The sequence below is a fragment of the Stenotrophomonas sp. YJH_SMC_123 genome (genome assembly GCF_059368215.1).
The window spans coordinates 171278-284855 of record NZ_JCAFRM010000007.1; the positions used below are offsets into that span (position 1 = coordinate 171278).

Annotated in this window: 100 protein-coding genes, 1 tRNA gene, 1 other RNA gene and 1 riboswitch (2 of these 103 cut by a window edge); of the genes, 39 read left to right on the plus strand and 63 right to left on the minus strand. The window is 66.9% G+C overall.

The annotated features are described in order from the left end of the window. The 13 genes from tkt to AC5P5W_RS16105 all read right to left on the minus strand — a co-directional run. Nucleotides 1–1102, minus strand: partial view of a transketolase gene (gene tkt, locus AC5P5W_RS16045; protein ID WP_164077921.1) — the 5' portion only. The gene continues 896 nt to the left of window position 1, outside the view; the window shows 1102 of its 1998 coding nt (coding positions 1–1102); its start codon is at nucleotides 1100–1102; its stop codon lies beyond the left edge, outside the window. Nucleotides 1103–1316: 214 nt separating this feature from the next. Beyond that, complete coding sequence (locus AC5P5W_RS16050; RefSeq protein ID WP_014648249.1) at nucleotides 1317–2636, minus strand: dicarboxylate/amino acid:cation symporter; 1320 nt, start codon at nucleotides 2634–2636, stop codon at nucleotides 1317–1319. 57 nt (nucleotides 2637–2693) lie between these two features. After that, complete coding sequence (locus tag AC5P5W_RS16055) at nucleotides 2694–4409, minus strand: BatD family protein (protein WP_164077922.1); 1716 nt, start codon at nucleotides 4407–4409, stop codon at nucleotides 2694–2696. Continuing rightward, nucleotides 4406–6244 (minus strand): VWA domain-containing protein, encoded by a 1839-nt coding sequence (locus AC5P5W_RS16060; RefSeq protein WP_053495746.1) that lies wholly within the window; start codon nucleotides 6242–6244, stop codon nucleotides 4406–4408. The genes AC5P5W_RS16055 and AC5P5W_RS16060 overlap by 4 nt, the downstream gene beginning before the upstream one ends. Further along, complete coding sequence (locus AC5P5W_RS16065) at nucleotides 6241–7245, minus strand: vWA domain-containing protein (protein ID WP_014648252.1); 1005 nt, start codon at nucleotides 7243–7245, stop codon at nucleotides 6241–6243. The genes AC5P5W_RS16060 and AC5P5W_RS16065 overlap by 4 nt, the downstream gene beginning before the upstream one ends. Continuing rightward, on the minus strand, nucleotides 7242–7691 hold the full coding sequence (locus AC5P5W_RS16070) for a DUF4381 family protein (protein ID WP_014648253.1): 450 nt from the start codon (nucleotides 7689–7691) through the stop codon (nucleotides 7242–7244). The genes AC5P5W_RS16065 and AC5P5W_RS16070 overlap by 4 nt, the downstream gene beginning before the upstream one ends. Next, entirely contained in the window at nucleotides 7688–8617 is a 930-nt protein-coding gene (locus AC5P5W_RS16075) for a DUF58 domain-containing protein (RefSeq protein WP_046432294.1), read from the minus strand. The genes AC5P5W_RS16070 and AC5P5W_RS16075 overlap by 4 nt, the downstream gene beginning before the upstream one ends. Nucleotides 8618–8625: 8 nt before the next feature. Beyond that, complete coding sequence (locus AC5P5W_RS16080; RefSeq protein WP_014648255.1) at nucleotides 8626–9651, minus strand: AAA family ATPase; 1026 nt, start codon at nucleotides 9649–9651, stop codon at nucleotides 8626–8628. Between the two features lie 186 nt (nucleotides 9652–9837). Further along, complete coding sequence (locus tag AC5P5W_RS16085; RefSeq protein ID WP_495221279.1) at nucleotides 9838–11808, minus strand: type IV pilus secretin PilQ; 1971 nt, start codon at nucleotides 11806–11808, stop codon at nucleotides 9838–9840. Between the two features lie 21 nt (nucleotides 11809–11829). Continuing rightward, entirely contained in the window at nucleotides 11830–12363 is a 534-nt protein-coding gene (locus AC5P5W_RS16090) for a pilus assembly protein PilP (RefSeq protein WP_005418914.1), read from the minus strand. Further along, nucleotides 12363–13019: a type IV pilus inner membrane component PilO gene (locus AC5P5W_RS16095; protein ID WP_005418916.1), complete on the minus strand. Its 657-nt coding sequence runs from the start codon at nucleotides 13017–13019 to the stop codon at nucleotides 12363–12365. Before AC5P5W_RS16095 ends, AC5P5W_RS16090 begins: the two co-directional genes overlap by 1 nt. Beyond that, a complete protein-coding gene (locus AC5P5W_RS16100) occupies nucleotides 13016–13897 on the minus strand; it encodes a PilN domain-containing protein (protein ID WP_014648259.1) in 882 nt (293 codons plus the stop codon). The genes AC5P5W_RS16095 and AC5P5W_RS16100 overlap by 4 nt, the downstream gene beginning before the upstream one ends. Continuing rightward, on the minus strand, nucleotides 13897–14955 hold the full coding sequence (locus AC5P5W_RS16105) for a pilus assembly protein PilM (protein ID WP_014038321.1): 1059 nt from the start codon (nucleotides 14953–14955) through the stop codon (nucleotides 13897–13899). The genes AC5P5W_RS16100 and AC5P5W_RS16105 overlap by 1 nt, the downstream gene beginning before the upstream one ends. Nucleotides 14956–15174: 219 nt before the next feature. Here AC5P5W_RS16105 and AC5P5W_RS16110 point away from each other — a divergent pair, with 219 nt between their 5' ends. Continuing rightward, nucleotides 15175–17595 carry a penicillin-binding protein 1A gene (locus AC5P5W_RS16110; RefSeq protein ID WP_046432301.1) on the plus strand — a complete coding sequence of 807 codons (2421 nt, stop codon included), beginning with the start codon at nucleotides 15175–15177 and terminating at the stop codon, nucleotides 17593–17595. Nucleotides 17596–17876: 281 nt separating this feature from the next. Beyond that, nucleotides 17877–18521 carry a hypothetical protein gene (locus AC5P5W_RS16115; protein WP_043034094.1) on the plus strand — a complete coding sequence of 215 codons (645 nt, stop codon included), beginning with the start codon at nucleotides 17877–17879 and terminating at the stop codon, nucleotides 18519–18521. Nucleotides 18522–18750: 229 nt separating this feature from the next. Here AC5P5W_RS16115 and AC5P5W_RS16120 read toward each other — a convergent pair whose 3' ends face one another. The 15 genes from AC5P5W_RS16120 to gmk all read right to left on the minus strand — a co-directional run bounded on the left by AC5P5W_RS16120 (nucleotide 18751) and on the right by gmk (nucleotide 39811). Continuing rightward, on the minus strand, nucleotides 18751–19497 hold the full coding sequence (locus AC5P5W_RS16120; protein ID WP_049404510.1) for a membrane protein: 747 nt from the start codon (nucleotides 19495–19497) through the stop codon (nucleotides 18751–18753). A 69-nt stretch (nucleotides 19498–19566) separates the two neighbouring features. Next, entirely contained in the window at nucleotides 19567–23502 is a 3936-nt protein-coding gene (locus AC5P5W_RS16125) for an ESPR-type extended signal peptide-containing protein (RefSeq protein ID WP_197575203.1), read from the minus strand. 61 nt (nucleotides 23503–23563) lie between these two features. Next, complete coding sequence (locus tag AC5P5W_RS16130) at nucleotides 23564–24271, minus strand: pilus assembly protein (protein ID WP_197575204.1); 708 nt, start codon at nucleotides 24269–24271, stop codon at nucleotides 23564–23566. Between the two features lie 18 nt (nucleotides 24272–24289). Then, nucleotides 24290–25423 carry a CblD like pilus biogenesis initiator family protein gene (locus AC5P5W_RS16135; RefSeq protein ID WP_197575205.1) on the minus strand — a complete coding sequence of 378 codons (1134 nt, stop codon included), beginning with the start codon at nucleotides 25421–25423 and terminating at the stop codon, nucleotides 24290–24292. Next, nucleotides 25420–28149, minus strand: coding sequence for a TcfC E-set like domain-containing protein (locus tag AC5P5W_RS16140; protein WP_197575206.1), 2730 nt, complete (start codon nucleotides 28147–28149; stop codon nucleotides 25420–25422). Before AC5P5W_RS16140 ends, AC5P5W_RS16135 begins: the two co-directional genes overlap by 4 nt. A 60-nt stretch (nucleotides 28150–28209) precedes the next feature. After that, entirely contained in the window at nucleotides 28210–28707 is a 498-nt protein-coding gene (locus AC5P5W_RS16145) for a CS1 type fimbrial major subunit (protein ID WP_046432313.1), read from the minus strand. A 460-nt stretch (nucleotides 28708–29167) separates the two neighbouring features. Beyond that, nucleotides 29168–30232, minus strand: a complete 1065-nt coding sequence (locus AC5P5W_RS16150) for a membrane protein (RefSeq protein WP_046432315.1) — start codon at nucleotides 30230–30232, stop codon at nucleotides 29168–29170. Between the two features lie 414 nt (nucleotides 30233–30646). After that, nucleotides 30647–31924: a citrate synthase gene (locus AC5P5W_RS16155; RefSeq protein ID WP_014648268.1), complete on the minus strand. Its 1278-nt coding sequence runs from the start codon at nucleotides 31922–31924 to the stop codon at nucleotides 30647–30649. A gap of 296 nt (nucleotides 31925–32220) precedes the next feature. After that, nucleotides 32221–32463, minus strand: a complete 243-nt coding sequence (locus tag AC5P5W_RS16160) for a type B 50S ribosomal protein L31 (RefSeq protein ID WP_010484049.1) — start codon at nucleotides 32461–32463, stop codon at nucleotides 32221–32223. A gap of 88 nt (nucleotides 32464–32551) precedes the next feature. After that, the gene (locus tag AC5P5W_RS16165) at nucleotides 32552–33490 is read right to left on the minus strand and encodes a nucleoside hydrolase (RefSeq protein ID WP_032956077.1); all 939 of its coding nucleotides are present in this window, start codon (nucleotides 33488–33490) and stop codon (nucleotides 32552–32554) included. Nucleotides 33491–33811: 321 nt separating this feature from the next. Next, nucleotides 33812–35923 (minus strand): ATP-dependent DNA helicase RecG, encoded by a 2112-nt coding sequence (gene recG / locus AC5P5W_RS16170; protein WP_495221281.1) that lies wholly within the window; start codon nucleotides 35921–35923, stop codon nucleotides 33812–33814. A 7-nt stretch (nucleotides 35924–35930) separates the two neighbouring features. Then, nucleotides 35931–36317, minus strand: a complete 387-nt coding sequence (locus tag AC5P5W_RS16175; protein WP_005418954.1) for a RidA family protein — start codon at nucleotides 36315–36317, stop codon at nucleotides 35931–35933. A 149-nt stretch (nucleotides 36318–36466) separates the two neighbouring features. Continuing rightward, nucleotides 36467–38629 carry a RelA/SpoT family protein gene (locus AC5P5W_RS16180; protein ID WP_005418955.1) on the minus strand — a complete coding sequence of 721 codons (2163 nt, stop codon included), beginning with the start codon at nucleotides 38627–38629 and terminating at the stop codon, nucleotides 36467–36469. 106 nt (nucleotides 38630–38735) lie between these two features. After that, on the minus strand, nucleotides 38736–39035 hold the full coding sequence (gene rpoZ / locus AC5P5W_RS16185) for a DNA-directed RNA polymerase subunit omega (protein ID WP_005410877.1): 300 nt from the start codon (nucleotides 39033–39035) through the stop codon (nucleotides 38736–38738). Nucleotides 39036–39145: 110 nt separating this feature from the next. Then, nucleotides 39146–39811 (minus strand): guanylate kinase, encoded by a 666-nt coding sequence (gene gmk, locus AC5P5W_RS16190; RefSeq protein ID WP_014648271.1) that lies wholly within the window; start codon nucleotides 39809–39811, stop codon nucleotides 39146–39148. Nucleotides 39812–40101: 290 nt separating this feature from the next. Here gmk and fdnG point away from each other — a divergent pair, with 290 nt between their 5' ends. The 8 genes from fdnG (at nucleotide 40102) to selD (ending at nucleotide 50540) form a co-directional block, all read left to right on the plus strand. Then, a complete protein-coding gene (gene fdnG, locus AC5P5W_RS16195) occupies nucleotides 40102–43170 on the plus strand; it encodes a formate dehydrogenase-N subunit alpha (protein WP_197574864.1) in 3069 nt (1022 codons plus the stop codon). A 10-nt stretch (nucleotides 43171–43180) separates the two neighbouring features. Next, on the plus strand, nucleotides 43181–44098 hold the full coding sequence (gene fdxH / locus AC5P5W_RS16200; protein ID WP_014648273.1) for a formate dehydrogenase subunit beta: 918 nt from the start codon (nucleotides 43181–43183) through the stop codon (nucleotides 44096–44098). Beyond that, a complete protein-coding gene (locus AC5P5W_RS16205) occupies nucleotides 44095–44742 on the plus strand; it encodes a formate dehydrogenase subunit gamma (protein ID WP_014648274.1) in 648 nt (215 codons plus the stop codon). Before fdxH ends, AC5P5W_RS16205 begins: the two co-directional genes overlap by 4 nt. A gap of 231 nt (nucleotides 44743–44973) precedes the next feature. Then, complete coding sequence (gene fdhE, locus AC5P5W_RS16210; protein WP_032956068.1) at nucleotides 44974–45957, plus strand: formate dehydrogenase accessory protein FdhE; 984 nt, start codon at nucleotides 44974–44976, stop codon at nucleotides 45955–45957. 4 nt (nucleotides 45958–45961) lie between these two features. Next, nucleotides 45962–47386 carry an L-seryl-tRNA(Sec) selenium transferase gene (selA, locus tag AC5P5W_RS16215; RefSeq protein ID WP_075076008.1) on the plus strand — a complete coding sequence of 475 codons (1425 nt, stop codon included), beginning with the start codon at nucleotides 45962–45964 and terminating at the stop codon, nucleotides 47384–47386. Then, nucleotides 47383–49314 (plus strand): selenocysteine-specific translation elongation factor, encoded by a 1932-nt coding sequence (gene selB, locus AC5P5W_RS16220; RefSeq protein ID WP_197574861.1) that lies wholly within the window; start codon nucleotides 47383–47385, stop codon nucleotides 49312–49314. Before selA ends, selB begins: the two co-directional genes overlap by 4 nt. 24 nt (nucleotides 49315–49338) lie before the next feature. Next, nucleotides 49339–49434: transfer RNA gene (locus AC5P5W_RS16225), tRNA-Sec, on the plus strand. Between the two features lie 26 nt (nucleotides 49435–49460). Further along, nucleotides 49461–50540 carry a selenide, water dikinase SelD gene (gene selD, locus AC5P5W_RS16230; RefSeq protein ID WP_197574858.1) on the plus strand — a complete coding sequence of 360 codons (1080 nt, stop codon included), beginning with the start codon at nucleotides 49461–49463 and terminating at the stop codon, nucleotides 50538–50540. 57 nt (nucleotides 50541–50597) lie between these two features. Here the strand turns inward: selD and AC5P5W_RS16235 are convergent, their stop codons facing one another. After that, nucleotides 50598–51458, minus strand: a complete 861-nt coding sequence (locus AC5P5W_RS16235; RefSeq protein ID WP_005410888.1) for a YicC/YloC family endoribonuclease — start codon at nucleotides 51456–51458, stop codon at nucleotides 50598–50600. A 124-nt stretch (nucleotides 51459–51582) separates the two neighbouring features. Here AC5P5W_RS16235 and rph point away from each other — a divergent pair, with 124 nt between their 5' ends. The 7 genes from rph (at nucleotide 51583) to pepQ (ending at nucleotide 58831) form a co-directional block, all read left to right on the plus strand. Continuing rightward, the gene (rph, locus tag AC5P5W_RS16240) at nucleotides 51583–52308 is read left to right on the plus strand and encodes a ribonuclease PH (protein WP_014648280.1); all 726 of its coding nucleotides are present in this window, start codon (nucleotides 51583–51585) and stop codon (nucleotides 52306–52308) included. Then, entirely contained in the window at nucleotides 52305–52694 is a 390-nt protein-coding gene (locus tag AC5P5W_RS16245) for a VOC family protein (RefSeq protein WP_134809244.1), read from the plus strand. The genes rph and AC5P5W_RS16245 overlap by 4 nt, the downstream gene beginning before the upstream one ends. Beyond that, nucleotides 52691–53287: an RdgB/HAM1 family non-canonical purine NTP pyrophosphatase gene (gene rdgB, locus AC5P5W_RS16250; protein WP_134809243.1), complete on the plus strand. Its 597-nt coding sequence runs from the start codon at nucleotides 52691–52693 to the stop codon at nucleotides 53285–53287. The genes AC5P5W_RS16245 and rdgB overlap by 4 nt, the downstream gene beginning before the upstream one ends. A gap of 58 nt (nucleotides 53288–53345) precedes the next feature. Beyond that, nucleotides 53346–54572 (plus strand): radical SAM family heme chaperone HemW, encoded by a 1227-nt coding sequence (gene hemW, locus AC5P5W_RS16255; protein ID WP_014648283.1) that lies wholly within the window; start codon nucleotides 53346–53348, stop codon nucleotides 54570–54572. A gap of 201 nt (nucleotides 54573–54773) precedes the next feature. Beyond that, the gene (locus AC5P5W_RS16260; protein ID WP_014648284.1) at nucleotides 54774–57053 is read left to right on the plus strand and encodes a DUF1631 family protein; all 2280 of its coding nucleotides are present in this window, start codon (nucleotides 54774–54776) and stop codon (nucleotides 57051–57053) included. Further along, nucleotides 57050–57424 (plus strand): PilZ domain-containing protein, encoded by a 375-nt coding sequence (locus AC5P5W_RS16265; RefSeq protein ID WP_049440486.1) that lies wholly within the window; start codon nucleotides 57050–57052, stop codon nucleotides 57422–57424. The genes AC5P5W_RS16260 and AC5P5W_RS16265 overlap by 4 nt, the downstream gene beginning before the upstream one ends. Nucleotides 57425–57499: 75 nt before the next feature. Next, the gene (gene pepQ / locus AC5P5W_RS16270) at nucleotides 57500–58831 is read left to right on the plus strand and encodes a Xaa-Pro dipeptidase (RefSeq protein ID WP_134809242.1); all 1332 of its coding nucleotides are present in this window, start codon (nucleotides 57500–57502) and stop codon (nucleotides 58829–58831) included. Nucleotides 58832–59346: 515 nt separating this feature from the next. Here the strand turns inward: pepQ and AC5P5W_RS16275 are convergent. After that, nucleotides 59347–60669, minus strand: coding sequence for an aminopeptidase P N-terminal domain-containing protein (locus AC5P5W_RS16275; RefSeq protein WP_087786593.1), 1323 nt, complete (start codon nucleotides 60667–60669; stop codon nucleotides 59347–59349). Between the two features lie 5 nt (nucleotides 60670–60674). Continuing rightward, a complete protein-coding gene (locus tag AC5P5W_RS16280) occupies nucleotides 60675–61223 on the minus strand; it encodes a YecA/YgfB family protein (protein ID WP_014648288.1) in 549 nt (182 codons plus the stop codon). Between the two features lie 153 nt (nucleotides 61224–61376). Here AC5P5W_RS16280 and AC5P5W_RS16285 point away from each other — a divergent pair, with 153 nt between their 5' ends. The 8 genes from AC5P5W_RS16285 to AC5P5W_RS16320 all read left to right on the plus strand — a co-directional run bounded on the left by AC5P5W_RS16285 (nucleotide 61377) and on the right by AC5P5W_RS16320 (nucleotide 65525). Further along, the gene (locus tag AC5P5W_RS16285; RefSeq protein ID WP_005410898.1) at nucleotides 61377–61598 is read left to right on the plus strand and encodes a TIGR02449 family protein; all 222 of its coding nucleotides are present in this window, start codon (nucleotides 61377–61379) and stop codon (nucleotides 61596–61598) included. Beyond that, nucleotides 61595–61891, plus strand: coding sequence for a cell division protein ZapA (locus AC5P5W_RS16290; RefSeq protein WP_057493325.1), 297 nt, complete (start codon nucleotides 61595–61597; stop codon nucleotides 61889–61891). Before AC5P5W_RS16285 ends, AC5P5W_RS16290 begins: the two co-directional genes overlap by 4 nt. 153 nt (nucleotides 61892–62044) lie before the next feature. Further along, nucleotides 62045–62230, plus strand: a non-coding RNA gene (gene ssrS / locus AC5P5W_RS16295) — 6S RNA. An 83-nt stretch (nucleotides 62231–62313) separates the two neighbouring features. After that, nucleotides 62314–62907, plus strand: a complete 594-nt coding sequence (locus tag AC5P5W_RS16300) for a 5-formyltetrahydrofolate cyclo-ligase (RefSeq protein WP_134809239.1) — start codon at nucleotides 62314–62316, stop codon at nucleotides 62905–62907. Further along, entirely contained in the window at nucleotides 62904–63383 is a 480-nt protein-coding gene (locus AC5P5W_RS16305) for an EVE domain-containing protein (protein ID WP_014648290.1), read from the plus strand. Before AC5P5W_RS16300 ends, AC5P5W_RS16305 begins: the two co-directional genes overlap by 4 nt. A 22-nt stretch (nucleotides 63384–63405) precedes the next feature. After that, the gene (gene rpiA / locus AC5P5W_RS16310; RefSeq protein ID WP_014648291.1) at nucleotides 63406–64053 is read left to right on the plus strand and encodes a ribose-5-phosphate isomerase RpiA; all 648 of its coding nucleotides are present in this window, start codon (nucleotides 63406–63408) and stop codon (nucleotides 64051–64053) included. A gap of 21 nt (nucleotides 64054–64074) precedes the next feature. Then, a complete protein-coding gene (locus AC5P5W_RS16315) occupies nucleotides 64075–64521 on the plus strand; it encodes a DUF192 domain-containing protein (RefSeq protein WP_014648292.1) in 447 nt (148 codons plus the stop codon). A gap of 158 nt (nucleotides 64522–64679) precedes the next feature. Then, entirely contained in the window at nucleotides 64680–65525 is an 846-nt protein-coding gene (locus AC5P5W_RS16320) for a SirB1 family protein (RefSeq protein ID WP_024957828.1), read from the plus strand. 40 nt (nucleotides 65526–65565) lie between these two features. Here AC5P5W_RS16320 and AC5P5W_RS16325 read toward each other — a convergent pair whose 3' ends face one another. Next, nucleotides 65566–65790, minus strand: coding sequence for a rubredoxin (locus AC5P5W_RS16325; RefSeq protein WP_075076014.1), 225 nt, complete (start codon nucleotides 65788–65790; stop codon nucleotides 65566–65568). A 34-nt stretch (nucleotides 65791–65824) separates the two neighbouring features. On the opposite strand from AC5P5W_RS16325, the gene thiE reads away from it, so the two are divergent. Both thiE and hemL read left to right on the plus strand, forming a co-directional pair. Further along, on the plus strand, nucleotides 65825–66451 hold the full coding sequence (gene thiE / locus AC5P5W_RS16330; RefSeq protein ID WP_126411326.1) for a thiamine phosphate synthase: 627 nt from the start codon (nucleotides 65825–65827) through the stop codon (nucleotides 66449–66451). 16 nt (nucleotides 66452–66467) lie between these two features. Next, nucleotides 66468–67757, plus strand: coding sequence for a glutamate-1-semialdehyde 2,1-aminomutase (gene hemL / locus AC5P5W_RS16335; protein WP_049407023.1), 1290 nt, complete (start codon nucleotides 66468–66470; stop codon nucleotides 67755–67757). Nucleotides 67758–67829: 72 nt separating this feature from the next. Here the strand turns inward: hemL and azu are convergent, their stop codons facing one another. Next, the gene (azu, locus tag AC5P5W_RS16340) at nucleotides 67830–68279 is read right to left on the minus strand and encodes an azurin (protein ID WP_032956045.1); all 450 of its coding nucleotides are present in this window, start codon (nucleotides 68277–68279) and stop codon (nucleotides 67830–67832) included. Between the two features lie 123 nt (nucleotides 68280–68402). Here azu and AC5P5W_RS16345 point away from each other — a divergent pair, with 123 nt between their 5' ends. Beyond that, nucleotides 68403–69005, plus strand: coding sequence for an HAD-IA family hydrolase (locus tag AC5P5W_RS16345; protein WP_014648298.1), 603 nt, complete (start codon nucleotides 68403–68405; stop codon nucleotides 69003–69005). Nucleotides 69006–69149: 144 nt separating this feature from the next. On the opposite strand, the gene AC5P5W_RS16350 is transcribed toward AC5P5W_RS16345, so the two are convergent. Continuing rightward, nucleotides 69150–70376 carry an acetylornithine transaminase gene (locus tag AC5P5W_RS16350; RefSeq protein ID WP_049440495.1) on the minus strand — a complete coding sequence of 409 codons (1227 nt, stop codon included), beginning with the start codon at nucleotides 70374–70376 and terminating at the stop codon, nucleotides 69150–69152. 63 nt (nucleotides 70377–70439) lie between these two features. Between AC5P5W_RS16350 and AC5P5W_RS16355 the strand changes: the two genes are divergently transcribed. Continuing rightward, nucleotides 70440–71312, plus strand: coding sequence for an ion transporter (locus AC5P5W_RS16355; protein WP_014648300.1), 873 nt, complete (start codon nucleotides 70440–70442; stop codon nucleotides 71310–71312). Nucleotides 71313–71414: 102 nt separating this feature from the next. On the opposite strand, the gene AC5P5W_RS16360 is transcribed toward AC5P5W_RS16355, so the two are convergent. From AC5P5W_RS16360 to AC5P5W_RS16370, 3 genes are all read right to left on the minus strand, one after another. Beyond that, nucleotides 71415–72356: a YiiG family protein gene (locus tag AC5P5W_RS16360; protein ID WP_046432346.1), complete on the minus strand. Its 942-nt coding sequence runs from the start codon at nucleotides 72354–72356 to the stop codon at nucleotides 71415–71417. A 155-nt stretch (nucleotides 72357–72511) separates the two neighbouring features. Further along, nucleotides 72512–73504, minus strand: a complete 993-nt coding sequence (locus AC5P5W_RS16365) for a YiiG family protein (protein WP_046432348.1) — start codon at nucleotides 73502–73504, stop codon at nucleotides 72512–72514. Between the two features lie 93 nt (nucleotides 73505–73597). Further along, complete coding sequence (locus tag AC5P5W_RS16370) at nucleotides 73598–74416, minus strand: SDR family oxidoreductase (protein ID WP_014648303.1); 819 nt, start codon at nucleotides 74414–74416, stop codon at nucleotides 73598–73600. A 108-nt stretch (nucleotides 74417–74524) separates the two neighbouring features. Between AC5P5W_RS16370 and AC5P5W_RS16375 the strand changes: the two genes are divergently transcribed. Further along, nucleotides 74525–75208: a hypothetical protein gene (locus tag AC5P5W_RS16375; protein ID WP_197575046.1), complete on the plus strand. Its 684-nt coding sequence runs from the start codon at nucleotides 74525–74527 to the stop codon at nucleotides 75206–75208. A gap of 502 nt (nucleotides 75209–75710) precedes the next feature. Here AC5P5W_RS16375 and AC5P5W_RS16380 read toward each other — a convergent pair. From AC5P5W_RS16380 to AC5P5W_RS16400, 5 genes are all read right to left on the minus strand, one after another. Beyond that, nucleotides 75711–75974, minus strand: a complete 264-nt coding sequence (locus tag AC5P5W_RS16380; RefSeq protein WP_478443827.1) for a hypothetical protein — start codon at nucleotides 75972–75974, stop codon at nucleotides 75711–75713. Nucleotides 75975–76127: 153 nt separating this feature from the next. Beyond that, nucleotides 76128–76700 carry a hypothetical protein gene (locus AC5P5W_RS16385; protein WP_197576172.1) on the minus strand — a complete coding sequence of 191 codons (573 nt, stop codon included), beginning with the start codon at nucleotides 76698–76700 and terminating at the stop codon, nucleotides 76128–76130. Continuing rightward, a complete protein-coding gene (locus AC5P5W_RS16390) occupies nucleotides 76693–77052 on the minus strand; it encodes a DUF6984 family protein (protein ID WP_126411333.1) in 360 nt (119 codons plus the stop codon). Before AC5P5W_RS16390 ends, AC5P5W_RS16385 begins: the two co-directional genes overlap by 8 nt. A gap of 754 nt (nucleotides 77053–77806) precedes the next feature. Beyond that, on the minus strand, nucleotides 77807–78313 hold the full coding sequence (locus tag AC5P5W_RS16395) for a DUF2867 domain-containing protein (protein WP_041863783.1): 507 nt from the start codon (nucleotides 78311–78313) through the stop codon (nucleotides 77807–77809). Further along, nucleotides 78310–78972, minus strand: a complete 663-nt coding sequence (locus tag AC5P5W_RS16400) for a serine/threonine-protein kinase (RefSeq protein WP_014648307.1) — start codon at nucleotides 78970–78972, stop codon at nucleotides 78310–78312. Before AC5P5W_RS16400 ends, AC5P5W_RS16395 begins: the two co-directional genes overlap by 4 nt. An 85-nt stretch (nucleotides 78973–79057) precedes the next feature. Between AC5P5W_RS16400 and AC5P5W_RS16405 the strand changes: the two genes are divergently transcribed. Further along, nucleotides 79058–81055 carry a bifunctional DedA family/phosphatase PAP2 family protein gene (locus AC5P5W_RS16405; protein WP_046432354.1) on the plus strand — a complete coding sequence of 666 codons (1998 nt, stop codon included), beginning with the start codon at nucleotides 79058–79060 and terminating at the stop codon, nucleotides 81053–81055. 177 nt (nucleotides 81056–81232) lie between these two features. Here the strand turns inward: AC5P5W_RS16405 and AC5P5W_RS16410 are convergent, their stop codons facing one another. The 3 genes from AC5P5W_RS16410 to AC5P5W_RS16420 all read right to left on the minus strand — a co-directional run bounded on the left by AC5P5W_RS16410 (nucleotide 81233) and on the right by AC5P5W_RS16420 (nucleotide 84067). Then, entirely contained in the window at nucleotides 81233–81811 is a 579-nt protein-coding gene (locus AC5P5W_RS16410) for an LON peptidase substrate-binding domain-containing protein (RefSeq protein ID WP_032956024.1), read from the minus strand. After that, a complete protein-coding gene (gene mpl / locus AC5P5W_RS16415) occupies nucleotides 81808–83172 on the minus strand; it encodes a UDP-N-acetylmuramate:L-alanyl-gamma-D-glutamyl-meso-diaminopimelate ligase (RefSeq protein ID WP_197575052.1) in 1365 nt (454 codons plus the stop codon). Before mpl ends, AC5P5W_RS16410 begins: the two co-directional genes overlap by 4 nt. A gap of 331 nt (nucleotides 83173–83503) precedes the next feature. Continuing rightward, nucleotides 83504–84067 carry an adenylate kinase gene (locus tag AC5P5W_RS16420; RefSeq protein ID WP_032956019.1) on the minus strand — a complete coding sequence of 188 codons (564 nt, stop codon included), beginning with the start codon at nucleotides 84065–84067 and terminating at the stop codon, nucleotides 83504–83506. Nucleotides 84068–84203: 136 nt separating this feature from the next. Between AC5P5W_RS16420 and AC5P5W_RS16425 the strand changes: the two genes are divergently transcribed. The 3 genes from AC5P5W_RS16425 (at nucleotide 84204) to AC5P5W_RS16435 (ending at nucleotide 86930) form a co-directional block, all read left to right on the plus strand. Beyond that, the gene (locus AC5P5W_RS16425) at nucleotides 84204–85460 is read left to right on the plus strand and encodes a 6-phosphofructokinase (protein ID WP_014648312.1); all 1257 of its coding nucleotides are present in this window, start codon (nucleotides 84204–84206) and stop codon (nucleotides 85458–85460) included. Nucleotides 85461–85625: 165 nt separating this feature from the next. Further along, nucleotides 85626–86420, plus strand: coding sequence for a hypothetical protein (locus AC5P5W_RS16430; RefSeq protein WP_046432358.1), 795 nt, complete (start codon nucleotides 85626–85628; stop codon nucleotides 86418–86420). A gap of 120 nt (nucleotides 86421–86540) precedes the next feature. After that, the gene (locus AC5P5W_RS16435) at nucleotides 86541–86930 is read left to right on the plus strand and encodes a DUF488 domain-containing protein (protein WP_014648313.1); all 390 of its coding nucleotides are present in this window, start codon (nucleotides 86541–86543) and stop codon (nucleotides 86928–86930) included. A 74-nt stretch (nucleotides 86931–87004) separates the two neighbouring features. Here the strand turns inward: AC5P5W_RS16435 and AC5P5W_RS16440 are convergent, their stop codons facing one another. Further along, nucleotides 87005–87508, minus strand: a complete 504-nt coding sequence (locus AC5P5W_RS16440) for a hypothetical protein (RefSeq protein ID WP_014648314.1) — start codon at nucleotides 87506–87508, stop codon at nucleotides 87005–87007. Between the two features lie 355 nt (nucleotides 87509–87863). Between AC5P5W_RS16440 and AC5P5W_RS16445 the strand changes: the two genes are divergently transcribed. Further along, nucleotides 87864–89891: a sodium-translocating pyrophosphatase gene (locus AC5P5W_RS16445; RefSeq protein WP_197575054.1), complete on the plus strand. Its 2028-nt coding sequence runs from the start codon at nucleotides 87864–87866 to the stop codon at nucleotides 89889–89891. Nucleotides 89892–89969: 78 nt separating this feature from the next. Here AC5P5W_RS16445 and AC5P5W_RS16450 read toward each other — a convergent pair whose 3' ends face one another. The 5 genes from AC5P5W_RS16450 to AC5P5W_RS16470 are packed head-to-tail and all read right to left on the minus strand — an operon-like array spanning nucleotide 89970 to nucleotide 92925. Continuing rightward, complete coding sequence (locus AC5P5W_RS16450) at nucleotides 89970–90692, minus strand: energy transducer TonB (RefSeq protein WP_046432361.1); 723 nt, start codon at nucleotides 90690–90692, stop codon at nucleotides 89970–89972. Beyond that, nucleotides 90689–91114: a TonB system transport protein ExbD gene (exbD, locus tag AC5P5W_RS16455; RefSeq protein ID WP_142235208.1), complete on the minus strand. Its 426-nt coding sequence runs from the start codon at nucleotides 91112–91114 to the stop codon at nucleotides 90689–90691. The genes AC5P5W_RS16450 and exbD overlap by 4 nt, the downstream gene beginning before the upstream one ends. 9 nt (nucleotides 91115–91123) lie before the next feature. Further along, nucleotides 91124–91852 carry a tonB-system energizer ExbB gene (exbB, locus tag AC5P5W_RS16460; protein WP_014648318.1) on the minus strand — a complete coding sequence of 243 codons (729 nt, stop codon included), beginning with the start codon at nucleotides 91850–91852 and terminating at the stop codon, nucleotides 91124–91126. Then, the gene (locus tag AC5P5W_RS16465) at nucleotides 91839–92306 is read right to left on the minus strand and encodes a YbaN family protein (RefSeq protein ID WP_014648319.1); all 468 of its coding nucleotides are present in this window, start codon (nucleotides 92304–92306) and stop codon (nucleotides 91839–91841) included. Before AC5P5W_RS16465 ends, exbB begins: the two co-directional genes overlap by 14 nt. Before the next feature lie 31 nt (nucleotides 92307–92337). After that, on the minus strand, nucleotides 92338–92925 hold the full coding sequence (locus AC5P5W_RS16470) for a biliverdin-producing heme oxygenase (protein WP_053495204.1): 588 nt from the start codon (nucleotides 92923–92925) through the stop codon (nucleotides 92338–92340). 106 nt (nucleotides 92926–93031) lie between these two features. Here AC5P5W_RS16470 and AC5P5W_RS16475 point away from each other — a divergent pair, with 106 nt between their 5' ends. Further along, the gene (locus tag AC5P5W_RS16475; protein WP_053495205.1) at nucleotides 93032–93289 is read left to right on the plus strand and encodes a DUF2789 domain-containing protein; all 258 of its coding nucleotides are present in this window, start codon (nucleotides 93032–93034) and stop codon (nucleotides 93287–93289) included. A gap of 78 nt (nucleotides 93290–93367) precedes the next feature. Here AC5P5W_RS16475 and AC5P5W_RS16480 read toward each other — a convergent pair whose 3' ends face one another. The 5 genes from AC5P5W_RS16480 to AC5P5W_RS16500 all read right to left on the minus strand — a co-directional run bounded on the left by AC5P5W_RS16480 (nucleotide 93368) and on the right by AC5P5W_RS16500 (nucleotide 99112). Next, entirely contained in the window at nucleotides 93368–96286 is a 2919-nt protein-coding gene (locus tag AC5P5W_RS16480; RefSeq protein WP_197575044.1) for a TonB-dependent receptor domain-containing protein, read from the minus strand. 256 nt (nucleotides 96287–96542) lie between these two features. Then, nucleotides 96543–97478, minus strand: coding sequence for a FecR family protein (locus AC5P5W_RS16485; RefSeq protein ID WP_049408701.1), 936 nt, complete (start codon nucleotides 97476–97478; stop codon nucleotides 96543–96545). A gap of 105 nt (nucleotides 97479–97583) precedes the next feature. Further along, nucleotides 97584–98084 (minus strand): RNA polymerase sigma factor, encoded by a 501-nt coding sequence (locus tag AC5P5W_RS16490; RefSeq protein ID WP_014038389.1) that lies wholly within the window; start codon nucleotides 98082–98084, stop codon nucleotides 97584–97586. A gap of 84 nt (nucleotides 98085–98168) precedes the next feature. Then, complete coding sequence (locus tag AC5P5W_RS16495) at nucleotides 98169–98642, minus strand: hypothetical protein (RefSeq protein WP_126411340.1); 474 nt, start codon at nucleotides 98640–98642, stop codon at nucleotides 98169–98171. Continuing rightward, nucleotides 98642–99112, minus strand: coding sequence for a hypothetical protein (locus AC5P5W_RS16500; RefSeq protein WP_495221287.1), 471 nt, complete (start codon nucleotides 99110–99112; stop codon nucleotides 98642–98644). Before AC5P5W_RS16500 ends, AC5P5W_RS16495 begins: the two co-directional genes overlap by 1 nt. A 208-nt stretch (nucleotides 99113–99320) precedes the next feature. Between AC5P5W_RS16500 and ppa the strand changes: the two genes are divergently transcribed. After that, nucleotides 99321–99857 carry an inorganic diphosphatase gene (ppa, locus tag AC5P5W_RS16505; RefSeq protein ID WP_005410935.1) on the plus strand — a complete coding sequence of 179 codons (537 nt, stop codon included), beginning with the start codon at nucleotides 99321–99323 and terminating at the stop codon, nucleotides 99855–99857. Nucleotides 99858–100009: 152 nt separating this feature from the next. After that, nucleotides 100010–101131: an HDOD domain-containing protein gene (locus AC5P5W_RS16510; RefSeq protein ID WP_197575040.1), complete on the plus strand. Its 1122-nt coding sequence runs from the start codon at nucleotides 100010–100012 to the stop codon at nucleotides 101129–101131. A gap of 59 nt (nucleotides 101132–101190) precedes the next feature. On the opposite strand, the gene AC5P5W_RS16515 is transcribed toward AC5P5W_RS16510, so the two are convergent. The 6 genes from AC5P5W_RS16515 to thiC all read right to left on the minus strand — a co-directional run bounded on the left by AC5P5W_RS16515 (nucleotide 101191) and on the right by thiC (nucleotide 110677). Beyond that, nucleotides 101191–101400, minus strand: a complete 210-nt coding sequence (locus AC5P5W_RS16515; RefSeq protein ID WP_197575038.1) for a hypothetical protein — start codon at nucleotides 101398–101400, stop codon at nucleotides 101191–101193. A 169-nt stretch (nucleotides 101401–101569) separates the two neighbouring features. After that, complete coding sequence (locus AC5P5W_RS16520) at nucleotides 101570–104419, minus strand: TonB-dependent receptor plug domain-containing protein (protein WP_014648326.1); 2850 nt, start codon at nucleotides 104417–104419, stop codon at nucleotides 101570–101572. Nucleotides 104420–104468: 49 nt separating this feature from the next. Further along, nucleotides 104469–105368, minus strand: a complete 900-nt coding sequence (locus tag AC5P5W_RS16525; protein ID WP_032955994.1) for a helix-turn-helix transcriptional regulator — start codon at nucleotides 105366–105368, stop codon at nucleotides 104469–104471. A 115-nt stretch (nucleotides 105369–105483) separates the two neighbouring features. Then, nucleotides 105484–107808: a winged helix-turn-helix domain-containing protein gene (locus AC5P5W_RS16530; protein WP_197575036.1), complete on the minus strand. Its 2325-nt coding sequence runs from the start codon at nucleotides 107806–107808 to the stop codon at nucleotides 105484–105486. Between the two features lie 259 nt (nucleotides 107809–108067). Further along, complete coding sequence (locus tag AC5P5W_RS16535; protein ID WP_197575035.1) at nucleotides 108068–108739, minus strand: ion channel; 672 nt, start codon at nucleotides 108737–108739, stop codon at nucleotides 108068–108070. A 93-nt stretch (nucleotides 108740–108832) separates the two neighbouring features. After that, nucleotides 108833–110677, minus strand: coding sequence for a phosphomethylpyrimidine synthase ThiC (thiC, locus tag AC5P5W_RS16540; RefSeq protein WP_032955989.1), 1845 nt, complete (start codon nucleotides 110675–110677; stop codon nucleotides 108833–108835). A gap of 82 nt (nucleotides 110678–110759) precedes the next feature. Beyond that, nucleotides 110760–110861: riboswitch (TPP riboswitch) on the minus strand. A 265-nt stretch (nucleotides 110862–111126) separates the two neighbouring features. On the opposite strand from thiC, the gene AC5P5W_RS16545 reads away from it, so the two are divergent. Then, nucleotides 111127–112704: a BCCT family transporter gene (locus tag AC5P5W_RS16545; protein ID WP_111202772.1), complete on the plus strand. Its 1578-nt coding sequence runs from the start codon at nucleotides 111127–111129 to the stop codon at nucleotides 112702–112704. Nucleotides 112705–113262: 558 nt separating this feature from the next. Here AC5P5W_RS16545 and ggt read toward each other — a convergent pair. Further along, nucleotides 113263–113578, minus strand: partial view of a gamma-glutamyltransferase gene (ggt, locus tag AC5P5W_RS16550; RefSeq protein WP_046432417.1) — the final stretch only. Its footprint extends 1403 nt past the window's final position; only the last 316 of its 1719 coding nucleotides appear in the window; its start codon lies off the right edge, out of view — the gene reads right to left on this strand; it ends in the stop codon at nucleotides 113263–113265.

Below are 113578 nucleotides of genomic sequence, written 5' to 3' on the forward strand. Positions count from 1 at the left end.
CGATGGCCAGCTGCGACGCCTTGCGCGAGGCGATCGTCGGGCCTTCCGCGGCCACCTGGGCGATGTACGCATCGGCCTTGGCAACGAAGTCGGCCGGCAGTTCGCCATGCGAGCGGCGGGTCAGTTCGGCTGCTTCAGCCGGGTACTGGCTGGCGTACTTGTCGAACAGCTGTTCCCACTCGGCCTGGCGCAGGATGCCGGCGCCATTGGCGCGCCAACCGTCGTAGATCGCCTGCGGGATCTCGAACGGGCCGTATTCCCAGCCCAGCTGCTTGCGGGTGGCTTCCAGCTCGTCCTTGCCCAGCGGTGCACCGTGGCTGGATTCCTTGCCCGCCTTGTTCGGCGAACCAAACCCGATGGTGGTGCGGCAGCAGATCAGGGTCGGCTTGTCGCTCTGCGACAGCGCGGCCTCGATGCCGGCCTTGATGCTGTCCGGGTCATGGCCATCGACGTCGCGCACCACGTTCCAGCCATAGGCCTCGAAACGCTCCGGGGTGTTGTCGGTGAACCAGCCCTCGACGTTGCCGTCGATGGAGATGTGGTTGTTGTCCCAGAAGCAGACCAGCTTGTGCAGGCCCCAGGTGCCGGCCAGCGAAGCGGCTTCATGCGACACGCCTTCCATCAGGCAGCCATCGCCCATGAACACCCAGGTGCGGTGGTCGACCACTTCCAGCTCCGGGCGGTTGAAGCGCTGTGCCAGCAGCTTCTCGGCCAGGGCGAAGCCCACGGCATTGGCGAAACCCTGGCCCAGCGGGCCGGTGGTGGTCTCCACGCCCGGGGTCTCGTGGCGTTCCGGGTGACCGGCGGTGTGGCTGCCCAGCTGGCGGAACAGCTTCAGCTGCTCGATCGGCAGGTCGTAACCGCTCAGGTGCAGCAGCGCGTACTGCAGCATCGAACCGTGGCCGTTGGACAGCACGAAACGGTCGCGGTTGAACCAGTGCGGGTTGCTCGGGTTATGGCGGAGGTAGTCGTTCCAGAGGACTTCGGCGATGTCGGCCATGCCCATGGGCATGCCGGGGTGGCCGGACTTTGCGGTTTCAACCGCATCGGCGGCAAGGAAGCGGATGGCGTTGGCCAACTGGCGACGGGTAGGCTGCGTCATGGTTCTGTCGGAATCGGGAGGCGGCCGCGGACGTGCGGGCGGCCTATTGTCCCATAGTCGCCGGGCGGGGGGTCAGTTCACCTTGCCCGGTCGTGCCGGCCGCTGGCCGGCACGTCATGATCTCCGCCGGATTCCGCATGTGAAAGGGGCCGGAGCCCTTTCCCCTGCGGAAAGGAATCCGACCCCGATCAGGTCGCCAGCAGTGGCGTTGGACTCAGTCCTGCTGCGGACCCAGCGCCGGGCCATCGTGCGACTCGCCCTTGGCCACCAGCGTGGTCAGGGCCAGGTCGCCGGTCACGTTCAGCGCGGTACGGCACATGTCCAGGAAGTGATTCACGCCCAGGATCAGGCCGATGCCCAGCGGGTTCACACCGACCATCGCGCAGATCATCGCCACCACCGGCAGCGATCCCGACGGCACGCCGGCGGTACCGATGCCACCGAGGATGCAGACCGCCATCACCATGATCTGCTGGCCGATGCTCAGGTCCACGCCGAAGAACTGGGCCAGGAAGATCACCGTCACACCCTCGAACAGCGCGGTGCCGTTCTGGTTGGCGGTGGCACCCACGGTCAGCACGAAGCGCGACACGCGCTGCGGCAAGCCCATCTGGTCGGCCACGCGCAGCGCGGTCGGCAGGGTGGCATTGCTGGAGGCGGTGGAGAACGCCATCACCGTTGCTTCCTGGGTATCGCGGAAGAACGACAGCGGCGAGCGGCCGGACAGCCACACCGCGGTACCGTAGGTCACGATCATGTGCAGGCCCAGCGCCAGCACCACCACGCCCACATAGGCACCCAGGCGGATGATCAGCTCGAAGCCGAACAGCGCGGCCAGGTTGAACATGAAGCAGGCCACCGCATAAGGGGCCAGACGGATGACCAGGTTGATCAGGGTCATCGAGATTTCGAACACGCCTTCGATGGCGCGGCGCAGCGGGGCAACCTTTTCATTGTCGGTCAGCACCATGCCGATGCCGAACATCAGCGCGAAGAACATCAGCGACAGGATCGCGCCGTTGTCCGACGCGGCCTGCAGCACGTTGCTCGGCACGATCGAAAGCAGCATGTCCATGCCCTTCGGCGTGCCGTGGATGCCAGCGACGATTTCCTTGCTGCGCTCGGCGTTCTCCGAGAGCATCAGTGCCGCAGTCTGCGGATCGACGCCCGCGCCCGGCTTGAGCAGGTTGACCAGCACCAGGCCGATGCCCACCGCGATGCCGGACAGCAGCACGGTGTAGGCCAGGGTCTTCCAGCCGATGCGGCCGAGGGCGCGGATGTCGCCCATCTCCGACACGCCCATGATCAGCGCCGAGAAGATCAGCGGCACGATCAGCATGAAGATCAGGTTGAGGAACAGGCCCGACGCCGGGGTGGTGACGTAGTCCATTACCCACTTGGCACCAGCCTGCAGACCATCGACGCTGCCGCCCAGGGCGTGCACGATCAGTCCCAGGACCAGGCCGATCGCAAAGCCGATGCCCATCTTCCAATGCAGGGGCAACTTCTTCTTGTCGGCAGCAGCTGCTGTCATACGCGGGTTTCCTCGAAAAATGAATGCACTCTAACAAAGCGCGCAAGCGGCGCCGGTTCAGGTTCGCCGCGGCGGATACAGCGGCGCCAGGTCAGTGTCGGCGGTGCCCGCAGCCGCCGACCAGTGCGGTCCGTCACGGAAGACCTCGCGCAGGCGCGTGCGCAGCGGCGCCAGATCCCCCTGCCCGCCCCACCGCGCCTGCTGCAGGTCCTGTAGCACTTGACGCTGGGCTGCATCCCCAAGCCGCGCGATGACCTGCTCGATGCGTTCCACACCAGCCATCGCACACAGCTGTGCTTCCACCTGTTCGAAGCCCTCGCCATCCAGCGCGCGGCGCAGTTCTGCCAGGCCGGCACGCCCGCCCGCCGCAGTCGGCACAGAGGCCTTGCCCGCTACTGGCGCCACTGCGCGCGGGCGCCGACCTCGCTGCCAGCCCCACAGGAGAGTCAGCAGCCACAGCAACGCCAGGCCGATGGCCGCCGCCATCCACGGCCACGGACGCTCGGACAGGCCGCTGGCACGCGGATCGGTCGCGGCGATGCGGCTGTCCTGGCCATCGGCGCCCGGCAGCGCGGCATCGGTGTCGATCGGCGGCAATGGCGCCGGTGAGGCAGTGCCGGTGCCGGTGCCGGCCGCGACGGCCAGCGTCAGGTCCGGCAGCTTCGCCTCCTGCGCCCTGCCGTTACGCACATCCCACCAGGGCAGGCGCGGCCCCGGCACCACCAGCGAACCCGGCTGGCGCGGCACGATCGAATAGCGGCGGGTGATCTTCAGGCGCGGCGTGCTGCCGTTGAAGGTCTCTTCGTACTGTGCCGGTTCGGCGAACACCTGCGCATTGGTGCCGACATCCGGCACCGGCAGGTCGGTGAACTGCGCGCGCGTCGCGCCTTCGGCAACCGCTTCGACCACCACGTTGGCGGCCTCACCGGTGCGGGCACTGGTCGGCGCACTGGTGTAGCGCAGCTGCAGGCTCTGCAGTGGCAGCCACGGCTGCGGGGCCTGCGCCGGCTGTGCCTGCACCTGCAGCGTGCGGTCTGCGCCGGTGGCATTCATGCGGCCATCGCCACCGCCGAAGAAGTCGTCGAAGAAGCCACCCGCACTGCGCCCACTGAAACGGGCACCGGCCAGGCGCAACGCGCCACTGCGCTCGGGGATCAGCAGGAAACGCCGTTCGACCACGTTGTAGCGGCGCCCGTTGACCTGGCGTACATCGGTGCGGTCGTCGCCCACACGCTGCAACGACGCGCCCGCCGGGGTATCCAGCACCAGCTCGCCGGAGGCCAGCTGCGAGGCGAAGTACAGCCGCACCACCACGCCCACGCTCTGCTGCACATACGGCGTATCGTCATCGACAACGGTTTCGATGAAGGCCATCGCATTGCTGTCGGGCCCCGCCACGGCGGCCGCATCGACCTGCAGCGTCAGCGGTGCGGTGCGCACACTGCCCACCTGCAGGCCCGGTACCACCAGCGCACCACTACGTCGTGGTGTCAGCGCCACGCCATACAGGTTGCGCTGCTGCATGCTGCCATTGCTCCATTCCACCTGGCGGCTGCTGGTCTGCCCGCTCAGGTCGAAGTCGGTGCGCAATGGCGTGAAGTCAGGGGCGCCCTGGTCGCTCTCGACATTGAGCGTGACCGTGTCGCCCATCGCGATGCGGTCGCGGTCCAGCCACGCGCGCGGCTGCGCCCAGGCCAGCAGCGGCAGCCACAACAGCAGCGCCGCCAGCACCTGTCGAGGCCAGTGCCCGTGCATGTTGATCGACCGCGTCATCGCCCTTCCCTCTTCCTGCGTTCGTTTTCCAGCTGGAACTTGGCCCGCAGCAATGCGCCCGGATCATCCGGCACACGCCGCATCCATGCCTCCACCGCCTGTTGCTCCTCGCGCTGGCGCGGCGTGCGGCCCTCACCACCCGGCACTGGCTTGCCCCCCTTGCCGGCCTCACCCTCGCGTGCCTGCTGCATCGCCTGCTGCATGCGCTGGCGCTGCTGTTCATCGGCCTGCGCCTGCGCCTTGGCATCTTCCACCTGCGGTGGTGCCTGCTGGCCATCGCGGCCACGTTCGCCAGGCTGAGGCTCCGACTGCGCGTTGTTGTCACCCGCCTTGGGCTGGCCCTGCTGGCCCGACGGCGGCTGGCCCTGGCCGGGTTGCTGCTGGCCCTGCTTCGGCTGTCCCTGTGGGTTCTGTTGGCCCTGCGGGCCCTGCGGTTGTTTCTGCTGCCCGTTGTGCGGTGGCTTCTGTTGATCCTGGCCTTGGCCGCCCCCGGATGGCCTGCGCTTGCGTGCGGCATCGACCACGGCACGGTTGGCCACCGCATCGGCCATGCCCGGATGCAGCGCCAGCGCGCGGTCGTAGGCGGCAATTGCGTCGTCGTAGTTGCCTTCGCGTGCCAGCGTGTTGGCCAGGTTGTACCAACCGGCATCGCTGTCGATGCCTTCGAACTGTCTGCGTGCAGTGGCGAAGTCGCCCCTGCGGTAGGCCTGAACCCCCTCGGCCAGGCGTTGATGCTGCAGCTGGTCGCTGCGCTTCCACAGCGTGCCCTGCGCCGGCTGCGAGACAGGCGTCGCAGGGGCCTGCGCCTGCGCGTCATTCATCCATGGCAGCAGACCCACCGCGAGCACCGCAGCCAGCACCGCGCGACGGCGGAAGGCCAGCAATGCCAGCAGCATCACCGGCGGCAGCAACCAGAAGCCTTCGTCACGCCACTGCTTGCCTTCGCCCGGCCGCTGCGCCGCCGTGCCGTCGCGCGCGTCGAGTACACCGAGCGCACGCAGATCGCCGTCATCGGCAGAGATGCGCGCATAGCGGCCGCCACCGGCAGTGGCGACTGCACGCAGGCTGCCCTCATCCAGCGCGGCCTGGCGGATCTGCCCATTGCCATCGCGGTAGGCCGCACCGGCAGGCGTGCCCAGGCCCAGCACCGACACCTGCAGGCCCAGGCTGCGTGCCTGCGCCGCCGCCAGTGCAGCTTCGCTGTCCGCCTGATCGCTGACCAGCAGGATCTGCCCCTGCAACGCGCCGATCTGCCGCATCAAGCGTGTCGCCCAGTCGATGCCGCGGTCGGCACGCTGGCCATCACGCGGCATCACGTCCGGCGACAGCGCATCCAGATACAACGCAACATTGCTGCCGTCGTCGGTCAGCGGCGCCACGGTGTAGGCATCATCGGCATACACCACCAGCCCCACCTGCCCGCCCTGGCGCGCGCGCAGCAGTTCGCCCACTTTCGCCCGCGCCTGCAGCAGGCGCGACGGCGGAAGATCGGTTGCCGTGATCCGGCTGGACAGGTCCAGCACCACCAGCAGCGGTGCGCTGGCCTGGAACATCGGTTGTGCCTGCTGGCGCCAGCTCGGCCCGGCCATGGCCAGCGATGCCAGTGTCCAGCCCAGCAGCAGCGCCCATGGCAGGCGCACTCGACGCTTCGCGCCCGCGGCCAGCAGGTGGGGCAACAGGTGTGCGTCCACCGCCTGCCGCCACGCATCACTGCGTCGCTGCCGGTACATCGCGAGCGCGAGGATCAGGGGCAACGCCAGCAGCGCCCACAACCACTCCGGTCGCAGGAAGTGCAATGCGCTCCAATCGGGGAGATTCGAAGCAAACGCGATCATCGGCGACGCTCCGGCCACAGCCAGGCCAGCACGCCCAGCAGCAACGCCAGCCCCAACGGCCAGGCATAGCGTTCTTCGCGCGGACGCAGGCTCGGCCCCTTCGCGGCGACCGGCTCCAGGCGATCGAGCTCGGCGTAGATCCCGGCCAGCTGCGCGGTGTCACGCGCGCGGAAGAACTGGCCACCGGTCATGCTGGCGATCTTCTTCAGGGTGGCCTCATCGACCGGATCCTGGTCGGTGGAAATCGGGATACCAAACAGGCGCATGCTGCCATCGCCGCCGAATGCAACCGTGTGGATGCGCACGCCTTCGGCGCGCGCGACTTCCGCGGCGCGCAGCGGCTCCAGCACACCGGCGTTGCTGACACCATCGGTCAACAGGATCAGCACGCGCTGTCCCTCCGGCTGGCTGCGCAGGCGCTTCACCGCCAGGCCGATGGCATCACCGATGGCGGTCTCGCGCCCGGCCAGGCCGACCACGCTGTCGCGCAGCTGATCGCGCACGCTGGCCAGGTCTGCGGTAAGCGGCGTAAGCGTGTAGGCGCGATCCCCGAAAATCAGCAGGCCGACGCGGTCGCCGGCACGACGATCCAGGAAGTCGGCCAGCACGGCCTTGGCCGCGGTGAGGCGATCAACCGCCTGGGCTCCCAGCACCATGTCACCCTCGCCCATGCTGCCGGACACGTCCATCGCCAGCATCATCTGCCGGCCCTGCTGCGGCGGCGTGATGGCTTCGCCCAGCTGCTGCGGCCGTGCCAGCGCGATGCACAGCGCGCACCAGCCCAGCCATAGCAGCAGCGTGCGCAGCCACGACACGTCGACGCGGCCCCCACCGGACAGCGCTTCGAGCTCGGCGGCGGCGTAGGGCACACGCAGCGCGGCGCCCGGTTCTGCACGGCGCTTCCACCAGCGCATCAGCAACGGCAACGGCAGCGCGAGCAATGCCAGTGGCCATGCCAGCTGCAGGTCCGGCCATGGCCAATAGGTCGTCCAGAGGTTCATCGGCGGCGCTCCAGCAGCATCGCCAGATAGCGCTCGCGGGCCCAACTGCGCACGGCCGCCACGTCGCTGCTGTCGACGCGTGGGCGATACGCGCCTTCGGCCAGCAGGCTGCGGCGCGCATCGGGCAACGTGCCCTGCGGGTCTACACGCTGCCACCAGGCATCATCGCGCAGCGATTCACTGCCCGGCTTTGCACGGCGTGCGGCACGGCGCAGCAATCCGGCAATGGCCGCCAGTTCGGCCGCAGCGTCGGTGGTGGCTGCCAGTTCGCTATCGAACAGCTGCAACCAACGCTGGCGGCGACGGCGACGCCGCCACATCAGCACGGCGATCACCAACAGCACCAGCACCACCGCCGCGCCGACCATCAGGTAACCGGGGGCAGGCGGCCACCATGAAGGTGCCGGTGGCAACTGCACATCGCGCAGCGGCAGCGCGGCGCTCACGCCGGCACCTCGGTCGGTGATGGCGCCAGCCACGCGTCGCTGGGCGCATCCGTGGACAGCACCTGCACATCGACACGGCGTGCGCCGAGCTGGCGCCGCAGTTCCTGCAGCGGTTCGACGAAGTGTGCCTGCCAATGCGCCTGCACTTCACTGCGGCGCAGGTCGAGGCCGATGCGCTGCTGTGCGGTCTGGAACTGCAGCGCCGCCGAGGGGGGATGCAGTTCCAGCGGATCAACCAGCAGCACCAGGCTGAGATCGTGATGCTGGGCCAGCGCGCTCCAGCGCGCGGGCGGAATGCGGATGGCCTGCTGCGGATCGGCCAGCACCAGCATGCGTGCCCCCGGGCGCAGCACGCGACCGGCATGATCCAGTGCACGCGCCAGGCCCAGATCGTCGACCGGCGGCTGTGCATACCAGCGGGTCAGCGCGTCGAGCACGCGCAGCACGCCGCGTGGCCCGCCCGCAGGGGCAATCGGCGCTTCGCGGTCACTGCCGCGCAGCGCACCCACGCGGTCGCCGCGGCGCTGCGCCGACCACGCGGCAACCGCACCGGCACGGGCGGCCTGTACCGATTTGAAGCGCACGCGCGTGCCGAAGTACAGCGCCGGCGACGTATCGGCCACGATCAGGCTGACCCGCTCGCGCTCGGCCTGGAACAATTTGGTATGGGCGCGGCCGGTGCGCGCAGTCACGCGCCAATCGATGTGGCGCGCGTCGTCGCCAGCTACATATTCGCGCGACTCGGCGTATTCCATGCCGCGGCCGCGCAGTTGGGACGGTGCCTGGCCCGCGTTGCCGGTGCGGCCACGGCGCGGCGGCGGCGGACGCTGTGCCAGCCGCCGTAGCGCGACCAGTTCGGCCAGCTGCGGGCGCAGCCCGTCACCTTCGAGCGCGGACGGTGCCTGTTCCAGGGATGGATCGGTCATGCGCAGGCTCAGGGTGCCGGCACCCGGGCCAGCAGCTCCTGCACCAGGCGCTCGCCGTCCCAGCCCTCGGCGGTGGCTTCATAGCTGGGCAGCACGCGATGGCGCAGCACGTCGGCGGCGACTGCACGCACGTCGTCGGGCGTGACGAAGTCACGGCCGGCCAGCCACGCCCGCGCACGGGCACAGCGCTCCAGTGCGATGGAACCGCGCGGGCTTGCCCCCCAGGCGATGCGGCGGCCGAGGCCGGCGTCGTAGCGCGCGGGATCGCGCGAGGCCAGCACCAGTTCGATCAGGTAGCGCTCCAGTGCCGGTGCCATGTGCAGGTCCAGCACTTCGCGGCGGGCGTCGAACACGTCCTGCATGGGCATCTTGTCCGGCGCCGGCGCAGCCTCGCCCAATGCACCACGGGCACGCTCACGGGCCAGCCGCAGGATTTCCGATTCGGCGGCCTGGTCCGGGTAACCGATGCGCACATGCATCAGGAAACGGTCCAGCTGCGCTTCCGGCAGCGGGAAGGTGCCCTCCTGCTCGATCGGGTTCTGCGTGGCCATCACCAGGAACAGCGGCGGCAGCGCATAGGTATGGCGGCCAACCGTGACCTGGCGCTCGCCCATGGCCTCCAGCAGCGCCGACTGCACCTTGGCCGGTGCCCGGTTGATCTCGTCGGCCAGCAGGATCGGGTGGAAGATCGGGCCGGGCACGAACTCGAAGCGGCCCTCCTGCGGGCGCCAGATCTCGGTGCCGGTGAGGTCGGCCGGCAGCAGGTCGGGGGTGAACTGCACGCGGGCAAAGTCTGCTTCCAGGCGCGAGGCCAGTGCACGGATCGCCGTGGTCTTGGCCAGGCCCGGCGCGCCCTCCACCAGCAGATGGCCGTCGGCCAACAATGCAATCAGCAGGCGTTCGACCAGTGCCGCCTGGCCGACGATCTCGGCCGACAGCGCGTCGCGCAGCTGGGTGAACGCCGCATGCAGGCGGGAGGTGGCCGGCGCGGGCGGCGGCGAGACGGTTTCGGGCATCGGCGGTGGCAGGTTCATGGGGGCCTTTGACCGGCGCAGGACGGCACGGGTTCCCGACATCATCGCAGGGTGCCCTGCGATTGGCATCAAGAACCGCTGAACAGCCGTCCACGCTGGGCATGGATCTGCTTCGTGCATGCCGCCAGCCCAAACGAAAAAGGGCCGCACGGGGCGGCCCTTCTTCGTTTCGCGGGAGGCGCGGGCTCAGTTTTGCTTGGCCACGCGCAGCACCTTCGGGGTGACGAACACCAGCAGCTCGGCCTTGTCCTTGTTGCGACCGCGCTTCTTGAACAGGTTGCCCAGGAACGGCACGTCGCCCAGGAACGGCACCTTGCTGATGCTGTTGCGATCGGTGAACTCGTAGACGCCACCGATCACCACGGTCTGCCCATCCTCGACCAGCACCGCGGTGTTGACTTCGCGTCGGTTGATCGACGGCACGGTGCCGTAGCCTTCCAGCTGGATCAGCTGGTCGACTTCGTCCTTCTTCACCTGCATGTTGAGGAACACGCGGTTGTCGTTGGTGATGGTCGGGGTGACCTTCAGCTCCAGCACCACTTCCTTGAACTGGACGTTCGGGGTCGCCACGCCGCCAGCGGTACCACCGCTGATGGTGACGTAGCCGATTTCCTTGCCCTGCTTGATCATCGCTTCGCGCTGGTTGGTGGTGACCACGCGCGGGTTGGAGATCACCTCGCCTCGCGATTCCTGCTGCATGGCCGACAGCTCCACGTCCAGCAGGTAACCCGCATTGAGGATGGACAGTGCCAGCGAACCCGGGTTGCTGGCGGCGGCCACCGGCAGGTTCCAGTTCAGGCCACGGGTGATCGCCGAGCCGGACTTCACCGGCGGCGGGCCGACCCGGCCACCGGCTACCCAGTCACGCTCGGCCTTGGCATTGGCCAGGTCGGTCGCAACCTGCGACTCACGGGTCTTCGCATTGGCATCCAGGCTACCGCTGAAGTACACGTTGTCGCGGCTGCCGCTGACACCGAACTTCGCGCCCAGCTCGCGGGCGAAGGTGTCGGTAGCGATGACGATGCGGCTTTCGATCAGCACCTGGTCGACCGGTCGGTCGATCACGTTGATCAGCTCGCGCATGCGCGCGATCTTCTTCGGGATGTCGCTGATCATCAGCGTGTTGGTGCGCTCGTCGGCCACGATGCGGCCGCGCGAGGACAGGAAGCCACTGTCCTCCTGCGAGGAGCTGCCCGAACCACCACCACTGCCACCACCACCGCTGCCGCCGATGCCCTTGGCCTCGGTCAGCGCTTTGAAGATCTGCGTGGCGCTGTGGTAGTTGATCTGGATGTAGTCGGTCTGCAGGTCTTCGCGGTTCTCGATGGCGATGCGCGCGTCTTCCTTTTCCTGTTCGAACTTGGCCAGTTCGGCCTGCGGCGCCACCCAGATCACGCTGCCGTCGCGACGCTTGTCCAGGCCCTTGGCGCGCAGGACGATGTCCAGCGCCTGGTCCCACGGCACATTGACCAGGCGCAGGGTCACGTTGCCCTGCACCGAGTCGGACGCCACCACGTTCAGGTTGGACTCCTCGGCGATCAACTGCAGCACGGTGCGCACCGGCACGTCCTGGAAGTTGAAGGTCACCGGCTTGCCGGTGAAGCCGCGCTGGCCGACGGCCTTGGCCGCCTGGGTGACGCTGCCGGCGGTGACCGCACCCACGGCGGCTTGGGCCTGGCGCGGGCTGATCTCGACCACGTATTCGTTGCCGCTCTGGTAGGCCAGCGACTCCACCGCGCCACCGGTGCTCAGCACCAGTTGGGTGCCGGCGCCCGACGGCTTGGCGTCGATGCGCTGTACCGGCGTGGCGAAGTCGGTGACGTTCATCGGCTTCTGCAGGTTGGCCGGCAGCCGAGCATTGCCGACGTCGACCACCACGCTGTTGCCCTGCGTGCGCAGGTCAGGGATCGCGCCCTGCCCGTCGAACTGCACGATCAGGCGCCCGGCGCCGTCATCGCCACGCTTGAAATCGATCTTGGCCACCGACAGGCCCGCCGGCGCGGCGGGCGGTGCCACGGTGGCGCCCACCGGCTTTTCCGCCGGTGCGGCAGCCAGCGCCGGAGCGCAGGCCAGCATCAGCGCGACTCCCAGCGCGCTGACACGGTTCAAGGTAGAGCGCCGGATGGGACGCAGCCCCTTGGCTTGGTGAAAGGTCATCGTGCTATCCCCAGTAAACGATCATTGATCTTCAAGCGAGAGCGTTGCCGGCCGTTCCAGCCAGCCACCCGCGCCATCCGGCACCAGTTCGATCAGCTCCACGCGGTCTTCGAAGACCGCCGTGACCCGCCCGTCGCTCTGCCCCAGGTAACCGCCCGGGCGAACCCGGTAGGTGACCTTGTCCGGCCCCATCACCAGCGCCACGGTACCTGCGCCGGTACCGATGGTGCCGACCATGTCCAGCGCATCCAGCGGGAAGCCTTCCAACGGCTCCTTGCGCCGGTTCGGGTCCGGTCGCAATCCGCCATTCCCCTGCTGCGGATTGGTCCAGGCATCGGTGAACGGATCGCGCATGCCCTGCGCGGAGTATTCAAAGGTCTCGAACTGCTGCATCACCGGCAGCGGCTCCAGCGGTTGCGCCGGTCGCGCGCGCTCGCCTTCCACCCACTTCTCAAGGTTCGGTGCGTCACCGGGCGTGCTGGTCACGCCACGGCCGCAACCAGCCAGCAGCAGCACAGCCAGCACCATCGCACCACGTACGGTCTGCGCGCGCATCACTTCTTGCCCTCCTTGCCAGCGTCGGCCGCCTGCTGCGCCTGCACCTCGGTCTCGTCCAGGTAGCGGTAGGTCTTGACCGTACCGGACAGTTCCAGTGCACCGCTGCGGACGTTGCCGCCGGTCTTTTCCTTGGGCTTGAGGTTGATGTCGTGCATGGTCAGGATCACCACCCGCGGCAGCGAGGCCACGCCGCTGACGAACGCGCCGAACTGGTGGTAACTGCCCACCATGCGCAGCTTGATCGGCTTCTCGGCGTAGAACTCCTTGATCTGCTCCTGCTCCGGCTCGAACAGCTCGTTGGTCAGGCCGCTGGACAGCGCGGTCTGCGAGATGTCGATGATCAGGTCGGGCATTTCGGTCTTGCTCGGCAGCTGCCGCAGCATCTGCTGCAGCACCTGCTCCATCTGCGCCAGCTGCTGCTTCAGCGGCCCCAGGTTCACCGCGCGTTCCTGCTGCTTGGTGAACTCGGTGCGCAGCTCGACTTCCTTCGATTCCAGGCCGGCCAGTTCTTCGCGCTTGCCGCTGATCAGCAGCATCCACGCCACGAACATGATGACCAGCGCCAGCAACGAGCAGAAGACGATCTTGGCCTTCTGCGGCCAGTTGCCGATGTCGTTGAAATCCAGGTTCTTGATGTCGATCTTCTGGCTCATGCGCGGTCCCCCTGCAGCAGCGCATTGAAGGCCTGCGGCGGCTGCGCCAGGCGGCTGCCCTCAGGCTTCGGGGCAGGTGCCGGGGCCGGCGCGGCGGCCGGAGCGGCCGGTTGGTTCGGCTTGGCCGGCGTGGCCGGTGCAGTGGCCGGTGCGGCGGGAGCTGCTGCCGGCTGGCCCGCTGCCGGGGCCGCAGGCGTCGCGGCATCCGGACCTGCGGCCAACGGTGCCACCGGTGCCGGCGCAGCCGTCGCCACCGAGCCATCGGCGTTCAGGCCCGGCGTCGCCGACACCTCTTCGCTCTGTGCCGGCAGTTTCACCTTGACCACGAACACGTAGGGCAGCGCCTTGATGTCGGCCAGCGGGCCGGCCTTGCCGTCCTTGTCCTTCTCCGGGTCACGCGCTTCGATGATCGACAGCTCCGGGTTGGTCATCCAGCCGGAGGTCTCCAGGTTGCGCATGTAGGCCGAAACGCGGGCGTTGGACTGGGTGCGGCCTTCCAGCGTCAGTACATCCCCTTCCTGCTTCAGCGCGGTCAGCACCACGCCGTCGGGAATGGTGCGCACCAGCGCGTCGAACAGGTGGACCATCTGCGAGCGCTTGGCCTGCAGCTCCTCGATCACCTTCTTGCGGGCCAGCAGGCGTTCCTTCTGCGCATCGAGGCGGTCGATCTCCTTGTTCTGTTCCTTGACCTTCTCGATCTCGGCTTCCAGATAGGCATTGCGGTCCATCTGACCGCTCACCTGACGGTCGTAGTAGAACCAGATCATCAGCGACAGCAGCAGGCCACCGACGGCGGCCATGCCCAGCATTGCGTAGAACTCGCGCTGGCGTTGCTTGCGCCGCTCGGCGCGCCAGGGCAATAGATTGATGCGTGCCATCAGTCAAAGCTCCTCAGCGCCAGACCGGTCGCGATCATCAGCGCGGGGGCATCCTGGGCCAACGCATGCGCGTTCACCTTCGGCCCCAGGGTCATCTGCGCCAGCGGGTTGGCGACCACGGTCGGCACGCCCAGCTGTTCCTCGACCATCTCCGGCAGGCCACCGAGCACGGCGCAGCCGCCGGCCAGCACGATGTGATCGACGCGGTTGAATTCGCTGCCTGCGTAGAAAAACTGCAGCAGGCGGCTGATCTGCTGGACCGTGGCTTCCTTGAACGGCTCCAGCACTTCCATCTCGTAGCTTTCCGGCAGGCCGCCCTGGCGCTTGGCCAGCCCGGCTTCCTCGTAGCTCAGCCCGTAGCGGCGCATGATCTCATCGGTCAGCTGCTTGCCACCGAACACCTGCTCGCGGCTGTAGAGGCTGCGGCCGCCGCGCAGGACATTGAGGGTGGTCATTGTGGCGCCGATGTCGACCAGCGCGACCACGCCATCGATGGATACCGGCAGCTCGCTGGCGACCAGGGCGTAGGCGTTCTCGACCGCGAAGGCCTCCACGTCCATCACCTTGGCCTGCAGGCCACCGAGTTCCAGCGCGGACTGGCGCAGCTCGACATTCTCCGAACGCGACGCGGCCAGCAGCACCTGGACCATCTCCGGGTTGTTCGGGATCGACCCGATCACCTCGAAATCCAGGTTCACTTCCTCGATCGGATACGGAATGTAGTTGACCGCTTCCAGCTCGATCTGGGCTTCCATGTCGTTTTCGTCGAGATCGGCCGGCATCGGGATCACCTTGGTGATCACTGCCGACCCCGCGACGGCGGCAGCGGCCAATTTGGCCTTGCTGCCTGAACGGTTCATCGCCCGACGGATGGCCTCACCCACGGCCTCCACTTCAACGATGTTCTTCTCCACCACCGCATTGGGCGGCAGAGGTTCCACAGCGTAATGTTCCACGCGGAAACGATTGCCGCTGCGGGACAGCTGCAAAAGCTTTACCGCAGTCGAACTGATGTCGACGCCTACGAGCGGCGACTGACTTTTTGGGATGAGCCCCACGGTTTCTCCCCTGCCGACGGGCACTTGGACGCAAGACCTGCGCCCAAGCATTAATAACGTATTCTTAGCAAATGGCAACGGCCCTGCTGTGAATTCCTTCACGGATTCACCATGCAGCCCCTGACTGTTCCCCTTGCGCTCCCCGGTGCCGACCCCAGCCGGCACCTTGCGTAATCTATACTCTGCGACCACGAAATTCGCAATCGGAATCTGAACCCGATGACTCGACTCCGCCGCTGGCTGCGCTGGATCTTCTTGATTGTCCTGGTCCTGGCGCTGATCGGCGCGGCCGCCGTGGGCGGTCTGTACTACGCCGTTTCCTCCAAGCTTCCCGACGTGCAGACCCTGCGCGACGTGGAAATGCAGGAGCCGATGTACGTCTATGCTGCCGATGGCAAGCTGATGGCTGTGTTCGGCGAGACCCGGCGGACCCCGATCACCATGAAGGACGTGCCGGAGAAGCTGAAGCAGGCCTTCCTGGCGACCGAGGACGCCCGCTTCTACGAGCACGGCGGCGTGGACTACATGGGCATCGGCCGGGCGGTCTGGCTGCTGGCCACCACCAGCGACAAGCGCGTGCCGGGTGGCTCCACCATCACCCAGCAGGTGGCCCGCCAGTTCTTCCTCAGCTCCGAGTACAGCTACACCCGCAAGCTGGCCGAGATCCTGCTGGCGCGCAAGATCGAGTCCGAGCTGAGCAAGGACGAGATCTTCGAGCTGTACCTGAACAAGAGTTTCTTCGGCAACCGCGCCTACGGCGTGGCCGCTGCCGCCGAGTTCTATTACGGCAAGAAACTGAACGAGCTGGACCTGGATGAGATGGCCTCGCTGGCCGGCATCCCCAAGTTCCCCTCGTCGGGCAACCCGATCTCCAACCCGGAGCGTGCCCGCCAGCGCCGCGACAACTACGTGCTGCAGCGCATGGCCGACCTGAAGTTCGTCAGCCAGGCCGAGGCCGACGCGGCCAAGGCCGTGCCGATGCACGCCACCGCGCATGAGCCGCCGGTGCAGGTCGATGCCCCGTACGTGGCCGAGCTGGTGCGCCAGGAGATGATCGCCCGCTTCGGCGGCGACGTGGTCAACAAGGGCTATCACGTCACCACTACCATCGACTCCACCCTGCAGACCGCCGCGAACCAGTCGGTGCGCGACGGCCTGCTGCTGTACGACCACCGCCACGGCTGGCACGGCGTGGAGAAGCAGGTGCAGGTGGGTGCCGGCGAAGACGCCGCCGCCCTGGCCGAGCACCTGCGCGGCATGTACGGCCAGGCCGGCCTGCTGCCGGCGATCGTCGCCAGCACCGGCGCCGACGGCAGCGCCACCGTGGTGCTGGCCAACCGCAGCGAGATCGTGCTGCCGGCCGGTGCCGCCAAGTGGACCAACAAGACCCCGGGCAAGCTGGTGCAGCGCGGCGACATCGTGCGCGTGCGCGCCGGTGCCAAGGAAGGTGAGTGGCTGCTGGACCAGATCCCGCGCGGCCAGTCCGCGCTGGTCTCGCTGGATGCCCACAGCGGCGCGCTGAAGGCGCTGGTGGGTGGCTTCAGCTTCTCCGGCAACAAGTTCAACCGCGCCACCCAGGCCCGTCGCCAGCCGGGTTCGAGCTTCAAGCCGTTCGTCTACGCAGCCGCCTTCGACAAGGGCTACAACCCGGCCTCGATCGTGCTCGACGCCCCGGTCGTGTTCCGCGATCGCCGCGGCAAGACCTGGGCCCCGCAGAACGACGGCGGCGGCTTCCGCGGCCCGATGCGTCTGCGCGAAGCGCTGGTGCAGTCACGCAACCTGGTGTCGGTGCGCCTGCTCGATGGCATGGGCGTGGACTACGCACGCAAGTACATCAGCGAGTTTGGCTTTGCCGAATCGGAGCTGCCGCCGAACCTGTCGATGTCGCTGGGCACCGCCTCGCTGACCCCGCTGTCGGTGGCGCGCGGCTACGCCGTGTTCGCCAACGGCGGCTCGCGCGTGGACACCTGGCTGATCGACCAGGTCAATGACCGCGACGGCAACCTGGTGTTCAAGGAAAACCCGGCGCTGGCCTGCCGCGACTGCGCCGGCAGCAGTGACCAGCCGGTCAACCAGGTGGTGGACGGCTTCAACTTCGGCGCTCCGGCCCCGAAGGTGGACCCGGCCGCCGCCAAGGCCGAAGCCAAGGTCGAAACCCCGGCGGCACCGGCCAACCCGGATGCCCGCACTGCCCCGCGCGCGATCGACGCCCGCACCGCCTACCAGCTGGTATCGATGATGCGCGACGTGGTCCAGCGCGGTACCGGCGTCCAGGCCAAGGTGCTCGGCCGCGAGGACGTGGGCGGCAAGACCGGCTCCACCAACGACCACCGCGACGCCTGGTTCTCCGGCTTCGGTGGCCCGTACGTGACCACCGTGTGGGTGGGCCGCGACGACTTCCGTTCGCTGGGTTACCGCGAATACGGTGGCAAGGCCGCCCTGCCGATCTGGATCGACTACATGCGCACCGCGCTGAAGGACACCCCGATCGCGCAGAACGACCCGCCCAGCGGCATGGTCCAGGCCACCCTCAACGGCGCGACCGAGTGGGTGAAGGTGGAAGACATGGACCGCCTGACCGACTACGACCTGAACCTCAATACGCCGCAGGCCGACGCCGCCGCGTTCGACATCTTCTGAGGAAGGTTCTGGTGGGTGCCAACCATGGGTTGATACCGATGCGGCTCTGGTAGAGGCCAACCTTGGTTGGCGCCCCGTGCCGACCAAGGTCGGCACCTACCAGAGCGTTGGTGGGTGCCAACCGTTGGTTGGTACCGATGCTGCTCCGGTAGACGCCAACCTTGGTTGGCGCCCCGTGCCGACCAAGGTCGGCACCTACCAGAGCGGTTGCCTCCGCCATACCCACGCGGATGTCACATCCGTGCGCTAGTCTGTAGCCAGGTCGCAACAGGAGTCATCGCATGCATCGCGCCCGTCAGCATGCTGCCAGCCAGACCCGCGAGCGGCGCCACCGCCTCGCCCACGAAGCCGCCCGCCTGATGGCCGAAGGCGGCATCCGCGACTACCACCAGGCCAAGTTGAAGGCCGCCAGCCGTCTCGGCATCCACGACGATGCCTCCCTGCCCCGCAATACCGAGATCGAAGACGCCCTGCGCGAGTACCAGCGGCTGTTCTCCGGGCCCCAGCATGGCAATGAGCTGCAGCGCCGCCGCGAGGCTGCCATGCGTGCGCTGGAGTTCCTGCACGGCTTCGCCCCTCGCCTGGCCGGCCCGGTGCTGGAGGGCACCGCCGATGCCAACAGCCCCGTACAGCTGCACCTGCACAGTGACGACCCGGAAGCCGTGCACCGCTTCCTGGACGAGCACGGCATTCCCGCCGAATCGCGGACGCGTCGACTGCGGATGGACCGCGAACGGAGCCTGGACGTGCCGGTGTGGGTGTTCAGCGCCGAAGAGCTGACCTTCGACCTGGCCGTGCTGCCGTATGACGCCCTGCGCCAGGCGCCCTTGTCGCCGGTGGACGAGAAGCCGATGCGACGCGCGTCTGTCGCACAGTTGCGGCAGCTGCTGGCCGAGGCGGAGATCACCGCGTATATCGGCGGGTAGCGGTAGCTCCGGCCTTGGTGGGTGCGGACCGTTGGTCCGCACGATGCATCGGGCATGCGGACACCTGGCCCAAGAGCAGCCGAGCATGGCTCGGCTCTACAGAAGACGCGCTGCCTGCTTCCTTCTTCTGGTGGGTGCGGACCGTTGGTCCGCACGATGCATCAGGGCATCCGGACACCTCGCCCAAGAGCAGCCGAGCATGGCTCGGCTCTACAGAAGGCGCGCTGCCCTACCAGACATCATGGTGCTGCTCCTCCGTCTCATCGCCAAGCAGGCGCATCAGCCACGGTGCTCCCACCCGCTGCGGGTACGCCATCATCATCCGCGCGTGCATGTTCTGCAGATCGCCCAGCAACCAGGTCTGGTTGTAGACATCGCCGAACGGGTCCGACCACGCCGTCTGTATCCGCGCGCGCTCACCGCCGTTGAGGTTGGGCATCCTGTCCAACGGCACCTCCAGCACCGGCTCCAGCCCCCGGTTGATGGCCGCGTTCTCCGCCTCCGCCGCACGCATGAGCTCCAGCCGGTGGCTCACCTGCCAGCATGGGAAGGGGAAGCAGCTGCCCGTGGCTTCGATGTATGCCGCCATGTCGGCCAGCATGTGGGCTTTCAGCTGCCACACCCTCTCACTGTCCAGCAGTTGTCGCACCCGCAGGGTGCGCAGCGTTCCCGCGCGGACGTCTTCCGGCGTGGTGAACGGCTCGCCCGGTGTCGGGCCGCCATGCCGCACCAGCACGATGCGATGGATCGCCTCCTGGGTGATGTTCTCCACGCGCACCGCGGCGGCCTCCGGATGCACGCGCGGTGGCGGCACGCTCGCCACCCGCCAGTGGTACCAGAGCACCAGCACCATGCCCACCAGGCACAACAAGGTGAACTGCACCCAGCGATCCAGATTGCGGGTGTAGTAGTAGAAACGCGCCCGCCACAGATAGAACGTGCGGTAGCTGATGAATCGGCTTACCCATCGATACATTGCCATCTCCTCGGCAAGGACCCCGGCGCGGCGGGGTTCATTACGCGCACCACGCCGGGGCTGCACGGCTTACCAGCCGATGCCCACGCCGACGCCCATGCTGCGCTCACCGCTGTTGGTGAACGCACCATTGAGGCTGAAGGTGGCCGAACCCTTCTCGTTCAGCACGCGCTGGTAGCCCACCGCCATCGCCGACTCACCCTCGCTGTAACCCACGCCCGCACCCAGGCGGTTGTAGGTGGCCAGGCCGGCGGTATTCATCGCCATCGCACTCTGTGCGCTGCTCATCGCCGCCATGCGGTTGAAGCGCTTGTCCATCTTGTCCAGGCGGCGTTCGAAGGTGCTGATCGCACCATCGGTGTACTCGTTGGCACGGGCCAGCATCTTCTCCAGGTCGGCGGTGTCGACCTGCGGCTTGGGCGTGTCGTCCTGCTTCCGCTTCGGCTGCGGGGCCGGCTTGCCACCTTCACCGGTTGAGGCGATCTGCGGCGAGCCGCTGGTTTCCGGCGCCGGCGCGGTCTCTTCGGTGGACGGCGAAGGCGTGAACGCCGTCGACATGGCGCGGGCCTGCGGATGATCGTCGATACGCTGCTCCAGCCCATCCATGCGGCCGTTGATCTGCTGCTGCATCGAATGCAGCTGGCCACCATTGACCGCATCGCGGCTGCCGGCCGCGATCAGGCCGTTGGCCACGTTGGAGATGACCATACCGTTGGCACCGGCCAGGGTGAGCTGGTGGGTGCCGTCTGCGCGCACCGACGGAGTTTCCTGGAACACGGAGCGGAGCTGTGATTCGACCTGGTTCACGCGCGAGGTGGTGCTGACGACTGCGCGGTCGAGCGCCATCAGCGCATCCTCGACAGTGTTCTGCGTTCCGCTCTGCACTGAATAAATAGGGGCAATGATGTTGCCGTTGGCATCCATGCCTGCGCCTCCGCCGAGCGTGGCGAGGGAATCCTTGAGCTGGGAGACGGTGGTGGCGTTGTGGTCGGCGGTGCCCCGAGCAACGTTGGTGAGCCGGCGCTTAACCTCGTCACTGCCAAACGAGGCGGTATGGGCCTCATCGGCTACAGATGACGCTCCGATAGCCAATGCACTAGTGGCACCCTTCTGAACAATGCTATTCGCCCCGATCGAGACACCACCAGCCTCCTGCACCGAAGCGAGAACGCCAAGAGCGAACCCATTGTCAGCTAGCTCATCCACGCGAGCAGCCCTGCCCAAAGCAACAGAATTCTTGCCACGAGCAGAAGAGAAGCCACCTACGGCGACAGCACCCTCACTTGAAACTGATGCCTCGGCGGAATCACCAATAGCAACGGCGATCAAACCTGCTTTCGCCGCACCTTCAGGCCCGCCCTTCCCGCTCGAAAAATAGCGCGAACTCTCAGCAACTTCCTCAATTCGTCTAACAGCTTCCTCTGCAGTGTTCCTCGCCCCTTGCGCAGACTGCTCAACCGCATGCAGCTGCCCGCCATTGACTGCATCGGCACTACCAACGTCCAGCAGACCATCCGCCACACCACTGATCTTCCGGTTGGCATTGGCGCTGTTGCGTACGTCCAACGTCGTACCGCTGTTCTTCTCTCCCAAACGCACATCGCCAGACGCCGAAACCTGCGCCACCAGCCCGCTCAGCGACGCTGTTTCGGCCAGCGCCTTGGTCGCATCCGTCTTTGCCAGGGTCGCGTCCGCTGCCGCAGAGGTGGCCATGCCTTCCACAGCCCCCACCTTCTCATTGGTGGCATTGAGCTGCCTGCCGTTGACGACCTCGTAGCTGCTGGCGCTGACCACGCCATCGGCCACACCGGTCAGCTTACGGTTCGCATTTGCGCTATTGCGCACATCCACTACGGTGCCGCTGTTCTTTTCACCCAGGCGGACAATCCCTGTGGCCGAAACCTGCCCGACCAGCCCACCCAATACGGTAGCTTCAGCCAAGGCCTTGGTGGCATCAACCTGTGCGGCATTGGCCGTTGCCTGCGCGCCGTTCGCAGCATTCTGTGCAGTCGTTACCCGGCCGTTGGTTTCATTCAACTGCTTGCCCGTAATGGCCTCGGTACTGCTGCTGCTGACAGCGCCATCCGCAAGGTTGACGATCTTGCGCTTGATACTGGAGCTGCCGACCGAGACCTGATTGATGCCGGTGGTCTGGGAGCCGTTGCCCAGAGCGACACTTCCCGTGTGCGATGCCAGGGCGCGGTCGCCCAACGCAACGGCACTTTCGGCACCCGCCTTTGCAAGATTGCCAAGCGCCGTCGAATACAAGGCCGATGCGGCGGCCTCCCGGCCAATGGCGACGGCCTGATTGCCGCTCGCATCTGCCTTGTAGCCCAGCGCGGCGGCATGGGTCGCCGCGGCCGTCGCATCATTGCCTACGGCCACGGCGCGATCACCCACTGCCGAAGCACGCAGGCCTGCCGCCACCGCGCCATTGCCACCGCGCGTTGCAGCACCGAGAGCAACTGCACCGGTGGCAGCGCTCTTGTCGCCGTTGGCGTCGACACCGGCCCGAGCATCTGCACCAACTGCGATGCTGTTGGTGTTGTAGGCCTTCGCCGAGCGCCCCATCGCTACGCTGGCGGTGCTTCCGCTCCCTTCCGCCTCTGCCGCCAGCCCGATAGCCGGGGCGGATGCGTTCAGGCGCGCGGCTGCCGCGTCTGCGACGCGCTGTGCATCTGCCAGCTTGGTGTTGGTGGCATTCAACTGCTTGCCTGACACAGCATCGGTGCTGGACGTACTCAGCGTGGCATCCGCCACGCCCGTGATCTTGCGATTGGCGCTGGCACTGTTGCGGACGTCCAGTGCGGTGCCGCTGTTGCTTGCGCCTATACGGATATTTCCCGAAGCAGACGTCTGGCTCAGAAGGCCGGAGAGCGTATTGGCCTTTGCCAGCGCACTGTCGGCATTGGTCTTGGCGGAGTCGGCGACGGACCGTGCGGCCGTTACATTGGTGTTGGTGGCATTGAGCTGCTTGCCAGACACAGCATCCGTACTCGTCGTGCTTAGCGTGGCATCCGCCACGCCCGTGATCCTGCGATTGGCGCTGGCGCTGTTGCGGACGTCCAGCACGGTTCCGCTGTTACTTGCACCTAGGCGAACGTTCCCCGAGGCAGACGTCTGGCTCAGGAGGCCGGAAAGCACATTGGCTTTCGACAAGGCATTGTCCGCATTGAACTTCGCCGTATCGGCAACAGTCCTGGCCGCCCTGGCGGTAGAGTAAGCCGAATCCGCTGTGCTTCGCGCCGATGCTACATTCTGATTGGTTTCATACAGCTGACCACCGGTGACCGCGTCCGCACTACCGTAGGAAATGTTGCCTGATGCGACATTCACGATCCTTCGTTTAATGCTGTTGCTTCCCACCGATACTGTGTTGCTTCCGTTGGCTACCGAGTTGGCACCAATGGCCACCGCATTCGATGCGGTGGCCGAGGCGCCGCTTCCAAGGGCGACAGCATTCTCGGCGCGAGCCGTTGAGCTGTTCCCCAAAGCGGTTGCGCCAATGTAATCGGCAAACGCTCTCGTCCCGATGGCAATGCTGTGACCACCATTTGCGCCAGTACGCGACATATAGCCGATGGCGACGCTGTCGACGTCGGAGGTTGTAGAGTGGTAGCCGAACGCGACACTGTTACGCTTCTCGACTCGCGCACCTTGACCGAACGCGAACGAGTAACTTCCGTACATTCTGGACCCCGCACCGATCGCCATCGAGTTCGTCACATCCAAACCCATGTCAGCATAGCCTGTCGACATGCGAGGGTCCCACGAACCTATGAATGGAATGCAATGCCGGATGTTCCCGTTGTCACCCGAACAACCGACATCGAGACCCGCATTCGCGCTGCCCGCCGCACCGGCCAGTGCGATGAAGACAATCAGTGCGGTCCCGCGACGATGAATCAAGGCGCTTCGTGGCTTTCCACGCGCTGCTACCAGCTCGCCCACGACCACCCAGCACTGCTTGGCGGCACTCCAGATACGACGATAGATGTGGTTCATGCTCTCTCCCTTAACAGGACATCGAAAATGAGGCCCCGCAAATAGCGCGGGGCCAGAACGTTCAGGCGCTCGGCGCCAGGGTGGTTGTGTGCTCGCGGTAGCCGTCCTTGGACAGGCGGTAATGCAGCTGCACGGTGTTGCCCGGCTGAGGCTGGAACGGCAGCTTCAGCTCCGCGTCCGGGTACAGGCTTTTGGCAAAGTCGTGGGTCGTGCAGGCACCACTGGCGCTGCACTCGGCCAGCCCTGTGATGCCGACCCGCAAAGTCCCCACGTTGCGCAGGGTGTCGCCCTGCAGTTGCAGATCCACGCTGCCGTTGGTGGGCAGCACGTTCACCAGCGCACCCCAGACCAGGCTGACGCCGACGTTGGCCTGTGCCGCCTGCTCGTCACCCTCAAGCAGGGTCCCGTCCGGTCCCCTGACACCCTCGAAGTAGACGCGGTAGGCCACTTCCTTCTCCACGCTGCGCAGTGGAATGACCCGGATCAGGCGATTGCCTCCGCCAGTCAGTGCGAACTTCCCAGGGGTGACGGCGACCGCGGCGTCGGCCGCCTCCATTTCCACCTCTTCCTCGCCAACCTGCGCAGGATTCGCGATGCGCAACAGGCGTGCCTGCACGTACTGCGGCTGGGTGGAGTGCGAGTAGACGCGGATCTGCGTACCGCGCTTGCCATCGACGGCCGCGCGCATCGGATGGATGGAGAGGTTGGCATGCGCCGGCGGGGCCAGCAGCGCGCTCAGCGGCAACAGACAGAACAGCAGCTTCTTCATGATGAGGCTCCGTGGGGATCAGGGTTTGGCAGTCGGCACGCGCAGCTCTACCGTCAGCTCGCCGTCGTAGAGACCGGGCCGCTTGCTGGCGATGGGCGTAGGCGGCGTTTCCAGCACCAGCGGCGTGGGCACGCAGTACACGGGTTGATTGATGCCCGGCAGCATCACCAGGCGCAGCTGCGCGCTGTCGATGCCGCGCAGCAGCTGTTCCTCGCCGTGTTTCATGGCCAGCAGGTTTCCGCCGTATTTCAGGCCAACCTGGTAGTCCAGGCGCTGGGTGTCATCGCTGCCGCCATCCCCGTGCCAGACCGCATAGTCACGCCCTGGTGGTGGCCGTGGACCGCTGTCGCGCACGGTGACGCCAAGGAACTCGCTCTGCGAGCCCACGCCGTCGTACAGGCACATGTCCACTTCCTTGTAGCCGCCGACCATCTTGCGGATGGGGTCGTAGCGCAGGTCCATGTTGACCAGCGGTGCGATGCCGTCGAAGCCCGGGAAGTAGATCGAGATCGCGTCGTAGTCGGTGACGGTGAAGTCGAAGTTGAAGGTGGCTGTGGCGACGGGTGCTGCGGCGGGGTCGGCCTTGATTTTTAGGCGCATTGTGGCTCTCCAGTGACCAGCGACGAGACGCGTCAGCTCGGATGATGGAAATACGAGCTGGGAACCTGTACCGATTGGCTGATCGCTACCACAGGTGTAATAGAACGCTTCATGGAGCGCCCGCTGATTTCTGTCCCAATAATCTGGGTTACAACTCCAATCACTCAGGACTCTCTGAAGGCTCCCGAGCACCCGAAGCTCCGTGCGCAGGCCTGTCCGGCTCTCCACAAGCCGCAGGACAATTTCGGACGGTCCGCTAACTATCGATGAATCTCCTTCCGTCGCGCATCGCCCAAACTCACTATCAGAAGCAGACCCACAAACTACGTGGATCTGCCCATACTTCATCGCCAGATCATGACTGAACCCCAGCACCGTCCGCGGCGCCCACAGCTCCACATCACCCGGCACCGCCGAGCGATCCCAGCTCATCACGATGTCCCGGCTCTGGTCCGTCGGATGCGTCTCCGGCGGCCACTGCGCCCACGCCCGTGGCATCACCAGAACCAGCGCACACACCAGCATCAACACACACATCCAACGCCGGCTCATGGCGCACCTCCTGCAGCAGCGGTCTGGGGCGTGGCGGCAATCAACGCGCGTTCCTGCAGCAGGCGGGTCACGCGGGCCTGCTGGCGGATCTCGGGCGGCAGCTGGGCCACGGCCAGCGGCTCGCAGTGCACGGCGCCGACCAGCAGCACCACCTGGCGGCGCTCGCGCACCTGCAGCGGGCAGTGCAGCAGGCGGTCGTCCTGCAGCAGGTACAGCGTTGTTTCGCGACGCGGGAAATCGGCAACGAAGCTGCCGTTGGCGCTGGTGCCGGGCACCGGCGCGTTGAGGATGCGGGCGCCGCCCAGCGGCGACCCCGCAAGGTCCTTGGCATTGCCAATGAAGGTGTAGGTCACTTCGATCGGCACCGGCATGCGCATCAGCTTGCCGGGGGTGAGGAACATCGGCCGTGCACCGCCCACGCCGGTTACGCGGATCGCGGCGATGCTGTCCAGCGTGCTGGCGTCCTGCACTTCGGCGCGCTGCGACTGATAGGCCTGCAGCGGCAGCAGCCGGCGCTCGCCGATCTGCAGACGCTGTCGGCGCAGTCCCCCCACCTGCAATTCCGCGGCCACGCCATGCAGGTCGGCATCGTCGAAACCGTCCACCTGCACGGCCAGGCCGGCCTCGGCGCCGTTGGCACCGCTCCAGTAGAAACCACGACGGCCCAGTGCGAAGCCGGAGCTGTGGCTGCCGCTGTAGCCGGTCTCGCCACGCCCGCGCTGCTGATAGTGCGCGATGCTGGCGGCGGTGTTGCCGATGCCGTTCTGCAGCTGGCCACTCAGTGACGCGCTGTAGCGATCGTTGTTGTTGACGCGCAGTTCGGCGTTCAGCTCCCGATAGTGCGTGTCCCGGTCTTGGCGCAGGCTCTGGCCCACGCTGTAGTCGATGGCCGGGCGCTGATGCTGCGGCTGGCGCACGTCCACCGCGTAGCGGCGCTGGCCGCTGCTGTCATGGTTACGCTGCAGGCGGGTCAGGCTGAGGTTGAAGTAGATGCCACGGTCACGCTCGTTGCTGCCGCGCACGCTGTCGGTGCTGCGCTGCTGCCATAGCCCCACGCGCGTGGACACGCTGAAGTCCTGCCAGCGGTGGCTGCGGCTGAAGCTGGCCTGCCAGGTCCGGCTGAGCACGGGCTCGCGGCGCGGCTCCAGCGGACCGGGCGGCAGCAAGGGATCCAGCCCGAACAACGGGTCCTGCTCGAATTCAGGCCGATGCCAGCCGGTGCGCCAGGTCTGGCGCCGGGTGTAGCCCACGTAGACGTTGCCGCCGGCCAGCGGCAGCGATACCGAGCCGCTGAGTGAGTTGGTGCAGCCCAGCTGGTCGCGTGCATCGGCCTCGAACTGGCAGGCCTTGCCGCGCATGCGCTGCTGGTAAAGATTCCACGACGCCTTGCGCCGGTATGACAGCTGGTGCTGCTGACCATTGCTGCCATCGCTTCCACGCATGCCGCTGAGCGAGGCGCGCATTTCCTGGGTGGCCAGCACGCGGCGCAGGTCCAGGCGCAGCTCGCCGTAGCTGTGGCCGCCGAGGTTGGCGGCGCCCGCGGTAAGTGCGGCATCGCGGCCCAGCGGCACGCGCACGCCGGCCATTGCCACGCTTTCTCCATCGAAACGGTCGCTACGGCGCTCGTTGCGACGGCCGCCCTGCACGAACCACTGCCACTGGCTGTTGGTCCAGTCGCCGCCTTTGTCGAACGGCGCCTCCTCGGTGCGCACCAGCACACCGTCCTCGTAGATGCGCATGCGCACCAGGTAGTTGCCGAAGGGGAAATTGCGGGTGTCGATCTGGTTGATGCCGGCCTGCAGGTAGAAGGTCTGCAGCAGGCGCTCGCCGTCGAAGACATCGACGCGGGCATCGCGCGCCAGCAGCACGGTCAGCGGCGTCGCCTGCACGGCGGCGTCGGTGTCCACGTAGGCCTGGGTGGTGCCCACGCGCGCGCCCTGGAAACGGTCCAGCGGCAGCATGCTGAAACTGAAGGTGCCGCCCTGCGGGCTGGACAGGTTGCGGCGGTCCATGCGCCCGGCCTGCAGGTAATGCGCCTGGCCCAGGTCATGGCGGTAATAGACGTTGTCGAACTGGAAGTCGTCGTTGCTGCCACGGCTGCGGTAGCGCTGCTGGGTGTAGTACCAGTCGGCGGACAGGTGGCCGCGATCAAACAGGCCCAGCGTGCCCACGCCGCGCGCGGACAGTGCCTGATAATCGCGACCACCGCTCACATTAAGCGTCTGCTGGTGCAGGAAGGCGTTCTCGGCGTTGGACGTGACCGTGTGGTAACGCTCCGCTGCCGGCTCGCCGGGAATCCACTGACGCGCCACGAACAGGCGCACCGCGCCCTCGCCTTCGTCGTACAGCGCGCGCGCCGCGGTGGGCTCTTCGGGCGGGTCCAGATAGCCGCACCCCGCCGTGGCGCCACCAAAACGGCAGGCCAGGTGGCTGTTGCGCGGCAACGGCTGCGACAGCCCCGGTAGCAACGCAGCCTGTGCTTCGGCAGGCAGGGCCAGCGCCTGCAGCACGCGCGCGGGGTCTTCCAGCTGCACGTGTTCCAGCGTCACGCGTACCGGCGACAGCCCGGCCGAGCGGCCGAACAGCTGGATGTCGAGTTGTTCGGTCTGGCCTTCGACCAGATCCTCGAAGCCGGCGGGGACGCCGTGGGCCGCTACCGAGGGAGCAGCCAGTGCCAGGGCGAGCGCGACCGCCAACCGGGTAACGGCGGGGGCGTGTGGGGTCATTGGGGGTACCGCTGGAGTAGCGGCCGGCCCGGGGTGCGGGCCGGCGCGGGAAGCCGTGGATCAGGGCTTCTGGTTCATGACGATGTAGACCATGCCTTCGTAGCGGCCGTTGACCGTAAGCGGGCCACCGGCACCCGCCTGGGCGATGGTCAGGGGCATCGAGATGGAGGCACCCGGCGTCGAGCTGGCGCCGTTGAACAGGTCAGCCGCCTTGAACTCGGTGACCGCAGTGGTCAGCGCGTCGGTGTTCAGGCTGACGGCCAGCGGCACGCGCGTGGCGCCATTGAGCAGCACCGGATCGTGGCCGAGGCGCACCTCGATGTCCGCGGTTTCGTCATTGGAATGGATACGCACCTGCTGCGTCGACGGCAGCAGGCCACGCAGCGGATCGTGGGTCAGCTGCACGGTGTCCGGCAGCGGGGTGCCATCGTCGCGCAGCAGCGCCAGGGTCGGGTCGACGTCGGCGTAGACGGTGATCTTGGTTTCCAGCGCGTGCGCGGACAGCGAAGCAGTAGCCAGCGCTGCAGCGAGCGCGGCCTTCTTGATAATGGCGTGCATGGTTGTCTCTCTCGGACAAGGGGGAATTTGAAAGCTCCCCTCCCCAAGGAGAAAAGGGAGGGAAGCGCCGCCCGCGGGGATGGGTGCGGGCGACGGAGAGAATGTTAGAAATCCATTGCCATGCAGGCCATTCAAGCATTCCTAAAACGTTGAACGTTAAGGAGAATTTTTGAAGGCGCTCTATGTTTGAGGGTTATGCAATTTCCCTCACTGTTTGAATGCAATAAACCTCATTGCATTGCGTTTGTAGAGTCGGGCATGGCTCGACTCTACTGTGGGGCATCCACGCGTGGCGTGGATCTGCGGGATGGCATCAGGCCGCCTTTCGGCGGCCTGATGACACGGCGCGGTGGTGCGCGATCAGAAGAAGATCGCGTACAGGATCAGCAGCGGAATCGGCACGCCCAGCAACCAGAGCAGAATCATCTTCATGGCAGGTCTCCTTGCATGGAAGGGTGGATTACAGGTCGCGGCGGCGGCCGCCCCAGGTGGCGCTGAGGCTGGCGAAGAACGCGCCGATCAGCAGGGTGATGAAGAGCCACAATGCGGCGTAGGCGGTCGCCTTCCGCGCATCGTCGGCAGCCTGCTTGGCGGTATTCCTGGCCTTCTCCAGCGCTGCACGCATGCGCGTCTGCACATCGGTCACGCGGGCCTGCGCTTCAGCCGGGCTCATCCCGGTATCGCGCGCGATCAGCTGTGACAGGTACTGGGTATCGGCCGGATCCAAGCCTTCCCCCTGCAGGCTGTTGACGATGATGCGGTTCACTTCGGCACGCACTTCGCGGCGATCGCCGATCGGACCGTTGCCCGGCGCCGGTCGCGGCGGCGGGGCCATGCGCGCGTCGCGCGGACCGGCGCCCGCTGCCGGCGGTGGCGCGGCATCCGGGTCCATCGGTGCGCCCGGCGGCGGCGCTGCGGGATCGGCCGGCCCTGCGTGGGTCGTGCTGCGGAACAGCGCATCCACCCAATAGTCGAGGTCGCCTTCCGGTGCAGCCGCCACAGCGCCGCTGGCACCGGCTGCAGCCACGCCGACGGTGGACGCAGCGGCACCGGCAGTGGCGCCGGCCACCTTTGCGCCCGCACCCAGCACGCCACCGATGGCCGACGTCAGCAGGCCCGCGGTCAGCAGCGTGGCCACCGCCCACGACACGAAGCCGTGCGCGGTGTCGCGGAAGTAGGTTTCGTCGCCGTGGATCTGCGTCCACTTGGTGCGCAGGCGACCCGCCAGATAGCCCCCCAGGCCGGAAGCGGCCAGCGCGGTGAAGGTGAGCCAGGCGATGCTGGACCAGCCGAAGGTTTCCTTGCTGACGCCTTCGAACGACCAGGGCGACACCGACGACAACCCCAGGCCCACGCCGAGGATCAGCAGGATGAGAGAGAGCGCAGCGGCGGCGGCGGCGCCAGCGAAGATGGCTCCCCACGACACCGCGCTTTCGCTGGCGGGCGGAACGATGGGGGCAGTGACGACAGCGGCGACGTCAGCGCCGAGCGGGCCGCGCTCGGGTGGGTCGAATCGGGTACTCATCGGGATGGACGCTCCATTTCAGGTGCTGCGAATGCAGCTGGCGTCCTGAGGCTGCGCGAGCGCTTGTGAAGCTGGTGAGACCCCTGAATCACGCGGTCTTGGCGCGTTGAAGAGCGTGCCAACCAAGGTTGGCACCTACCAAAGGCGGGAACGCGGTAAATCCATGCCACGCGTGGATGGGGGAGCGTGCCAACCAAGGTTGGCACCTACCAAGGCGGGAACGCGGTAAATCCATGCCACGCGTGGATGGGGAGCGTGCCAACCAAGGGCGGGAACAAGTGGATCCACGCCATGCGTGGATGGTTTTTCGCGAGTGTCGAAAGCGTGCCAACCTTGGTTGGCACCCACCAGGGCGGCAGAAAAAAAAACGCCCCGCGCATGCGGGGCGTTCTCGGCACAACCTACGCGGGGCGATCAGCCCTGGTAGTCGCGCACGTCGCTGCCGGTGTAGACCTGGCGCGGACGGCCGATCTTCATTTCCGGATCGACCTGCTGTTCCAGCCAATGCGAGACCCAGCCGGAGGTACGGCCCAGGGCGAACATGACGGTGAACATTTCGGTCGGGATCTGCAGCGCCTTGTAGATGATGCCGCTGTAGAAATCGACGTTCGGGTACAGCTTGCGCGCGACGAAGTACTCGTCCTGCAGCGCGGCCTGTTCCAGCTTCACGGCCACGTCCAGCAGCGGATCCTGCACGCCCAGCTGCTTGAGCACCTTGCTGGTCATCTCGCCGATGACCTTGGCGCGCGGATCGAAATTCTTGTAGACGCGGTGGCCGAAGCCCATCAGGCGGAAGCCGGAGGTCTTGTCCTTGGCCTTGACCACGGCGGACTCGACGTTGTCGGCGCTGCCGATCTCTTCCAGCATCTTCAGCACGGCTTCGTTGGCACCGCCGTGGGCCGGACCCCACAGCGCGGTGACGCCAGCGGCGACCGACGCGTACGGGTTGGCACCGGTCGAACCGACCAGGCGCACGGTCGAGGTCGAGGCGTTCTGCTCGTGGTCGGCGTGCAGGATGAACAGCAGGTCCAGCGCCTTGACCACATCCGGGTTCAGATCGTACTGGCCGTCAGCCGACTCGAAGGTCTGCTTCAGGAAGCGGCTGACGTAGTCCAGCGACGTGTCCGGCTTGTTGGCCGGCAGGCCCTTGCCATGGCGGTAGATCAGCGCCGACAGGGTCGGCACCTTGGCGATCAGGCGCACGGCGGCCTGGCGGCGCTGTTCGGCGTCGGACAGGTCCAGCGCATCGTGGTAGATGGCCGACAGCTGCGCGATCGCAGCAGCCAGAATGGCCATCGGGTGGGCGTCCTTGGCGAAGCTGCCGATCAGGGTGTTGATCGAGTCGTCGACATTGGCTTCGGCAGTCAGCTCATCGGTGAAGGCCTTCAGCTGCTCGGCGCTCGGGCGCTCGCCGTTGATCAGCAGGTAGGCCACTTCGACGTAGCTCGACTTTTCCGACAGCTGCTCGATCGGGTAGCCGCGATACAGCAGCACGCCCTTGTCGCCGTCGATGTAAGTGATGGCGGACTTGCAGCTGGCCGTCGCGGTGAAGCCGGAATCGTAGGTGAAAAACCCCGTTTCCTTGGTCAGCTTCGCGATGTCGACGCAGTCGTTGCCGAGGGTGGGTTTGATGACGGGCAGAACGACGGACTTATCGCCGGCGTTGAGCGTGACCTGATCAAGATCGGACACTGTGTGCGCTCCTTCATGGGAAGGCGCCTGCCCAAGCGCATTGGTCAGGCACGTGAATGACGTCCTCGGCCTGTGCCGGGGATCATGCCATTATCGCACAGCAGCATTTGCCAGGCGCTAGACAGAAGTCGTAGACGGCAGGCGGCCATAACCCGGCCAGCAAGCGGCCCGGATCGGCAAAAGCGTTGTCACACGAACGCAGTGTTCTGTCCATCCAAACGCCCGTTGGGTAGGCGTTGGGGAAAAACAAACGGCCGCGCAGAGCGCGGCCGTCGGTTCGAAGCTGGATCGACAGATCAGCGCGCGTAGCGCTTCTGGAACTTGTCGATACGGCCCGAGGTGTCGATGACCTTGTGCTTGCCCGTGTAGAACGGGTGCGAAGCCGAGGAAATTTCAACCTTCACCAGCGGGTAGTCGTTGCCGTCTTCCCACTTGATGGTTTCCTTCGTCGCCATGGTCGAGCGGGTCAGGATCTTGAAATCGGAGGTGACGTCATGGAAGACGACGTCGCGGTAGTTCGGATGGATATCGGCCTTCATGGGCTCACACCGTAAATGGGCTGGTGGTCAAGAGCGGCATTATAAGCACCGGTTGCCGCCCGGGGCAACCGGTGCCGGTCAATCGGCTTCAGTCCGCGCCCAGGGCCTGGCGTACCAGGGTCTCGAAACGCTGCTGGTCGTAGGCCATCAGCAGATCGCAGTTGTCCGGCTGGCCGGTCTGGCGGTTCCAGTCGACGATGGTGGCGCCGCGGCTGAACGTGCCATTCAGCTCCACGTTCAGCGGACGCGACTCGACCCGCAGCTGCCCTTCCGGGTTCAGTGCCCAGGCCATGGCAACCGCGTCGGCGGTGTACCAGCGGCCGCCCTTGCTGTCTTCGGACAGGCCCCGGGTCTTGCGCGAAATCAGCTCGTAGAAGCGGGCGCGATCGGAATCGGCCTGCAGCCATTTCTCGGCTTCTTCCAGCGGCAGGCCGTGGGCGACGGTGGCCTCCCAGTCCGACACCAGCAGGTGCTTGAACGAGGTGAACACCACATGCGCCGCTTCCGGATCGAAGGCGATGTTGAATTCGGCCGCCGGGGTGATGTTGCCGTGGCAGGTGACCGCGCCGCCCATCACCACGATGCGCTTGATGCGCTGGGGCAGGGTCGGGTCCAGCTTCAGTGCCAGCGCGAGGTTGGTCAGCGGGCCAAGCATCACCAGCATCAGTTCGCCGGCATGCGCGTGCGACAGGCGCAGGATGGCCAGCGCAGCATGCTCGGCTTCGGCCTGGCGGCTCGGCGGCGGCAGGTCCACGTCGCCATAGCCATCACGGCCATGCACGTGGGCAGCGTCTACGGAAGGATGCAGCAGCGGATCCGGGCTGCCGGCAAACACCGGCACGTCGGTGCGGCCGACGATGTCGCAGAGCTTGAGGGCGTTGCGGACGGTGTACTGCAGGCCGACATTGCCGGCGGCGATGGTCAGGGCGACCACGTCATGCCGTTCATCGGCAAAGGCCATCAGCAGGGCCAGGGCGTCGTCCACACCGGGGTCGGTGTCGATCAACAGGGGGATCTTGTGGGTCATCGTTGCCGTCTTCAGATCGGCAACGAAGTGTGGACCGGGATGATGACCGTTGCAAGTATGGGGGGCGGCAGGGCTGCGACCTGCACCCGCGGTAGTGCCGGCCGCTGGCCGACAACTTCAACAGCAACGCCGAAAACGGGTTTCCCGCGGATGGCAGGGAAGAGCTCTCTGTAGAGTCGAGCCATGCTCGACTCACGCGCGCAGCGCGAACGGCAGCCGAGCATGGGTTCGGCTCTACAGTAGATCCACGCCATGCGGGGATGAGCGTCCCGGGGATGGGGTCAGAGCCCTTTGCTGTGCAAAGGGGCCTGACCCCGCCACTTACGCCGAGGCGTAGCGCACGGCGGTGCCGATCCAGCGCTGCACCACGCGATCGGCCAACGCGGGCTGCTGGGCCAGCAGCCGCTCGGCCAGGTCATGCACGCCGGGCAGCAGGCCGGCATCGCGGGCCAGGTCTGCAATGCGGAAACCGGCCAGGCCGGTCTGGCGGGTACCCAGCAGTTCGCCGGGGCCGCGCAGTTCCAGATCCTTCTCGGCGATGACGAAACCATCGTTGGTTTCGCGCATGGTCTGCAGGCGCTCGCGCGCCATCTGCGAAAGCGGAGCCTGGTACAGCAGCACGCAGCGCGATACCGCCGAACCACGCCCCACGCGGCCGCGCAGCTGGTGCAGCTGGGCCAGGCCGAGGCGTTCGGCGTTCTCGATCACCATCAACGAAGCATTGGGTACGTCCACGCCCACTTCGATGACCGTGGTCGCGACCAGCAGGTCGATCTCGCCGGTCTTGAACGCCACCATCGTCGCCAGCTTTTCGGCGGCTTTCAGGCGTCCGTGCACCAGCCCCACGCGAACGCCGGGCAGCAGTGCCTGCAGCGATTCGTAGGTGGCCTGCGCCGGGGTGGCATCCAGTTCTTCGCTTTCCTCGATGAGCGTGCACACCCAGTACACCTGCCGCCCTTCCTCGCAGGCCAGCGCGATGCGCTCGATCAGTTCCGGGCGACGGTCATTGTTGAGGGCGACGGTCTGCACCGGCGTGCGTCCCGGTGGCAGTTCATCGATGGCCGACACATCCAGGTCCGCGTACTCGGACATCGCCAGCGTGCGCGGAATCGGCGTGGCGGTCATCACCAGCTGGTGCGGCACGCTGTTGCCGCCCGCGCCCTTGTCGCGCAGCGCCAAGCGCTGGTGCACGCCGAAGCGGTGCTGTTCGTCGACGATGGCCAAGGCCAGATCCTGGAACACCACCGCCTCCTGCATCAGCGCGTGGGTACCGACCACCACCTGCGCTTCGCCACTGGCGACCTGCTCCATCACCTTGGCGCGCGCCTTGCCGGTGACCTTGCCGGCCAGCCAGGCGATACGCACACCGAGCGGCTCCAGCCAGCCGCGCAGGTTGTTGAGATGCTGTTCGGCCAGCAGTTCGGTGGGCGCTGCCAATGCGACCTGCTTGCCCTGCTCCACCGCCAGCATCGCCGCCAGTGCGGCCACCGCGGTCTTGCCGGAACCGACGTCGCCCTGCACCAGCCGCAGCATCGGGCTGGGGCGCGCGAGGTCTTCACGGATCTGCTTGAACACGCGCGCCTGCGCGCCGGTGAGCGCGAACGGCAGCTGCTTCAGCAGCGCCTTGGCCAGCTTGCCAGGACCAGCCAGCGGCGGCGCATGGTGTGCCTGCAAGGCAATGCGCTGGCGACGCAGGCTGAGGTGGTGGGCCAGCAGTTCTTCCATCGCCAGGCGGCGCTGCGCCGGGTGGGTGCCGGCGGCCAGCGCGGCGAGGTCGGCATCCGGCGGTGGCCGGTGCACGGTCAGCAGCGCGCTGCGCAGCGACGGCAGGCCCAGGCCATCGAGCCAACCGCTGGGCAGCAGTTCCAGCGTGCTCTCCTCGGGCAGGCGATCCAGGGCCTGGCCGATCAGCTTGCGCATCGTCATCGGGCCCACGCCTTCGACGGTGGGATACACCGGGTCGAGGCGGTCGCCGAGTTCGGGATCATCGTTGCGGCCCAGCACCTGGTAGCTGGGATGGACGATTTCCAGGCCGAGGTGGCCGGGCTTGGGCGTGCCGAAGCAGCGCAGCCGGTTGCCGACCGCGAACTGGCCGACCTGCTGCTGGCGGAAATGGAAGAAGCGCAGCACCAGGGTGCCCTGCCCTTCGTCCTCCACCGCCACTTTCAGCATCGGTCGATAGCGCATGCCGCGCTCGACCGCGACCACCCGCCCTTCCACCTGCGCCGGCACGCCGTTGCGCAGGTCTTCGATGCGGGTCAGCCGGGTCCGGTCTTCATAGCGCAGGGGCAGGTGAAGCCAGAGATCCTGCAGGGTGGCCAGGCCACGCGCCTGCAGTTTGGCGGCCACGGCCGGACCGACGCCGGCGAGCATCGCCAGGGATGCTTCGCCGGACGGTGACAGGACCGGGGTGACCGCCGCCTTGCGTGCCACGTGGTGGTCAGTCGATGACCATCACCGCGTCGACCTCGAAGCTGGCGCCCTTCGGCAGGCCGGAGACTTCGATGGTGGAACGGGCCGGGTACGGGGCCTGGAAGTAGTCCTGCATGACCGCGTTGACCTTGGCGAACTCGCCCAGGTCGGTCAGGTACAGGCCCAGACGCACGACCTTGTCCAGCGAGCCGCCGGCGGCTTCGGCCACGGCCTTGAGGTTGTCGAAGGCGCGACGGGCCTGCGCTTCGACGTCGCCAGCGCCGACGATGTCGCCGGTGGCCGGGTCAAGCGGGATCTGGCCGGAGAAGTACACGGTGTTGCCGGCGCGCACGGCCTGCGAGTACGGGCCGATGGCGGCGGGGGCCTTTTCGGTGTTGATGATCTGGCGGGACATGGGTCGCTCCGGTGCTTTGGGGGAAAACAGAGCGGTGATTGTACCGGGTGGGCGCGGCATCGGCTGGGGGTCGGATCCGTTTCCCGGCGGGAAACGGATCCGACCCCGTACGTCGTGTGCGCGGAACGTCATCCACGCATGGCGTGGACCTACTGGCGGCGTACCGACTGCACGACCGACAGGCGGCGCAGGCGGCGCATCACTTCGGCCAGGTGGTTGCGGTCGCGCACCTGGATGTTGAACGCCAGCACGGCGGCGTTGAAATCGCGATCCAGGTAGTCCACGCGCTCGATGTTGGAGTGGCTCTGCGCGATGGCAGCGGCCAGCTGTGCCAGCACGCCGGTGCCGTTCTCCACTTCCACCACCAGCGAGGTGTCGTAGTCACCGGAGACGGTGGTGTCCCAGCCGATCGGCACCCAGCGCTCGGGCGACTTGCGCAGCTCGGCCAGGTTCGGGCAGTCCATGCGGTGCACCACGATGCCCTTGCCGGCGGTGTGGTAGCCCATGATCTCGTCGCCGGGAATCGGCTGGCAGCAGCCGGCGAAGGTGACCACGCCACGCTCGCTGCCGTTGATCAGGATCTTTTCCTGCGAGTGGTGGCGCGAATGCGGGCCGCCACGCAGTTCGGCGTAGGCCATCAGCGCCTGCGCGGCCTGGGTCGGCATCCAGTTGCCCAGTGCGACCTCGGCCAGCAGGGCTTCCAGGCGCGGGAAGCGGTGTTCGGCCAGGAACGCATCCAGGCGCCCCTTCGGCAGCCGCTCCAGCGACGAATCCATCGCTTCCAGCGCACGGTCGAGCATGCGGTGGCCCAGCTGCACGGCATCCTCGTGCTCCAGCTGCTTGAGCTGGTGGCGGATGGCAGTGCGCGCCTTGCTGGTAACCACGAATTCCAGCCACTGCGGTTTCGGCGTGGCCGAGCGTGCGGTGATGATCTCCACCGACTGCCCCGACACCAGCTTGGTGCGCAACGGCACCAGTTTCTTGTCCACGCGCGAGGCCACCGCCATGTTGCCGACGTCGGTATGCACGGCGTAGGCGAAATCGAGCGCGGTGGAGTTGCGCGGCAGGGCCAGGATCTTGCCCTTTGGCGTGAACAGGTAGACCTCGTCCGGGAACAGGTCGACCTTGACGTTGTCCAGGAACTCCAGCGAGGAACCGGCGGCACGCTGCGAGTCGATCAGCTCGACGATCCACGCGTGGGCACGGCTCTGTGCGCTGTTGGGCGAATCGCCGCCGAACTTGTAGGTCCAGTGCGCGGCCACGCCGCGTTCGGCGATCAGGTCCATTTCCTCGGTACGGATCTGCACTTCGATCGGCGAGCCATACGGTCCGAACAGCACCGTGTGCAGCGACTGGTAACCGTTGGCCTTGGGAATGGCGATGAAGTCGCGGAAACGGCCATCCAGCGGCTTGAAGGTGGCATGCACCGAACCCAGCGCGTGGTAGCAGCTGGGCACGCTGCGCACGACCAGGCGGAAGCCGAACACATCCATCACCTGGTCGAAGGATTTGTTCTCGTCGCGCATCTTGTTGTAGATGCTCCACGGGGTCTTGATGCGGCTGATCAGCCGATGCTCGATCCCCTCCTTGGCCAGGCGCTGCGACAGCTGCACTTCCACCTGCGCCATCGCCTCGCGACGCACCACCGGCTGGCTGCGGATGTGCTTCTCGATGATGGCGTGGCGCCACGGGTACAGCGCCTTGAAACCGAGGTTCTGCAGCTCGCTCTTGACCAGGCTCATGCCCAGGCGCTGGGCGATGGGCGCGTAGATCTCCAGCGTCTCGCGGGCGATGCGGCCGCGCGCTTCGCGGCTCTGCGCACCCAGCGTACGCATGTTGTGCAGGCGGTCGGCCAGCTTGATCATGATCACGCGCAGGTCGCGCGACATCGCCAGCAGCATCTTGCGGAAGCTCTCGGCGGCCGCCTCCTGGCGGTCGCGGAACTTCAGCTTGTCCAGCTTGGTAACGCCGTCGACCAGTTCGGCCACGGCTTCGCCGAACTCGGCGGCCAGCGCCTCGCGGGTCAGCGGCGTGTCTTCGATGGTGTCGTGCAGGATCGCGGCGATCAGCGCTTCCACGTCCAGGCCGAGCTCGGCCAGCACCTGGGCCACCGCCACCGGGTGGGTGATATAGGGCTCACCCGACTTGCGCGTCTGCCCAGCGTGCGCGGAGGCTCCGACTTCCCAGGCACGGCGCAACAGCGGCAGCTGTTCCGGCGGCAGGTAATGGGCGGCGCGTTCAAGCTGGAGGACGTAGTCGGGTACGGCGGCAGTGGGGGCTGCGGCGACCTTGGCAGTGGGGCCTGGGTTCATGCCCGCAGCCTATTCCAGCGCGACGTTTACGGCAAATCCTGAATGCGAAACAGCCCGCACGGGGCGGGCTGTTCGGTGTATCCAACGATTACGTTGATCGATGCGATCAATCGTCGTTCTTGGACATGTCTTCGTCAGCGACCACTTCGGCGGCAGCCCACTCCAGCGCTTCGCGCTCGGCGCGCTCACGCTCGGCCTTCTCGACTTCGTCGATCAGCGCGTTGTCGATCTTGCGGGCGGCGATTTCGCGCAGCGCCAGCACGGTCGGCTTGTCCTCGGTCTCGCTGTTGTCCAGCGTGGCCTGCACGCCGTTGGCGAGCTGGCGGGCACGCTTGGATGCCATCATGACCAGTTCGAAACGGTTGTTAACGACTTCCAGGCAATCTTCTACGGTGATGCGGGCCATACGGGCTCCCGGCGACCGGTCGGCCGCTCAGTCGAATGAGGGAAAGGGGACGGAGTGTACTGGCAGGAGCTGGACAAAATCAAGCCAACCCCTACCCGATTCTTTTGGAATCAGTCAGTTGCGCCCGGATCGGGAGTCAGCAGGGCCTGGATCAGGCCGGCGTGGCGGACCTTCTGGGCCTCCCGGCGCAGGCGGCTGGCGGTGAAGATGGCGCACAACTCGTCCACGGCGGTGTCGAACACCTCGTTGACGATGACGTAGTCGAACTCGTTGAAGTGCAGCATTTCATCGCGCGCCGCGCCCAGGCGCTGGGCGATGACCGCCTCGCTGTCCTGGCCACGCTTGCGCATGCGATCCTGCAGGGCCTGCCTGGACGGCGGCAGGATGAACACGGTGACCGTGCCCGGCACCAGCTGGCGCACCTGCTGCGCGCCCTGCCAGTCGATTTCCAGCAGCACGTCCTGGCCGGCGGCCAGCTGCGGCTCCACCGACTGCCGGGCCGTGCCCTTCCAGTCGCCGTGCACCCACGCATGCTCGAAGAAGTCGCCGGCGGCGATCATTTCCTCGAACCTTTCCGCAGAGACGAAATGGTAGTGCTGGCCGTTCACTTCCCCCGGGCGCATCGCGCGCGAGGTGAAGGAGATCGACAGCGCGATCTGCGGGTCACGCGCCAGGGTGGCATTGACGATGCTGCTCTTGCCGGCGCCGGAGGGGGCGGCAACGATGTACAGCGTGCCGCGCGCAACGGCGTCCGACGGCTTCGACGGGGCGCTCATGCGCGGAACCCAACTGGTTGATTTCGCAAAATTTTTCCTCGGTGTTCCAGATCCGGCGCGGAGGATCGCGCCAGGACGGCGGGGGCTGCGCGGAACATCCTGGAACCAGGCCCGGCAGACGCTTCCCCGGGGGGCGGGCACGCAACTTTACCAGAGCGGCCCCGTTGCGCGCCCGCCCCGCCGGCGCCGGGCCTTGTGCCACATGGGCGTGCGGGGGCCTGTGCTATAACCGGGCCGTACCCAATGACAGCCCGGAGGCCCGTGCCTCCCCGCCATCCCAGGAGAACGGCATGCCATCGATGAGCCGCCGCCAGTTCCTGAAAGTGACCGGGACAACCCTGGTCGGCTCCAGCCTGGCATTGATGGGCTTCGCGCCCGGCATCGCGCTCGCGGAGGTCAGGCAGTACAAGCTGACCCGCGCGACCGAGACCCGCAACACCTGTACCTACTGTTCGGTGGCCTGCGGCATCCTGATGTACAGCCTCGGCGACGGCGCCAAGAACGCCGAGCCGAGCATCTTCCATATCGAGGGTGACCCGGACCATCCGGTCAACCGCGGCACGCTGTGCCCGAAGGGCGCCGGCCTGGCCGACATCATCCACAGCAAGTCGCGCCTGCTCTATCCCGAGTACCGGGCACCGGGCTCCAACGAGTGGAAGCGGCTGAGCTGGGACGATGCGCTGGACCGCATCGCGCGGCTGATGAAGGAAGACCGCGATGCCAACTTCGTGCAGAAGAACGAAGCCGGGCAGACGGTCAACCGCTGGCTGACCACCGGCATGCTGGCGGCCTCGGCCACCAGCAATGAAACCGCGGTGCTGACCCACAAGGTCGTCCGCTCCCTTGGCATGCTGGCATTCGACAACCAGGCACGTGTCTGACACGGCCCGACGGTGGCAGGTCTTGCCCCGACGCTAGGCCGTGGTGCGATGACGAACCACTGGGTCGACATCAAGAATGCCGACCTGATCCTGATCATGGGTGGCAATGCCGCCGAGGCACACCCGTGCGGATTCAAATGGGTGACCGAGGCCAAGGCACACAACAAGGCCCGGCTGATCGTGGTCGATCCGCGCTTCAACCGCTCGGCCGCGGTGGCCGACGTGTACGCGCCGATCCGCACCGGTACCGATATCGTGTTCCTGGGCGGCCTGATCAACTACCTGCTGACCGAGGACCGCATCCAGCACGAGTACGTGCTGAACTACACCGACATGCCGTTCCTGGTGAAGGACGAATTCGCCTTCAAGGACGGCCTGTATTCGGGTTACAACGAAGAGAAGCGCAGCTACGACCGTTCCAGCTGGGACTACGCCTACGGTGACGACGGCTACGTACGCAGCGACCCGACGCTGAAGGACCCGCGCTGCGTCTACAACCTGCTGAAACAACACTACGCGCGCTACACCGTGGAGATGGTCGAGCGCATCTGCGGCACGCCGGCCGACAGCATCCGCCAGATCTGGGACATGATCGCGTCCACCGCCGGCAAGGACAAGGCGATGACCATCCTGTACGCGCTGGGATGGACGCAGCACTCGATCGGCGCACAGAACGTGCGTGCCGGCACCATGGTGCAGCTGCTGCTGGGCAACATCGGCGTGGCCGGTGGCGGCATGAACGCGCTGCGCGGGCATTCCAACATCCAGGGCCTGACCGACATCGGCCTGATGTCCGACCTGCTGCCCGGCTACCTGACGCTGCCGAGGCAGGACGAGCAGGACTACGACACCTACATCGCCAAGCGCACGCAGAAGCCGCTGCGCGCCAACCAGATGTCGTTCTGGCAGAACTATCCGAAGTTCCACGTCAGCCTGATGAAATCGTGGTGGGGCGATGCCGCCACCGCCGACAACAACTGGTGCTTCGATTACCTGCCAAAGCTCGACAAGCCGTACGACATGCTGCAGGCGTACGAGCTGATGAACGAGGGCAAGATCCACGGCTACATCTGCCAGGGTTTCAACCCGCTGGCCTCGGCGCCTAACAAGGGCAAGCTGATCAGCGCGTTCTCCAAGCTGAAGTTCATGGTCAGCATGGACCCGCTGGAAACCGAGACCATCGCCTTCTGGCAGAACCACGGCGCGTTGAACGACGTCGACCCGAGCACGATCCAGACCGAAGTATTCCGCCTGCCCACCACGTCCTTCGCCGAGGAGAACGGCGCGGTGGTGAACTCCTCGCGCTGGCTGCAGTGGCACTGGAAGGGCGCCAATCCGCCGGGTGAAGCGCGCAGCGACATCGAGATCATGTCCGAGCTGTTCCATCGCATCAAGGCGATGTACGAGAAGGACGGCGGTGCGTGGTGGGAGCCGGTGCGCGACCTGGCCTGGAAGTATTCCAACCCGGAGCTGCCGACGCCGGAAGAGCTGGCGATGGAATACAACGGCAAGGCGCTGGCCGACGTGTTCGATCCGAAGGATCCAACCAGGCTGGTGCGCAAGGCCGGCGAGCAGCTGGCCGCATTCGGCGACCTGCGCGACGATGGCAGCACCGCGTCGGGCTGCTGGATCTACATCGGTGCCTGGGGCCCGACCGGCAACATGATGGCGCGGCGTGACAACAGCGACCCCACCGGCATCGGCAACACGCTGGGCTGGGCCTGGGCGTGGCCGGCCAATCGCCGCGTGATGTACAACCGCGCGTCGTGCGACGTGGCCGGCCAGCCGTTCGACCCGCGCCGCACGCTGCTGGCCTGGAACGGCAAGAACTGGGGCAGCGTGGACGTACCGGACTTCAAGGCCGACGAAGATCCCGCCGGCGGGATGGGCCCGTTCATCATGAACCCGGAAGGCATCGCCCGCTTCTTCGCCAAGGCCGGCATGGCCGAAGGGCCGTTCCCGGAGCACTACGAGCCATTCGACACGCCACTGCGCAGCAATCCGCTCAGCCCCGGCCAGGCACTGACGCTGAACAACCCGGCCGCCCGCGTATTCGCCAGCGATCGCGCACAGATCGGTTCGCCGGACGAGTTCCCGCATGTGGCCACCACCTACCGCCTGACCGAGCACTTCCACTTCTGGACCAAGCACGGCAAGTTGAACGCCATCATCCAGCCCGAGCAGTTCGTCGAGATCGGCGCGGCCTTGGCCGACGAGCTGGGCATCAGCAACGGCAGCCGCGTGCGGGTCAGTTCCAAGCGTGGACACATCGAAGCGGTGGCGATGGTGACCAAGCGCATCAAGGCCCTGCAGATCGATGGCCGGACCGTGCACCAGGTGGGCGTGCCGATCCACTGGGGCTTCCTCGGTGCGGCCAAGCCCGGATACATCGCCAATACGCTGACCAACGCCATCGGTGACGGCAACTCGCAGACGCCCGAATCGAAGTGCATCCTGGTCAAGGTCGAGAAGGTGTAGGAGACACGCCATGTCACTGCAATCGCTGGACATCATCCGCCGCTCGGCCACCACCACGCCCTCGCCGGAAGCGCGCGGTGCGCACACCGGCCAGGTCGCCAAGCTGATCGATGTGAGCAAATGCATCGGCTGCAAGGCCTGCCAGGTCGCCTGCATGGAATGGAACGACCTGCGCGACGAGGTCGGCAGCTGCGTTGGCAGCTATGACAACCCGCCCGACCTGAGCGACCAGTCGTGGACGGTGATGAAGTTCCGCGAGTACGAGGACGAGAAGGGCAAGCTGGAGTGGCTGATCCGCAAGGAGGGCTGCATGCACTGCAGCGACCCGGGCTGCCTGAAGGCCTGCCCGTCGCCGGGCGCGATCATCCAGTACGCCAACGGCATCGTCGACTTCCAGGAAGAGAACTGCATCGGCTGCGGCTACTGCGTGACCGGTTGCCCGTTCGACGTGCCGCGCATTTCCAAGAAGGACCACAAGGCCTACAAGTGCACGCTGTGTTCGGACCGGGTGGCGGTGGGCCAGGAACCGGCCTGCGTGAAGACCTGCCCGACCGGGGCGATCACCTTCGGCAGCAAGCAGGCGATGACCGAGCACGCGGCCGGCCGCGTGGAAGACCTGAAATCGCGCGGCTACGGGAACGCCGGCCTGTACGACCCGCAGGGCGTGGGTGGCACCCACGTGATGTACGTGCTGCAGCATGTGGACAAGCCGGAGCTGTACGCCGACCTGCCCAAGGACCCGCGGATCAGCCCGATGGTGGAAGTCTGGAAGGGCGTGGCCAAGCCGCTGGGCGTGCTGGCGATCGCCGCCACCGCCTTCGCCGGCTTCCTGCATTACATCGGCATCGGCCGCAACACGGTCAATGACGAGGAAGAAGAGGAAGCCGAACACGAGGCGAAGAAGATCGAAGAGGAGCAGCGGCCATGAAGTACGCCCCGCACCCGCGGCAGATCATCCGCTACCGCGCGCCGACCCGCATCAATCACTGGATCGTGGCGATCTGCTTCGTGCTGACGGCGCTGTCCGGGCTGGCACTGTTCCATCCCGCGCTGTTTCCGCTGACCCAGCTGTTCGGTGGCGGCCCGTGGACGCGCATCCTGCATCCATTCATCGGGCTGGCCATGGTGGTCGGCTTTGCGTTTCTGGCGTTCCGCATGTGGCGCGACAATCTGCCGACGGCCGACGATCGCGCATGGATGCGCGGCATGCGCGATGTACTGCGCAACGAGGATGAGAGGCTGCCGCCGGTGGGCCGCTTCAATGCCGGCCAGAAGCTCTTGTTCTGGGCGATCATTGGTTGCCTGTCGGCACTGCTGCTGACCGGCTTCGTTATCTGGCGGCAATACTTCAGCCATCTCTTCCCGATCGGGCTGATCCGCTTCTCGGTGCTGGCCCATGCGTTGTTCGGTTGGGTGCTGGTGTGCGCGATCGTGGTGCACATCTATGCGGCGCTCTGGATCAAGGGCTCGGTGCGGGCGATGACCCAGGGCAAGGTGACCTATGGGTGGGCGTACAAGCACCACCGGCAGTGGTTCCGCGACATCCTGCGCGGACGTCGGGAAGAGGGGTAACGGCAGGGCCTGCGGCCCTGCACCTGCAGAGGCGCCTTCGACAGTTCCCCGGTGCTTTTGGTAGGTGTCGACCTTGGTCGACACGATGAACACGGCAGCAACCGATGGGGTCAGATCCGTTTTCCTGTGGAAAACGGATCTGGCCCCGACCATTTCAAATGGCCTACAGTGCGCTGGACGCCAGCGCCGACAACGGCGAGGATGGAGGCTGGTTCTTCTGGCTGGCCCTGCATGGCGCAACGCATCCTTGAACCCGGTGAGATCGAGACGCTCGCCTCGCGCGACGTGCCGCGCATCATCCTGCCTGATACCGGGTCGCTGTTCGCCACACGCGCGGCGCGCCTGCGCAGCCTGGCCGCGCACAGCGCCATCGGCGGTTACCTGCAGCTGCTGGCGGCATTGGCCGATGCACAGCAGGCGCTGCTGGAGGAATTGACACCCCAGCAACGCGAGGCGCTGCAGGACCACGCGCGCGCGCAGCAGTCCAGCGCGGCCGCCAGTGCCGGCATGCCGTTGCGGCCCGCCAACACGCTTCATCTGGACGGGCGCTGGCGCGACTGGCTGCGCACGCTGTGCCGGCACTGCGCCGACGAAGCGGGGCTACCGGCGGAAACACGGCAGGAATTGCTGCGCGTCGCCGCCGCCGACGACACCTGGCTGGATGCGCAGGCCCACGCCGTGCTGGAACGCGCTGACGCGCCCCCGGTCGACGCGGTCGCTGCGCTGCTGGTGATGAATGCGTTGCAGGTGTATTGGGCAGTACTGGCGGCCAGCTTCCGCCCCAGCGACCTGAAGCCGCTGGCCGATGCGCCAGGGCTGTGCCCGCTGTGCGGCACCCTGCCGGTGACCAGCATGGTGCAGGCCCGCCCGCCCTATGCCTCCTACCGCTACCTGTCGTGCTCGTTGTGCGCCTGCCAGTGGCACTACGTGCGCGTGCAGTGCAGCCAGTGTGGCGCCGCTGGCAAGGACATCGCCTATCGCGCCCTGGCTGATGCCGACGGCGATACCGGCCAGGCGGTGCGCGAGAGCGCGGTACGTGCAGAAACCTGCGACCACTGCCACAGCTACCGCAAGATCCTGTATCTGGAAAAAGATCCGTCGCTGGAACCGGTGGCTGATGACCTTGGCACGCTGGCGCTGGACCTGCTGCTGGGCGAGGAAGGCTATGCACGCGCCAGCCAGAATCCGCTGCTGTGGCAATCCGACGGCGAGTGAGGCGATGACAGCCACGCCCCCCACCCCGGCATCGGCTTCCGCGCTGCCCTCGCTGGACCGGTTGCTGCGCCTGCCTGCCTTGGCAACACTGATCGAGGGCCACGGCCGCAGCCGCATCACCCAGTTGCTGCGCGTACATCTGCAGGCGCTGCGTGAGCGCATCAGTGCCACGCAGCTCTCGGCCGAGCAGTTGCATCAGGCCATTGAAGGCCCGGCACTGGTCGCGGCGCTTGATGCCGCACTCATCGCCGATGCACGGCTGAACCTGCAGCCGATGTTCAACCTGACCGGCACCGTGCTGCATACCAACCTGGGTCGCGCCCTGCTGCCCGAGTCCGCGGTGCAGGCCGTCACCCGCGCGATGGCCGCACCGGTTGACCTGGAATTCGACATCACCCGCGGCCGCCGCGGCGACCGCGATGCACGGGTGCAGGCGCTGGTCTGCGAGCTGACCGGCGCCGAAGCCGCCACCGTGGTCAACAACAATGCGGCGGCGGTCCTGCTGCTGCTCAACAGCCTGGCCAACCGCCGCGAGGTGGTGGTGTCGCGCGGCGAACTGGTGGAAATCGGCGGTGCCTTCCGCATTCCCGATGTGATGCGCAGTGCCGGCGCGCGGCTGCTGGAAGTGGGCACCACCAACCGCACCCACCCGGCCGACTTCGCCCATGCCATCGGCCCGCGCACCGCACTGCTGATGGAGGTGCACGCCAGCAACTACGCGATCACCGGCTTCACCGCCAAGGTCGACACCGCGGCGATGGCAGCGATCGCGCACGACCATGGCCTGCCGTTGGTGGTGGACCTGGGCAGCGGCAGCCTGTGCGACCTGGCGGCCTTCGGCCTGCCACACGAGCCGACCGTGCAGGAAACACTGGCGGCCGGTGCCGACCTGGTCTCGTTCAGTGGCGACAAGCTGCTGGGTGGGCCGCAGGCCGGCATCATCGCCGGCCGCGCCGACCTGATCGCGCGGATCAACCGCAACCCGCTCAAGCGTGCGCTGCGCATGGACAAGATGGGCCTGGCCGCGCTGGAGGCGGTACTGGCGCTGTACCGCGAGCCGGAGCTGCTGGCGCAACGGCTGCCGACACTGCGTACGCTCTCGCGCACGCAGCAGGACATGGATGCGCAGGCCCAGCGCCTGCTGCCACCGCTGCGCTCGGCGCTGCCGACCGGCTACATGCTTGAACAGGCACGGATGCACAGCCAGATCGGCAGTGGTGCGCAGCCACAGGCGCAGCTCGGCAGTGCCGGCCTGCGCATCACCACTGCGCAACGTGGCGGCCTGGACCGCCTGGCCAAGCGCCTGCGCCAGCTGCCGCGACCGGTGCTGGGCCGCATCGGCGAGGACGCATTGTGGCTGGACCTGCGTTGCCTGGAACCGGCCGACGAAGCGGACTTCCTCGCCCAATGGAGCACGCTGCAACCATGATCGTCGGCACCGCCGGGCATATCGACCATGGCAAGACGCGCCTGGTGCGGGCACTGACCGGCATCGAAACCGATCGCCTGCAGGAAGAACGCACGCGCGGCATCTCCATTGAACTGGGCTATGCCTATGTCCCGGTGGAAAGCGCGAACGGCACAGGCCCCGCCGCGATGCTGGGTTTCGTCGATGTGCCGGGTCATGAGCGCTTCGTCCACACGATGGTGGCCGGCGCCACCGGTATCGATGTCGCCCTGCTGGTCGTCGCCGCCGACGACGGCGTGATGCCGCAGACCCGCGAGCATCTGGCGATCCTGCAGCTGCTGGGCGTGGATCGCGGCGCGGTGGCGCTGACCAAGATCGACCGCGTGGACGCCGCGCGCATCGCCCGGGTCGAGATCGAGATTGCCGCTTTGCTGGCCGGAACGCCGCTGCAGGGTTCCCCCGTGTTCGCCTGCAACAGCACGTCCCCCGATGACGCAGGCATCAACGCCTTGCGCGCCCACCTGCACGCATGGGCCGCCGGCGATGCCAACGCGCGCCAGGCCGCGCTGCGCAGCGAGCTGTTCCGCATGCCGGTGGACCGCGTGTTCTCGCTGGCCGGCCACGGCACATTGGCGACCGGCGCGGTACATGGCGGTGTCACCGCGGTGGGCGAGCATCTGCAGCTGATGCCGGCCGCCACTGAAGTGCGCATACGCAGCATCCACGCGCAGAACCAGGCCAGTGACCACGCCATGGCCGGACAGCGCTGCGCGTTGAACCTGGCCGCCATCGCCCGCGACGAGATTCATCGTGGCGACTGGATTGCCGACCCGCGCGCGCTGCTGGCCACCACCCGCGTCGATGTGCGCCTGCGCTTGTCCGCACGGGCAGCACCACTGCGCGACTGGGCACCCCTGCACATCCACTGGGGCACGATGCACCGGCAGGCCCATGTGGTGCTGCTGGAGGACCGTGACCAAGGTGATGGGCAGTTGGTGCAGCTGGTGTTCGATGCACCGGTCTGTGCGATGTGTGGTGAACGCTTCATCGCCCGCGATTCCGCCGCGACCCACACGCTGGGCGGTGGCGTCGTGCTCGACCCGGACCCGCCACAGCGGCGCCGGCGCAGCCCGGCACGGCTCGCCTGGCTGGGCGCACTGGAGCAGCTGGCCACAGGTGCGGGAATCGGCCCGCTGTTGCAGCAGGCGCCCTTCGGCATTGCCATGGCCGCGCTGCAACGCTACTGCCGGCGCGCGGCCGACCGGATCGATCTTCCTCCAGACGCACAGCGCATCATCACCCGCGAGGACACGGTGGTCATCCTTGCCTCGCACTGGGAGGTGCTGCGCGAGCAGGTGATCACATCGCTGCATAGCTGGCATGAGCGACGCCCGGACGAACCCGGTGTCGACAGCGGGCGCCTGCAGCGCAGCACCCTGCCCTCACTTGCAGGCAGCCTCTGGAATGCTCTGCTGCAGGACCTACTCGCTGACGGCGCACTGCAGCGCGTGGGCGCCTGGTGGCGCCTGCCCGGCCATGACCATGCGCCACCGGAACGCGAGCGCCTGCTGCTGGAACGCGTGCTGCCGCAACTGCACGCCGGTGGCTTCGATCCGCCGTGGGTGCGTACTCTGGCCGCCGACTTCGGACTGACCGAAGACGATGTCCGCGCCGTCCTGCGCCGCGCCGCCGCACGTGGCGAACTGTTCCAGGTGGTGCCGGACCTGTTTTATGCACCCGCGCGCATTGCGGAACTCGCCGCGATGGTCGCGCAGCTGTCACAGGCCAGCGGCGCGGTGGATGCGGCGGCCTTCCGCGATGCCATCGGCCTGGGCCGCAAACGCAGCATCCAGATCTTGGAGTTCTTCAATCGCGTTGGCTACACTCGACGCGTCGGTGACCAGCATCGGCCGCGCGGCGACCTGCAGTGGAACGCAGCCCGCGACTGAGCCCACCGGTACCGCCGTACTTTCGGAAGGCATGCGCATCCGGGCATGTGGCTGGGCTTCAAACCCAGTAGGGGGCGTCGATCGTTCCCTGGTAGGTTCGACTCCTGCTGCCTTCCGCCATTCGTGTTTCCGCAGGAGATGTCGGCATGGCCACGCACGCGCAGTCACCCGCCCCATCAACGGCCGATGCCCCGCAACGACTGACCTCTCTCGCGCATGGCGGCGGCTGCGGCTGCAAGATCGCGCCGGGCGTGCTGAGCGAACTGCTGCGCGGCGTTCCAGCACTTCCCGCACCGGCCGAACTGCTGGTGGGCCGCGAGACCAGCGACGACGCCGCGGTGTACCGCCTCGATGATCGCCAGGCAATCGTCGCCACCACCGATTTCTTCATGCCCATTGTCGACGACCCGTTCGACTTCGGCCGCATCGCCGCCACCAACGCGTTGTCGGACCTGTACGCGATGGGCGCGCGGCCGCTGTTCGCGCTGGCCATCGTCGGCATGCCGATCAACACCCTGCCGCAGGAAACCATCCGCGGCATCCTGCAGGGCGGCGAGCGTGCCTGCGCCGACGCCGGCATCGTGGTGGCCGGCGGCCACAGCATCGATTCGGTGGAACCGATCTACGGCCTGGCCGCGATCGGCGTGCTCGATCCTCAGCGGCTCAAGCGCAATGCCGATGCCCGCGCCGGCGATGTGCTGGTGCTGGGCAAGCCGTTGGGCGTGGGCGTGTACTCGTCGGCGCTGAAGAAAGAAGTGCTGGATGCAGAGGGCTACCGGCAGATGATCGCGTCGACTACCCGCCTGAACAGCGTGGGCGTGCCGCTGGCCGCGCTGGACGGCGTGCACGCGATGACCGACGTCACCGGCTTCGGCCTGCTCGGCCACCTGCTGGAAGTGTGCCGCGCCAGCGGCGTCGCTGCCGAAGTGGACAGTGCACAGGTGCCGCTGCTGCCGCAGGCGCTGGAGCTGCTGCAGCGCGGCTGCGTGACCGGCGCCTCCGCCCGCAACTGGGCCTCGTATGGCGCCGAAGTGCGCTTCGCCGAACGCTTGGCCGGCCACTGGCAGCCACTGCTGACCGATCCGCAGACCAGTGGCGGGCTGTTGGTGTCCTGCGCCCCGGAGGCAGTGAATGCGGTGCTGGCCTGCTTCCACGACGCAGGGTTCGGCCAGGCGGCCGTGGTCGGGCGATTGGGTGAAGGGGCGCCGGGCGTCAGCGTGCGCTGATGCGCTGGAACGACAAGGGCGCCCGAAGGCGCCCCTGCTGTATCGCTGCACGCAACATCATTCGATGTTCTGCACCTGCTCGCGGATCTGGTCGATCAGCACCTTCAGCTCCACCGCGGCATTGGACGTGCGGCTGTCCACCGACTTCGAGCCCAGCGTATTGGCTTCGCGGTTGAACTCCTGCAGCAGGAAGTCCAGGCGGCGGCCGACCGGCTCGCGCTGCTTGAGCACGCGACGGATCTCGACGATATGGCTGCCGAGCCGGTCCAGCTCTTCATCCACGTCCAGCTTCTGCAGCCACAGGACCAGCTCCTGCTCCGCACGGCCCGGGTCGACCGGGTGCGGCAGGTCAGCCAGACGGGCGGCCAGCTTGGCGCGCTGGCCGTCGCGAATGGCCGGAATCAAGGTGCGCACTTCGGTGGCGATGCGTTCGATGCCGTCCACGCGTTCGCTGATGGCCGCAGCCAGCTTGCCGCCTTCGCGCTCACGCGCTTCGACGAAGCCGTCCAGCACCTGGTCCAGCAGGGCCAGCGCCTCGACCTGCAGGGCGGCGGCATCCGTGGCCTCGCCGCGGGTCACGCCCGGCAACTGCAGCAGATCGGTGAAGCTGACCTGCAGGTTCGGGAAATCGGAGGTCAGGCGGTGGGCCAGGCGGCCCAGCTGGCCCAGCAGGGCCTCGTCCACCTGCAGGTTGGCAGCCGCCTCCGGCGCGCGCAGGCGCATCACCAGATCCAGCTTGCCGCGGCTCAGGCGCGCGGCGATACGCTCGCGCAGCTGCGGTTCGAGCGCCCGCAGTTCCTCGGGCAGGCGGGTGCCGACCTCCAGGAAGCGGTGGTTGACCGAGCGCAGCTCGCAGCCCAGCGTGCCCCACGGGGTGACCCGCTCGCCGCCGGCATAGGCGGTCATGCTTCGAATCATGGAATGTGTCCGGTGCGTGCAAAGGGGGAATGGTACCCTAGCGCCCTCACCAGAGCCCCCTTGCCCGCCCCGTGAAGGCCGCGGGCATGGCGGCGTACTCCCTCGCCATTACGGAACCCGCACCATGTCCGACTCCCGCCCCAGCGGCCGCCAGCCCGACCAGCTCCGCCCGGTCGTCATCCAACGCGGCTTCACCCGCCACGCCGAAGGTTCGGTGCTGGTGTGCTTCGGTGAAACCCGCGTGCTGTGCACCGCCAGCGTCGAGAACCGCGTGCCGGGCTTCCTGCGCGGCAAGGGCGAAGGCTGGGTCACCGCCGAGTACGGCATGCTGCCGCGCGCCACCCATACCCGCAGCGACCGCGAAGCGGCCCGTGGCAAGCAGGGCGGTCGCACGCTGGAGATCCAGCGCCTGATCGGCCGCAGCCTGCGTGCCTGCGTGGACCGCAATGCGCTGGGCGAACGCACCATCACCCTCGACTGCGACGTACTGCAGGCCGACGGTGGCACCCGCACCGCCGCCATCACCGGCGCCTATGTGGCCCTGGTCGATGCGGTGAACGTGCTGATGAAGCGTGGCGACATCAAGCGCAACCCGGTCCTGGGCGCAGTTGCAGCAGTATCGGTGGGCGTGTACCGCGGCACCCCGGTGCTGGACCTGGACTACGCCGAAGACAGCGACTGCGACACCGACATGAACGTGGTGATGAACGACGGTGGCGGCTTCATCGAGCTGCAGGGCACCGCCGAAGGCCACGCCTTCCGTCGCGATGAACTGGACGCGCTGCTGGGCCTGGCCGAAAAGGGCGTGGCCGAGCTGCTGGCCGCGCAGCAGGCGGCGCTGTCGGCATGAACCGTCGTCTTGCCCTGACCACCCTGGTGGTTGCCGACTATGACGAAGCCATTGCCTGGTACACCGGCAAGCTCGGCTTCGCACTGTTGGAGGACATCGACCAGGGCCACAAGCGCTGGGTGGTGGTCGGCCCCACCGACGGCAGCGCCGCCGCCCTGCTGCTGGCCCGTGCCAGCGACGAGGCGCAGCGCAGCCGCATCGGCAACCAGACCGGTGGCCGCGTCGCCTTCTTCCTCAACACCGACGACTTCCACCGCGACCACGCGGCGATGCTGGCCGCAGGCGTCGAGTTCCTGGAATCGCCGCGCGAAGAACCCTATGCAACGGTCGCGGTGTTCCGCGATCTGTATGGCAACACCTGGGACCTGTTGGAGCCCCGTCAATGAAGAAGCTGGTACTGGCCAGCCACAACGCTGGCAAGCTGGTGGAGATGCAGGAGATCCTCGCCGATCTGCCGCTGCAGATCACCTCGGCCGCCGAGCTGGGCCTGGGCGATGTGGAAGAGACCGGCCTGACCTTCGTCGAGAACGCGCTGCTGAAGGCACGCGCCGCCTGCGAAGCGACCGGCCTGCCGGCGCTGGCCGATGATTCCGGCCTGATCGTCGATGCCCTGGGTGGTGCACCGGGCCTGTACAGCGCGCGCTATGCCGGCCACCCGACCAACGCCGCTGCCAACAACGCCAAGCTGCTGGACGCGATGGCCGGTATTCCCGATGGCCAGCGCAGTGCCCGCTTCTATGCGGTGATCGTGCTGCTGCGCCACGCCACCGACCCGCAGCCGCTGATCTGCGAAGGCCGCTGGGAAGGGCAGATCATCCGTGAGCTGCGTGGCACGAATGGTTTCGGCTACAACCCGGTGTTCCTGGACACCACCCACGGCCTGACCGCCGCGGAAATGGAGCCGGCGCTGAAGAACGCCATCAGCCACCGTGCCGTTGCCCTGCAGCAGCTCAAGCAACAGCTGGCGACGCTGTACTGACGCCCGACCTGATCGAACCAGGGAAGCCGGCCAACGGCCGGCACTACCGATGAAGCCCATGCCGCACGCCCACGACCACTGCAACCACCTGCCCGGCGAAGCCTGCTCCGCTGACCACGACAGCGCACCGCGGCTGGTGCCGCCACCGCTGTCGCTGTACGTGCACCTGCCGTGGTGCGTGCGCAAATGCCCGTACTGCGATTTCAATTCGCACCAGGCCAAGGGCGAGTTGCCGTTCGAGGCCTACATCGATGCACTGCTGCGCGACCTGGACCAGGACCTGCCGCTGGTCTGGGGCCGGGTGGTGCACAGCGTGTTCTTCGGTGGCGGCACGCCCAGCCTGTTCCCGCCGGAAGCGATCGACCGCTTCCTGCAGCAGGCCAGCGCGCGCCTGCGCTTTGCCCCCAACGCCGAAATCACCCTGGAAACCAACCCGGGCACCGCCGAGCATGGCCGTTTCGACCGCTACCGCGCGGCCGGCGTGAACCGCCTGAGCTTCGGCATCCAGAGTTTCGACGACGCCATGCTCAAGCGCCTGGGCCGCATCCACGACAGTGGCGAAGCCGAGCGCGCGGTGAAGATGGCGCAGGACGCGGGCTACGACAATTTCAACATCGACCTGATGTATGCGCTGCCGGAACAGACCCTGGCCGGCGCCGAGGCCGACCTGGAGCGTGCATTTGCACTGCAACCGGCGCACATCTCGCACTACCAGCTGACCCTGGAACCGAACACGGTGTTCTTCGCGCGGCCGCCGCAGGGCATTCCCGATGAAGACAACGCCTGGGACATGCAGGAACACTGCCAGGCATTGCTGGCACAGGCTGGTTTCGGCCAGTACGAGGTCAGCGCCTATGCGCGCCCCGGCCGGCAAAGCGCGCACAACCTGAACTACTGGCGTTTCGGCGATTACCTGGGCATCGGTGCCGGTGCGCACGGCAAGATCAGCTCGGGCGCCGAAGAACACGTGCTGCGCCGCTGGAAGCTGAAGCATCCGCAGGCCTACCTGGACAGCGCTGGCACGCCGGCCTCTTTCGGGGGTGACGATGTGATCGCAGCCGAGCGCCTGCCGTTCGAGTACATGCTCAACCTGCTGCGCCTGCACGAAGGGTTCGGCCTTCGCGATTTCGAGTCGCGCACCGGGCTGCCGCGCGGCGTACTGGACGCTCCGTTGGCCGAGGCCGTCCAGCGCGGCTGGCTGGAGGTGGCGGAGGGTCATGTGCAGCCGACCGAGCTGGGCCGCCGGTTCACCAACGATGTGGTGAGCCTGTTCCTGGAGGAATAAGCCTTCCGCCATACCGGGCAGTGACGGCCGCTGGCCGGCACTCTGGTAAAGACAGCGCTGCCGGCCAGCGGCAGGCACTACCGTTCATCCGTCGGCCCTGCCCGATGAACGTGAGACACGTTCAGCCTAAAGTAGCGCCGACTGCGGCCGACACGGTAGATTCACAGGATCGATCCGCGGGAATCCGGGTACCGCTCGCCGATGTCAGCTGTCTTTTCCATCACCTCTGCCGACAAAGCACGCCTGGCCGCCAGCGACCTGCCATCGCGGGTGCGTGAACTGCTGGGTGCGTTGATCGGCCTGTGCCGGCAAACGCTGGCCGCGCCCCTGATCCTGACCGTCGAAGCGCTGGAGCAGACGCTGCTGCACGACGCCGACCGTGCACGCAATCCGATGCAGCAGGCGGACCTGATGGCCCAGCGTGGCCAGCTGCACGCCTTCGCCGGCCATTTCGCCGACCGCATGCTCGATGCCGTGGCCGAAGCGCTGGCGGGCCTGCGCGAGCCGTCCACCGTCGCTGCGGCCCCTGCTTCGCCGCCGCCGCTACCGGGCGCGCTCGGCCTGTCGCTGGTCGATGAGCACGAGGTGGATCGCGACCTGCTGCTGACCGAAATGATCCGGCGCGAGACCCTGCGTTCAACCAATACGTTGAACCTGCTGGGACAGCGCCTGGGCGTGCTCGCGGCGGCGCCGGCGTTCGAGGCCGACACCCTGCCACTGGCACCGCAGGCCCTGTGCGCGATGGTGCGCCGGATCGCCGAACAGGACGCCCTTGGCGTGGAGGTGCAGCTTGCGCTGTACCGCAGCTTCGAGCGGCAGGTGCTGGAACGCCTGGGCGATGTGCTGGACCGCGCCAATGCGCTGCTGGCCCAGCATGGCGTGCTGCCGGGCCTGGTCTACACCCCGTACCTGGCACGCTCGTCGAGCACCCGGCGGATCATCACCCAGTCGGTGGGCGGCGGCCGCACAACCCAGCCTGCCAAGCGTTCCGCCGCGCCGTTGACCGGCTGGAACGGCTCCGCTCCGGCCGGTTCCTGGTCGAACCTGGTGCAGGACGCATTCAACGACGCGGGTACGCCGGGCGCAGCCACCGCTGGCGTGACCACGTCCACCGGCAGTGCGCTGCATGAATTGCTGCAGCAGGCCCGCCATGCCACTGCCCCTCCTGCGGACACCGCTGCCGTGCCCAGTGCGGCCGTCGATGCGGTCCTCGCGCGGCTGCAGGCCCAGTCCAGCGCGGCCACCGGCGTCGCCGACCTGCAGGCTGCGGTGGTCGCCCAGCTGCGCAGCGAGCACGGCGCGCAGGCCCAGCTGGGCAGCCACGACCGCGACAACCTCGACCTGCTGCGCCTGCTGATGCAGCAGGTGCAGCAACAGCAGCGCCCCGACCCGGTGCCGGCCGCCCTGCTGGCGCGCCTGCAGGTACCACTGGCGCGTGCGGCGATGGCCGACCCCGGCTTCTTCGTGCGCGATGAACACCCTGCACGCGAACTGCTCAACCAGATTGCCGAAGTCGGCGCCAACTGGCTGGGCGACGATGACGTGGATCCCCAGCTGCTGCAGCGCATGGCGCAGAGCGTGCAGGGTCTGCTCGGCCAGGATGCACGCTCGCCCGAGGCCTTCGCCGCCGCCAACGAAGACGTGCAGCAGCATCAGCGCGCGGCGGCCCATCGCGCCGAACTGGCCGAGCGCCGCCACGTCGAGGCCGCGCGTGGCAAGGAACGGCTGGAACTGGCGCGTCGCCAGGCCAATGCGCAGATCGACCAGTGCTGCGACACACAGGCGCCGCCGCGCTTCGTGCAGACCCTGCTGCGCCAGGCCTGGGCCGATGCACTCACCCTCACCCGCCTGCGCCATGGCGAAGATTCGCCGCAGTGGCAGGAACGCCTGCTACAGACCGAGCGCATCGCCGCGGTGACCGCGCAGGCCGTCGATGCCAACGGTGGCACCGATGCAGTGCTGGCCAACGAGGTGGAATCGGCGCTCGTGCAGGTCGGCTATCACGCCGAGGAAGCCGCCGCCGTTGCGCGCCGCCTGGCCACGCCAGGAGGCGAGGATGAAAGCACCTCGCGCACCGAGCTCAGTGCGCGCCTGAAGGCACGTGCACGACTGGGTGAACATGCTGCCAGCGGCAGCGCCGACGCCCCGCGCACGCCGCGCAGCAGCGCCGAAGAGGCGGCCTACCAGCAGCTCGTGACCCTGCCCTTTGGCAGCTGGTTCGACATCGACAACGGTGACGGCACCCTGCGCCGCCAGCGCCTGTCCTGGTACAGCCTGCTGACCGGCCACGCCCTGTTCGTCAATCCGCGCGGGCAGAAGATCGCCGATACCGACCTTGATACGCTGGCCCGGCAGCTCAGCGCTGGACGTGCGCAGCTGGTCACCGAAGACAAGGGGCGGCTGGTCGATCGCGCATGGCAGGCCAGCCTCGGTGCGCTGCGTGCGCTGGCCGGCGGCCGTTACAGGGAGGCGTCCGTTTGAACGTGCAACCGCCGCAGGACACCCGCCGCGCGCCGCGTCGCCAGGTCTCGGACCTGGTACCGGTCACCGACCAGATGCGCGAATGCGTGGTGGGCCGGCTCGGCAATGTCTCCGAGACTGGCATGTTGATGCTGGCCAGCACCCCGCTGCGCGAGGACGCGCTGTACCAGTTCCGCTTCCCGTTGCCGATCAGTGACGGCCGCCACGAGGCCATTGACGTGGGCGTGCACCTGCTGTGGAGCGAGCCGGCGCATGTGCCCGGCCAGAGCTGGACCGGTTTCCGCTTCCTCACCCTGTCACGCGAACATCGGCAGCTGCTGCGCCAGTGGATAGGCGAAGACAGCGACGAGGCACCGGTTTCGACGGCCTGAGTGCCGGTTCCAGCACAGCGGTTTTTCCCGGTATGCGGCAGAATCTAGGGCCGTTTTCCGTGTCGAGCCACCGCAATGATCCAGCAAGACCCCGGCGCCCTGTACCCCGACCACCTGGCCGTGCTGTGCCGACGTGCCGAACAGGCGTTGGCCCGCGGCGGCTTCGACCATCTGGTCGTGCCCAGCGGCACCCTGCACTACCAGGTGTTCGACGATCGCGACTACCCGTACGCGGTCAATCCGCAGTTCAAGGCCTGGCTGCCGCTGACCCGGGTGCCCAACAGCTGGATCGTGTTCACCCCGGGCAAGCGCCCGGCGGTGATCTTCCACCAGCCCTTCGATTACTGGCACGTGGTACCGGACGCACCGAGTGGCTGGTGGGTGGAGCACTTCGACATCCACATCATCCGCAAGCCCGAAGAGGCGCTGGCCCTGCTGCCGGCCGACCCGTCGCGCTGCGCGATCCTCGGCGAGCCGCAGAGCGCGCTGGGCAGGTACGTGCCGAACAACCCGGCACCGGTGGTGAACTACCTGGAATGGCACCGCGGCAGCAAGACGCCGTATGAGATCGCGCTGATGCGCCAGGCGCAGGTGCTGGGCGTGCGCGGCCACCGCGCCGCCGAAGCCGCGTTCCGCAACGGCGCCGACGAATTCAGCATCCACATGGCGTACTGCCAGGCGGTGGGCCAGGATGCCAACGAGCTGCCCTACGGCAACATCGTGGCGCTCAATGAACATGCCGCCGTGCTGCATTACACTGAGCTGGGCCGCAAGGCGCCGCAGCCGCTGCGCAGCTTCCTGATCGATGCAGGCGCCAGCGCGCACGGCTACGCCAGCGACATCACCCGTACCTACGCCGCGCAGGGCCACGACGAATTCGCTGCGATGATTGCTGCCGTCGACGCCGCCCAGCAGCAGATGTGCGCAGCAGTGCGCCCGGGCTTCGACTACAAGCAGCTGCACGTGGACGCACATCTTTCGCTGATGGGCGTGCTGAAGGACTTCGGCGTGATCAAGGTCTCGCCGCAGACCGCGCTGGAGACCGGCGTCAGCGCCGCGTTCTTCCCGCATGGCATCGGCCACCTGATCGGCCTGCAGGTGCACGACGTGGCCGGTTTCGCGGCCAGCGACGAGGGCGGCCGCATCGAGCGCCCGGCGGGCCACCCGTACCTGCGCCTGACCCGCGTACTGGAACCGGGCATGGTGGTGACCATTGAACCGGGCCTGTACTTCATCGACATGCTGTTGAACGAAGTGAAGGACGCCGGCCATGGTGATGCGATCAACTGGGACCGCGTGGATTTCTTCCGTCCGTATGGTGGCATCCGCATTGAAGACGAAGTGCTGTGCACCGAGGGCGAGGCGGACAACCTGACGCGGCCGGCGTTTGCGGCGGCGAACGGCTGAGCCCCTCGTGGTTGGGCGCTGATATCAAAGGCCGCGCTTGGCCGGGCGGGGTGGGTTTGCAGGACACGCCGTAAACCCATCCATGGGGGCTCGATGGCGCCATCCATGGCGCCAACGGTCCTGCAAACCCACCCCGCCCGTCCTTTGACAGTTTCCTGCTGCGTCCAACCACGGAAAAAGAAGAAAGAAAAGCAGAAGCGGGTCGCTCGCTGCGCTCGCTCCGTGTCGACCAAGGTCGACACCTACCAACAGCCGCGCGTGCCAATAACCGCGGTTGCCAACAGCCGCGTGAACCTGTCGAAGGCGGGGTACTGTGGGTTTGCGGGGTGTGAGCGGCATGGATGCCGCGACCAAGCCCCCATGCATGGGTTCACGGCGTCCCCGCACACCCACAGTGCCCCGCCATCCCACGGAATGCGCGCTGTTGCTATTGCTGTTGCTGTTGCTGTTGCTGTTGCTGTTGCTCTTGCTGTTGCCTCTGCGGGTGCAGGGCTGCAAGCCCTGCAGAACACCCCTTACCCCGCCATCACCGCTTCAATCTCGTCGGCGCTGCGCGCCAGGCCTTCGGTCAGCACGCGATGACCGTCGTCGGTGATCAGCACATCATCCTCGGTACGGATGCCGATGCCGCGCCAGCGCGGTTCCACCGTCGTATCGTCCACGCCGATGTACAGCCCCGGCTCGATGGTGAATGCCATGCCCGGCTCCAGCAGCCGCGAATCGCCCGCCAGGCGGTAATCGCCCACATCGTGCACGTCCAGCCCGATCCAGTGCCCGGTCTTGTGCCGGTAGAAACGCTGGTACAGGCCTTCGGACAGGTTCTTTTCCAGCGTCCCCTTCAGCAGGCCCAGCCGCAGCAGGCCCTCGGTCAGGGTCTGCACCGCGGCTAGGTGACCGGCCTCGTACGGCACGCCCGGCCTGGCCTGGGCCAGCGCGGCGGCCTGCGCATCGCCGACCAGGTCGTGCAGTGCACGCTGCTCGGCGCTGAAGCGGCCATTCACCGGAAACGTGCGGGTGATGTCGCTGGCGTAGCCACGGTACTCGGCACCGGCGTCGATCAGCACCAGCTCGCCGTCGCGCGAACGCGCGTTGTTGTCCCGGTAATGCAGGATGCAACCGTTGCGGCCCGCACCGACGATGCTGCAATACGCCGGCACTGCATCGCTGGCGCGGAACACGCGTTCCAGCTCGGCCTGCAGCTCGTATTCGTGGATGCCGGCCCTGGCAGCCTTCATCGCCGCCAGATGCGCACGCACGCTGATCTGCGCAGCGTGGTGCATCAGCGCCACTTCCGCGCCGGACTTGAACAGGCGCTGCTCGTGCAGCAGATGGCCCAGTTCAAGGAATTCATGCGGCGGCTGCGCGCCGTGGCGCACCTGCGAACGCACGCGGTTGACCCAGCCGATCAGCTTCAGGTCGAAATCGGCGTCGCGACCGAAGTGGTAGTAGACGCGCGAACGGCCTTCCAACAGGCCCGGCAGGATGTCGTCCAGATCATCGATCGGGTACGCATCGTCCATGCCGTACTGCGCCACCGCGCCTTCCTGGCCGGCACGGCTGCCGTCCCAGGCTTCGCGCTCGGCATCACGTTCGCGGCAGAACAGGATGGCCTCGCCGTGGCGCCGGCCCGGGATCAGCACCAATACCGCCTCCGGCTCCGGGAAACCGCTCAGGTACTGGAAGTCCGAGTCCTGGCGGAACGGGTAATGGGTATCGAGGCTGCGCACCTTCTCGGCCGCGGCCGGCAGCACCAGGATCGCGTCCTCGCCGGCCATGTCCATCAGCTGGCGGCGCCGACGCTTGTATTCGCCGGCCGCGATGCCGGTGCGCTGCTTGATGTCCATCAGTTCAGGCGCTGCCGATGGCGCGAGGCCAGCACCACGTCACCGTGCAGCAGCAGTACCGCCACGCGGATGAACTCCTCGATCTCCGACAGGGCTTCGTCGTCATCATCGCCACCCGCTTCGAAATCCTCGCTGGAGGCGCGTGCCAGGCTGGCCATGTCGGTCAGCGCTTCTTCACCCTCTTCGGACAAGGTCGGGCGACGGCCGCCGCTGCCCAGGCCGAACCCCCCCAGGAACGAGCGGGTCCAGCTGAACATGGCATCGGCCTGCGCGGACACATCGTCGCCGTCTGTCAGCAGCAGTTCGAAGGCGAAGTCGCGGTCTTCCAGCTGCTTGATGGTCGCCTGCAGCAGTTGCCCCAGCACGCTGTCGGCAGCCACCGGCGGCAGGTTGTCGTCGGCCAGCACCCGTGCCGGCCAGTCGTTGCCGGGGGCGCCACCGGCGGCCAGCCAGCCACACAGCGCACCGTGCAGCTCGGCAGCGGTAGCGCCCAGGCCCAGTTCCTGGCTGGCGCGGGTAACGTCGTCGACGGAGGGAAGTTCGGTCATCGTGCGGCTCGTTCGGAAAGGAAACCCGGGGCGCGCACGCGCGCGCCCGTGAGACCCCGTAGTGTAGCAACCCGGCGGCGTCCTCTCTGCGGCCGCCAGGCCTTGCTGCGACAACGCTTGACCGCCCTTGCCCGGCTTGCCTATCGTGCCCGCATGGAACCCGCCGATCCCCTTGCCCAGCTGCAGGACTTCGCCGCCCGCGTGGAAGCGTTGCTCGAACGCAACCAGCGCCTGGCCGAGGAGAACCGCAGCCTGCGCCACCAGCAGGAACAGCTGGTGGCCGAGCGTTCCACGCTGCTGGCCAAGAACGAGCAGGCACGCTCGCGGGTGGAAGCAATGATCAGCCGGCTCAAATCCCTGGAGCAGCACACATGAGCGCCGAACCGGTCAGTGTCCGCATCCTCGATCGTGAATACACGGTGGGTGTCGGCGGCGATGAACGCGACAGCCTGATGGCCGCCGCGCGCCTGCTCGATGCGCGCATGCGCGAAATCCGCGGCAGCAACCGCATGGCCGCCGTCGACCGCGTCGCCGTGCTGGCCGCACTGAACCTGGCCCACGAACTGCAGCTGCTGCGCGACGAGAACGCCCGCCAGGCCGTGGCCCTGCAGCAGACGCTGGCCGACCTGAACAGGCGCCTCGACCGCGCGATCGACGGCCCCCCCTAGAAAAAGGAGACGGAGGGGATTAAGGCGCATTCGCCCCATCCGTGCCGGAAACGTCTTAATCCCCTCCGTCCCCTTTTCGCATATCTGAATTGGCACGGACTGTTGCCGACGAACGGCCTATCCAGATCCTGCACGCTGGCTATAATGGCCACGCGTTCTCTGCGGTACTCGACGGCATGTGCAAACATTCGCCTTGTCCCTTAAGAACGACACCGGGAGCGCGACAGCGCCGGGAGTGCAGGTCCGCCTTGTAGCGGGAAGCCCGATGGTTCTCCAGCGTTCCCACTTGAGCCCCCGGGTTCAAGGTCGTTTCGCATGCATCGACATTGCGGAGAATGCAATATTCCAGCAAGGGCGGCGTCTTCGGGCGTCGCCCTTGTTCTTTCCGGCACAATGGCGGCTGATCCTTGCCGCACGCTGCCATGACCGACCCGCGCCAGGCCCTGCGCCACGACCTGCGGCAACGCCGCCGCGACCTTTCCGCCGGTGAGCGCATTGCTGCCGCCGAATCCCTTGCCGATGCCCTGCTCGCCCTGCCGTTCGCCCCACGCGAAGGCACCGTGGCCGGCTACTGGGCGCTGGATGGCGAAATCGCCCTGCACCGCTGGCAGCTGCAACTGCCCGAAGGGCTCACCTACTGCCTGCCGGTGCTGGCCGGCGACGTGCTGCGCTTCGCGCCGTGGCGGCCGGGACAGGCGCTGACCAGCAACCGCTACGGCATTCCCGAACCGGACGTAGCGCTGGACGATACGCTGGAACCGGCGCAGATGGCGCTGGTGGTGGCCCCGCTGGTGGGCTTCGACGGACAGTGCCGGCGGCTGGGCATGGGGGGCGGCTGGTATGATCGCAGCTTCGCCTTCCGCCATGACCGGCCGGCGCCGCCCTGGCTGGTCGGTGCTGCGTTCGCGGTGCAGCAGGTCGAGTCCTTGCCGGTGGCGTCGTGGGACGTGCCGGTGGATGCGATCTGCACCGAAGACGGCACCCTGTTCCCCTCCGCTGCCCCCGTGAACGCATGACCGCCCGCAAGCGCTACTGGCTGATGAAGTCCGAACCGGACGCCTTCTCCATCGATGACCTGGCCAAGGTCAAGGTCGAACCCTGGAACGGGGTGCGCAACTACCAGGCGCGCAACTTCATGCGCGATGGCATGCAGGTGGGCGACGGCATCCTGTTCTACCACTCCAATACCAAGGTGCCGGGCATCGTCGGCCTGGCCACGGTGGCCAGCACCGCCTATCCGGACGACACCCAGTTCGATCCAAAATCCGACTACTACGACCCCAAGAGCACGCGCGAGAACCCGCGCTGGATGCTGGTGGACGTGGCCTTCGACCGCAAGCTGAAGCAGGTGATCGCGCTGGACGAGATCAAGCTGCACGCCGAGGAACTGGGCGAAGGCTTCCCGCTGGTTGCCAAGGGCAACCGCCTGTCGGTGTTCCCGGTGACCGCCGCGCAGTGGAAGCTGCTGCTGTCGCTGGAAAAGAAATCCTGATTCCCTGCCTGAGAGTTCTCCCATGTCCGAAGCCAAGCGCCTGGCCGCCGAGAAAGCCATCGAATACGTCGAAGACGGCATGATCGTCGGTGTCGGCACCGGTTCCACCGTGGCCTATTTCATCGATGCCCTGGCCCGCATCCAGCACCGCATCAAGGGCGCCGTGTCCAGCTCCGAGCAGAGCACCGCGCGCCTGAAGCAGCACGGCATCGAAGTGATCGAGCTGAACCACAGCGGCAACCTGTCGCTGTACGTGGACGGCGCCGATGAGTGCGATCCGAACAAGTGCCTGATCAAGGGCGGCGGCGCCGCACTGACCCGCGAGAAGATCATCGCCGAGGCCAGCGAGCGCTTCATCTGCATCGTCGACCCGAGCAAGCAGGTGCCGGTGCTGGGCAGGTTCCCGCTGCCGGTGGAAGTGATCCCGATGGCGCGCAGCCTGGTCGCCCGGCAGATCCGCGACATGACCGGCGGCCAGCCGACCTGGCGCGAAGGCGTGGTCACCGACAATGGCAACCAGATCCTGGACATCCACAACCTGCAGATCACCGATCCGGAAAAGCTGGAGCGCGAGCTCAACCAACTGCCGGGCGTGGTCTGCGTGGGCCTGTTCGCGCGCCGTCGCGCCGACGTGGTGATCGTCGGCGGCGAGCCGCCGGTCGTGCTCTGACCCTTCCGAAGGATCCTGACGATGTCGCTGTTGCGTTCGCTGCTGATGCTTCCGCTGCTGGCCCTGGCCGGCTGTGCCACCGACGCGGCCCGCCATTGGGTCGAGCTGGATGGCGCCCGCTACCAGGTGGAGCTGGCCACCAATGACGAAACCCGCGCGCGCGGGCTGATGTTCCGCGACCAGATGGCGGCCGACCACGGCATGCTGTTCATCCACGACCGCGAAGAAATGCAGGCGTACTGGATGAAGAACACCAGGATCGCGCTGGACATCCTGTACTTCGACAGCCAGCGCAGGCTGGTCAGCCAGCAGCGCGACGTACCGCCGTGCTCGGCCGGCGACATGTGCCCGCCCTACCCCAGCGGTGGCCCGGCGCGCTACGTGCTGGAACTCAACGCCGGCCAGGCCGAGAAGCTGCAGTTGAAGGACGGCACGGAGCTGAAATTCGGCCCGGGCATCGAAAAGTAAGGTACGGCCGGGCTGCGCCCGGCACCCGCAGTAGTGCCGGCCGCTGGCCGGCAACCCTGCAGGGGTCAGATCCCCTTCGCACGCGAAAGGGATCTGACCCCTGCATTTTTCACGCGGCACCGCTTGAAACGGCCTGCGAATGACGCCAGTCTGTGGCCATGCAGGACCGGATCACACTCCCCGACTGGGATGCACTGGCCGACCTCGAAGACGAGGCGCTGCCACTGTTGCCGACCGCGCTGCTGATCGCGCGCGATGAATACCCCGATCTGCAGCCGTCGACCTACGATGCGCTGATCCAGAGCCACGTCGACCACCTCCGCTCGGAAGTGGAGAGCATCGACAACAGTCCATTGAAGATGGCGGCGATCAACCGCCACCTGTTCGACGAGCTGGGCTACAGCGGCGACCACGACGAGTATTACGACCCGCGCAACAGCTACCTCAACCAGGTATTCGAGCGCCGGCTGGGCAACCCGATCTCGCTGGCGCTGGTGCAGATGGAAGTCGCGCGGCGGCTGGGCATTCCGCTCGACGGCGTGTCCTTCCCCGGCCACTTCCTGGTGCGCCTGCCGGTGGACGACGGCGTGCTGGTGATGGACCCGTTCAATGGTGGTCGCCCGCTGGACGTGGACGAACTGCGCGAACGCGCCAAGTCACACCTGGGCGGGCAGATGCCCGACGACCAGGTGCTGGCGCAGATTCTGGACCCGGCGCCGGCGCGCGCGATCCTGATGCGCATGCTGCGCAACCTGCACGGCGTGTATGCCGAAGCCGGCGAATGGGACCGCGCCGCGCGCAGTGCCGACCGCCTGCTGAAGCTCGCCCCGGAGCAGGACGATGCGCTGCGTGACCGCGGCCTGGCCTACCTGCAACTGGAGTACCTGGCCGGTGCCCGCCACGACCTGGGGCAGTACCTGAAGCGCAACCCGGAAGCCAGTGATGCGCAGTGGCTGCGCGAGAAGCTGATCGACCTCGGCGGACCGATGCCGCGGCTGCATTGAGGGTGTCGGTGTGTGGACCAACGGTCCACACCTACCCTCATCAATCGACCTCGACCATCTCGAAATCGGCCTTGGTGACCCCGCAGTCCGGGCAGGTCCAGGTCTCCGGAATGTCCTCCCAGCGCGTCCCCGGCGCGATGCCCTCCTCCGGCAGGCCCTCCGCTTCGTTGTACAGGAAGCCGCAGACCACGCACATCCAGGTGCGCAAGGTGGTGGGGGTGGCATCGCTCATCGGATAATCAGGGCTGGATTCACGGGCCGCCATTGTCCCATCGCGGTCCACTCACCGGTAGCCATCGATGACTTCTGCTTCCCCGGCGCCCCGCGGCGTCTACCTGATCACCCCGGACGAGCCCGATACCGCACGCCTGCTGGCCCGTACCGCGCCGCTGCTGGCCGCTGGCGCCACCTGGCTGCAGTACCGCAACAAGACCGCCAGTGACGCGCTGCGGCGGGAGCAGGCCACCGCCCTGCAGGCGCTGTGCGCGGAACACGGCGTGCCGCTGATCGTCAACGACGACCCGGCGCTCGCCAAAGCCGTTGGCGCGGCGGGGGTGCACCTGGGCGGCACCGACGGTGACATCCCCAGCGCACGCGCCCTGCTCGGTGCCGAGGCCATCATCGGCGCCTCCTGCTACGACCAGCTGGCCAATGCAGAGAAGGCCGTGGCCGCCGGCGCCAGCTACGTGGCCTTCGGCGCGTTCTTCCCCACCACGACCAAGGTCACCAGCAGCCGCGCGCATACCGGCCTGCTGCGGCAAAGCGCCGCACTGGGCGTGCCGCGGGTGGCGATCGGCGGCCTGACGCCGGACAATGTCGGTCCCATCATCGACGCCGGCGCCGATCTGGTCGCCGTGGTCAGCAGCGTGTTCGCCGCCGAAGACCCGGTCGCGACCCAGCGCGCCTACCTCGCCCAGTTCGCGTAACGCCCAGGAAAGCCCCATGAACCACGACCAGTCCCACGCCCTGTTCTCCCGCGCCCAGCAACTGCTGCCGGGCGGCGTCAATTCGCCGGTACGCGCGTTCAAATCGGTCGGTGGCGAACCGTTCTTCGTCGAGCGCGCCGACGGCGCCTACCTGTACGACGTCGACGGCAACCGCTACATCGACTACGTCGGTTCCTGGGGCCCGATGATCGTCGGCCACAACCACCCGGCCGTGCGCCAGGCGGTGAAGAAGGCGATCGACAACGGCCTGTCCTTCGGCGCGCCGTGCGCAGCCGAAGTGACCATGGCCGAGACCATCACCCGCCTGGTGCCGTCGTGCGAGATGGTGCGCATGGTCAACTCCGGCACCGAGGCCACGCTGTCGGCGATCCGCCTGGCGCGTGGTGCGACCGGCCGCAACCGCATCGTGAAGTTCGAAGGCTGCTATCACGGCCATGGCGACTCGTTCCTGGTCAAGGCCGGCAGCGGCATGCTGACCCTGGGCGTGCCGACCTCGCCGGGCGTCCCGGCCGGGCTGAGCGAACTGACCCTGACCCTGCCCTACAACGATTTCGAAGCGGCCACTGCGCTGTTCGCGCAGCAGGGTGACGACATTGCCGGCCTGATCATCGAGCCGGTGGTCGGCAACGCCAACTGCATCCCGCCGCGCGAGGGCTACCTGCAGCACCTGCGCGAACTGTGCACGAAGCATGGCGCGCTGCTGATCTTCGACGAGGTGATGACCGGCTTCCGCGTCGCCCTCGGCGGCGCACAGGCGCACTACGGCATCACCCCGGACCTGACCACCTTCGGCAAGATCATTGGCGGCGGCATGCCGGTCGGGGCCTACGGCGGCCGCCGCGAGCTGATGCAGCAGATCGCCCCGGCCGGCCCGATCTACCAGGCAGGTACGCTGAGCGGCAACCCGGTGGCGATGGCCGCCGGCCTGGCGATGCTGGAACTGATCCAGCAGCCGGGCTTCCACGCCGACCTAGCCGAGCGCACCGCGCGCCTGTGTGCCGGCCTGGAAGCGGCCGCCGCCGAAGCCGGCGTGGCCGTGACCACCACCCGCGTGGGCGCGATGTTCGGGCTGTTCTTCACCAGCGAGAAGGTGGAGACCTATGCGCAGGCCACTGCCTGTGACATCCCGGCGTTCAACCGCTTCTTCCATGCGATGCTGGACCAGGGCGTGTTCCTGGCGCCGTCGGCGTACGAAGCCGGTTTCCTGTCCAGCGCGCACGACGATGCGGTGATCGAGGCCACCCTCGCCGCTGCACGCGTGGCGTTCAAGGCCACCAAGGGCTGATCGCAAAAAGGGGACGGAGGGGATTAAGTCGTTTGTGCACAAACGACTTAATCCCCTCCGTCCCCTTTTTTTCTAACCGAAGAGGAACTTGCCCTTCATCATCGCGAAGTGGCCGGGGAACGAACAGAAGAAGGTGTAGTCGCCACCTTTCTGCAGGCCCTGGGTAGAGAAACGCACGCGCGTGGTCTCGCCGCCGCCGATCACCTTGGTGTGCGCCAGCACGCGCTTGTCGGCCTTCGGCAGGTAGCTGTCAGCCAGGGTCATGCGCATGCCCGCCATCGCCACCGGCTGGTAATCAGCGCTGCGGGTCAGCACCCAGTTGTGGCCCATCGCGGTGACCGCCAGCTTGCCGGTATGGCGCAGGGTCAGGTCCACGGCGGTGCAATCAGCGGCAACCTTGATCTCGCGGCTGCTGAAGCTCATCTGGTCGGTGCTGTCGATGCTCACCGCACACACCCGCGCCATCGCCGACGGCGCCAGCATCAGCGCACCCAGTCCCACTGCCACCCTCCAAGCCTTCATCATTGCATCTCCTGCGGATTCAAGCGCCATTCTAGGCAGCCCCCTGCGGCGCCGTCTGCGACCGTCTGTCGCATGCCAGCTCCAGGGTTTCCCGCGCACTCATCGCAATGGCATGCTCAGCCGATGCGGATCGACCTGTTGCTGCTGGATGTGGATGGCGTGCTGGTGCAGTACCAGCGCGGGCAACGCGTGCTGCATCTGGCCCGGACACTGCAGGTTCCGACGCACGCCGTACAGGCCGCGCTGTACGACAGCGGGCTGGAAGCAGCGCATGACAATGGCACGCTGGATGGCCCGGCCTATCTGGCGCAGCTGGGAGAGCTTCTGGGCACGACTGTCGATGTGGCTGCATGGACCGCGGCGCGACGGGCCGCCAGCCATCCTCAGGCGGCCGTGTTGCAACGATTGCAGGCCCTGCAACTGCCAATCGCGGTGCTGACCAACAACGGCGCGCTGATGCAGCAGGCATTGCCCACCCTGCTGCCGGAACTGTTTCCTGCCCTGCAGGCGCGCGTGTTCTGCAGTGCGGATTTCGGCCTGCGCAAACCTGCGCCGGCGGTGTTTCTGCGCACGCTGGAAGCGCTGGGCGTGGCACCTTCGCGCACGCTGTTCGTCGATGACCTGTTCGCCAATGTGCGTGGCGCGCGCGCTGCCGGCCTGCACGCGGAAACCGTGCGCGATGGCCGGGGATTGGGCAAGGTGTTGAAGCGCTACCGGATTGCGTGAACCACTGTAGAGCCGAGCCCATGCTCGGCTGCTGTGGCCTGGCATCGCGATGAACCGAGCATGGGCTCGGCTCTACGGGCATTCCTCAGCAACGGGGTCAGAGCCCTCTCCGCAGGAGAGGGATCCGACCCCGGCATGATGGCCTCAGCGCGCGGCGATGAACGCGGCAATCGCCGCGCGCAGGCGCTTCAGGCCTTCGGCCACTTCTTCGTCGGTGATGTTCAGCGACGGCACGAAGCGCAGCACGTCCGGGCCGGCCTGCAGGGTCAGCAGGCCCTGCTCGGCGGCGTGGTCGAGGATCGCACCGGCCTGGCCGGCGAAGTCCTTGCTCAGCACCGCGCCCAGCATCAGGCCACGACCACGCACGTCGCTGAACACACCGAACTCGTCGTTGATGCGGGCGAAGCCATCGCGCAGCGCCTTGGACTGGCGACTGACGTTGGCGGCGATCTCCGCCGAGGCCAGCTTGCGCAGCGCCACGCGGGCCACCGCAGCAGCCAGCGGGTTGCCACCAAAGGTGGTGCCGTGCGCGCCGAACTGCATGGTCTCGGCCACCTTCGGGCCGGCCAGCATCGCGCCGATCGGGAAGCCGCCACCGAGTGCCTTGGCCAGGGTAACCATGTCCGGCACCACGTCGTCCTGCCAGTGCGCGAACAGCGTGCCAGTGCGGCCCATGCCGGCCTGGATCTCGTCCAGCACCAGCAGTGCGTTGTGCTGGTCGCACAGTTCGCGCACGCGCTTGAGGAAACCGGACTTGGCCGGCATCACGCCGCCCTCGCCCTGGATCGGCTCCAGCATCACCGCCGCCACGTCGCCGGCGGCCATCGCGGTTTCCAGCTGTACTTCATCGTTGAAATCAATGTAGCGGAAGCCGCCGGGCAGCGGCTCGTAGCCTTCCTGGTACTTCGGCTGGGCAGTGGCGGTCACCGCGCCCAGGGTGCGGCCGTGGAAACTGCCACGGAAGGTGATGATCACCCGCTTGTCGGCCGGGCGGCCCTGGCTGGAGGCCCACTTGCGGACCATCTTGATCGCCACTTCGTTGGCTTCGGCGCCGGAGTTGCACAGGAACACGCGCTCGGCGAAGCGGCTGGCCTTCACCAGCTCCTCGGCCAGGTGCAGCGGCGGTGCGCTGTAGAACACGTTGCTGGTGTGCCAGAGCTTGCCGGCCTGCTCGACCAGTGCGGCCACCAGGTCCGGATCGTTGTGGCCCAGCCCGCACACGGCGATGCCGGCGGCCAGGTCGATGAACTCACGGCCCTGGCTGTCCCACACGCGGGCGCCCTGGCCTCGCTCCAGTACCACCTGGCGGGGCTTGTAGACCGGCAGGTAATAGTGCGAAAGGGAGATCAGCGGATCGGTAGCGGCGGTCATGGCAGTCGGCAGGGTTCAGGAATCCCCATTCTCGCGCCGGAACCCCTGCGGCACAATGCGCCCATGCGACCGTTTTCTGCCCCCCAGCTGAACCCCGCCACCGAGACCGGCTGGCGCCGCCGGTGGTTCGACATCATCTACCGCCACGACTCGCGGCCCTCGCGCAATTTCGACCTGATCCTGGTGGTGGCGATCGTCGCCAGCATCCTGGTGGTGATGATCGACAGCGTGCAGCACCTGCATGCCGAATGGTCCACCGGCCTGTACATCCTGGAATGGGCTTTCACGATCATCTTCACCGCCGAGTACCTGCTGCGGCTGGCCGTGGTCAAGCGCCCGCTGCGTTACGCGGTGAGCATCTGGGGCATCATCGACCTGCTGTCGATCCTGCCCGCCTACCTGTCGATGTTCATTCCTGGCGCGCAGAGCCTGCTGGTGGTACGCGCGCTGCGCATCCTGCGCGTGTTCCGCATCCTCAAGCTGACCCGCTACATCGAGGAAAGCGGCGTGCTGATGACGTCGCTGTGGCGCAGCAGGCGCAAGGTGCTGGTGTTCCTGTTCACGGTGATCACCATCACCATCATCGCCGGCGCGCTGATGTACGTGATCGAGGGCCCCGAACACGGCTTCACCAACATCCCGGCCAGCATGTACTGGGCGGTGGTGACCATGGCCACGGTCGGCTTCGGCGACATCGTGCCGCAGACCGTGCTTGGTCGCTTCGTCACGTCGGTGCTGATCCTGATCGGCTACAGCATCATCGCCGTGCCCACCGGCATCTACACCGCGGAGCTGGCCAGCACCATGCGTGAAGCCGAGCTGGCCGCGCGCCGCGATGCGCGTGGCTGCCCGCACTGCGGGCTGGAAGGCCACGAGCCGGATGCACGGCATTGCCGCAAGTGCGGGGGTGAACTACCGGATGCATTCAGCCATTGAGGCACATGCCGGCCAGCGGCCGGCACTACCAAACCCGCAGGGTGCGTGCCGGGCGTGACCCGGCACTACCCTCGGTAGCTCCACGCCATGCGTGGATCCTCCTCAACGCATGCGGTTGCTGGTGGTCACCAGGTCGTTGTAGGCATCCAGGATCGTCGACTGCGCGCCCTCAGGATCGGTGGTGAGCCAGCTGCCCGACGCCTTGCGCTCGGCGGCCAACGCATCGGCGGTGATCGGCTTGCCCTGCTCCAGACGCTCGACACCGCGACCGGCGGTACGCACCAGCTTGTCGGCCGAACGCTGCACATGACCCCACATCGGGTCGTCCTTGCCGACACCACTGTTCTGGATTTCCGTCACCAGCGCCTGATAGTCGGCCAGCTGGCCGCGCAACGCCGCAACGTCCGGTGCGTCGCTCTGGAACGCCATCGCCAGCTGCTTGCCATCGCCGACAAGGCGCAGGTGGTAATAGGCCAGCGAGCGGCCTTCGCTTTCCTCGATCTGCTTCAGCTGGGCGGCGCGGCGATCGTTCTCGTTCTTTTCCAGCGCAGCATCCATCGCTTCGCTGGCCTTGAAGAAATCAGCATAGGCCTGCATCAGCGGGGTATGCTGGCTGCGCATCCCTTCGCCACCATCGCGACGATAGTCCTCGCGGGTGAAGTACCCATCGGCACGCTCGATCAGGGTGTTCAGTGCCTGGAATGCCCGCTGGTACTGTCGCGCTGGTGCATCCAGCGGCGTGGCAGGGGTCTTTGCCAGCGCATCGGTCAGCGGCTGGCCGCAATGGTCGACCCGGTGCGACAACAGCTTGCCGGGTGAACGCGGCTGCGCTTCCTTGCCGGTCGGGCCGGCCTCGGGATCCTTCATCCAGCCCGTATAGGTCTGGAAACCCTCGCGGATGGGCTGTTCGACGCCGTTGTAACACTCGATGTAGGCGTTCACCTTCCCCAGCCCGGGGTCGGCGACCGCCAGCCCCGCCGGGTTGTTGCAGCCGGCCAGCGCGCCAAGCAGGAGAACGGGAATCAGGCGTGTGGATGCGTTCAAATCAGTTCCTTGCACCAGTGAAAACTGCAGGCATCTTCATGCATGGCGCGGGCGCGCGCTCCAGCACCTCGGGAAGGTGCTGGCATTCGGGGCTGCGGGGCGCGTCATGTCGCAATCATCCTGCTCGATCGCGACAAAAATAACGTTGAGCTTCGCTACTGGCGGTTGCTCTGGAAAACCAGCGAGTTGTATTCCTGCATCAGCTTGTTGGCGGAGCCACGCGGCGCCATCGAGGGCGAATCCAGCATGCGTCGTTCGAAATCGCTGTAAGGCTTTTTCTCGCTGACGCGCTGCAGCCGCTCCTTGCCTTCGCGACGGAAGTTCTCGGCTTCACGCTCGAAGCTGTTCCAGTCCAGCTTGCCCGGCTCCTGATCAGCCACCTTCGCATGCGCTTCGTCGGAAATGCGGTTGAACGCATCCAGGCGCTCGCGCGCCTTGGCCTGATCGAAGTCATCCTCACTCATCAGATCCATGATGGCCTTGGCTTCCAGCATCATTGCCAGACGGTAGTACTCGCGCGTGCGTCCCTCGGCCTGTTCCAATACCTTGAGCTGCTCGCGCTGGGCGGCGTCGTTCTGGCGCTCCAGCTCGGCGTTGAACGTTTCGCTGGCAGTCACGAACTCCTTGAAGGCGGCCATCAAGGGCGCGTGCAGCTGCTTTCCCTTGGCGAACTGGTCGTCTTCGTAGTCCTGGCGATCGTAATAGTCGTGCGCGTCCTTGCTGAGCGGCACCAGTGCCTTCAGCGCCTGCTGGTAATGGCCAGCAGCGGCATCGAGCTCAGCCAGCGCCGGCTTGGCAGCCATCGCCTCGGTCACGGGGCCATCGCACTGCTTCATGTCGTAATCGCTGATCTCGAACGGACCGTACACCTGGGTCTCGCGCCCGCTCGGGCCGGCCTCGACGTCCTTGATCCAGCGCGTATAGGACTCGATGCTGCCGTGGGTCTTCGAATCAAGCGTGTTGAAGCAGCCGATGTAGGCGTTGAGCTTGGCGGTCAACTGCTGCTGTGCGTCGGACGGCGCCGCGCTGGCGTCGGGCGTGCTGGAAGGGCCGGCGTCGCCAGTGGTTGCGGGTGCCTTGCCGCCGCAGGCAGCCAGGACAATCGACAGCGAAGCGGCCAGCGCCGCGACGGAAAGAGTGCGTGACATGGGTTCACGTCCTTGCTGAAAACGATTACAGCCGCGCATTCTAGCGCAGCAGGCCGAAGGTCGCAGCCCTCGGCCTCTGCCGGCGACGCGCGATCACTCCAGGAACAGATCCGGCAACAACGGACGCGATGGATCCACCGCATAGCCGGACAGATCGGTGATACCCGCCTGTGCCAGCACGTCATCGTCGATCAGGAACTGGCCGTGGAAACCCGCCGCCTCGCGCACCAGCACCGCGTGCGCAGCATCGGCCATGATCTGCGGCGTGCGGCAGCCGGCCGCATCGACGCCCGGAATCATGTTGATCGCATCGGTGGCGATCACCGTGCGCGGCCACAGCGCGTTCACCGCCACACCCTGCGGGCCGAATTCCGCGGCCAGGCCGAGCGTGACGAAGCTCATGCCCATCTTCGCCAGCGTGTAGCCGGTATGCGCGCCCCACCACTTCGGTTCCAGGCTCGGCGGCGGCGCGAGAGTGAGGATGTGCGGGTTCGGCGCCTGCAGCAGGTACGGCAGGCAGGCCTGCGCGCACAGGAAGCTGCCGCGCGAATTGACCTGCTGCATCAGGTCGAAGCGCTTCATCGGCGTATCCAGCGTGCCACGCAGCCAGATCGCGCTGGCATTGTTGACCAGGATGTCGATGCCACCGAAGGTATCGACCGTGGCCGCAACTGCGGCGTGTACCTGCTCCTCCTCGCGGATGTCGCACTTCAGGGCCAGGCCCTGCCCGCCTGCCGCCGTCACCGCTTCGGCCGCGGTATGGATGGTGCCCGGCAGCTTCGGATTCGGCACCGACGACTTGGCCGCGATGGCCACGTTGGCGCCGTCGCGCGCAGCGCGCAGTGCGATGGCCAGGCCGATGCCACGCGAGGCACCGGTGATGAAAAGCGTTTTGCCCTGCAGGCTGCCCACGTCCCACACTCCAGCGTATGCAATGAGCCGCTAGTATGCCGCGCCGACGTGGAGTTCACCCGGCCTTGACGATACTTGGGCCTCCAGACAACGCACGAGGTCCACGCCATGCGCCGTTCCCGCCTGTTGCTGCCTGCCCTGGGGCTTGCCCTGCTGACCGCCTGCCAGGGCCGTTCGCCGGAACCGGGCAAGGAGCCACCTGCCGGTGACACGCCCAGCGCGGAGAAGGCCGCCGCCGACGGCAAGCTGCGCTGGAGCGAGGCCGCGGTGTGGGATGGCGACCTCAACGCCTGCCGCCAGGGCGAGAACGCCGCCACGCGTGATTGCCTGCGCGATGCGATGCGCGCCGGCGGCGCCAGCGCCGATGCGATCACCGCCGCCGAACAGCTGTCCACCGGGGGCGAGCTGGCCTACGTGACGGCCTGGCACGAGAACGAAGGCCTGGGCATTGCGACGGTCGAGTATCCGTTCCGCGCCAACACCAACGAGGGCACCCGCCTGGTCGACGCCACCGGCAAGCGCATCGATGTGGATGCCGTGCAGCTGGACGACACCCTGCGTGCCGACCCCGCCGTGCAGGCCCTGCTGAAGGACCACCCACAGGCCACGCCGTTCGCACCGGCGCAGTCGGCCGGGGCCACGCCGCTGGAGAACGGTGGCGTCCGCCTGCTGTACCGCACGCCGCTGCGCGACTGCCACGCCTGCCCGGATGTGGGCCAGCTGCAGATCGCGTACGACTTCGACGCCAAGCGCAACTTCATTGGCCAGCAGGTGGTGCCGGCGACGCCGTAAGGTCACCCGCCTCTGTAGAGCCGAGCCATGCTCGGCTCTACATTTCCATTCCTGGTACAGCACTTCCACGCCATCACCACGGGCAAGACGTCTCACCTGATCCAACGTATCCACCGCCATGACGGAGTACGTGACCTCCACACCGGAGTGCAGGCGTCCCTCGGCAGGGTCCTCATCAGTCTCTACTGATATCAGCTTGCGGATTCCGGCGCATCGATAGAGGGGCGCTCTACCGTCTTCACCCATCAGGCGGCCGCTCGGATCCTCATACCCGCGAGCAAGCGCGTTTGCATTCTCAAGAGCGCGCTCGTCGTTATCGGCACTGATCAGGTACACGTTCTCATGCACCAGGAGCGAGTCCTGCCCTTGGCTCTCGTAATAGAGGATGGCGTGTGCGCAGTCCCACATGCATTACCTCAACAGCACTCTGGTCAATCAACCTCATCGACCTTTGATGTGCGCGATATGAAAGGCGCCCTCAGTTCGCCCACGCAGGCACCGTTCACTGCCCCCCCCCCGCGTAATACATCCCCTGGAGCATGACAAAGTACAGGCCTGGCTCGATGCCACGCACGGAGTCCTCGTACTCCGCGCCACTCAGATCGACCAGCGCATCGGCGGAGGGGCCGAGGGCATCACTGCTTCCACCCTCATGGAGCAGGTAGCCGAACGCAGCAAAGTGCCCGCCATCATAGCCGCCCGAGTTCGCAAGAAGCGCCTGCAGCGGTGTCTGGCAGGACTGCACATCATTGCGCGACCCACTCATTCCTTGGCAGATGCCTGGATGCTTGTCTCTGGAAAAGGCGGGAACCAGACCCGTCCCACCCGCTGCCAGCAGCAGGGATATACCAAGTGCTCTATTCAAACCGTTGCACGTCGACCACTTTCCGTTGTGATGGGCAGACCCCTTTGACAGCCATCAGCCACCGACGGATTGATGACCATATGACCCTTCAGAGCTGAGCCGACTCTCGATCACCGATCTGACATAGGCAGCCCTCGCTGTGCCAGACCCGGAGTACTCAGCCAGGAGCTCCATCGCCTCAGACCTCATCTCAGCACCGCCAGTGGCCACGAACACAGAAAATGCTGGCTCCAGGTAGCCAGGTGCCTCACAGATGAACCGCTTGCGTTCATCAAGCGGGAAATCGATGGCGTAGTCCGCCCACTCGATGTAGCGCTTCCAGAAAGCTGGCGCCGCGCGCTGCTGATCCTGCTGATCCTGCTGATCCTCAATCCGCATCAGCAGGGATAGCTGATCAGCGCACGCATCCACAACGTCCCCAGGCAAGTCCAATGCGGCGACGCGCCCGGGATCAACGGCCTGCCAACAGAACACCATGAAGTCGGCGACGAACGCCGCATCGCTTCGTTCAAGCATCAAGCGCTGATACATCGCAAGCGCTTCCGCGACATCCACTGGCTCTTCGAGGCTGGCATTCTGCACATTGCCCTTGTCGTCACCAGAATCCTTCTTCGCCACCTCATGCATAGCAGACCACGCTCTCGATCTGCGGAGATATCAGCTCGCCACCATCCCAACGAATGATCTCCAGCTCCAGTAGCCGGTCGTTTGCGTCCGCATGAAGAATCGGCGTGAGTTCAGCACCATCTGCGTCCTGCATCTGCAGCTCGACGGGATATGCGTGCTGCCCTAGATACGGCGGACGCTCATATCCAGAAATGACGAATCCCACCCGAGCTCCACCCAGACTGGTTTCCACAGCGCTTGCGGAAGCCAGGTCGGCTTGAAGCTGCGAAGCAGAGGCCGCAGGCAGGCAGACTGCCACAGCTTCAATCAGCGCTCTTTCAACGCTGGAAACGGTATGCATTGGGTTGCTCATTTCGTTCTGTTGCCAGCTTCCAAACTCAGCGACGCCATCTACCCTTCAAGGCATCTACAAAATATGACGACAGCAGAAAGGCTTGAAACACAAAAAAAGGGTAAAGAGCAATTCGAGCCGCGTTGCCAATCCCTCTGTAGTCAAGGATGACGTAGATCAGCACAAAGAACAGCACCCCTCCTATCTCATAAACTAACAAAGAACGCGTTGATGTCTTCACTTCCTTTTCTCCAGTTCCTTCTGTGCTGCCGCAGTCGCCATCTGAGCTGATGCCTGGGCAGTCTGTGACATGGTGGCCTGCCCCAAGCTCTGCTTCGGAATAGCTGCTGCAGTTGACGCGGTCGCATGGGCCATATTTGGCACTCCGGGTGCAGAGGAGGCGACCATCCTTTGTAGATTCCCTTTGGCCGCAGCTCCCGCAAAATCACCAGCAGCCACACCAATTCCGCTCGCAACTAGACCGCCACCGACACTACCCGCCATCGCTGACGCAAGCTCCGCACCGGACGTGGGCTTTCCTTCCTAGGCATTCTGAGCAAGAACACTGCCCGCCCCCGTGAAGGCGTTGGTCACCGCTTGAATCGCGACAGCTCCTCCCACTGTAACTGTCCCTCGACCAATGGCACCGATCAACGCGCCTCCGACCCCGCCGCTCACAGCTCCGCGTTGTTGCCTGGCAGGCTGACATCGGTGACGGCAAACTCACTTGCACGCGACCATTGAATTGCTTAATGCATCCACGCATGGCGTGGATCTACCGGTACGCCTGCACCTGCTTCCTCAGCAGATGCGGCACGATCAGCCGATGCACCGGTGCGACCGGCAGCATGTACACACGCCCGAACGCGTTGTGCGTATGCACCACCGTCGCCACTTCCAGCACATCGCCCTGCCACTGCAGGGCCAGCTGCACACGCAGGTGGCGGTCGTCGTCTTCCAGCACGATGGCATCGTCATCCAGCGACTGCAGGGTGAAGATGCCCAGCCGTTGCCCCGGACGCGGCTGCGCGATGTCCTGTACCGCACGCAACGAGCCCAGGTGCTTCATGCCGAGCAGGCGCATGCCGCGATTGCGCAGTGCCATCAGCCCGTCGAACCAGCCGGGAATGGTCGCCGCCATGTCGCGATAGGCCTGCAAGGCCGAGCGCCCATCGCGACGGGTCGTCGCCTGGCAGGCGTGCACGAAGTCGGCGCCAGCCAGCTGTGGGCGCAGGATGCTGCCTGCACTCGGCGGGCCGGTCACCACCTGCGTACGGCTCACGGCTTCGGCCCCTGCCCCTCGTTGTCTTCCCAATGCAGGATGCGGCGGGTGACGAAGCGGTAGACCGGCTTGCCGGTGGCGAACCACAGCTCGCGCACCCAGGAGGTGCGCTTGAGCACCCGCTTTTCCACCGGGGTGAGCGACTCGCGGCAGTACATGCGCTTGTGCTTGAGCAGGTGGCGCAGGTCCTCACGGGCCAGCAGGCGCATCCAGCGCGAACGCGGGTTGCCGATCACCGCCAGCTGGAAGTCGATCAGCGCCGGGCGGCCATCGTCGGTGACCAGCCAGTTGGCTTCCTTGGCCAGATCGTTGTGGGCCACGCCATTGCGATGCAGCTGCTGCAGCAGGCGCCGCGCGGCGCGGAACCAGGCCAGGTCACCGCGAGGCGGACGCTGGTACATGGCGTCGCCGGCCATGAAGCTGCGGTCGAGATGACGTCCATCCCACGCCAGCAGCTGCGGCACATCGGCCATGCCGTGGATGTGGCGCAGTGCGCGTGCTTCACGGCGGGCCAGCCACCAGGCCGGCAGCCGCAACCACAGTGGTGTGGCGCCCAGATCACGGCGTACAAAGGAGCCGGCCGGCCCTTCCACAAGGAGGATGCGACCGAAGCTGTCGGCCTTCAGGGCGTGCGAGGGCGTGTCTGACGAATGCGGCATGTGCCCATTCTAGGCGATGGCGCCCGTTGCAAACGGTCACCAAGCGGCTGGGAACCAGTCACCTTCACGCCCCTATAATCGGGCAATGGACTCTTCATGGATCGACGCCACCCTCGCGTGGATTGCCGCTCACCCCGTGCTGGCGGGTGCCGTTATCTTCCTCATCGCCTTCTGCGATGCGGTGATCATTCTCGGTGCCATCGTGCCGGCCCTGCCGCTGCTGTTCGCGGTGGGCGTGTTCATCGGGCTGGGCCAGATCTCCGGGCCGTACGCGGTGGCCGCAGCCGCACTGGGCGCATTCGCCGGTGATGGCATCAGTTACTGGATCGGCCGCCGCTGGGGTGACCGCCTGCGTGGCGTGTGGCCCTTCAGCCGTTACCCGCAGCTGCTCGACCGCGGCGAAAACCTGTTCCGCCGCAATGCCTTCAAGAGCATCCTGGTGGCACGCTACGTGGGCGCGATCCGGCCGTTCGTGCCGGCCATCGCGGGCATGATGAAAATGCCGGCCAGCCGCTACATGCAGGCCAGTGGCATCGCCAGCATTTCGTGGGCGGTGCTGTTCCTGGCACCGGGCTGGGTGCTCGGCGAGGCCTACGACGCGGTGGCCGCCGTCGCAGGGCGACTGGTGGTGGTGGTCGGCCTGCTGGCAGTGATCCTCGGCCTGGTCTGGGCCATCGTGCTGTACGGCTACCGCTGGTCGGCCGCGCGCATGGACAACTGGCTGGCGCGGCTGCTGGACTGGTCCAACCGACACCCGACGCTGGGCCGCTACACCGTTGGTGTGCTGGACCCGAAGCGCCGCGAGTCGGTGCCGCTGGCGATGCTGGCGCTGATGCTGCTGGTGCTGGGCTGGGGCTGGTTCGCGCTGCTGACCGTGGTGGTCGCCCATGGCGAGCCGCTGGCGATCGACCTGCTGGTGCACCAGGCCATGCTGGCGCTGCGCAATCCGCTGGCCGATTACCCGATGGCCGCGCTGGCATCGCTGGGCGCCTGGCAGGTGTTGTTGCCGGCCACCGCTGCAGCGATGGGCTACCTGATCTGGCGCCGCCGCTGGATGGCAGCCGCGCACTGGCTGGCCGCGCTTGCCTTCGGCCTGGCGTTGACCATGCTGCTCGGCGCAACGGTGGATGTGGTGCGACCGGTCGATGCCAGCAGTGGCTTTGGCTTCCCGTCGGTGTCGGTGACCATGGCCACCATCACCTTCGGCTTCTTCGCGGTGCTGATCGCCCGCGAGATGCCTGGCCGCACCCGTGTCTGGCCGTACCTGGTGTCGGGCATCGTGGTCAGCCTGATCGGCTTCTCGCGCCTGTACCTGGGCGCGCACTGGCTGAGCGATGTGATCGGCGGCATGCTGTTCGGTACGTTCTGGCTGCTGGTGCTGGGCATCGCCTACCGCCGCCGCTTCAACCGCTCGTTCTGGGTGAAGCCGGTGGCGTGGCTGTTCTACGGTGTCTTCGCCGTGGCGGCGATGTGGTACGCGCCGCGCCACATTCCGGTGAAGCTGGAACGCTTCGAGCCGACCCTGCCGGCGGCGCAGGCGATGGACATGCAGGCCTGGTGGCAGCACGACTGGGCGACACTGCCGGCGCGCCGCAACGAGTTCGACGACGACCAGCGCTGGCCGCTGGACGTGCAGGTGGCGGGCCCGCTGGCCCCGCTGCAGGCGCAGCTGGAAGCACGCGGCTGGAAGCGGCAGGAACAGGCCGGCTGGCAGGAGGCGCTGCTGATGCTGGACAAGAACACGGGTGCCGACGAACTGCCGGTGCTGCCAGCCACGCTGGACACGCGCGTGGAAGCGCTGTTGATGGTGCGCCCGGGTACACACCGCGATGAGCGCTACGTACTGCGCCTGTGGCCAGCCCCTGCGCAGTTGCAACCGGGCAATACGCCGCTATGGCTGGGCAGTGCGCAGACCCTGCGCTACGAGCGTCATTTCGAGTGGATCGGCATGTGGCACCCGCTGCGTGGCGTCGACCCGGCGCTCAACGCAGTGAAGGACGCCGTGCAGGACCTGCCGCAGCGCGAGGATGTGCACAGCGAAACCGGGTTGCCGGTGCTGCGGTTGAAGACCACGGCGCCCTGACCGGCACCGGTGCGCGATCACCCACTGTAGAGCCGAGCCCATGCTCGGCTGCTCTTCGCGGGAACCATCAAGCCGAGCATAGGCTCGGCTCTACAGTAGATCCACGCCGTGCGTGGATGGCATTCCACGCATGCCCCAGCGTGTGCACCAAGGTGCACACCCACCCAAGGCAGGCTGCTACGGCATCCAGCCCAGCAACTGCTGCAATCGCTGGTGCGGGTCGTCCATCTGCAGCAGCTGCAGGCGCTGCTGCTCGCTCAGCGGCAACAACTCGGCCAGCCGCCAGCCGACCCAGCTGGCCTGGTCCAGCAACGCCGGGTTGGACGGCGCATAAGCCTCGCCGGCCTGTTCGATGATGTGCCCCAGCACCGTGGCCAGCAGCGCGTGCTGTGGTCGCAGTTCGTCGTCCGGGTCTTCCTCGCACCAGCGCACGTCGGCCACCACCAGGCCGTTGTCGCGCACGCGGGTACGCTCCACATGGAAACGGCGGGTGCCGCGCAGGCGAAGCTGCAGCACGCCATCGGCACCGACATCGAAGTCTTCGATGCGCACCTGCACACCGTAGGCCGCCGGCGTCGCCGGTGCGCCGACTTCCTCGCCATCGAGGATCAGGCAGACACCGAACCCCTCACCACTGCGGCCGCTGTCGCGGACCAGGTCCAGATAGCGGCGCTCGAAAACACGCAGGCCCACCGCCGCACCCGGCACCAGCGTGGTGTGCAGCGGAAACAGCGGCAGCGGGCTGTCGACGCTCATCGGGCCTGCAACGCGGCGAGGAAGCGGCGCGGGGCGCCGTCGAAGCCACCGTTGGACATGAACACCACGTGGTCGCCACTGCGCACGCTGGACTGCAGCTGCGCCAGCAATGCGTCGGTATCCGGCACCGCGTGGGCGTCACCACGTACCGCAGCGATCACCGCAGCGGCATCCCAGGCCAGTTCCGGGCGATGCAGGAACACCACTTCATCAGCCAGCGCCAGCGACGGTGCCAGTGCCTGCGCATGTGCGCCCAACCGCATCGAGTTGCTGCGCGGTTCCATCGCAACCACGATGCGCGCATCGCCGACCCTGGCACGCAGGCCCTCCAGCGTGGTGGCGATCGCGGTGGGGTGATGGGCGAAATCGTCGTAGACGGTGATGCCGCCATGGCTGCCGATCACTTCCATGCGGCGCTTGACGCTGCGGAAGCGCGCCAGCGCCGGGATCACCGTGGCCGGCGCCACGCCCACTGCATGCGCAGCGGCCAGCGCGGCCAGCCCGTTGAGCACGTTGTGGCGGCCCAGCAGCGACCACTGCACGTCGCCCAGCGCCTGCCCACGATGGTGCACGCGGAACGCGCTGCCATCGGCGGCCAGCAGCTCGGCATGCCACTCCAGCGACGGATCGAAACCAAACCGCTCGACCGGAGTCCAGCAGCCCATCGCCAGCACTTCGGCCAGGCGCTGATCCTCGCCGTTGACGATCAGCCGCCCACGTGCGGGCACGGTACGCACCAGGTGGTGGAACTGGCGCTGGATCGCCGCCACGTCCGGGAAGATGTCGGCGTGGTCGTATTCAAGATTGTTGAGGATGGCCACCAGCGGCCGGTAGTGCACGAACTTGCTGCGCTTGTCGAAGAAGGCCGTGTCGTACTCATCGGCTTCGACCACGAACTCGCGGCCCTGGCCCAGGCGCGCGGAGACTCCGAAATCCTCGGCGACGCCGCCGATCAGGAAGCCGGGCGAGCGCCCTGCACTTTCCAGCAGCCAGGTGAGGATGGTGGTGGTGGTGGTCTTGCCATGGGTACCGGCCACGGCCAGCGTGTCGCGGCCCGGCAGCACCTGCTCGGACAGCCACTGCGCACCGGATATATAGCGCTGGCCGGCATCGAGCACGGCTTCCACGGCGGCATTGCCGCGCGACAGCGCGTTGCCGATCACCACCTCGTCGGTGCCGGCCGGCGCGCTGTCGGCACGGTAGCCCTGGTCCAGGGTGATGCCCAGCTGTTCGAGCTGGGTCGACATCGGCGGGTAGATGGCCTGGTCGCTGCCGCTGACGGAATGCCCGAGTTCCCGCGCCAGGGCGGCCACGCCGCCCATGAAGGTGCCGGCAATTGCAAGGATATGTACGCTGCTCATGACCGAGGATTGTGACCGATGACGGCTGTATAGGGCCAATGTCCGCTATCGGGTAAGACAACCCCTACACGGGATGTGAGAAAACTCCAATCAGCTGTCAGGGAATTCCCGATAGCGATGTTCTGTGAACCCGGACACAATTCGAACTGCCAGCCGCAGTACCCGAACCGGTCCTACTCCCCAAGAGGCCATCCCCAAGGGAGCTCATGCTGCGGGGCCCTGAGCAAGCCCTTCGCTGGCGCCTGTCAAACGACACAGGCCTGAGCCTCGCGGACCAGGCCTGTGTTTTTTTGCGCCCGGGGAGCCGGCAATTCGCGCCGGCCCGGCCGGATCAGGCCTTGATCGCCGCCAGGATGCGGGCTTCGATCTCGTCCAGCTCACCGACGCCATCGACGCGGGCCAGGGTGCCACGGCCGGCGTAGAAATCGACCACCGGGGCGGTCTGCTCGTTGTAGACCTGCAGGCGCTGGCGCACCGCTTCCGGATTGTCATCGGCGCGGCCCTGCTCCTTGGCACGACCGGCGATGCGATCCACCAGCAGCTCGGTGGCCACGTCCAGCTGCACCACGGCGTCCAGCGGCTGGCCGATCTTGGCCAGCAGGCCGTCCATCGCATTGGCCTGGGCCACGTTGCGCGGGTAGCCATCGAGGATGAAGCCCTTGGCGACATCAGCCTGGGTCAGGCGCGACTCCAGCATGCCCAGCAGGATGTCGTCCGACACCAGGTTGCCGGCATCCATCACCGTCTTGGCCTGCTTGCCCAGCTCGGTGCCGGCGGCGATTTCCGCGCGCAGCATGTCACCGGTCGAAATGTGGGCGATGCCCAGCTTTTCCTTCAGGCGCGTCGCCTGTGTCCCCTTGCCCGAACCGGGCGGTCCCAACAGAACCAATCGCATTGACCTGACTCCAACGTGTTGAAAACAAAGAAGGTTCGCGTCCCGGACGGTCCGGTATCGCTGCACCGCAATAGCGCCACTTTACCGCATCCGGGTAATGTCCCTGCAATGTCCCCTCCCCCGAGCAGGTAGAAGCATGCGCAACGGTACTCTCCTTTATGCCCAGTCCGGCGGTGTCACCGCCGTCATCAACGCCACGGCGGCGGCGGTGATCGAGCAGGCGCGGGCCAAGGGCATCAAGGTCCTGGCCGCCCGCAACGGCATCCTCGGCGCCCTGCGCGAGGAGCTGATCGACACCAGCAAGGAGAGTGCCGCGGCCATCCGCGCGCTGGCCCATACCCCGGGCGGTGCCTTCGGCTCGTGCCGGGTCAAGCTGAAATCACTGGACGCCGACCGTGCCCGCTACGACCGCCTGCTGGAGGTGCTGCGCGCGCACGACGTGCGCTGGTTCCTCTACAACGGCGGCAACGACTCGGCTGATACCGCGCTGAAGGTCTCGCAGCTGGCCAAGGCCTCCGGCTACGACCTGACCTGCATTGGCGTGCCCAAGACCATCGACAACGATCTGGCGGTGACCGACACCTGCCCCGGCTTCGGCTCGGCGGCCAAGTACACCGCCGTCTCGGTGCGCGAGGCGGCGCTGGACGTTGCGGCGATGGCCGAGACCTCCACCCGCGTCTTCATCTACGAGGCGATGGGCCGCCACGCCGGCTGGCTGGCCGCGGCCGCCGGCCTGGCTGGCAACGGTGATGACGAAGCACCGCACATCATCCTGCTGCCCGAGCGCGCCTACGACGAGGCCGCGTTCCTGGCCAAGGTGAAGGCCGTGGTCGAGCGCGTCGGCTACTGCGTGGTGGTGGCGTCGGAAGGTATCGCGACCGCAGATGGCCGCTTCGTCGCCGACGCAGGCGGCGGCAAGGACTCGTTCGGTCACTCGCAGCTGGGCGGCGTGGCCGCGCACCTTGCCGCACGGGTCAAGGACCAGCTGGGCCTGAAGGTGCACTGGGCGCTGCCCGACTACCTGCAGCGCTCGGCCCGCCACCTGGCCAGCAGGACCGACTGGGAGCAGGCACAGGCGGTCGGCAAGGCCGCCGTGCAGCTGGCACTGAAGGGCCAGAACGGCGTGATGCCGGTGATCGTGCGCAGCAGCGATGCGCCCTATCGCTGGAAGATCGAAGCGGCCCCGCTGTCGAAGATCGCCAACCACGAGAAGAAGATGCCAGCCGGCTTCATCCGCCGCGATGGCTTCGGCATCACCGCCAAGGCGCGCGCCTACCTGTCGCCGCTGATCAAGGGCGAAGCGCCGCTTCCCTATGGCACCGACGGCCTGCCGAAGTACGTCACTCTGAAGAACGTGGCGGTGAAGCAGAAGCTGCCGGCCTTCGAGGGCTGAAGTGTACCTGCGTCCTGTGCGGCGCACAGGGCGCATTGCGGCGGCCGCCGAAGCGCCCCACAATCGGGCTCCGGCCCGGGGCAAAGGGGCCGCTGCAAGCCAGATTCGACGCTGCCCGGCCCTCAAGGCCCGGGCCCGTGCTGCCATTTCACAAGGACTGTAACCATGAAGCACCCGATCCTGATCGCCGCGCTGCTGTGCGGTGCTGCCGCGCCGGCCTTCGCTGCGACCTGCGAAAGCAACTTCCAGAAGAAGGGCAATCCCTTCGTCGGCACTACCTTCACTTCATCGGTCACCCATCCTGACCTGACCGTGGCCAGCGCCATCGGCCAGATGCGGGTAATCGCCAAGAACGCCAACATGGACGTCCTCAGCGAGGACGTGGAAGGCGGCTCGATGCTGATCGAAGAGCCGGAATCCATGGCCCACAAGCCGATTCCGATGATCATCAGTGCCACCTCCGAAGGCGGCCAGGGCACCGTCGGCATGGTGGTGAAGGTCAACAAGGGCGCCATCGCCCCGGCCGACGGCGTGCGCGAAGAAATGTGCAAGCTGCTCAACCAGATCAAGCCAGGCAAGGCGGGCGAACAGGCGGCCAAGGCCACTCCGCAGGCCTCGGTGGTGACCATTGCCGCCGACCGCTTCGGCTTCCAGCTGCGCAACCAGAACAAGGACAACCCGGCCGCGGTCGAGCCGCGCTACAAGGGCAAGACCTACGCCATCACCGGTCGCATCACCACCGTGCTGCGCAGTGGCGGCACCTACAACACCAGTTTCGACCTGCCCAGCGATGGCAGCATCGATTTTGAGCGTGTGGCCATTTCCTGCTCGTTCGCAGCCAACCAGGCCGCGTATGCGCTGGCCCTGCGCCCGCGCGAGAAAGTAACGCTGACCGGCGTGGTCGACAGCTACGACCAGATCGGTCGGGTGTTGTGGCTGAAGGACTGCCGCGGCAACTGACCGCTGCCGGCATGGGAAAAGGCCCGGGTGCGCAGGCGCCCGGGCCTTTTCGTTTCCCCAGCGGTTCACGCCTGGCGCACGTGCATCGCAGGATGATGGACGCCCCGCCTGGAGGTCATCATGGCACTGCGTGTTGTTCGTCTCGGCAGCCCGCGCCAACCCGGCGAGGGCCTGCGCATCGGCACCGTGCGGCGACCACCGCGCGGCGTGCCCCGCAGCGAATTCGCGAAACGGGACTGGTACGACGTCTGGTTCCCGACTCTGTCACCCAGCGCGGAGCTGGTGAAACAGGCCCATGAGGCGAAGACCGCCGCCGACTGGACTGCGTTCTTCCGCCACTACAAGGCCGAGATGAAAGCGCCCGATGCCGCGCACGCGCTGGACCTGCTGGCCGCGATGTCGCAGCACAGCGACCTCAGCGTGGGCTGCTACTGCGAGGACGAAGCGCATTGCCATCGCAGGGCGTTGCGCGAGCTGCTGGTGGCGCGCGGGGCGACGCTGGCGGAGTGAGATCAGCCGGATGCCGGCCAGCGGCCGGCACTACCACCCGTGGACGACTGCGTGGGCGCAGCGCACGCATCATCTCAATTGCAGGCCTTGCCTTCCATCTGCAGCTGCGCGGCGAACATCGTCACCTGCGGAATCTGGCCGGCTGCCGCCTGCTTCTTGGCCTCTTCCAGATAGATGCGCGACTGGCCCTGCCCATCCAGCTCGACCTTGTTGCTCGACGGCAGGCGCCACACCCGCACCACCGCCTGCTGCGCCGGGCATGCCGCGTTGGGCACGCGGATCACATCGTTGAGCTTCCAGCCCTTGTCGGCACTCGGCTGTGCCTTGGTGTAGTCGACGAAGCGCGCACGTGGCTGGCACTGCTCGCTGGTACGCACGGCGGAGAAGCGGTACGGGGCGGCGGCATCGCCGGTGAACGCACCTTCCAGGCGTGCGCAGGCCTCGGGAATCTGCCGCAGCGTATGCACCGCGCCCACCGCCTGGGGTGCGCCCACGGCACGCTGCAGCTCCGGGGTTTCCGCAGCGAGTGCCGGCACGGCCGGGGCCAGGGCGGCGAGCATCAACAGGGACAGGCGCATGAGGGATCTCCATCGGGACTCCGCGCAGGCTTGCAGAGGCTGGCTTAACGGGGTGCAAAGGCCGGTGGCTCGCAAATCATGCCCTTGCCTGGCGGCGGGTCCGCGCGCATGTCGACGCGTTCATTGGCAGGGCGCCCACGGGTCATGCGGCGCGGCTCCCACGGGCCAGTCGAGCATGGCTCGACTCTACAAAGAGCGGCACGCATACTGCGGGCACCAGGGAATGCTGAACACCGCCATACGTCGGACGACCACCAAGGTCGGTACGGGTTGGTTCCAGGCTGCAGCCCGTCGTCCCCCTCGTGGTGCCGTTCATCGCCACTGGATGCCTACATCCATTCTGCGGAGGGGTCTAATGCTGGAACGTCACGGGCTGTCACTGGCGCTGGGCTGCGCCATTCTCGCGATCCTGTTCGGAATCGTCTCGGCGCGCTGGATCCTGCGCCAACCCACCGGCAATGAGCGCATGGTTGCGATCGCCACCGCGATCCAGGAAGGTGCGCGTGCCTACCTCAACCGTCAGTACCTGACCATCGGCATCGCCGGCGTGGTGCTGTTCGTGCTGGTCGGGGTGTTCCTCAGCTGGTACACCGCGATTGGTTTCGCGGTCGGTGCGGTGCTGTCCGGCGCCGCCGGCTACATCGGCATGAACGTGTCGGTGCGCGCCAACGTGCGCACCGCGGAGGCGGCGCGCCAGGGCATCAGCGCGGCGATGGACGTCGCCTTCCGCGGCGGCGCGATCACCGGCATGCTGGTGGTCGGGCTGGGCCTGCTGGGCGTGGCAGGCTACTACGCACTGCTGCTGCGCATGGGCCTGCCGATGGAGCAGGCGCTGCACGCGCTGGTCGGGCTGGCGTTCGGTTCGTCGCTGATCTCGATCTTCGCGCGGTTGGGCGGCGGCATCTTCACCAAAGGAGCCGACGTCGGCGCCGACCTGGTCGGCAAGGTCGAAGCCGGTATTCCCGAAGATGATCCGCGCAACCCGGCGGTGATCGCCGACAACGTCGGTGACAACGTCGGTGACTGCGCCGGCATGGCCGCCGACCTGTTCGAGACCTACGCGGTGACCGTGATCGCCACCATGCTGCTGGGCAGCCTGATGCTGGCCGAGGCCGGCGCCAACGCGGTGCTCTACCCGCTGGTGCTGGGCGGCGTATCGATCATCGCCTCGATCATCGGTGCGCTGTTCGTCAGGGTGAAGCCGGGCGGCTCGATCATGGGTGCGCTGTACAAGGGCGTGCTCGTCTCCGGCGTGCTGGCGGCGATTGCGTTCTATCCGATCACCACCGGGCTGATGTCCGACAACGTGCATGGGCCGATGGCGCTGTATGGCTGCGCGTTGATCGGGTTGGTGCTGACCGGGCTGATCGTGTGGATCACCGAGTACTACACCGGCACCCAGTACAAGCCGGTGCAGCACGTGGCGCAGGCCTCGACCACCGGCCATGGCACCAACATCATCGCCGGCCTAGGCATTTCGATGAAGTCCACCGCGCTGCCGGTGGTGGCGGTGTGTGCGGCGATCTGGGGAGCCTTCGCGCTGGGCGGCCTGTACGGCATCGCCATCGCCGCTACTGCGATGCTGTCGATGGCCGGCATGATTGTCGCCCTCGATGCCTACGGCCCGATCACCGACAACGCCGGTGGCATCGCCGAAATGGCCGAGCTGCCCTCGGAGATCCGCGACATCACCGATCCGCTGGATGCAGTGGGCAACACCACCAAGGCAGTGACCAAGGGCTATGCGATCGGATCGGCGGCGCTGGCCGCACTGGTGCTGTTCGCCGACTACACCCACAACCTGCAGGCGGCCAATCCCGGCCAGGAGTTCCGCTTCGATCTCAGCGACCACACGGTGATCATCGGCCTGCTGATCGGCGGCCTGATTCCCTACCTGTTCGGTGCGATGGCGATGGAAGCGGTCGGCCGCGCCGCCGGTGCGGTGGTGGAGGAAGTGCGCCGCCAGTTCCGCGAGATCCCCGGCATCATGCAGGGCACCGGCAAGCCCCAGTACGACAGGGCGGTGGACATGCTGACCCGCTCGGCGATCCGCGAAATGATCGTGCCGTCATTGCTGCCGGTGGCGGTGCCGGTGGTGGTCGGCTTGCTGCTGGGGCCACGCGCGCTGGGCGGCCTGCTGATCGGCACCATCGTGACCGGCCTGTTCGTGGCCATTTCGATGACCACCGGCGGCGGTGCCTGGGACAACGCCAAGAAGTACATCGAGGATGGCCACTTCGGCGGCAAGGGCAGCGAGGCACACAAGGCGGCAGTGACCGGCGACACCGTCGGCGATCCGTACAAGGACACCGCCGGCCCGGCGATCAATCCGCTGATCAAGATCATCAACATCGTGGCGCTGCTGCTGGTGCCGCTGTTGTAGATCCGCGCCATGCGTGGATGACGGCCTCGATGGGGTCAGAGCCCTTTCCTGCGGAAAGGGATCCGACCCCACCGTCAATCACCGCCCACGCAGGAAGAACGACACCGGCACCATCACTTCCACCGGGTCGCCGGCCATTTCGGCCGGCGGCGCCGGCAGCGGGCTGGCCCGCTGCACGGTGTCCAGCGTCTCCTGGTCGAGCAGCGCGAAGCCACTGCTGCGGCCCAGTTTCAACCCCGAGACCGCGCCATCGCGGGCCACGGCAAAGCGCACGTAGACCACGCCCTGCTGGCGCAGCCGCTCGGCCTGGCGTGGATAGCGCCGGTGCTGCTGCAGGTGCCCGAGCAGGCGTCCTTCCCAGGTCGCCTCGGCACGACTGCGCTCACCCGCCGTGGTCTGCGGCGCGGTGTAGCGTGCGGCAGCGTCGGCGGCCACCTGCGGCGGTGCGCTGGTCTGCGCGACGTTGGCATCGGCGCTGTCCGGCGCGGGCGCTGGTTCCGGCGCTTCTGGCGGAGGCAGCTCACCCTGCGGCTGCACGGGTGCCTTGGGTTGCTCACGCACGGCTGGCGCTGGCGCCTGCTGCCGCTGCTGTTGCTGCTGCAGCGGCCCGGTGGCGACCTCGCGCGGCGGCGCCGGCGGTGCCTGCGCCATCGGCGCCAGCTCCAGCGTCAGCGCTGCCGGGGGAGCCGTTGCAGCCTGCACCGGTGCGCGCGCCACCCACCAGCAGGCCGCGCCGATCAACAGCGCGTGCACCAGCAGTACGATCGCCAGGCTGGTCGCCCAGCGCCGCAGTCCGCTCATTGCGTGCGCTGCTCCAGGCCGACCAGTGCCACCTTCAGGTAGCCCGCCGCACGCAGCGCATCCAAGGTGGCCATCAATTCGCCGTAGGGCACGCGGGTGTCGGCGCGCAGGAAGATGCGTTGCGCGGTATCACTGTGGGTGGCCACCTGCAATGCAGCCGCCAGCCCGTCACGCGCCACCGCCTGCTCGCCGACGCGCAGCGACAGGTCGGCCTGCACGGTCACGTACACCGGTGCCTGTTCCGGCGGCGCGGCATTGGCGCTGCTGGCCGGCAGCTGCACCGGCACCGACACCGTGGCCAGCGGTGCGGTCACCATGAAGATGATCAACAGCACCAGCATCACGTCGATGAAGGGCGTGACATTGATCTCGTGCGCTTCTTCGGGGGCATCGTCGCGGTCGGACGCGGTCCTGATCGCCATCGTCGCGCCTCAGTGCACCGCGCGCAGCGGCGCCGCAGCGGCACGCGGGACGGCACGATCAAGATCGCGCGACACCAGCTGCTGCACGGCCGCCGACAGATCGCCGAGCAGCCCCCGCAGGCCGGCCAGCACGCGGCTGAAATGGTTGTAGACCAGCACCGCGGGAATCGCCGCGACCAGGCCGAGCGCTGTCGCCAACAGGGCCTCGGCGATGCCGGGCGCAACCACCGCCAGGCTGGTGGTGTTGCTGTGGGCGATGCCGATGAAACTGTTCATGATCCCCCACACCGTACCGAACAGGCCGACGAACGGCGCCACCGCGCCGATGCTGGCGAGCGCGCCGATACCGCGCCGCTGCACGCGCGCGGTTTCCAGCTCGATGCGTTCCAGGCGCGAGGCGACGCGCTCCTTGATGCCGTCGTGGCTGTCCAGCTCCTGCGACAGGCGCAGTTCGGTGCGTGCAGCGTCCAGCATCGTCAGTGCAGCGCCCTGTTGCAGGGTCGCTTCTTCGCTCTGCGTCGGCAGCTGTGCGGACTGCAGCAACAGCGCGCGTGCCGCACGCAGCTGCCGGGCCTGCCGCGCCAGCTCCCAGCCCTTGGCCAGCAGCACGGTCCAGGTGGCCAGCGACGCCAGTGCCAGCGCGATCATCACGGCCTTCACCACCACGTCGGCGGCCAGGTACATGCCCCACGGAGTCAATGCGGGGGCGGCCACAGGGGCCAGGTCAGCAGGCAGCATCGTCTCGGTTTCCATCAGCATCAGGGGTCGCTGCGCGACGGCGGGTCGCACGCGGATCATTGGCGTCGTCCACTTCCACGACCGGATGGGGCTGCAGCCGCGGCGCGGGTCGGCTGAGCACGTAGCCGGCGCTGACCGCGAAGAACAGGCCCACGCCCAGCAGCAGGCGCCACGACGGGTGCGCTCCCCAGCAGAACAGCGCAAAACCGACGGCCATGCCGGCACTGGCGAACGCCTTGCCCTTGCGCGACACCGCACCCTGCTCACGCCACAGCCGCAGTGACGGGCCGTAGCGCGGATGCGCCAGCAGGCGCTGCTCGAACTTCGGCGAGCTGCGTGCGAAGCAGCCCACGGCGAGGATCAGGAAGATGGTGGTCGGCATCACCGGCAGCAACGCGCCGATCACCCCGAGGACGACCATCAACCACCCCAGCGCGAACCAGAGCCAACGCATCAGCGCTGCATCCGCAGGCGGGCACCAGGCATCAGGCGAATTCCACTTCGACGTGGCCGTGCACGCTGCGGAACGCGGCGTCGGCCGCATCGATCACCTGCTGCTCCTGCCTGGCACTCAGCGGTACCGCGTCCAGCGCAGCGGTGAACTCGCGCCAGTGGCGCGCCGCGCCATCCGGATGCGCGGCCAGGTGGCGGGCGCCGAAATCACGATCCAGGCCGAGCCTGGCGGCCATCTTGTACAGAATGGTGCCGCCGAGGTTGGACCCTTCGGCCACATACAGCCACCCCAACGCGGCGGGCAGTTCCAGATCGGACGGCAACGCCGCGATGTCGGCCCCGGGCAGCGTCTGCTCCAGATCCTGCAGGTCGCGCGCCACCTGGGCCAGGCGGCGGCGCTCGCCCAGGTCCGGCAGCAGTGCGTCCAGCGCAGGGTTGGCATACAGCGCATCGATGCTGCGATGGAAGCGGTACTGCACGCGCAGGAACCGGGCGAAGTTGCTGCGGTCGGCGAAGATGTCACCGGCCATGATGCGCTTGTCCAGGGCGCCATGGCTGTCGCGGGTGGCGGCCTTGAGCCGCAGGCTGCGGCTGTCTTCAGGGGCGATATGTGCGTTCATGGGGGATGCCAAGGGGGTCGTCCTGCTGTAGACGTTCGCCACGGGGCTTTCCCCAAGGCTATGTGCGCCGATAATGGCGCATCCCTTCTTACCGCAGGAACCGACGATGATCACCACCGAACCGCGCATGACCAACCTGTTCCTGCAGCTGGGCCTGGACGCCAGCGCCGAGGGCATCGCCCGCTTCATCCGCGAGCACCAGCTGGCCACCGATGTGGAAGTGGTCGAGGCGCCGTACTGGAACGATGCGCAGCGCCAGTTCCTGTCCGAGTCGCTGCAGGCCGATGCGGCATGGACCACCGTGGTGGATGAGCTGAACGAGTCGCTGCACGAGGACGCGGTGAAGGCGGCGACGGGGCAGTAAGCGGGGTATCCCGCGCTGTTGGGGTCAGAGCCCTTTCCGCAGGAAAGGGATCCGACCCCAGCGCTCATCCGCGACCGATCAGTACTTCCAGGTCAACGCCAGCCGGGCCGTACGGCCCGGTGCCGGCATCACGCCCAGGGCCAGCGGGTCCAGGTAGTAGCGGTCGGTCAGGTTGTCCACGCCGGCTTCCACCGAGAGCTGGTCGTTGAAGCTCCAGCTGGCGAACAGGTCCACCAGCGTGGTTGGCCGGTACAGCTGCTGGATCGCCGACAGGCCCACGTTCCAGTCCTTGTCCAGCTTGCTGATCGGGCCGGCGTTGTGGACCACGCGGGTGCCGAAGGTCAGGCGCTCCTCGAACAGGCGCGAGCCCAGGGTCAGGTTGACCATGTAGCGCGGCGGGTTCTGGGTATTGGTGTACGAGCCCTCGAAGCCGCCGTCCACGCAGTCGGGCGTGTTGGCCAGCTCGCCGTTCCTGCGCTGCGCCCCATAGGCACGGCGCTCGGCGGCGATGTCCGGCGCGCAGGTCTTGGCCTTGAAGTAGTAGTGCGCGGACAGATCGGCAAATACCTTGCCGCTGTCATAGCTGGACTGGAACTCCATGCCCGAGACCTTGAACTGGTCGACGTTGCGGATCAGGCCCGCCGACAGCGTGCGGTAGTCACGGGTGATCAGGTCGTCGATACGGGTATCGAAATACGCCAGCTTCAGCGCCAAGCGGTCGCCGGCAGTGAACAGGTCGTAGCGGAGGGTGCTGGCGCCGATTTCCCAGCTGCGCGCGCGCTCCGGCTTAAGCTCGCCCACCGGTTTGGCGGCGGTGAACAGGCCCAGCGTGGTCTCGAACAGGCTCGGCAGCTTGGTGCCTTCGGCGTACTTCACGTAGACCAGGGTGTCTTCGCTGAAGCGGTAGGCCACGCTGGCGGTCGGCGAGAACGCGCTGTCGCGACGGCGGATCGGCTGCGACCAGGTCCAGCTGACCGGCACCTCCAGGTCCTGCGCCTTGCCGGCGTCGTAGAAATTCCAGCCCGCGATGTCCGCCACCGTGCCCTTCTTGTACGGCGAAGCCAGCAGCGATTCCTGGGTGAAGTTGCCGTTGGCATCTGGATACCAGTTCAGCAGCGCGATGCGCTTGGCCCGCCACGACGGCAGCGCCGGGTTGCCATTGAGCAGCTCGGTGTAGCGGTACTGGCCCTGCACCTCATAGGCATCAGGCGTGGCCAGGCGGTTGCGGTCATGCACATCCACGCGGTTCCAGCGGCCACCGGCCAGCAGCTCCCAGTGCTCATCGGGCTGCCACTTCAGCGAGGCCACCGCGCTGTATTCCTTGCGCTCGGCGTTGCGCAGGAAACGGTTGTTGACCAGATCGTCGTGCATGACCGGCCCCGAACTGCCCGGCGCGATGTCTTCGTCGCTGTAGGACAGGCCGTAGTCCAGCGTGAACGCGCCGGCCCGGGTGTCGAACTTCGAGGTATTGCTGACATCCAGGCCGAAGCGCTTCTGTCGCAGCGGATTGCGGTAGGCATCCTTGTAGCCGGGGTCGCCACTGAAGCTGGGCGCGTCGTACCACTCGGTGCGGCGGTCGAAGTACCACGGGGTGATGCCGGTCAGGCTGTTGTACATCACGCTGTCGGTGTCGGTGTACGCGGCGTTGACGCGCAGGTCGATCAGCTCGCTGTCCGGATTGAAGCGGTAGCGCAGGCTGTAGCTGTCCATGTCGACGTGGCCCGGATCCCACTGTGGAATGCGGTCACGATCCACGCGGATGATCTGCGAGGCCATGATCTCGCCGGCAGTGCCTTCATAGCGGCGATAGCCGGCTTCCAGCGTCTGCGTGTCATCGATGCGCCAGGTACCCTTGAGCAGCGCCGACTTCGAGCGCGAAGAGGTATTGAAAACCTCGGTGCGCGGCGGATTCAGCGGCGCCAGCGTGCGCCGATCCTGCGGGAAGTCGTCGTAGCCGTGGCGGCCGGAGAAGTAGTTGCCGTTGTCACGGTAGGCGTAAGCGGCGACCAGATCGAAGCGGTCCCAGTGCCCTGCGGCGGCCACGTTGAAGAACTGGCTGCCGGTGGCGCTGCGATCGGTGCGCGGTGCCGCACTGTAGGACGGCAGGCTGTTGGCACTGCCATTGGCCAGGCCGCCGCGCACGCGCACGCCGACGTCGCGGCCCTCGCGCAGCACGTCACCGATCTTCAACGTCTCCATCTCGACCACGCCGCCGATGCCACCGGACGCGTTGGCCTGCAGGCTCGGCCCCTTGGTGATGGTCAGGCTGGAGATCAGGTCCGGGTCGAGGTAGGTGCGCTGCGACTGGCCGGCGTAGCCACGGTAGGTATCCATGCTGGACTGGCCACCGTCGATGATCACCGGCACGCGGCCCTGGCCCTGGATACCGCGGATGTTGACGTCGAAGCCGTTGCCCACGCGCGGATCACCGGCGGTGACACCGGCCACACCCTTGACGATGTCGCCGTTGGAGGTGCCGCGGAAACGCTCCAGATGCGTGCGATTGAGCGTGGTGGTCGAACCCACGCTGCGATAGCTGTCGAGCAGGCGTGCTTCATCACTGGTCGCGCCGCTCCCGACGCGGTCGCCGGCCACACTCAGCGTGTCGGTGACGATCACACCACTGTCGGCCTGCAACGGCGTTGCCGCTTCCAGGGTGACCGCATCGGCGCTGACCCGGCGCACTGCCAGGCCACTGCCCTGCAGCAGCTGCTGCAGCGCCTCGTTGGCCGACAGGCTGCCGCCGACCGCGCGAGAAGTTACGCCACGTGCCAGCGATGCGGGATAGACCACCTGCACACCGGACTGGCGCATGTAGCTGCGCAGCGCGTCATCCAGCGGTTGCGCCGGAATATCGAAGCGCAGCACGGCCGCGTGGTCGCTGCTGGCGCTCTGCGCCAGTACGGACGGCGCGGCACTGGCCAGGCCGGCGGCGAGCAACGCGATGCACAGGCGGGACGGGCGCAGCACGCGGCCCGGGCGATGGAAGTCGAACATGGGGGAACCTGTCAGGTAATCGGTGCCGCGAACGCGGCGTCATCCGCAACACGGGCGGACACGGCGACGTACGTGGCGGCGGCGGGTACGTTCGCGGAGTAAGACGGATGAAAGCGTGGCAACCCCAAGGGGATTTGCAGTCGAAGCAGGTGCCGACGGTTGCGCGCCCGGTTGCAGTGGTGGGTGCCGACGGTTGCGTGGCTGGTTGCAGTGGTGGGTGCCGACCGTTGGTCGGCACCGGGGCAATGGCGTGGATCTACCGATGGACGATGGCGACGCCGAGCGGCAGCCGGGTCACCTGCAATCCAGCCGTCGCGGCCAGCGCATCCAGCGCCTGTTCCGGGCGGTCGATGCGCAACGCCGCGCTTACCGCCGGCAGCTGCGATAGATCACCACGCACGAAGGTCGGGCCAGCGCGATAGCGCCCCACCCATTGCACCGCGTCAGCGACGCGGGCCTGTTCCAACAGCAGCTCGCCCTGACGCCAGGCGCCGACGCTGTCGGCCGCAACGTCCCCCAATCGCCTCACACCACTGTGTTCACCGTAGGCCGCGCGCTGGCCCTGCTGCAGGTAGGTCCAGCCACCGTCAACCGGGCTGGCCATCCGTACCCTGCCCTGCCCGACCTGGGTTTCCACCTGGTCGTGGCCCCGCGCCACGGTGAAGGCGGTCGAGATGTCCTCGACCACGCCATTGCCGGCGCGCACGCTGAAACGTCGCTGCGCATCCGGACTGACCTCGAACCAGGCACGCCCGCGCAACAGCTCGACCTGGCGGGCGTTCGCATCAAAGTGCACGGCAATCGCACTGTCGGCGTCCAGCACCGCACGGCTGCCATCAGGCAGCAGTACGTTCTGCACCTGGTGCGTGCTGCGGTGATCGGACTGCAGGCGCAGCCACGCCTCCGGCCATGCCACCAGCATCGCCAGCATTGCCGCCGCAGCCATGGCCCAACGCCGTCGGCGCGGGCGTCGACCAGCCACGCGGGCCGGCTGCGCTCGCGGCCCGACGCTGCGCCACAGCGCGCGCTCGTGTTCGAAGGCCCTGCGGTGCCCCGGCTGTTGCAGCCAGTGTTCGAACGCCTGCATGCGCGCGTCGCTGATATCGCCCGAGGCCAGCCACGCGATCCAGTCCCGGGCCTGCTCGGCCAGGGCATCGTCATTGGCGGCAGGCAGCATGTTCGGCGGGCTCATCGGCTGGCGGACAGGCGCATTCAAGCGCGGGGCGGGGGAACTGGACCGCATCCACGGTCCAATGATCAAGACGTTTGCGCGAAGGCCAGCCCCAAGGCGGCGCGATCATCGGCCGCTGCGGGCCCAGGCCAGGCGCTGCAGCGCGGTGCGTACGTGATTCTCCACCGTGGTCACCGATACCCCAAGGCGGCGTGCGATCTCGGCCTGGGTCAGGCCCTGAAGGCGGTTGAGCCGGAAGATGGTGCGGGTCGGCTCCGGCAGATGGCCGGCCGCGTCGAGTACCCGCTGCAGCTCGTCCTGCGCCATGGCCTGCTCTTCGGTGGAGATCACCTCGTCCGGCCCCCACAGGTAGTGATCGGCCAACAGGCGGTTGCGCCGGGTCGACTCGCGGCCGTGGTCGGTGGCCAGGTTGGCGGCCAGCCGGTACAGATAGGCGCGCGGATTGTCGATGGCCTGGCTGTCATCGACCCCACGGGCCTTGAACCACACCGCCTGGATCACGTCCTCGGCGCCGTTGTCGCCCCCCAGTATCCGTTGCACCCGGCGCAGCAGCGCTGGCCGCTCGCGGATCAGCAGTTCGGTGAGGGAGGCAGCATTGGAGGACATGCGCGGAGCCGGGACGACAGACGGGAGGCGCCGCGCATGCTACTCCGCAAATGCGAATCAGTCACGTTTGCATTGTCGAAATGGTCACAGGCAATCAGTCAGCCCCTCGTAAACGTGGGTGCTGGTTCCGGGCAGGGTGGCATGCAGGGCTTCATGCCCGGCGCGCTCCCACGCTGCCAGCAGCTCGTCCAAGCGGGTTCCCGCCGCCAGTGGCAGCATGCAGGCATAGCGTCCCTGGTCAACATCGATCTGCCCGGTCTTCTGGACCCAGGTGTAGCTCCCGGCGAACGTCCAGACACAACGGGCCACGACACCGGTGGCCCGCTGCACTGAGCAACGCAAGCGCATCGCCCGCAGGTTGTAATACTGCCCTTCGCAGAAGGTATCCCCACAGATATCGTCAAAGCCGCGCACCAACAGACGTTCGGCCGCCAGGAAGCGCTCGCGCCCGGTTGCCGGATTCGGGTAGTCACGGGCATCAACAAATTGAGGGGTCGCCTGGGCGTTGGCTGCCATCAGCAGCGCGCAGACCAGCCATCGTGCCGGGAAGACGCGCATCACCCCGCCCTCCCGGTCTTCCGGAGGCAGTCCGGCAGCGCATCGAACAGGCCATGGTCAAGTCCAGGCAGGGCCGCCGCCAGGCCATCTGGTGCTTCCAGTGAAGCATGGAAGGCGTCAACAGGTACCCCTGGCCCCAACTCCAACGGACAGACCCAGCGGCCATTGTCGACCTGCACCTCCCCGGTATCGGCCTGCACGGCCAGCTCGCTGGCCACCACCACCCAGGCGCAGCGCTGCACCGTTCCGCGATGGGCCAGCACCGCGCAGCGGACCTCCATCACCCGGTAGTTGCTGTACTCACCTTCGCACCAGGTATCGGCACAGAGCCGGTCGAACTCCCTTGCCAGGGCGGCCTGCAGCCCGTAGGCGCGCTCCCAGTTGGCCTCGGGCCGGGGGTAATCGATCAGGTCCACGTGCAGACCGCGGGCGGAGACAGGCAGGGACGCCAGCAACAGCACGCCCCCCATGCATCGGGCATACCAGGACATCGGCGGAACTCCTCGGGAATGAGCGTCCAGCCTGCGCCGGCCTGCCCTCCTGGCCCATCGGCCAAGGGCGGCGCCCCCCGTCAGGCCTTGCCGCGTCGGCAGGTCGGCGACCCGCCCGCTGCACAGCGCCCGGCAAAGGCATAAAATGGTGAGCTATCCGTCTATATCCCCCCACCTGGAGCACACCATGGGTCTGGAACTCGTCTCGCCCGGCAAGAACCCGCCGGAAGAAATCAACGTCATCATCGAGATCCCGAAGGACTCGGAGCCGGTGAAGTACGAAGTGGACAAGGAAACCGGCGCGATCTTCGTCGACCGCATCCTCTCCACCCCGATGCGCTACCCGTGCAACTACGGCTACGTGCCGAGCACGCTGTGCGGCGACGGCGATCCGGCCGACGTGCTGGTGGTGCTGCCGCTGCCGCTGGTGCCGGGCTCGGTCGTGCGCTGCCGTCCGGTCGGCGTGCTGAAGATGAGCGACGAGGCGGGCAGCGACGAGAAGATCCTGGCCGTGCCGGTCTCGAAGATCTTCAGCGGCTACGCCCACGTCGAAGACATCGCCCAGGTCTCGAGCCACTGGCTGGAGCGCATCGGCCACTTCTTCGAGCACTACAAGGACCTGGAGAAGGGCAAGTGGGTCAAGCTGGACGGTTGGGGCGGCGCCGCTGAGGCCAAGCAGATCCTGATCGAGGCGCACCAGCGCCATCTCGACAGCAAGGCCTGAGCCTGAACCGGATCGCTCCGGCGGTACCCTGCCGGAGCGATGCGGGTCACGTTTCATGACGACGGCACATCACTCTTGCTGCCGTATTAGGTAAATTGCGTCACTTCACACGTCATCGACATCCATCGTCGAGACAGCCAGGGGAATGTGTCGTGCGTATTCTGCTTGTTGGGGATGCAGCCAGCCTGCCGGCCGAGCTGACCGAATTCATTGCCGATCTTGGGGAAGACTGGCAGCCGTTGACCGCCACCGATGGCCAGGCCGCGATGACCGCGGTGGCCACGCAGGGCGTGGACGCGGTGATCGTCTGCCCGCAATTGCCGGATCTCAATGCCACCACGCTGCTGGGGCAGATCCGGACCTTGCGCCCGGAGACCATCCGCATCGCGCTGGTCGATGCGCAGTATGGCAACCGGCCGCCGCCGGCGCGCCTCATTGGTGTCGCCCACCGCTTCCTACCGCTGCCGCTGGCGCCGGAAGTGCTGCTGGAGGCACTGACCAGCCTGGAAGAACTGCGCGAAGTGCTGGACAGCCCGCGCCTGCGCGATGCCATCGGCCGTATCGAGAAACTGCCCTCGCCGCCGCACCTGTACCTGAGCCTGACCCAGGCCCTGGAACATGACGACGACGCCGACAGTGCCGATGTCGCCAAGCTGGTCGCCGCCGATCCGGCGATCGCCGCCAAGGTGCTGCAACTGTCGAACTCCGCCTTCTTCAGCCAGGGCCGCACCATTGCCGACCTGCGCACCGCCGTGACCCGGCTGGGCCTGGCCACGCTGCGTGACCTGGTGCTGGCCAGCGAAGTGTTCTCCGCACCGACGCTGTCGGCCGCCGAGCGCAACTCGCTGCAACAGCGCGCACTGCTGGCCTCGCGGCTCGCCGCACGCCTGCTGCCCGAATCCAGTGCCGAACTGGGAGCGACTGCCGCGCTGCTGGCCGACATCGGCCTGCTGCTGCCGGGTGTGCGCAACGAGCGCAGCGAGCCCTCGCTGGCCGGCGACACCCGCCCTGGCCATGCCGAGGCCGGCGCCTACCTGCTGGGCCTGTGGGGCCTGCCGATGCCGATCATCGAAGCGGTGGCCTTCCACCTGCAGCCGCAGCGCGCCAACACCCGCAGCTTCTGGGTGACCGGTGCGGTGCACGTGGCCCTGGCGCTGGTCAATGGCGATCCGGTGGACGAGGACTACCTGCAGCGCGCAGGCGTGCTGAACAAACTGCCGCAATGGCGCGAACACGCCAATGCGCTGATGGGACTGGTGCCCAGCGACGCCTGAGCGCGTTGCATGATGTCCGGATGACAGAGGGCGCACCCACAAGGTGCGCCCTTTCCATGTCAGCGGGTACCGCAGGCGTCCTGCACGCAGCGACGGTACTGCGACTCGCAGATGACCGGTGACTTGCCACTGGCCAGGCACTGCTGGCGGAACTCCTCGCAGTAGAGCCCACCGCCGCAGACCCCGAGGCCCTGCGAGAACACCGCGCCCACCAGCGTTGCGTAGATCAATGCAGCGGCGGATGCCTGCCGCAGCAACGTGTTCTTCATATCCCTCTCCACATGCAAGCGTCCGGTAGTGGACCTCCTGACTGTGTTGATTACGACACGACGGGACCGTGACTGCGCTCACCTTCCAACAATTTCCGGAATTCCCCTACAAGAAAAAGGGCGGACCTTGCGGTCCGCCCTCCTTCTGTTGCTACCGCACTTCGATGGATCAGAAGCGCTGGGTGTACTTCATGTACAGGAAGCGACCCACGTCGAAGCCGCCGTAGTAGGCGAATGCCGAGTTCGGAGCCGAGTACTGCAGGGCACCCTTGTGGTCGAACACATTGTTCGCGCCCAGGGCGATGGTCGCATCCCACGGCGCCTTCCAGCTGACCTGCAGGTCGTGGAAGGTGTTGGAACCGGTGTGACGCAGCGGATCGGTCTCACCGTTGGCCATGTGGTTCGGAGCATCGCACCAGCCGTCAGCCAGCGAGATGCAGCTTTCCTTCATGCCCGAGTAGTAGCGCGCGGTGTAGTTCACACCGAAATCGCCGTACTGCCAGTTGACGCCCAGGTTCGAACGCACGCGGAACAGGCCCGGCTCGCTGACGCGGCCGACCATGATGTTGTCGCCCGCGCTGTTCTGGCGCTGCTCGTCGTACTTGGCGGTGTAGCTGGTCTGCCAGTCGATGCTGAACTGACCAATGGCCAGTTCCGGCAGGCGGTACTTGATGCCCAGATCGTAGCCCTGGGTTTCCATCTTGCCGAGGTTGGCGGTGCCGTAGGTGATCGCACTGACGTGGCCGTCAGCCGCACGGGTCACGCTCGAGCAGCGCGAAGCGTTACCCAGCACGTAGCAGTCACGCAGGATGCGGTCGACGCTGTCAGCGATGATCATGTCGCTGATTTCGTACTTGTACCAATCCAGCGACACGTCCAGGCCCTGCACCCAACGCGGGCTCCACACCAGGCCGAAGGTGGTGCTCTTGGAGGTTTCCGGCTTCAGGTTCGGATTGGCACCCGAGATGAACTGGTCACCCGACTGGCACGGCAGGGTCGAACATTCCTTGCCCGCCTGGCCCAGCTGCACGTAGTTGGCCGGCACGCCTGCGCCGGAGCACGCGGCATTGCCTGCAACGCTGCCCGGAGCCTTCACGCCGCACGGATCGATGTAGGACTCGAAGCTCGAGCTCAGGCCACCGTACAGGTCGCTGATGGTCGGAGCGCGGAAGCCCTCGGCGTAGGTGCCGCGGACCAGCAGTTCATCCAGCGGACGCCAGGTCAGGCCGAACTTGCTGTTGGTGGTGCCACCGAAGTTGCTGTAGTCCGAATAACGGCTGGCAACGTTCAGGGTCAGTTCCTTGGCGAAGGCCATGTCGGCCAGCAGCGGCACGTTCAGTTCGAGGTAGACCTCGTTCAGATCGTACTGGCCGCGGGTCGGCTTCTGGCCCAGGCCGGTGGACTGGCCCGACTGTGCGAAGGCGTCCGGCACGTAGCTGCCTTCTTCCTTGCGGTGCTCGACACCCAGGGCGAAGCCCAGGTCGCCGGCCGGCAGGGTCACGATGGCGCCCGACAGGTTGGCGGTGAAGCTGGTGGTCTTGGTGACGCCACGGGTGGTGAAGGTCGGGAACAGGAAGTCCTGCAGCTCCTGGTTCGCCAGCGAGCCCTGACCCTCAACGCCGTACGGCAGCAGCGGGTTCCACGGACGGCAATCGCCCAGGATCGGGTTGGCGGCGGTGCCGCAGCGGGCAACGCCACCGGCATCGATGAACGACGGGCCCAGCGCCTGACGCGCGCCGATCAGGCTCATGTCACCGCGGTTGCTCTTGATCGACTCGTTGCGGTTCCACAGCGCGCCGACATCCCAGTCGAAGGTCTTGCCACCCAGCTCGAAGAAGCCGGTCAGGGTCGGAGCGAAGCGCAGGGTCTTCAGCTGGCTGTCAGTGGTACGCGGCACTTCCCACAGGCGGCGGCGGAAGCTGACGTCCTGGCCAACCGGGTTGAAGGCGCTGTCTGCCGACAGCGGGGTGTTGATCGACTTGGAAGCGGACTGGTACGGATAGCCGGCGATCTGCTGGAACGTCTGGCGCTCGTTGTAGAGCACGTCGGTGTTCAGGCTGATCGAATCGGTGAAGTCGTAGGTGCCGTTGATGTAGACCGACTTGCGCTTCACACCGGTCAGCAGGGTCATCTGCTCGTTCGAGTTGGCGAACTCGTCTTCGGTGATCGCGTGGTAGTCGTTCGGGTTCTTCGGATTGCCACCCGGGTTCAGGGTCTGCCACACCGCGCTCGACTTGCTGCAGTCGTACAGCTTCGGGTTGCACCAGCTGCCGTTCTGGCTGATCGGGCTCCAATCAGCCGAGGTGGAGTTCGGACCCAGCGAGCCGTCACGGCTGTACCAGCGGTCCTTGGCCCACACCGGATCCTGCTTCGAGTACTCGGCCGACAGGGTCAGGCTGCCGCGCTCACCGCGGGCACCGAGGGTCATCGAATAGGTTTCGCTGTCGCCGTCGCCCTTGCCGTACTGGCCGACGTAGACATTGGCTTCGCCGCCGTCGAAGTTCTTGCGGGTGATCACGTTGACCACGCCGGCAATGGCGTCGGAACCGTAGATCGACGAGGCGCCGTCCTTCAGGATCTCGATGCGCTCAACGGCCGACATCGGGATCTGGCTCAGGTCCTGCAGACCCGAGGTCGAAGCGCCCAGGCGCTTGCCGTTCATCAGCACCAGGGTGCGCTCGGCGCCCAGGTTGCGGATGTCGACGTAGTAGCCGCCCACGTTCTCGCCCGAAGCCAGCGACTCCGAACGCGAAATGGCCGGGGAACCGGCCGAGGTCAGGTTGTTCAGCACGTCGGCGACGCTCGAGAAGCCCTGCTTTTCCAGGGATTCGCGGGTCATCGTCAGGATCGGCTGCTGGGTCTCCACCGAGGCGCCGCGGATGCGCGAGCCGGTGACCGAAATGCGGTCCAGGTCGGTGGTGCCCTTTGCTTCCTGAGCCGAAGCAAAGGCCGGCGCCAGCGCCAGCGCAATGCCGGCCGGCAGCAAGCCGAACCGCACTGCGGGATTACGAACGTTCATCTATCTCTCCAAGGTACGTGTTAGCAGCGTGTTAAAACACCCCAGCACGTTACGATTGCGTTGCAGCGCTGTATTTGCGCGAACCAACCGGAGACTTTGCGGATTGTGGCGGGAGCAAGCCGCCGTTCTCCCTGAAGCGCGACGCGGACTGGCCGTAGCGGGCGCGGAACGCACGCGCGAAGCTGCAGCAGTTGTCGAAGCCGCTGGCGGCGGCGACCTCGCCCACCATCATGTCGGTGTCGCGCAGCAGGTCGGCGGCGCGTTCGAGGCGCAGTCGTGCCGAAAGCGACTGCGGGCTTTCCTCGTACAGGCTCTGGAAGGTCTTGGAGAGGTACCAGCTGGAGAAGTTGGTCAGTTCGGCCAGTTCGCCGATGCGCACCACCCGGTGGCTGTTGCCTTCCAGATAGAGGCGCGCACGCTGCATGCGGCCGAACACCTGGCGCTTGCGGCTGCGCGAGCGGCCCGGGCAGCGCTGCACGTTGTCGGCCAGGCCACGCTGCAGGCCAGCAAGGTGCAGCAGCAGCGGACGCAAGGCCTGGGCCGGCTGGCCGCTGGCCAGCGCATCGCGCCACAAGCGCAGCGCAACGCGGGCGTCACTGCGGTTCATGCGGCCACGACCGGCATACAGGCCACAGTCGGCCATCTCGGTCAGCACGCGAAGCGCTTCAACGTTCAGGTTCAGGCCAACGCACAGCCCGTTGCGACCGGCCTGCACCAACGGCCGCGATTCCTTCTCGAAGGCGATCCACTCGCCCTGGCGCAGGCGGAATCGTCCTTCCTTGGCCTCCACCCACGAACTGCCACGCACCTGCATCCAGACAGTGAAGCTGGAGCCGGCGGTCTGCAGGCTGCCCAGCCGGGCCACGCCCAGGCAGGTCGGCGTGACATCGTCGAGCGACCGGTCCAGGGAGACGGTTTGGCCGCGATCGGCCAGCGAGAGTTGACGCATGGGGGCACCACGGATTTGCCTAGTACAGGACTCCGTTTTGCCTAATCAGGCGGCACCGCGTCAGGAAAGTCCGACGAGATCGCCACGAATTCGCGACGAGATCCCGACGAAGAAATTACGAAGGCCCATTTCCCCTGAAAAACAATAACTTGGAGAACGCCGGGAACAGCGCGGGGGGGCGTTCGGGCAACCGCATCACACCGATGTCGGCACCATCGCTGACCGCCATCGCCACGAACAGGTCACGTCCGTCAGCGCTGGCGCTGAGTCCGTTGCCGGCGCTGAGCCGTTCCGCATCCAGGCAGCGTTCCGGCTCCTCGCGGCCGGGCAGGATGCGCACGAAGGTGGTGCCACACGTGCTCGAAGTGCCGAGGTAACCGACGCCACTGTTGCCGGCCACGGTCCAGGCCCGGTATCGCCAGCGGCTGGGCCGGTCATCGCTGATCTGCTGCACGCTGCCCGACGACAACGCGGCGTCGGCCGACCACAGGCCACCTGCGGCCAGGCGGGTGAACAACACGCGGCCACTGCTGCGGTCGAAGCGCGCCTGCGACACCCCTTCGATGCTGGCCAACCGGCGCCAGGGCTGGGTGCTGCGGTCGAACAGACTCAACCGGGTGCGCTGGTCGGCATCGCGCTCGACCACAAACAACTGCTCCGGCGACGCGCCATACAGGGCCTGCAGCGGCTGTTCGGCCGGGACCGGCAAAGGTTGCAGGCGTTCATCGCGTGGCGCGATCTCGTAGACCACCGTGCGCCCATGCGCGTCGCGGCCGACCACGAGCAGCTGGCGGCTGTCGGCCGACCAGTCCGGTGCCTGCCGCGCTTCCGGCCGCAGCCCTTCAATGGGGCGCAGCGAATCCGGCCGCTGCATGTCCGCCCACCACAGGGCGAAGCTGCCGGAGCGATCCGAGGTGAAGACCAGCTGGCGGCCATCCGGCGCTGCCATCGGCTGCCCATCGCGGCCACTGGATGCAAACAGGCGTTCGGGCGCGCCGCTGCCCTGCACCGGCACCTTGAACACGCCGAACTGCGCGCGCCGGTGGACGAAGGCCAGCATCCCGCCACGTCGCGACACGGCGGGCCACTGCGCATCATCCAGGCCGGCATCGCGCAGCGTGTGCCGCTCGACGTCCAGATAATAGAGCCGCGCCTCGCTGTCGACGCGGCGACCGAACACGATGGTGCGGCCATCGTCCAGCCAGGCCCATCCGCGCAGCTCTGCCGCCTCGTTGGTCAGCTGCTCGGGCTTACCGCCCGCGGCCGGCACCCGCCACAGATCGCCCAGCTGCGGATTGCGCACGAACACCAGCCATTGCCCATCGGGCGAGTAGCGCGGTGCGTAGTCGAAGTCGTCCTGGTCGACGCTGTACGCCAGCGCGCGCCACTGACCACTGGCCAGGTCCAGCACGCGGATGCCACGGTGCGCGTAGCGCCCGACCATGCTGCCGAACACCAGGCCGCGACCATCGGGCGTCCAGTCGAAGCTGAGCAGCTCGGTGCCATCGCAGCGCGTGGCCTGGCGCAGGGCGCCACCGGTTGCGCTGGCGATCAGCACCTGGCAGCCACCGTCGGCGGAGAACCGTGCGAAGGCAATTTCGCGACCATCCGGCGACCAGTTCGGGAATCGATCGACGGCACCGGCCGGCGGCGCCAGCAACTGGCGCGCCGGCGCGTTGCCGGAGGTCTGTACCTTGATCGCACCACCGCCGTTGCCATCTTCGTTGGCGCCTTCATAGGCCACCAGCGAACCATCCGGTGACAGCGTGGGATAGGTTTCAAAGCCGCTGGTTGCGGTGATCAACCGATAGGGACGCTGGGGGCTGCCGATCACCCGCGTGCCGTTCTCCACGGCGGCCTCCACCGGCGAACTGCTGGCCGGTGCGCGGCGCAGCAGCAGCGTGGTCATCACCAGCAGCGTGGCCAGCATCAACACGCCCAGCGCCAGCAGCACGCGGCGGCGGACATGGCGCCAGCGGCGGCGCGATTCCTGCGCGCGCGCGGGCAGCACCGCAGCGGCGGCGAGTGCGGGCTGCACGTCCACACCTTCGTCGTCAGGCAAGCCCGCAGCCGACGGCGCCGCATCGTCCAGCGCCTGTACCGGTACCAGAAGCCGATAGCCGGTCTTGGCAATGGTCTCGATGTAGGCCTGGCCGCTGTCGTCGTCGTTGCTGAACGCCTTGCGCAGCTGGGTAACGGCCTGGGTCAGCACATCGTTGGTCGGCAGCGTGTCCGGCCACACCTCGGCGAACAACTCGTCGCGGGTGACCACACGGCCCGGCTGCCGCAGCAGCACGCGCAGCACGCCCAGCGCCTTCGGCGTCAGCCGGCGCGGACGACGCGCACCGACGACCTCGACTTCGCGCGAGGACAGAGTGACGATGCACTCTCCTATCCGTATCCGATCGGACACGGGTGGCTGTATTTCGCTGCTGTTCATTTTCTGCTACACAGTAGAGACAGGTCCCGGGCAGTGTTTGCCTTCGTTACGGTCCCGTCCTGGGAACAGCGAAAAGCCAGACTCCGCACAAAGCATCGGCGCATACCGCAAAAACAATCGAGCGCGCGAATACTAGCCTATGCAAGTTACCTCGCCTATCGCGTGGTCGACATCAGGCTCTCTCTCGCCGACGCATTCACATAATTCGCGACATCATTCGCGCCCTCTTGGGCGCGAAATTTTTATCTGGCGTTCATTTTCACATGCGCCGCAGCATGGTCAATCCGACCAGCCGCGAAACCACCAAAGCCACGTACATCACGCCGGAAAACTGCTCCAGCATGACCAGTGCTCGTGCCTGTGGATGAAGCGGCACGACATCACTCAAGCCGACTCCAGACAGCAAGCTGAAGCTGAGATAAAGCAGCTCCATCCAACTGCGCTGCGCCTGCCCGCCGGTGCCGTGGAAACTGCCCGGATACCACTGCTGGCACACCGCGAACGCGAAGGCGAACGCCCACGCCAGCAGGGTGAAGGTTGCGCCTGCGGCGAACAGTTCGTCGCGGGTGACCTTGTGGTCCTGGAGCATGTAGGCAATCAGGGCGCCAGCCGTGTAAAAGTACAGCAGGCTCTCCAGCACCTGCGCGGTGGTCAGCAATGCGGTGCGATCAAGCAATGCGCCTGCCAACGAGAACACCACCGAGGGAATGGCCAGCAACAGCGCCAGCCAGGTGCCCAGCGGGCTGCGCTGGACCACCCACAGCGCCAGGCCGAGTACCGCCATGCCGAACATGCCAAGTGCCGCGCGGCCGGCGGCGGTGTCATCCAGCGCGGGATACAGCAGCACCGCCAGCAGCTGCGCGCCCAGCAACCAGGCCGAAGGATGCCGGCGGGCAATGGCCAGCCAACGGGTGGTCATGGCAACAGGCATGGTGTCCTTTCCCCGGGATGATGGGCGGAGGATAGCCGGGAGCGGCGTGATGAGCGGTAGTGCCGGCCGCGGGCCGGCACCACCGTCTGCGCATCACCCCTGGTGGTAGACCTCGGCACCCGCGGCGCGGAACTCCTCCGACTTCTCCTTCATGCCGGCCTCGGCGTAGTCACGCACATCCTGGGTGATCTTCATCGAACAGAAGTGCGGGCCGCACATCGAGCAGAAGTGCGACAGCTTGTGCGCATCCTTCGGCAGCGTTTCGTCATGGAACTCCCTGGCCTTCTCCGGATCCAGGCCAAGGTGGAACTGGTCTTCCCAGCGGAATTCGAAGCGCGCCTTGCTCAGTGCGTTGTCGCGTACCTGCGCGCCCGGATGGCCCTTGGCCAGGTCGGCCGCATGCGCGGCGATGCGGTAGGCCATGATGCCGTCACGCACGTCCTGGCGATTGGGCAGGCCGAGGTGTTCCTTCGGCGTCACGTAGCAGAGCATCGCCGTGCCGAACCAACCGATCATCGCCGCACCGATCGCGCTGGTGATGTGGTCGTAGCCCGGCGCGATGTCGGTGGTCAGCGGCCCCAGCGTGTAGAACGGCGCTTCGCCGCATTCACGCAGCTGCTTGTCCATGTTCTCCTTGATCAGCTGCATCGGCACGTGGCCGGGGCCTTCGATCATGGTCTGCACATCATGCTTCCAGGCGATCTTGGTGAGCTCACCCAGCGTCTCCAGCTCACCGAACTGGGCCGCGTCGTTGGCATCGGCGATGCAGCCCGGGCGCAGGCCGTCACCCAGCGAGAAGGTCACGTCATAGGCCTTCATGATCTCGCAGATGTCTTCGAAGTGCGTGTAGAGGAAATTCTCCCTGTGGTGCGCCAGGCACCACTTGGCCATGATCGAACCACCACGGCTGACGATCCCGGTCACGCGCTTGGCGGTGAGCGGCACGTAGCGCAGCAGCACGCCGGCGTGGATGGTGAAGTAGTCCACGCCCTGCTCGGCCTGCTCGATCAGCGTGTCGCGGAAGATCTCCCAGGTGAGCGCTTCGGCGCGGCCGTCGACCTTCTCCAGCGCCTGGTAGATCGGCACGGTACCGATCGCCACCGGCGAGTTGCGGATGATCCACTCGCGGGTTTCGTGGATGTGCTTGCCGGTGGACAGGTCCATCACGGTGTCACCACCCCAGCGGATCGCCCACACCAGTTTCTCCACCTCTTCGGCAATGCCCGAGGACACCGCGCTGTTGCCGATGTTGGCGTTGATCTTGGTCAGGAAGTTGCGGCCGATGATCATCGGCTCGCTTTCCGGATGGTTGATGTTGTTGGGCAGCACCGCGCGGCCGCGCGCGATTTCATCGCGCACGAACTCCGGCGTGATGATCTTCTGGATCGAGGCGCCGAACGCCTCGCCCGGGTGCTGCTGCAGCAGGCCGGCATCGCGGATCGCGTCCAGCCGCTGGTTTTCGCGGATGGCGACGAATTCCATTTCCGGCGTGATGATGCCGCGGCGCGCATAGTGCATCTGGGTGACGTTCGCGCCTGCACGTGCACGTCGCGGCAGGCTGCGTGTGGGGAAGCGCACAGCATCGAGCTTCGGATCGTGCTCGCGGTCGCGGCCGAACGACGAACTCAGGCCGTCGAGCTGTTCGGTATCGCCGCGCTCCTCCACCCAGCCACGACGCAGCGCCGGCAGGCCCGCGGACAGATCGATACGCGCGTCCGGATCGGTGTACGGGCCCGACGTATCGTAGACCGTGACCGGTGCATTCTCCTCGCCGCCGAACAGCGTCGGCGTGCGGGTCAACGCGATCTCGCGCATCGGCACCTGCAGATCCGGACGCGAACCGGGTACGTGGATCTTGCGCGAGCCGGGAATGGGCCGGGTCACGGATTCGGAGAGTTGCTGGGCCTGTTGCTGCAGGGCGGAGAGCTGTGCGTTCATCGGGCATCGTCCAGGAAGGTCAGGGACGAAGCGGCGGCGCACTGCGACCGCGCACGGACGGTCCTTGGGCGGTGTCCGGGCACGGCTGCACTGCAAAGCTTCCCTACGCCGGTATGAGCCGGATCAGGTTCCAAGGGACTGTCTCAACCGTGGCCACATGGCCGCGGTACCCCCGCTTCTTGGCGTGCATTAGAGCATAGACCGCCCGCTCCGGGAGTTGCCCCCGCGGTCAGATCCGCTTTCCTGTGGAAAGCGGATCTGATCCGGATCGTTGTTCGTTAACAGAACCATGACGTCGCGTTCAGTAACGTGCACGTCCGTCGCCCTCCAGCGACCGATGCGTCCTTCGCCGCCGACGCGGCCCCTGCCCGGTTCGCGCTGCATGCCGCCGGTCCTTCGCTGCAAGCTCTGCTCGCTCCCCTCAATCCCTTGATCGGAGAAGCTCCTTCATGGTGTTTCGCGTTTCCATCGCACTGGTTCTCCTGCTGGTGCTGCTTGCCGGTATTGCACCAGGCCCCTTCAATGCCGTGGTGCAGTCGATGCTGGCAGAAGTCATCCGCAGCGTCGGCTGGCTGTACCTGCTGGTGGTATTCCTGGCCCTGGTGTTCCTGATGTACCTGGCTTTCGGTCGCTTCGGCAACCTGCGCATCGGTGGCGAAGACGCCGAGCCCGAGTTCTCGCGAGCCAGCTGGATGTCGATGCTGTTCGCCGCCGGCATGGGCATCGGCCTGGTGTTCTGGGGCGCCGCCGAGCCCATTTCGCACTTCAGCAAGCCACCGGAAGGGCTTGCTCCGCAGAGCCTGGATGCGGCACGCGCCTCGATGCGCTATGCATTCTTCCACTGGGGCCTGCACCCGTGGGCCATCTATGCGCTGATCGGGCTGGCAATGGCCTGGTTCCAGTTCAACCGCAACGGCCGCGGCCTGGTCAGCGACATGCTGCAGCCGATCATCGGCCGCCACCATCGCGGCTGGATCGGTAGGGTGGTCAACATCGCTGCAGTGGTCGCCACCGCGATCGGTGTCGCGACTACGCTGGGCTTCGGCACCATCCAGATCGCCGCCGGCATCGAGCGCGTGTTCGGCGTGCAGGCTACCGTCGCAGTGCAGATGACCATCATTGCCGTCGCCTTCGTGCTGTATATGGCGTCCACCGCCAGTGGCGTGGAGCGAGGTGTGAAGTGGCTGTCCAATTTCAACCTGGCGTTGGCTGCCCTGCTGGCCGCCATCCTGCTGGTGCTGGGGCCGACCGGCTTCATCTTTGATACGTTCACCACCACGCTGGGCTCCTACCTCAACCAGCTGGTGACGATGAGCCTGCGCATGTCACCGTTCTCCGGCAGCACCTGGGTGGCGGACTGGACAATCTTCTACTGGGCCTGGTGGATCTCGTGGGCACCGTTCGTGGGGTCGTTCATCGCACGCATCTCGCGCGGCCGCAGCGTGCGCGAGTTCGTGATCGGCGTAGTGCTCGCGCCGACGCTGCTGGGCTTCTTCTGGTTCGCGGTATTCGGCGGCACCGCGCTGTGGGCACAGATCTTCGGCCATGCCGACCTGGTGCAGGCGCTGGGCAATGGCTACGAGACCGTGCTGTTCACGCTGTTCGACAGCATGCCGCTGCCGCTGCTGCTGTCGTGCATCGCACTGGTACTGCTGATGATCTTCTTCGTGACCTCGGCCGACTCGGCGGTACTGGTGCTGGCCAGCATGTCCACTGACGAAGCAGGCGATCCTCCGTTGAAGCGCAAGCTGGCCTGGGGCATCGCGGTGGCGTTGATCGCAGCGGCCTTGCTGCTGGCCGGTGGCCTGGATGCACTGCAGGGCATGATCACGATTGCGGCGTTGCCATTCGCGCTGCTGATGGTGCTGGTGATGGTGTCGCTGTACCGGGTGCTGGACCAGGAGTACACGCGGGAGCGGCGGCAGGCGCAGCGCCAGCGGCACATGATCGATGCGTGGATCGCACGCGAGATGGCGGCACAGGAGGAGACGCAGGCCGAGGCCGCGCGCGCGCACGATCAGGATTGAGGGTGTTTTGCAGCCTGCGGCTGCACCGCTTTTTTCAAGCAAGTGCAAGTGCAAGTGCAGAAGCCAAAGCGGCTCTGGGTTACTGCTGGCTGGGCGAGGCGGTGTGGGTGGGCAGGACACGCCGTGAACCCATCCATGGGGGCTCGATGGCGCCATCCATGGCGCCAACGGTCCTGCCCACCCACACCGCCCCACCCCCGACAGATTTCCGGTGACGGTTGGTTCTTCACGCCATGCGTGGATGAGGTGTATCGGAAAACAAGAAGGGGTCGGATCCGTTTTCCTGCGGAAAACGGATCCGACCCCAACCATCAGCACGCGGCTGTTGCTGTTGCTGTTGCTTTTGATCTTCTTTTTTCTTCCTGCGGTGGCGGCCGCAGAAAACTGTCAGAGGCCGGGTGGGTGGGCTGGGCGGGGGTGTCAGCCGCATGGATGCGGCTGCCAAGCCTACAAGGACGTACTTGCGGCGTCCCCCGAACAGCCTACCCACCCGGCCCAACAAGCTATTCCGCTTCTGAACCCACCGCAGAGGGGGCTCAGCCCGGTGGCCGGGAACCCTCAATACCCCGCCGCCTGCCCATCCTTGCGACTCTCCGAAGCTCCGTAATAAACCCCGCTCTCGGGGTCGCGCATGATCGCCTGGTACCCGCCATAAGGCCCATCGGCGAACACGATGCGATGCCCCTTGCGCATCAGCGCACGCACCGTCTCGTACGGGAAGCCGGTTTCCAGATTCACTTCACCACCGTCGGTCATCGCCGTGGCCTGTCCGGTCGGTTCGGTCGAGCCCTCGTGCTGGATGCGCGGTGCGTCACCGGCTTCCTGAAGGTTCATGCCGAAATCCACCAGGTTCATCACAATCTGCGCGTGGCCC

What these genes read in the sequence shown, in the direction of transcription:
- AC5P5W_RS16430 (WP_046432358.1), top strand. Translation starts at nt 85,626, where the DNA reads ATGAAGCACCCGATCCTGATCGCCGCGCTGCTGTGCGGTGCTGCCGCG.
- AC5P5W_RS16350 (WP_049440495.1), bottom strand. Translation starts at nt 70,376, where the DNA reads ATGACCGCCGCTACCGATCCGCTGATCTCCCTTTCGCACTATTACCTG.
- selB (WP_197574861.1), top strand. Translation starts at nt 47,383, where the DNA reads ATGATCGTCGGCACCGCCGGGCATATCGACCATGGCAAGACGCGCCTG.
- rpoZ (WP_005410877.1), bottom strand. Translation starts at nt 39,035, where the DNA reads ATGGCCCGCATCACCGTAGAAGATTGCCTGGAAGTCGTTAACAACCGT.
- AC5P5W_RS16480 (WP_197575044.1), bottom strand. Translation starts at nt 96,286, where the DNA reads ATGTTCGACTTCCATCGCCCGGGCCGCGTGCTGCGCCCGTCCCGCCTG.
- AC5P5W_RS16375 (WP_197575046.1), top strand. Translation starts at nt 74,525, where the DNA reads ATGCGCCGTTCCCGCCTGTTGCTGCCTGCCCTGGGGCTTGCCCTGCTG.
- AC5P5W_RS16175 (WP_005418954.1), bottom strand. Translation starts at nt 36,317, where the DNA reads ATGTCCCGCCAGATCATCAACACCGAAAAGGCCCCCGCCGCCATCGGC.
- mpl (WP_197575052.1), bottom strand. Translation starts at nt 83,172, where the DNA reads ATGAGCAGCGTACATATCCTTGCAATTGCCGGCACCTTCATGGGCGGC.
- thiC (WP_032955989.1), bottom strand. Translation starts at nt 110,677, where the DNA reads ATGAACGCACAGCTCTCCGCCCTGCAGCAACAGGCCCAGCAACTCTCC.
- exbD (WP_142235208.1), bottom strand. Translation starts at nt 91,114, where the DNA reads ATGGCGATCAGGACCGCGTCCGACCGCGACGATGCCCCCGAAGAAGCG.
- AC5P5W_RS16080 (WP_014648255.1), bottom strand. Translation starts at nt 9,651, where the DNA reads ATGAACCTGCCACCGCCGATGCCCGAAACCGTCTCGCCGCCGCCCGCG.
- AC5P5W_RS16145 (WP_046432313.1), bottom strand. Translation starts at nt 28,707, where the DNA reads ATGCACGCCATTATCAAGAAGGCCGCGCTCGCTGCAGCGCTGGCTACT.
- AC5P5W_RS16075 (WP_046432294.1), bottom strand. Translation starts at nt 8,617, where the DNA reads ATGACCGATCCATCCCTGGAACAGGCACCGTCCGCGCTCGAAGGTGAC.
- AC5P5W_RS16520 (WP_014648326.1), bottom strand. Translation starts at nt 104,419, where the DNA reads ATGAACGTTCGTAATCCCGCAGTGCGGTTCGGCTTGCTGCCGGCCGGC.
- AC5P5W_RS16405 (WP_046432354.1), top strand. Translation starts at nt 79,058, where the DNA reads ATGGACTCTTCATGGATCGACGCCACCCTCGCGTGGATTGCCGCTCAC.
- AC5P5W_RS16410 (WP_032956024.1), bottom strand. Translation starts at nt 81,811, where the DNA reads ATGAGCGTCGACAGCCCGCTGCCGCTGTTTCCGCTGCACACCACGCTG.
- AC5P5W_RS16110 (WP_046432301.1), top strand. Translation starts at nt 15,175, where the DNA reads ATGACTCGACTCCGCCGCTGGCTGCGCTGGATCTTCTTGATTGTCCTG.
- AC5P5W_RS16095 (WP_005418916.1), bottom strand. Translation starts at nt 13,019, where the DNA reads ATGAGCCAGAAGATCGACATCAAGAACCTGGATTTCAACGACATCGGC.
- AC5P5W_RS16345 (WP_014648298.1), top strand. Translation starts at nt 68,403, where the DNA reads ATGCGGATCGACCTGTTGCTGCTGGATGTGGATGGCGTGCTGGTGCAG.
- AC5P5W_RS16425 (WP_014648312.1), top strand. Translation starts at nt 84,204, where the DNA reads ATGCGCAACGGTACTCTCCTTTATGCCCAGTCCGGCGGTGTCACCGCC.
- AC5P5W_RS16140 (WP_197575206.1), bottom strand. Translation starts at nt 28,149, where the DNA reads ATGACCCCACACGCCCCCGCCGTTACCCGGTTGGCGGTCGCGCTCGCC.
- AC5P5W_RS16290 (WP_057493325.1), top strand. Translation starts at nt 61,595, where the DNA reads ATGAGCGCCGAACCGGTCAGTGTCCGCATCCTCGATCGTGAATACACG.
- thiE (WP_126411326.1), top strand. Translation starts at nt 65,825, where the DNA reads ATGACTTCTGCTTCCCCGGCGCCCCGCGGCGTCTACCTGATCACCCCG.
- AC5P5W_RS16090 (WP_005418914.1), bottom strand. Translation starts at nt 12,363, where the DNA reads ATGCGCGCGCAGACCGTACGTGGTGCGATGGTGCTGGCTGTGCTGCTG.
- AC5P5W_RS16245 (WP_134809244.1), top strand. Translation starts at nt 52,305, where the DNA reads ATGAACCGTCGTCTTGCCCTGACCACCCTGGTGGTTGCCGACTATGAC.
- AC5P5W_RS16530 (WP_197575036.1), bottom strand. Translation starts at nt 107,808, where the DNA reads ATGAACAGCAGCGAAATACAGCCACCCGTGTCCGATCGGATACGGATA.
- AC5P5W_RS16545 (WP_111202772.1), top strand. Translation starts at nt 111,127, where the DNA reads ATGGTGTTTCGCGTTTCCATCGCACTGGTTCTCCTGCTGGTGCTGCTT.
- AC5P5W_RS16165 (WP_032956077.1), bottom strand. Translation starts at nt 33,490, where the DNA reads ATGACCCACAAGATCCCCCTGTTGATCGACACCGACCCCGGTGTGGAC.
- AC5P5W_RS16120 (WP_049404510.1), bottom strand. Translation starts at nt 19,497, where the DNA reads ATGTATCGATGGGTAAGCCGATTCATCAGCTACCGCACGTTCTATCTG.
- rph (WP_014648280.1), top strand. Translation starts at nt 51,583, where the DNA reads ATGTCCGACTCCCGCCCCAGCGGCCGCCAGCCCGACCAGCTCCGCCCG.
- AC5P5W_RS16445 (WP_197575054.1), top strand. Translation starts at nt 87,864, where the DNA reads ATGCTGGAACGTCACGGGCTGTCACTGGCGCTGGGCTGCGCCATTCTC.
- AC5P5W_RS16465 (WP_014648319.1), bottom strand. Translation starts at nt 92,306, where the DNA reads ATGCGTTGGCTCTGGTTCGCGCTGGGGTGGTTGATGGTCGTCCTCGGG.
- AC5P5W_RS16065 (WP_014648252.1), bottom strand. Translation starts at nt 7,245, where the DNA reads ATGAACCTCTGGACGACCTATTGGCCATGGCCGGACCTGCAGCTGGCA.
- AC5P5W_RS16390 (WP_126411333.1), bottom strand. Translation starts at nt 77,052, where the DNA reads ATGAGCAACCCAATGCATACCGTTTCCAGCGTTGAAAGAGCGCTGATT.
- hemW (WP_014648283.1), top strand. Translation starts at nt 53,346, where the DNA reads ATGCCGCACGCCCACGACCACTGCAACCACCTGCCCGGCGAAGCCTGC.
- AC5P5W_RS16150 (WP_046432315.1), bottom strand. Translation starts at nt 30,232, where the DNA reads ATGAGTACCCGATTCGACCCACCCGAGCGCGGCCCGCTCGGCGCTGAC.
- AC5P5W_RS16100 (WP_014648259.1), bottom strand. Translation starts at nt 13,897, where the DNA reads ATGGCACGCATCAATCTATTGCCCTGGCGCGCCGAGCGGCGCAAGCAA.
- AC5P5W_RS16435 (WP_014648313.1), top strand. Translation starts at nt 86,541, where the DNA reads ATGGCACTGCGTGTTGTTCGTCTCGGCAGCCCGCGCCAACCCGGCGAG.
- AC5P5W_RS16365 (WP_046432348.1), bottom strand. Translation starts at nt 73,504, where the DNA reads ATGTCACGCACTCTTTCCGTCGCGGCGCTGGCCGCTTCGCTGTCGATT.
- fdhE (WP_032956068.1), top strand. Translation starts at nt 44,974, where the DNA reads ATGGCGCAACGCATCCTTGAACCCGGTGAGATCGAGACGCTCGCCTCG.
- AC5P5W_RS16135 (WP_197575205.1), bottom strand. Translation starts at nt 25,423, where the DNA reads ATGAGCCGGCGTTGGATGTGTGTGTTGATGCTGGTGTGTGCGCTGGTT.
- AC5P5W_RS16260 (WP_014648284.1), top strand. Translation starts at nt 54,774, where the DNA reads ATGTCAGCTGTCTTTTCCATCACCTCTGCCGACAAAGCACGCCTGGCC.
- selA (WP_075076008.1), top strand. Translation starts at nt 45,962, where the DNA reads ATGACAGCCACGCCCCCCACCCCGGCATCGGCTTCCGCGCTGCCCTCG.
- exbB (WP_014648318.1), bottom strand. Translation starts at nt 91,852, where the DNA reads ATGCTGCCTGCTGACCTGGCCCCTGTGGCCGCCCCCGCATTGACTCCG.
- gmk (WP_014648271.1), bottom strand. Translation starts at nt 39,811, where the DNA reads ATGAGCGCCCCGTCGAAGCCGTCGGACGCCGTTGCGCGCGGCACGCTG.
- AC5P5W_RS16300 (WP_134809239.1), top strand. Translation starts at nt 62,314, where the DNA reads ATGACCGACCCGCGCCAGGCCCTGCGCCACGACCTGCGGCAACGCCGC.
- AC5P5W_RS16515 (WP_197575038.1), bottom strand. Translation starts at nt 101,400, where the DNA reads ATGAAGAACACGTTGCTGCGGCAGGCATCCGCCGCTGCATTGATCTAC.
- AC5P5W_RS16470 (WP_053495204.1), bottom strand. Translation starts at nt 92,925, where the DNA reads ATGAACGCACATATCGCCCCTGAAGACAGCCGCAGCCTGCGGCTCAAG.
- fdxH (WP_014648273.1), top strand. Translation starts at nt 43,181, where the DNA reads ATGTCACTGCAATCGCTGGACATCATCCGCCGCTCGGCCACCACCACG.
- pepQ (WP_134809242.1), top strand. Translation starts at nt 57,500, where the DNA reads ATGATCCAGCAAGACCCCGGCGCCCTGTACCCCGACCACCTGGCCGTG.
- AC5P5W_RS16325 (WP_075076014.1), bottom strand. Translation starts at nt 65,790, where the DNA reads ATGGCGGCCCGTGAATCCAGCCCTGATTATCCGATGAGCGATGCCACC.
- AC5P5W_RS16490 (WP_014038389.1), bottom strand. Translation starts at nt 98,084, where the DNA reads ATGTCCTCCAATGCTGCCTCCCTCACCGAACTGCTGATCCGCGAGCGG.
- AC5P5W_RS16475 (WP_053495205.1), top strand. Translation starts at nt 93,032, where the DNA reads ATGATCACCACCGAACCGCGCATGACCAACCTGTTCCTGCAGCTGGGC.
- AC5P5W_RS16380 (WP_478443827.1), bottom strand. Translation starts at nt 75,974, where the DNA reads ATGAGTGGGTCGCGCAATGATGTGCAGTCCTGCCAGACACCGCTGCAG.
- AC5P5W_RS16305 (WP_014648290.1), top strand. Translation starts at nt 62,904, where the DNA reads ATGACCGCCCGCAAGCGCTACTGGCTGATGAAGTCCGAACCGGACGCC.
- AC5P5W_RS16180 (WP_005418955.1), bottom strand. Translation starts at nt 38,629, where the DNA reads ATGAACCCAGGCCCCACTGCCAAGGTCGCCGCAGCCCCCACTGCCGCC.
- rdgB (WP_134809243.1), top strand. Translation starts at nt 52,691, where the DNA reads ATGAAGAAGCTGGTACTGGCCAGCCACAACGCTGGCAAGCTGGTGGAG.
- AC5P5W_RS16115 (WP_043034094.1), top strand. Translation starts at nt 17,877, where the DNA reads ATGCATCGCGCCCGTCAGCATGCTGCCAGCCAGACCCGCGAGCGGCGC.
- AC5P5W_RS16500 (WP_495221287.1), bottom strand. Translation starts at nt 99,112, where the DNA reads ATGGGGGGCGTGCTGTTGCTGGCGTCCCTGCCTGTCTCCGCCCGCGGT.
- AC5P5W_RS16235 (WP_005410888.1), bottom strand. Translation starts at nt 51,458, where the DNA reads ATGATTCGAAGCATGACCGCCTATGCCGGCGGCGAGCGGGTCACCCCG.
- AC5P5W_RS16280 (WP_014648288.1), bottom strand. Translation starts at nt 61,223, where the DNA reads ATGACCGAACTTCCCTCCGTCGACGACGTTACCCGCGCCAGCCAGGAA.
- rpiA (WP_014648291.1), top strand. Translation starts at nt 63,406, where the DNA reads ATGTCCGAAGCCAAGCGCCTGGCCGCCGAGAAAGCCATCGAATACGTC.
- azu (WP_032956045.1), bottom strand. Translation starts at nt 68,279, where the DNA reads ATGAAGGCTTGGAGGGTGGCAGTGGGACTGGGTGCGCTGATGCTGGCG.
- AC5P5W_RS16535 (WP_197575035.1), bottom strand. Translation starts at nt 108,739, where the DNA reads ATGCCTGTTGCCATGACCACCCGTTGGCTGGCCATTGCCCGCCGGCAT.
- AC5P5W_RS16385 (WP_197576172.1), bottom strand. Translation starts at nt 76,700, where the DNA reads ATGCATGAGGTGGCGAAGAAGGATTCTGGTGACGACAAGGGCAATGTG.
- AC5P5W_RS16085 (WP_495221279.1), bottom strand. Translation starts at nt 11,808, where the DNA reads ATGACCTTTCACCAAGCCAAGGGGCTGCGTCCCATCCGGCGCTCTACC.
- AC5P5W_RS16525 (WP_032955994.1), bottom strand. Translation starts at nt 105,368, where the DNA reads ATGCGTCAACTCTCGCTGGCCGATCGCGGCCAAACCGTCTCCCTGGAC.
- AC5P5W_RS16160 (WP_010484049.1), bottom strand. Translation starts at nt 32,463, where the DNA reads ATGAAGGCCGATATCCATCCGAACTACCGCGACGTCGTCTTCCATGAC.
- AC5P5W_RS16485 (WP_049408701.1), bottom strand. Translation starts at nt 97,478, where the DNA reads ATGAGCCCGCCGAACATGCTGCCTGCCGCCAATGACGATGCCCTGGCC.
- AC5P5W_RS16055 (WP_164077922.1), bottom strand. Translation starts at nt 4,409, where the DNA reads ATGACGCGGTCGATCAACATGCACGGGCACTGGCCTCGACAGGTGCTG.
- AC5P5W_RS16320 (WP_024957828.1), top strand. Translation starts at nt 64,680, where the DNA reads ATGCAGGACCGGATCACACTCCCCGACTGGGATGCACTGGCCGACCTC.
- AC5P5W_RS16315 (WP_014648292.1), top strand. Translation starts at nt 64,075, where the DNA reads ATGTCGCTGTTGCGTTCGCTGCTGATGCTTCCGCTGCTGGCCCTGGCC.
- AC5P5W_RS16450 (WP_046432361.1), bottom strand. Translation starts at nt 90,692, where the DNA reads ATGAGCGGACTGCGGCGCTGGGCGACCAGCCTGGCGATCGTACTGCTG.
- AC5P5W_RS16400 (WP_014648307.1), bottom strand. Translation starts at nt 78,972, where the DNA reads ATGCCGCATTCGTCAGACACGCCCTCGCACGCCCTGAAGGCCGACAGC.
- AC5P5W_RS16355 (WP_014648300.1), top strand. Translation starts at nt 70,440, where the DNA reads ATGCGACCGTTTTCTGCCCCCCAGCTGAACCCCGCCACCGAGACCGGC.
- AC5P5W_RS16420 (WP_032956019.1), bottom strand. Translation starts at nt 84,067, where the DNA reads ATGCGATTGGTTCTGTTGGGACCGCCCGGTTCGGGCAAGGGGACACAG.
- AC5P5W_RS16205 (WP_014648274.1), top strand. Translation starts at nt 44,095, where the DNA reads ATGAAGTACGCCCCGCACCCGCGGCAGATCATCCGCTACCGCGCGCCG.
- AC5P5W_RS16125 (WP_197575203.1), bottom strand. Translation starts at nt 23,502, where the DNA reads ATGAACCACATCTATCGTCGTATCTGGAGTGCCGCCAAGCAGTGCTGG.
- AC5P5W_RS16495 (WP_126411340.1), bottom strand. Translation starts at nt 98,642, where the DNA reads ATGCGCGTCTTCCCGGCACGATGGCTGGTCTGCGCGCTGCTGATGGCA.
- selD (WP_197574858.1), top strand. Translation starts at nt 49,461, where the DNA reads ATGGCCACGCACGCGCAGTCACCCGCCCCATCAACGGCCGATGCCCCG.
- AC5P5W_RS16285 (WP_005410898.1), top strand. Translation starts at nt 61,377, where the DNA reads ATGGAACCCGCCGATCCCCTTGCCCAGCTGCAGGACTTCGCCGCCCGC.
- AC5P5W_RS16050 (WP_014648249.1), bottom strand. Translation starts at nt 2,636, where the DNA reads ATGACAGCAGCTGCTGCCGACAAGAAGAAGTTGCCCCTGCATTGGAAG.
- ppa (WP_005410935.1), top strand. Translation starts at nt 99,321, where the DNA reads ATGGGTCTGGAACTCGTCTCGCCCGGCAAGAACCCGCCGGAAGAAATC.
- AC5P5W_RS16130 (WP_197575204.1), bottom strand. Translation starts at nt 24,271, where the DNA reads ATGAAGAAGCTGCTGTTCTGTCTGTTGCCGCTGAGCGCGCTGCTGGCC.
- hemL (WP_049407023.1), top strand. Translation starts at nt 66,468, where the DNA reads ATGAACCACGACCAGTCCCACGCCCTGTTCTCCCGCGCCCAGCAACTG.
- AC5P5W_RS16440 (WP_014648314.1), bottom strand. Translation starts at nt 87,508, where the DNA reads ATGCGCCTGTCCCTGTTGATGCTCGCCGCCCTGGCCCCGGCCGTGCCG.
- AC5P5W_RS16060 (WP_053495746.1), bottom strand. Translation starts at nt 6,244, where the DNA reads ATGATCGCGTTTGCTTCGAATCTCCCCGATTGGAGCGCATTGCACTTC.